The sequence below is a fragment of the Corynebacterium sp. MC3 genome (assembly GCF_900099485.1).
Taxonomy (GTDB): domain Bacteria; phylum Actinomycetota; class Actinomycetes; order Mycobacteriales; family Mycobacteriaceae; genus Corynebacterium; species Corynebacterium pseudogenitalium.
This window is the reverse complement of record NZ_LT622813.1, coordinates 114,554-229,896: the sequence shown is the minus strand read 5'-3', so window position 1 is coordinate 229,896 and position 115,343 is coordinate 114,554. Positions and strand designations below refer to the sequence as shown.

Annotated in this window: 77 protein-coding genes and 1 pseudogene (2 of these 78 running past the window's edge); 50 read left to right on the top strand and 28 right to left on the bottom strand. The window is 61.3% G+C overall.

Annotation, left to right across the window (positions count from 1 at the left end; genetic code table 11):
- From BQ4436_RS04250 to BQ4436_RS04230, 5 genes are all read right to left on the bottom strand, one after another.
- Positions 1–1,576, bottom strand: the 5' portion of a protein-coding gene (locus BQ4436_RS04250) for an IS3 family transposase (protein WP_070975207.1). The gene continues 140 nt to the left of window position 1, outside the view; 1,576 of the gene's 1,716 nt are visible here — the first part of the coding sequence; its start codon is at positions 1,574–1,576; its stop codon lies off the left edge, out of view.
- A 98-nt stretch (positions 1,577–1,674) separates the two neighbouring features.
- The gene (locus BQ4436_RS04245) at positions 1,675–2,898 is read right to left on the bottom strand and encodes a Na/Pi symporter (protein ID WP_255366117.1); all 1,224 of its coding nucleotides are present in this window, start codon (positions 2,896–2,898) and stop codon (positions 1,675–1,677) included.
- Between the two features lie 130 nt (positions 2,899–3,028).
- Complete coding sequence (locus BQ4436_RS04240) at positions 3,029–3,739, bottom strand: chymotrypsin family serine protease (RefSeq protein WP_070975609.1); 711 nt, start codon at positions 3,737–3,739, stop codon at positions 3,029–3,031.
- A 10-nt stretch (positions 3,740–3,749) separates the two neighbouring features.
- The gene (locus tag BQ4436_RS04235; protein ID WP_070975608.1) at positions 3,750–5,105 is read right to left on the bottom strand and encodes an FAD-dependent oxidoreductase; all 1,356 of its coding nucleotides are present in this window, start codon (positions 5,103–5,105) and stop codon (positions 3,750–3,752) included.
- A gap of 58 nt (positions 5,106–5,163) precedes the next feature.
- A complete protein-coding gene (locus tag BQ4436_RS04230; protein ID WP_070479596.1) occupies positions 5,164–6,426 on the bottom strand; it encodes an AI-2E family transporter in 1,263 nt (420 codons plus the stop codon).
- Positions 6,427–6,667: 241 nt separating this feature from the next.
- Here BQ4436_RS04230 and dnaK point away from each other — a divergent pair, with 241 nt between their 5' ends.
- The 6 genes from dnaK (at position 6,668) to BQ4436_RS04200 (ending at position 13,368) form a co-directional block, all read left to right on the top strand.
- Entirely contained in the window at positions 6,668–8,497 is a 1,830-nt protein-coding gene (dnaK, locus tag BQ4436_RS04225) for a molecular chaperone DnaK (RefSeq protein WP_070479595.1), read from the top strand.
- Between the two features lie 30 nt (positions 8,498–8,527).
- Positions 8,528–9,109 carry a nucleotide exchange factor GrpE gene (gene grpE, locus BQ4436_RS04220; protein WP_070361809.1) on the top strand — a complete coding sequence of 194 codons (582 nt, stop codon included), beginning with the start codon at positions 8,528–8,530 and terminating at the stop codon, positions 9,107–9,109.
- Positions 9,110–9,212: 103 nt separating this feature from the next.
- Complete coding sequence (gene dnaJ, locus BQ4436_RS04215) at positions 9,213–10,418, top strand: molecular chaperone DnaJ (protein ID WP_070975607.1); 1,206 nt, start codon at positions 9,213–9,215, stop codon at positions 10,416–10,418.
- A gap of 2 nt (positions 10,419–10,420) precedes the next feature.
- Positions 10,421–10,819 (top strand): heat shock protein transcriptional repressor HspR, encoded by a 399-nt coding sequence (locus tag BQ4436_RS04210; protein ID WP_070361811.1) that lies wholly within the window; start codon positions 10,421–10,423, stop codon positions 10,817–10,819.
- A gap of 684 nt (positions 10,820–11,503) precedes the next feature.
- Positions 11,504–12,451, top strand: coding sequence for a type IV toxin-antitoxin system AbiEi family antitoxin domain-containing protein (locus BQ4436_RS04205; protein ID WP_070975606.1), 948 nt, complete (start codon positions 11,504–11,506; stop codon positions 12,449–12,451).
- On the top strand, positions 12,448–13,368 hold the full coding sequence (locus BQ4436_RS04200; protein ID WP_083329425.1) for a nucleotidyl transferase AbiEii/AbiGii toxin family protein: 921 nt from the start codon (positions 12,448–12,450) through the stop codon (positions 13,366–13,368). The genes BQ4436_RS04205 and BQ4436_RS04200 overlap by 4 nt, the downstream gene beginning before the upstream one ends.
- 54 nt (positions 13,369–13,422) lie before the next feature.
- Here BQ4436_RS04200 and BQ4436_RS12195 read toward each other — a convergent pair whose 3' ends face one another.
- The 4 genes from BQ4436_RS12195 to BQ4436_RS04185 form a co-directional block, all read right to left on the bottom strand.
- A complete protein-coding gene (locus BQ4436_RS12195; RefSeq protein ID WP_176754807.1) occupies positions 13,423–13,599 on the bottom strand; it encodes a hypothetical protein in 177 nt (58 codons plus the stop codon).
- A gap of 466 nt (positions 13,600–14,065) precedes the next feature.
- Positions 14,066–15,829, bottom strand: coding sequence for a pyruvate dehydrogenase (locus BQ4436_RS04195; RefSeq protein WP_070361814.1), 1,764 nt, complete (start codon positions 15,827–15,829; stop codon positions 14,066–14,068).
- Positions 15,830–15,876: 47 nt separating this feature from the next.
- Positions 15,877–17,061 carry an alpha/beta hydrolase gene (locus tag BQ4436_RS04190; RefSeq protein WP_070479586.1) on the bottom strand — a complete coding sequence of 395 codons (1,185 nt, stop codon included), beginning with the start codon at positions 17,059–17,061 and terminating at the stop codon, positions 15,877–15,879.
- Complete coding sequence (locus tag BQ4436_RS04185; RefSeq protein WP_070975604.1) at positions 17,054–17,299, bottom strand: hypothetical protein; 246 nt, start codon at positions 17,297–17,299, stop codon at positions 17,054–17,056. The genes BQ4436_RS04190 and BQ4436_RS04185 overlap by 8 nt, the downstream gene beginning before the upstream one ends.
- An 89-nt stretch (positions 17,300–17,388) precedes the next feature.
- Between BQ4436_RS04185 and BQ4436_RS04180 the strand changes: the two genes are divergently transcribed.
- Positions 17,389–18,231: a carbon-nitrogen hydrolase family protein gene (locus tag BQ4436_RS04180; protein WP_070975603.1), complete on the top strand. Its 843-nt coding sequence runs from the start codon at positions 17,389–17,391 to the stop codon at positions 18,229–18,231.
- Here the strand turns inward: BQ4436_RS04180 and BQ4436_RS04175 are convergent.
- A complete protein-coding gene (locus BQ4436_RS04175; protein WP_070975602.1) occupies positions 18,188–19,288 on the bottom strand; it encodes a ferredoxin reductase domain-containing protein in 1,101 nt (366 codons plus the stop codon). The genes BQ4436_RS04180 and BQ4436_RS04175 overlap by 44 nt on opposite strands.
- A 79-nt stretch (positions 19,289–19,367) precedes the next feature.
- On the opposite strand from BQ4436_RS04175, the gene BQ4436_RS04170 reads away from it, so the two are divergent.
- The 14 genes and pseudogenes from BQ4436_RS04170 to BQ4436_RS04110 all read left to right on the top strand — a co-directional run bounded on the left by BQ4436_RS04170 (position 19,368) and on the right by BQ4436_RS04110 (position 33,814).
- Positions 19,368–20,720, top strand: coding sequence for a sodium/glutamate symporter (locus tag BQ4436_RS04170; RefSeq protein WP_070975601.1), 1,353 nt, complete (start codon positions 19,368–19,370; stop codon positions 20,718–20,720).
- A gap of 108 nt (positions 20,721–20,828) precedes the next feature.
- Entirely contained in the window at positions 20,829–22,544 is a 1,716-nt protein-coding gene (locus BQ4436_RS04165) for an IS3 family transposase (protein ID WP_070975207.1), read from the top strand.
- 256 nt (positions 22,545–22,800) lie between these two features.
- Positions 22,801–25,359 carry an ATP-dependent chaperone ClpB gene (gene clpB / locus BQ4436_RS04160; protein ID WP_070975600.1) on the top strand — a complete coding sequence of 853 codons (2,559 nt, stop codon included), beginning with the start codon at positions 22,801–22,803 and terminating at the stop codon, positions 25,357–25,359.
- Positions 25,360–25,381: 22 nt separating this feature from the next.
- Entirely contained in the window at positions 25,382–25,795 is a 414-nt protein-coding gene (locus BQ4436_RS04155; RefSeq protein ID WP_070361821.1) for a DUF4265 domain-containing protein, read from the top strand.
- A 23-nt stretch (positions 25,796–25,818) separates the two neighbouring features.
- Complete coding sequence (locus BQ4436_RS04150; protein WP_070975599.1) at positions 25,819–26,661, top strand: sulfurtransferase; 843 nt, start codon at positions 25,819–25,821, stop codon at positions 26,659–26,661.
- Between the two features lie 12 nt (positions 26,662–26,673).
- Positions 26,674–27,546: a type III secretion system chaperone family protein gene (locus BQ4436_RS12190; RefSeq protein ID WP_255366116.1), complete on the top strand. Its 873-nt coding sequence runs from the start codon at positions 26,674–26,676 to the stop codon at positions 27,544–27,546.
- Positions 27,547–27,554: 8 nt separating this feature from the next.
- Positions 27,555–27,899 (top strand): hypothetical protein, encoded by a 345-nt coding sequence (locus BQ4436_RS12475; RefSeq protein WP_143000806.1) that lies wholly within the window; start codon positions 27,555–27,557, stop codon positions 27,897–27,899.
- Positions 27,889–28,501 (top strand): annotated as a pseudogene (locus tag BQ4436_RS04140) (orotate phosphoribosyltransferase). The gene BQ4436_RS12475 and the pseudogene BQ4436_RS04140 overlap by 11 nt, the downstream one beginning before the upstream one ends.
- The gene (locus BQ4436_RS04135; protein WP_070975598.1) at positions 28,488–29,153 is read left to right on the top strand and encodes a TrmH family RNA methyltransferase; all 666 of its coding nucleotides are present in this window, start codon (positions 28,488–28,490) and stop codon (positions 29,151–29,153) included. The pseudogene BQ4436_RS04140 and the gene BQ4436_RS04135 overlap by 14 nt, the downstream one beginning before the upstream one ends.
- 12 nt (positions 29,154–29,165) lie before the next feature.
- Positions 29,166–30,377, top strand: coding sequence for a glycoside hydrolase family 76 protein (locus BQ4436_RS04130; RefSeq protein WP_070975597.1), 1,212 nt, complete (start codon positions 29,166–29,168; stop codon positions 30,375–30,377).
- A gap of 45 nt (positions 30,378–30,422) precedes the next feature.
- Positions 30,423–31,463 (top strand): class II fructose-bisphosphate aldolase, encoded by a 1,041-nt coding sequence (fbaA, locus tag BQ4436_RS04125; protein ID WP_255366129.1) that lies wholly within the window; start codon positions 30,423–30,425, stop codon positions 31,461–31,463.
- Positions 31,464–31,968: 505 nt separating this feature from the next.
- Positions 31,969–32,205, top strand: a complete 237-nt coding sequence (locus BQ4436_RS04120) for a type II toxin-antitoxin system RelB family antitoxin (RefSeq protein ID WP_070361826.1) — start codon at positions 31,969–31,971, stop codon at positions 32,203–32,205.
- Positions 32,189–32,452: a type II toxin-antitoxin system RelE family toxin gene (locus BQ4436_RS04115; protein WP_070975596.1), complete on the top strand. Its 264-nt coding sequence runs from the start codon at positions 32,189–32,191 to the stop codon at positions 32,450–32,452. Before BQ4436_RS04120 ends, BQ4436_RS04115 begins: the two co-directional genes overlap by 17 nt.
- 189 nt (positions 32,453–32,641) lie before the next feature.
- Positions 32,642–33,814 (top strand): FUSC family protein, encoded by a 1,173-nt coding sequence (locus tag BQ4436_RS04110; RefSeq protein WP_070975595.1) that lies wholly within the window; start codon positions 32,642–32,644, stop codon positions 33,812–33,814.
- Here BQ4436_RS04110 and BQ4436_RS04105 read toward each other — a convergent pair.
- Entirely contained in the window at positions 33,811–34,695 is an 885-nt protein-coding gene (locus tag BQ4436_RS04105) for a hypothetical protein (protein ID WP_070975594.1), read from the bottom strand. The two genes, BQ4436_RS04110 and BQ4436_RS04105, sit on opposite strands and share 4 nt — an antisense overlap.
- A gap of 50 nt (positions 34,696–34,745) precedes the next feature.
- Between BQ4436_RS04105 and BQ4436_RS04100 the strand changes: the two genes are divergently transcribed.
- The 13 genes from BQ4436_RS04100 (at position 34,746) to BQ4436_RS04040 (ending at position 72,597) form a co-directional block, all read left to right on the top strand.
- Positions 34,746–36,035, top strand: a complete 1,290-nt coding sequence (locus tag BQ4436_RS04100) for an adenylosuccinate synthase (RefSeq protein WP_070361829.1) — start codon at positions 34,746–34,748, stop codon at positions 36,033–36,035.
- 257 nt (positions 36,036–36,292) lie between these two features.
- Positions 36,293–37,456 (top strand): ATP-grasp domain-containing protein, encoded by a 1,164-nt coding sequence (locus BQ4436_RS04095; RefSeq protein WP_255366115.1) that lies wholly within the window; start codon positions 36,293–36,295, stop codon positions 37,454–37,456.
- 85 nt (positions 37,457–37,541) lie between these two features.
- Positions 37,542–41,660, top strand: a complete 4,119-nt coding sequence (locus BQ4436_RS04090) for a YPDG domain-containing protein (RefSeq protein WP_143000803.1) — start codon at positions 37,542–37,544, stop codon at positions 41,658–41,660.
- A gap of 26 nt (positions 41,661–41,686) precedes the next feature.
- Positions 41,687–42,994: an AAA family ATPase gene (locus BQ4436_RS04085; RefSeq protein WP_070479561.1), complete on the top strand. Its 1,308-nt coding sequence runs from the start codon at positions 41,687–41,689 to the stop codon at positions 42,992–42,994.
- Between the two features lie 14 nt (positions 42,995–43,008).
- The gene (locus tag BQ4436_RS04080; RefSeq protein ID WP_070975592.1) at positions 43,009–43,818 is read left to right on the top strand and encodes an HNH endonuclease family protein; all 810 of its coding nucleotides are present in this window, start codon (positions 43,009–43,011) and stop codon (positions 43,816–43,818) included.
- Positions 43,819–44,372: 554 nt separating this feature from the next.
- On the top strand, positions 44,373–49,754 hold the full coding sequence (locus BQ4436_RS04075) for a Rib/alpha-like domain-containing protein (protein WP_070975591.1): 5,382 nt from the start codon (positions 44,373–44,375) through the stop codon (positions 49,752–49,754).
- 476 nt (positions 49,755–50,230) lie between these two features.
- Entirely contained in the window at positions 50,231–55,540 is a 5,310-nt protein-coding gene (locus BQ4436_RS04070; RefSeq protein WP_070975590.1) for a putative Ig domain-containing protein, read from the top strand.
- A gap of 427 nt (positions 55,541–55,967) precedes the next feature.
- Positions 55,968–61,085 carry a Rib/alpha-like domain-containing protein gene (locus BQ4436_RS04065; RefSeq protein ID WP_070975589.1) on the top strand — a complete coding sequence of 1,706 codons (5,118 nt, stop codon included), beginning with the start codon at positions 55,968–55,970 and terminating at the stop codon, positions 61,083–61,085.
- Between the two features lie 1,004 nt (positions 61,086–62,089).
- Complete coding sequence (locus BQ4436_RS04060) at positions 62,090–63,541, top strand: Abi family protein (protein WP_070975588.1); 1,452 nt, start codon at positions 62,090–62,092, stop codon at positions 63,539–63,541.
- A 592-nt stretch (positions 63,542–64,133) separates the two neighbouring features.
- Positions 64,134–65,477: a phosphate acetyltransferase gene (pta, locus tag BQ4436_RS04055; protein WP_070975587.1), complete on the top strand. Its 1,344-nt coding sequence runs from the start codon at positions 64,134–64,136 to the stop codon at positions 65,475–65,477.
- Positions 65,478–66,680, top strand: a complete 1,203-nt coding sequence (locus BQ4436_RS04050; protein WP_070975586.1) for an acetate kinase — start codon at positions 65,478–65,480, stop codon at positions 66,678–66,680.
- 162 nt (positions 66,681–66,842) lie between these two features.
- A complete protein-coding gene (locus tag BQ4436_RS04045; protein WP_070975585.1) occupies positions 66,843–70,133 on the top strand; it encodes a YPDG domain-containing protein in 3,291 nt (1,096 codons plus the stop codon).
- A 13-nt stretch (positions 70,134–70,146) separates the two neighbouring features.
- The gene (locus tag BQ4436_RS04040) at positions 70,147–72,597 is read left to right on the top strand and encodes a hypothetical protein (protein ID WP_070975584.1); all 2,451 of its coding nucleotides are present in this window, start codon (positions 70,147–70,149) and stop codon (positions 72,595–72,597) included.
- 413 nt (positions 72,598–73,010) lie between these two features.
- On the opposite strand, the gene BQ4436_RS04035 is transcribed toward BQ4436_RS04040, so the two are convergent.
- Positions 73,011–73,985, bottom strand: coding sequence for an IS3 family transposase (locus tag BQ4436_RS04035; protein WP_070975143.1), 975 nt, complete (start codon positions 73,983–73,985; stop codon positions 73,011–73,013).
- Positions 73,986–74,026: 41 nt separating this feature from the next.
- On the bottom strand, positions 74,027–74,944 hold the full coding sequence (locus tag BQ4436_RS11940) for a hypothetical protein (RefSeq protein WP_143000802.1): 918 nt from the start codon (positions 74,942–74,944) through the stop codon (positions 74,027–74,029).
- 209 nt (positions 74,945–75,153) lie between these two features.
- On the opposite strand from BQ4436_RS11940, the gene BQ4436_RS04025 reads away from it, so the two are divergent.
- Positions 75,154–76,380, top strand: coding sequence for an IS1249 family transposase (locus BQ4436_RS04025; protein ID WP_255366128.1), 1,227 nt, complete (start codon positions 75,154–75,156; stop codon positions 76,378–76,380).
- A 292-nt stretch (positions 76,381–76,672) separates the two neighbouring features.
- A complete protein-coding gene (locus tag BQ4436_RS04020) occupies positions 76,673–77,356 on the top strand; it encodes an Abi family protein (RefSeq protein ID WP_070975583.1) in 684 nt (227 codons plus the stop codon).
- 245 nt (positions 77,357–77,601) lie between these two features.
- Here the strand turns inward: BQ4436_RS04020 and BQ4436_RS04015 are convergent, their stop codons facing one another.
- Genes BQ4436_RS04015 through BQ4436_RS04005 form a run of 3 tightly spaced genes read right to left on the bottom strand, consistent with a single transcriptional unit; the run spans position 77,602 to position 82,224 of the window.
- Positions 77,602–79,866 (bottom strand): serine/threonine protein kinase, encoded by a 2,265-nt coding sequence (locus BQ4436_RS04015; RefSeq protein WP_070975582.1) that lies wholly within the window; start codon positions 79,864–79,866, stop codon positions 77,602–77,604.
- Positions 79,853–80,866, bottom strand: a complete 1,014-nt coding sequence (locus tag BQ4436_RS04010; RefSeq protein WP_143000801.1) for a transporter substrate-binding domain-containing protein — start codon at positions 80,864–80,866, stop codon at positions 79,853–79,855. Before BQ4436_RS04010 ends, BQ4436_RS04015 begins: the two co-directional genes overlap by 14 nt.
- The gene (locus BQ4436_RS04005) at positions 80,863–82,224 is read right to left on the bottom strand and encodes a hypothetical protein (protein WP_070975581.1); all 1,362 of its coding nucleotides are present in this window, start codon (positions 82,222–82,224) and stop codon (positions 80,863–80,865) included. The genes BQ4436_RS04010 and BQ4436_RS04005 overlap by 4 nt, the downstream gene beginning before the upstream one ends.
- A 59-nt stretch (positions 82,225–82,283) precedes the next feature.
- Between BQ4436_RS04005 and BQ4436_RS04000 the strand changes: the two genes are divergently transcribed.
- The 3 genes from BQ4436_RS04000 to BQ4436_RS03990 are packed head-to-tail and all read left to right on the top strand — an operon-like array spanning position 82,284 to position 84,431.
- Entirely contained in the window at positions 82,284–82,763 is a 480-nt protein-coding gene (locus BQ4436_RS04000) for an NUDIX hydrolase (RefSeq protein WP_070975670.1), read from the top strand.
- Complete coding sequence (locus BQ4436_RS03995; protein ID WP_070361844.1) at positions 82,756–83,700, top strand: ABC transporter ATP-binding protein; 945 nt, start codon at positions 82,756–82,758, stop codon at positions 83,698–83,700. The genes BQ4436_RS04000 and BQ4436_RS03995 overlap by 8 nt, the downstream gene beginning before the upstream one ends.
- A 2-nt stretch (positions 83,701–83,702) precedes the next feature.
- Positions 83,703–84,431: an ABC transporter permease gene (locus BQ4436_RS03990; protein WP_070361845.1), complete on the top strand. Its 729-nt coding sequence runs from the start codon at positions 83,703–83,705 to the stop codon at positions 84,429–84,431.
- 101 nt (positions 84,432–84,532) lie between these two features.
- Here the strand turns inward: BQ4436_RS03990 and BQ4436_RS03985 are convergent, their stop codons facing one another.
- Positions 84,533–85,339, bottom strand: a complete 807-nt coding sequence (locus BQ4436_RS03985; RefSeq protein WP_070975580.1) for a PDDEXK family nuclease — start codon at positions 85,337–85,339, stop codon at positions 84,533–84,535.
- A gap of 298 nt (positions 85,340–85,637) precedes the next feature.
- Between BQ4436_RS03985 and BQ4436_RS12185 the strand changes: the two genes are divergently transcribed.
- Together BQ4436_RS12185 and BQ4436_RS03975 are read left to right on the top strand one after the other, a co-directional pair.
- On the top strand, positions 85,638–89,021 hold the full coding sequence (locus BQ4436_RS12185) for a Rib/alpha-like domain-containing protein (RefSeq protein WP_176754806.1): 3,384 nt from the start codon (positions 85,638–85,640) through the stop codon (positions 89,019–89,021).
- A 4-nt stretch (positions 89,022–89,025) separates the two neighbouring features.
- Entirely contained in the window at positions 89,026–91,485 is a 2,460-nt protein-coding gene (locus BQ4436_RS03975) for a zinc metalloprotease (protein ID WP_070975578.1), read from the top strand.
- A gap of 387 nt (positions 91,486–91,872) precedes the next feature.
- On the opposite strand, the gene cls is transcribed toward BQ4436_RS03975, so the two are convergent.
- The 4 genes from cls to BQ4436_RS03955 are packed head-to-tail and all read right to left on the bottom strand — an operon-like array spanning position 91,873 to position 95,261.
- Complete coding sequence (gene cls / locus BQ4436_RS03970; protein WP_070975669.1) at positions 91,873–93,354, bottom strand: cardiolipin synthase; 1,482 nt, start codon at positions 93,352–93,354, stop codon at positions 91,873–91,875.
- Positions 93,355–93,359: 5 nt separating this feature from the next.
- Complete coding sequence (locus BQ4436_RS03965) at positions 93,360–94,151, bottom strand: exodeoxyribonuclease III (RefSeq protein WP_070975577.1); 792 nt, start codon at positions 94,149–94,151, stop codon at positions 93,360–93,362.
- A 9-nt stretch (positions 94,152–94,160) separates the two neighbouring features.
- Entirely contained in the window at positions 94,161–94,652 is a 492-nt protein-coding gene (locus BQ4436_RS03960) for a GNAT family N-acetyltransferase, cg3035/Rv0428c family (protein ID WP_070975576.1), read from the bottom strand.
- A 36-nt stretch (positions 94,653–94,688) separates the two neighbouring features.
- Positions 94,689–95,261 carry a peptide deformylase gene (locus BQ4436_RS03955; RefSeq protein ID WP_070363431.1) on the bottom strand — a complete coding sequence of 191 codons (573 nt, stop codon included), beginning with the start codon at positions 95,259–95,261 and terminating at the stop codon, positions 94,689–94,691.
- A gap of 16 nt (positions 95,262–95,277) precedes the next feature.
- Between BQ4436_RS03955 and BQ4436_RS11585 the strand changes: the two genes are divergently transcribed.
- The 4 genes from BQ4436_RS11585 (at position 95,278) to BQ4436_RS03935 (ending at position 98,683) form a co-directional block, all read left to right on the top strand.
- Entirely contained in the window at positions 95,278–95,493 is a 216-nt protein-coding gene (locus BQ4436_RS11585) for a DUF3263 domain-containing protein (protein ID WP_070361851.1), read from the top strand.
- A gap of 564 nt (positions 95,494–96,057) precedes the next feature.
- On the top strand, positions 96,058–96,801 hold the full coding sequence (locus tag BQ4436_RS03945) for a LytR C-terminal domain-containing protein (protein WP_143000800.1): 744 nt from the start codon (positions 96,058–96,060) through the stop codon (positions 96,799–96,801).
- Positions 96,802–96,843: 42 nt separating this feature from the next.
- Complete coding sequence (locus BQ4436_RS03940; RefSeq protein ID WP_070361853.1) at positions 96,844–97,977, top strand: glutamate--cysteine ligase; 1,134 nt, start codon at positions 96,844–96,846, stop codon at positions 97,975–97,977.
- A gap of 253 nt (positions 97,978–98,230) precedes the next feature.
- Positions 98,231–98,683 (top strand): Panacea domain-containing protein, encoded by a 453-nt coding sequence (locus BQ4436_RS03935; protein ID WP_070361854.1) that lies wholly within the window; start codon positions 98,231–98,233, stop codon positions 98,681–98,683.
- Between the two features lie 645 nt (positions 98,684–99,328).
- Here BQ4436_RS03935 and BQ4436_RS03930 read toward each other — a convergent pair.
- From BQ4436_RS03930 to BQ4436_RS03900, 7 genes are all read right to left on the bottom strand, one after another.
- Positions 99,329–99,751 (bottom strand): monovalent cation/H(+) antiporter subunit G, encoded by a 423-nt coding sequence (locus tag BQ4436_RS03930; protein WP_070361855.1) that lies wholly within the window; start codon positions 99,749–99,751, stop codon positions 99,329–99,331.
- A 13-nt stretch (positions 99,752–99,764) separates the two neighbouring features.
- Positions 99,765–100,040: a monovalent cation/H+ antiporter complex subunit F gene (locus tag BQ4436_RS03925; RefSeq protein WP_070361856.1), complete on the bottom strand. Its 276-nt coding sequence runs from the start codon at positions 100,038–100,040 to the stop codon at positions 99,765–99,767.
- Between the two features lie 3 nt (positions 100,041–100,043).
- On the bottom strand, positions 100,044–100,565 hold the full coding sequence (locus BQ4436_RS03920; RefSeq protein ID WP_070361857.1) for a Na+/H+ antiporter subunit E: 522 nt from the start codon (positions 100,563–100,565) through the stop codon (positions 100,044–100,046).
- A complete protein-coding gene (locus BQ4436_RS03915; RefSeq protein ID WP_070361858.1) occupies positions 100,562–102,346 on the bottom strand; it encodes a Na+/H+ antiporter subunit D in 1,785 nt (594 codons plus the stop codon). Before BQ4436_RS03915 ends, BQ4436_RS03920 begins: the two co-directional genes overlap by 4 nt.
- Entirely contained in the window at positions 102,336–102,830 is a 495-nt protein-coding gene (locus BQ4436_RS03910; protein WP_070361859.1) for a Na(+)/H(+) antiporter subunit C, read from the bottom strand. The genes BQ4436_RS03915 and BQ4436_RS03910 overlap by 11 nt, the downstream gene beginning before the upstream one ends.
- Positions 102,830–105,859, bottom strand: coding sequence for a Na+/H+ antiporter subunit A (locus BQ4436_RS03905; RefSeq protein ID WP_070975573.1), 3,030 nt, complete (start codon positions 105,857–105,859; stop codon positions 102,830–102,832). Before BQ4436_RS03905 ends, BQ4436_RS03910 begins: the two co-directional genes overlap by 1 nt.
- Before the next feature lie 727 nt (positions 105,860–106,586).
- Complete coding sequence (locus BQ4436_RS03900) at positions 106,587–107,930, bottom strand: dipeptidase (RefSeq protein ID WP_070975572.1); 1,344 nt, start codon at positions 107,928–107,930, stop codon at positions 106,587–106,589.
- Between the two features lie 78 nt (positions 107,931–108,008).
- On the opposite strand from BQ4436_RS03900, the gene BQ4436_RS03895 reads away from it, so the two are divergent.
- The 5 genes from BQ4436_RS03895 to BQ4436_RS03875 form a co-directional block, all read left to right on the top strand.
- A complete protein-coding gene (locus tag BQ4436_RS03895) occupies positions 108,009–110,009 on the top strand; it encodes an OPT family oligopeptide transporter (RefSeq protein WP_070361865.1) in 2,001 nt (666 codons plus the stop codon).
- A gap of 102 nt (positions 110,010–110,111) precedes the next feature.
- Complete coding sequence (gene groL / locus BQ4436_RS03890) at positions 110,112–111,755, top strand: chaperonin GroEL (RefSeq protein WP_070363432.1); 1,644 nt, start codon at positions 110,112–110,114, stop codon at positions 111,753–111,755.
- A 668-nt stretch (positions 111,756–112,423) separates the two neighbouring features.
- The gene (locus tag BQ4436_RS03885) at positions 112,424–113,908 is read left to right on the top strand and encodes a SpaH/EbpB family LPXTG-anchored major pilin (protein WP_070361866.1); all 1,485 of its coding nucleotides are present in this window, start codon (positions 112,424–112,426) and stop codon (positions 113,906–113,908) included.
- A gap of 114 nt (positions 113,909–114,022) precedes the next feature.
- Positions 114,023–114,931 carry a class C sortase gene (locus tag BQ4436_RS03880; RefSeq protein ID WP_070361867.1) on the top strand — a complete coding sequence of 303 codons (909 nt, stop codon included), beginning with the start codon at positions 114,023–114,025 and terminating at the stop codon, positions 114,929–114,931.
- Positions 114,931–115,343 carry the start of a SpaA isopeptide-forming pilin-related protein gene (locus BQ4436_RS03875; RefSeq protein WP_070361868.1) on the top strand. It continues 502 nt past the right edge of the window, so the window shows 413 of its 915 coding nt (coding positions 1–413); its start codon is at positions 114,931–114,933; its stop codon lies beyond the right edge, outside the window. The genes BQ4436_RS03880 and BQ4436_RS03875 overlap by 1 nt, the downstream gene beginning before the upstream one ends.

The following is a 115,343-nucleotide window of genomic DNA, read 5'->3' as shown; positions in this document are numbered from 1 at the left end:
GCGCCCTGCCTTTGAGTAGTTCTTGTTTCATCGTGCCGAAGAACCCTTCTGTGCGCGCGTTATCACCACTGGTGCCCTTCCTGGATAGTGACGGGATGTAGCGCCACCTGGCCCGACACCACTTGCCTTCCTGACACTTCGGACAGTCCAGGCGGTTATGCGTGTGATCGGTAATCAACTTCACCCACTTAGTGCTGCGGTAGAGTCCACCCCGGTCAGAATGGATAATTGGCTGCACCCCGTCAGGTTTTACCGCATCAATACGCGCGATCATGTCTGCGACCAGATCATGATTCGGTGATGTCGACATGGTCACCGCAATGGGCATTCCGTCATAGAAGTCAATAGCGGCAGACAGATAGAGTTTGCCGTCTGGGCAGTGGATTTCTGTGACATCGGTACCGATTTTTTCCCACGGTGTATCAGCATGAAAATCATGGATTAATCCCTTGGCATCAGCGTGGGTGCGAAAGTGCTCAGATAGCTCGATGACTTCAGGCGTTGGCTGCTGTGCGGTGTCGTGACATGCACACGCAGTGGTGCGGGGTTTGACCAACAGGAGGTTTGCTGGACTGTGGGCGGTCTCACCGGTGTAGGACGAGTACTTCGTTGACTGCTTCGCCGGTGGCCTGCATGCAAGTTCACCCATTAACTCACGCACGATCTTTTCCGATACCCGATGTCCTCGAGCTTTCAGCCAGGCATGGATACGCCGATACCCATAGCTTTGATTCGACTCGGCAACTGCTTGCAGGATCATCGGTTTGTACTGCTCACGACGCGCACTACGCCGGGCCAGCACACGCTGATGCTTGCCCTGGTGGTGATAAAACGTTGACTCGGCAATACCAACAAGCTGACACGCTTTCTTGATAGAGACACCGCGGGCGTCCGTGATGGCAACAACGACGGCGGCCTTCGCCGCTGTCGTGAGTACACCGTCACGGACGGTGACTTTTCCCTGCGTCTCACCACCCATGAGTACTTCAATAATCGCGTCTTTGACTGCTTGGCGGTCACGTTCATCAGCCAGCATCTTTTTCAACACTTCCGGATCATCCGGCAAAGCATCCAAGTCAGGTATTGGGCCAGGCCCGGGCAACCACTCATCAACCGGGCGTGGCGGTGTCGCAGTGTTGCGGTTGATGGTGGTTCGTTGGTGTTTGCGGGCTCGTTTGGTTTTGCGGTTATAACTCACGCGTTTCATTGTGGCTTGATATGCCGCATCGAACGTCATCGACGCTGCGTCGTTGCGTTCTTCTTCGTCAGGCCATAATTCACGCGTCCACCTGCCTACCGAGTGAAATGACACCTGGAACTCCGCCGCGATCCGGCGCAGTGACTTCGTGGAGGTCAGTCTGCGCGCGACGGCTTTGGCGATCGCCTCCGCGGTTGGGGGACCATCAGATCGGATGTAGCCGTTGCGTCTGTCAGTAATCCAGTTTTTCACCGAGCCTGCTGCGGGGCGTCGGCCGGTAACGTGTGCTACCCAGTCGCAGACCTCGGGGGTGGTCATGCCTTCGAAGTACTTGTCGACCGCGGACTCGCGGACGGTGTCGGGGAACTTTGCGGGCATCGGAATACCTTCCAGCCCTCAACACTCCAACGAAATGTCCGCGCTCCCAATTGGGGATTACTACATTCCTGTTACTACAGTTTGGGTTTTGTCAGCCCCTAGGACACCCAGTTGGTAATGAAGATCGCCAGCAGCGGCAGCGCGAAGAACACGCTGCCGACCCAGATAAAGATGTACACCTTGTTCTTATCGGCGAGGCCGGCGAGCCACTCGGCACCCTTCGGGGGAAGTGCGCGCAGGAACGGCACCGACATAATGATGATGGCTGCGAAGGTGTTGAAGAGGGTGTGTACCAGGGCGGTCTGCATGGCGACCTCGGCAACCTCGGGCGGCGCGGAAAACGCCGCGATCAACCCGGTCACCGTGGTACCGATGTTGGCGCCGACCACGAACGGGAACAGGTCCCGCATGTGGAACTTGCCCGACGCCGCCAGCGGCACCGTCAGCGACGTGGTGGTGGAGGAGGACTGTACCGCCGTGGTGATGACGGCGCCGGAAAGCACACCGGAGAGGGTGCCCTTGCCGAGTGCCGCGTGCAGGAACTCCTGCGCCCGGCCGACCAGCAGCGTGCCGAGCATGTTGCCGATGAACCCGATGACCACCATGATCAGGGCGATGCCGCCAATCGAGAGGATGATGCCGCCCCACACGTGGCTCAGCGGGCTGACGGCGGTTTCGGCGAGGGAGACGAGTGGTTCGGTGATGGCGTCGACAAAGTCGCCGATGCCGCTGAAGATTGTGTTGAGGATGCCGCCGGATCCACCGCTGGTGTAGTGCGCGATCGCGCCCGAGGTTTTCTGCAGGAAGCCGGTGGCGAGCTCGAGCGGCATGAAGATGGCCAGGGCGATCAGGTTGAAGAAGTCGTGCACCGTGGCCATTGCGAAGGCGCGGCGGAACTGCTCCTTGTTGCCCGAAAGACCGAGCGCGACGAGGGTTGCGGTGACGGTGGTGCCCAGGTTGGCGCCGAAGAGCATCGGGATGGCGATTTCGATGGGCAGGCCACCCGCAACCATGCCGACGGTAATCGATGTGGTGGTGGAGGAGGACTGCATGATCGCCGTGGCGAGGATACCGATGCCCAAGCCCACGAACGGGTTCTGCGCAAACGAGAAGAGTTCCTCGGCGCGGTCACCGGCGGCCATCTGGAAGCCGGCGCCGATCATGCTCACCGCGTTGAGTAGCAGCCACACCGCGACGACGACGGACATCCAGTCCACGAAAGTCTTGAAGGGGCCACCGAACGGCAGGAAACCCAGTGGGTCTTTCTTACCTGCGTCTGCTCCGTCGGGGTGGTGCGTGAACGTCGTTGTCGCGGTGTCCATGCTCATATGATGAAGCGCTTCCTGTCGTCGAAAAAACTCTCGCCAAAAAGGGCCCAAGGTGTGGGCCAACGTATCACCATAATGTGCGCACGTGCACGGTCGGTAACACCAAAGTAAACTTTAGGCGAACTTATCGCAGCTGCCGCGCGTACCAGCCAAGAGTGGAGTTTGACGACGTCGTTGGCTGGTCAAGGTCCATAGAAACAGGAGACAGCAGTTCGGGTCCGAAATACAGCTCCGGGTAGGAGCCGGTCATCCAGTACTTCTTGTCTTTCCATACCCCGCCGGAGGTGACGGCGACGAAGCCGCGGCCCGGGATCCAGATGGGGCCGCCGGAGTCACCGTGGCGAGGCCCGGCGATGGAGGTGGCGATCATGTTGCCGCGCACCCCAGTGACGTGCCCGCAGAACTCGCGGCGCGTAGTGGCGCCGTAGGAGCAGACGCGTTCGCCCGGGCGCACCGCGTTGGGGTGGACTTTCGCGTTGCCGGAGAACCGGTTGGCGCCGGCGGTAGCGCCGGAGAGGGTGACGTAGGCGAAGTCGTTGGGGCCGTCGGCGGAAACGAGCCAGCCGGGGAAGGAGATCACCGTACCGATGCGTCGGCCGCTGCCGTCAAGGACCTGCTGGAACGGGAATTTCACGCAGTGCCGCGCGATGGCGATCTGGTTGCGCGCATGGTCCACGTAGCCAACGGTGCAAATGCCGTAAGCGAGCCCCATATCGAGGCGGACTCGGTCACCTTGGTTCACCACCGGTCGCGCGTCGGCGACGGGGGCAAGCAGGGCGGCGGCGGTGGCGACGCCCACGCAGGCGGCGGCGATCTTCTTCAAAAACTGGCGCATAGCCAGCAGCTTACTGCTTGTGGTGTGCGTAGGAGACCATTTCGTCCCACTCGACGATCTTCTTGCGCTCGCGGCTGTGGGTGGCGCATTCCTCGCCGAGCTTGCGCTCTGCTTCATCCAGGCGGTACCAGCCGTCCCAGGTGGTGTAGTCGATGCTGCGCTCGTCGAGCAGGCCGAGGATCGCGTCCGGGTCCTCGTGGACCGGGGCGGTGAGTTTGCCGGCGTCTGCGTCGGCGATGAGCATGTCGGTCGTTTCCTTCGCGTCCGACTTCGTGTTGCCGATCAGGCCGACCGGGCCGCGCTTGATCCAGCCGGTGACGTAGAGGGAGTCCTCGAAGCCGTCCTCGCCGAGGACGTGGCCGCCGTCGTTCGGGATGACGTGGCGCTCAAGGTCGAACGGGACGCCCTCGACAGGCTCGGAGCGGTAGCCGATTGCGTGGTAGACCTGCTGGACTGGCCAGTCGGTGAACTTGCCGGTGCCTCGCAGCCCGCCCTCGCCGTCGAACTCGGTGCGCTCGGTGCGGATGCCGACGATGTCGTCGCCCTCGGTGAGCACCTCGACTGGGGACTCGAAGAAGTGAATGTGGATCTTGTGCGGGGCATCATCCGGCTCGCGCATCGCGTACTGCTCCAGGACCTGGCAGTTCAGGTCGATGGACTTGTCGGCGCGGCGCAGTTCCTCGGAGGGACCGTCGTAATCAATGTCTTCAGGGTCGACGAGCACCTGGATGGTGTCGGACTCGTCGAGCTCGCGTAGCTCCTTCGGCGTGAACTTCGCCTGCGCCGGCCCGCGGCGGCCGAACATGTGGATGACCTCGGCCTTGTTGTTCTTCAGGGACTCGTAGACGTTGTCCGGGATCTCAGTGACCAGCAGTTCGTCGCCGGTCTTCGCCAGGATTCGGGAGATATCCAGCGCCACATTGCCGACGCCCACCACCGCGACCTCGCGCGCCTCCAGGTTCCAGGAGCGCTCGAAGCGCGGGTTGCCATCGTAGAAGCCGACAAACTCGCCGGCGCCGATCGACTTGTCGCCACCTGGGACGAGGAACTCACGGTCGCGGACAGCGCCGGCGGAGATGATGATGGCGTCGTAGTACTCGCGCAGCTCATCAATGGTGATGTCGCGGCCGACGGTGATGTTGCCCAGGAAGCGCAGGTTCGGCTTGTCCATCACGTTGTGCAGCGACTTGACGATGCCCTTGATGCGCGGGTGGTCCGGGGCGACACCGTAGCGGATGAGGCCGAACGGCGCAGGCATCTGCTCAAACAGGTCGACGTGGATCTCGTGCTCCTGATTGCGGATGAGCAGATCGGATGCGTAGATACCGGCTGGCCCGGCACCTACGACAGCGACGCGCAGACTCATAGAAATATGTCCTTTCGGTTTTTGAGGCTAGTTATCTTAACAATATAGCGCTACGTGCTTAGTTCTTGGAGCGCCTGCCCATTTGTGCCATGTGTTCGCGCACGGCGTTGAAGGCCTCCTTGGAGTCCAACGTCTGGCTCTGTTGGGTGGCCATTTGGACCTCGTCGGGGGTGACTTCGCCAGTTCGGAGCGAGACCATCTCTGCCCAGTAGCGGAACCAGACAGCGAGGACCGCGGCGACCGGCACCGCGAGGAACGCGCCGACGATGCCGAACAGCGTGCCGCCGAGCGCCACGGAGAGCAGCACGATCGCTGCGTGCAGGCCCATTGCCTGGGACTGCAGGATCGGCTGGAGGATGTTGCTCTCCAGCTGCTGCACCACGATGATGAGCACGAGCACCAGGATGGCGTTGGTCAGGCCGTTGGAGACCAGCGCGATGATCACCGCCAACGCGCCCGCCGTGACCGCACCGATGATGGGGACGAAGCCCGCGAAGAACGTGATCACTGCCAGGACCGGCCACAGTGGCACGCCGAGTAGGAGCAGGCCGAGGCCGATGAAGATGGCGTCGACAGCCGAGACGACCGCCTGCGTGCGGATGAAGCCGGACAGCGTGTTCCAGGAACGCATGCAGACCTCGGTGAGGTGCCAACCGGCGCGCACGCCGACGTAACCCTTGAGCCACGGCAGGAACTTTGAGCCGTCCTTCAGGAAGAAGAAGGTGAGGATCAGGGTCAGCGCCAAGGTGGTGCCGACGGACGCGATCGCCCCGAGGCCTGAGAACACACCAGACGCGATGTTGGAGGCCTGGCCTCGCAGGACGTTCGTGACCTGGTCGATGACCTCTTGAACCTTGGTTGGATCGATGAGCTCGTTATCGACGTTGTCGCGCAGCCAGTGCGTGATCTGGTCAATACCCTGCTGCGCCTGGTCGACGAGCTGGGTGCCCTGGGTGCGAACGGTCGGGGCCATCGCGGCGAAAATGCCGCCGATGATGGCGAACGCCCCCACGAGCACGCCGGCCGCAGCGAGCGCAGGCGGCGCTTTCTTCTTGCGCAGCCAGTCCACTGGCGGCCACAGCACCGTGCACACGATGAGCGCTAGGAAGATCGGCAGCAGTCCCATCCAGACGTACTTCAGCAGGTACAGCAGGATGGCGGTGGCGGCGACGATGATGATGAATCTCGCCGCCCAAGCTGCCGCGGTGCGCCCGTCGGAGGCGATGACCGTGCTGCGGTCAACATTTTCTGAGGAAAGCTCCTGCGCGGCGTCGGCCGCGGTGGGCTGTGTTTCCTCCTGTGGTTCAACTTCGTTGTTCATACCAAGACATTGTGCCAGACCTCTCCGACATAACTTATTTACACCCCCTGGACTGCAAGATTAGGAAAAGTTGAGTCGAGTGGGAATAACTTTCTGGATTGCATGTTGTAAGGATTGAGCGTGACAGGCTCAAGGTTGGCGGAGCTTCTGCTACAGTGGTTCCCGTCAAGTTGAGTCGAGGCGATTCAACTTCGGATTAACTTCAGAAATGACTTCGACAAACACAGGAGGAAATGTAGAAATGGGACGCGCAGTAGGTATTGACCTTGGTACGACAAACTCGGTTGTCTCTGTCCTTGAAGGCGGAGAGCCGGTAGTTATCGCGAACGCTGAGGGTTCGCGCACCACCCCGTCTGTCGTCGCGTTTGCGAAGAACGGCGAGGTGCTGGTTGGCCAGTCCGCGAAGAACCAGGCGGTCACCAACGTTGACCGCACGATCCGCTCCGTTAAGCGTCACATGGGCGAAGACTGGACGGTCGAGATTGATGACAAGAAGTACACCCCGCAGGAGATTTCCGCACGTACGCTGCAGAAGCTGAAGAGGGACGCAGAGGCATACCTCGGCGAGGAGGTTACCGACGCCGTCATTACCGTCCCTGCCTACTTCGAGGACGCACAGCGTCAGGCTACGAAGGAAGCCGGCCAGATCGCAGGTCTGAACGTCCTGCGTATCGTCAACGAGCCGACGGCAGCTGCACTGGCATACGGCCTGGAGAAGGCTGACAAGGAGCAGACCATCCTGGTCTTCGACCTTGGTGGCGGTACCTTCGACGTCTCCCTGCTGGAGATCGGCGACGGCGTCGTAGAGGTCCTGGCAACCGCGGGTGACAACGAGCTCGGTGGCGACGACTGGGACAACCGCGTGGTTGAGTGGCTCGTCGATAAGTTCAAGTCTGCACAGGGCGTCGACCTGTCCAAGGACAAGATGGCGATGCAGCGCCTGCGTGAGGCCGCTGAGAAGGCAAAGATCGAGCTGTCTTCCTCCCAGCAGGCATCCATCAACCTGCCATACATCACGGTTGATGCCGAGAAGAACCCACTGTTCCTCGACGAGACGCTGACGCGCACCGAGTTCCAGAAGATCACCTCTGACCTGCTGGACCGCACCAAGGCGCCGTTCAACCAGGTCATCAAGGACGCTGGACTCTCCGTCGGCGAGATTGACCACGTTGTGCTGGTCGGTGGTTCCACTCGTATGCCGGCCGTGACCGACATGGTCAAGGAGCTCACCGGCGGCAAGGAGCCGAACAAGTCCGTGAACCCGGACGAGGTCGTGGCACTCGGTGCGGCGCTGCAGGCAGGTGTCCTGCGTGGCGACGTCAAGGACGTCCTGCTTCTCGACGTCACCCCGCTCTCCCTCGGCATCGAGACCAAGGGCGGCGTGATGACCAAGCTCATCGAGCGCAACACCACCATCCCGACGAAGCGTTCCGAGACCTTCACCACGGCTGAAGACAACCAGCCAAGCGTGCAGATCCAGGTCTTCCAGGGCGAGCGCGAGATGGCTTCCGCGAACAAGCTGCTCGGCTCCTTCGAGCTGGCTGGCATCGCACCGGCACCGCGCGGTGTTCCGCAGATTGAGGTCACCTTCGACATCGACGCCAACGGCATCGTGTCCGTCTCCGCAAAGGACAAGGCGACCGGCAAGGAAAACACGATCAAGATCCAGGACGGCTCCGGCCTGTCCCAGGAGGAGATCGACCGCATGATCAAGGACGCCGAGGCACACGCCGACGAGGACAAGAAGCGTCGCGAGGAGCAGGAAACCCGCAACGGTGCAGAGTCCGCCGCCTACCAGACGCGCAAGTTCATGGAGGACAACGCCGACAAGCTGCCGGAGGACCTCAAGACCCGCGTCACCGAGGCAGCCGACGCCGTCGACGAAGCACTCAAGGGAGATGACCTTGAAGCGGTGAAGTCGGCCGTCGAGAAGCTGAACACTGAGTCGCAGGAGCTGGGCAAGGTGCTCTACGAGGCACAGGCCAACGAGGGCGCGACCCAGGCCGAGGCAGCCGACGACAACGTCGTCGACGCCGAGGTTGTCGACGAAGACACCGACGAAACCAAGTAGACACCAGCAACACTGCAGAAGGAGGTCACCATGACGAACCCGAACACTCCGGAACCGGAGCAGGTTGAAGACCTGATCGAAGAAGCTGAGGCCGTAGCCGCAGAGGCTGCCGAAGCCGAGGCTGAGGTCGACGCCGACGCTGCACCGGAAACGGATGAGGGCGAGCAGGATGACGTCGAAAAGCAGCTTGCTGAACGGACCGAAGACCTGCAACGTGTGAGCGCCGAGTACGCAAACTACCGGCGCCGCACAGAGCGGGAACGCGCGGCCATCGCCGAGCACGCGAAAGCAGCCTTCGCTACCGAACTGCTCCCGCTACTCGACGACCTCGACCTCGCCGAACAACACGGAGACTTGAACGAAGGCCCACTGAAAGCCTTCGCCGACAAACTCCGCGGCGTGGCCACCGCGCAACGCGTCCAAGCCTTCGGCGCAGAAGGCGACGCCTTTGACCCCGAAACCCACGAGGCAGTCCAAGACCTGTCCTCCGGCGACGACAAAGTCATCGGCACCGTACTGCGCAAGGGCTACCGCGTAGGCGACCGACTCGTGCGAAACGCAATGGTCATCATCGCCGACCCTGCGAAAGAGCCTGCTGAAGACAACGAGTAACAACAAAACCCAGGGCCGGGGCGTGAGGTGCGCGAAAAGCGGCCTTCACGCCCCGGTTTTGTACTTGAAATAACAAAATTCATCCGAGAAAGGAGGGTGCGAGATGGCTATGCAACAAGAGTGGGCCAACAAGGACTACTACGGCGACCTCGGCGTCTCCAAAGACGCGTCCACAGCTGACATTAAGAAGGCATACCGTAAGCTCGCACGCGAAAACCACCCCGACTCCAACCCCGGCAACAAAGCCGCCGAGGAGAAGTTTAAGAAGGTGGCAGAAGCGTACGACGTCGTCGGCGACGAAGAAAAACGCAAAGAATACGACCAGTTCAAAGCGATGATGAGCTCCGGCGGCTTCGGCGGCCGATTCGGAGGGGCAGGAGGTCCCGGCTTTCCGGGAGGGTTTCGCCAAACGGGGCAGAGCGACTTCAACTTCTCCGACCTCTCCGACATCTTCGGAGGAGCCGGGGGTGCTGGACAAGCTGGAGAAGGCGGCCTTGGTGATCTCTTCGGTGGCCTCTTTAACCGCGGCGGCGCTGCTGGCAGGAACGCTCGGCCGTCGCGGGGGGCGGACGTCGAGACGGAAATAACCCTCGACTTCCGCGAAGCCGCCAAAGGCACCACCTTCCCCGTCGAACTCACCGGCGACGCCCCATGCACCACATGCCACGGCTCCGGATCCAAATCCGGCCACGTCACCCAGTGCGAACAGTGCCACGGCTCCGGCTACGTCCGCGAGAACTCCGGCGCATTCGGCATGGCCCGCCCCTGCACCAACTGCGGTGGCACCGGCGACGTGATCAAGGACCCGTGCACCGCGTGCCACGGCACCGGCACCGTCCGGCGCTCCCGCACCATCACGGTGCGCATCCCCGCCGGCGTCGTCGACGGCCAAAAAGTCCGCCTCGCTGGACAAGGCGAAGCGGGACCTAACGGCAAACCAGCCGGCGACCTCTTCGTCACCGTCCACGTCCGCCCAGACAAAGTATTCACCCGCACCGGCGACGACCTCGAAGTCACCGTCCCCGTCTCCTTCAGCGAACTCGCCCTCGGCGGCACCATCACCGTGCCCACCCTGGACAAACACGTCCGCGTGAAGGTCCCCGCCGGCACCCCCAACGGGCGCACCCTGCGCGTCAAGGGACGCGGTGTGCCACGCAAATCCGGCAATGCCGGCGACCTGCTGGTCACTGTCGAAGTCGCAGTGCCCAAGGACCTGGACGCAGCCGCCACCAGCACACTGCGCGCCTACCAACAAGCCGAACGCGACTCCGGCTTCGACCCGCGCGCCGGGTGGGCAGGAGGTGCATAACCATGGCTGAGGAGTACTACGTCATCTCCGTCGCCGCCGAACTCACCGGCATGCACGCCCAAACCCTGCGCACCTACGACCGCATCGGCCTGGTCACGCCGATGCGGACCAGCGGCGGCGGGCGCCGCTACTCCCGACGCGACATCTCCATGCTGCGCCGGATCCAACAGCTCTCCCAGGAAGACGGCGTCAACCTGGCCGGCATCAAAACCATCATCGAGCTCACCGAACACATCGACGAGCTCCAAGAAGAACTGGCGGCCAAACGCGAAGAAAACGCGCAACTGCGCCAACGCCTGGAGTCACGCCCGCGCGGCGGGGAACTCGTCCACGTTCCCCGCTCGACCGCGCTGGTGACGTGGGAGCCGTCCTCCGCCAGGTCGCGGCGCCGGGCGCGGTAAGGTTGGACAGCTTCCGCCTTGCTTTGATGCTTGGCGGGGGCTGTTTTCGTTTGTTAGGGGGTTCTTGGGGGCTGGTGCGTGCTGTGTTTTGCCCTCGCTGCGTTCGTGTCGAGGTGTTTAGGGAGTGCGACGCTGGTCGTCGAAAATCGGCCCGGTTGGGTGAGAAAGCGCGACCTGCATCGCACGCTTTGAAGCCCACGCTTTGAGTGGTTTGAGGACGCCAGGCAGGGGAGGGTGCGCACCAAATTCCTACATCGGGTTTGTGCGACCTGGGTTTTGCAAACGCGCTCGCCGGAAACCCGGAATCTGGTGCGAAGAAGCAGTGGTCGTGGGAACTTTCTTCGTAGACAGATGACGCGACCTGGGGAAACGCAAGTGCTGGTCGACGGGAACAGGCCTGAAACGCCAAATGGTTCCCGGGCGCGGGAACTATTTCAAGGATGCTGATTGATTGGCAGTCCCAGTTGAGTCGTGGATAGGCGGGTCGCCTCGTGGGGGCGTCGTGCTCAAGAAGTGAGGACACTGAGGGGTTGTTGAAGTGCTTGATCTGATGAATGTGTAGCGCAAGCCTGGGATGGAGAGGGTCTGGTCTTCATATCGCTGAATGTCCGTAAATGTTATGTTTACTACATCAATGCTGTAGTAAACATAGCTTCCTAGTGTTGTATTTGATATGTTTGCTACATGAAGCTTTCTGAAGCTCAGCCTATCTTGGCAGCGTATTCCTATCTGCAACATGGTTTGGTTACCTCTGCCCAAGCGGCAAGGGAGGGGATTGATACCACGACGATGACACGATTGGCGCAGGGGGATTACATACGTCGTATCCGTCGAGGTGTGTACATCCTTTCTAGTGTGGCGGAAGATTCACTGACGGAGATCCGGGCGGCATGGTTGTCGACCAGGCCGGGGATTCTCGCTGAGGAACGTCTCCATGCAGAAAACCCGATCGTTGTCTCCCATGTCTCGGCTGTCAGCGTGCTTGAATTGGGTGATATCACCCCGGCAACGCATACTTTTACGTCCTCGAAACGGAAGCAATCATCCGCGACTGACATGTCTCATCGCACTGCTGATCTTCAGGATGAGGACTGGATGATAGTTCGTGGCCTTCCAGTGACGACCGTGGCGCGTACGATCCGCGACCTGGCGAAAGATCGCCTTGATGGGGACCAGCTTTACCACGTAATTGCGGACGGAATTCACGAACGGCGTCTTAGCCCCTCGGAGGTTGCGCGGGTAGTTGATCCCTATGCTGGTTCCTACGGCAGTAGCTCGGGCGATGAGATGGTGGCGGAATCTTTGCGACGCTTCCCTGAGCATGACAGCGCAACAGAAGCTAGGGCCTACAGTAGGAAATCGACCCCTGATGGTTGGGCCAACATGATGGAGGACGTTGGAGAAGCAGTAGCGTCAGCACTGATGCGCCAACTGTCGGATGAGTTGTTATCGAGAAAGCATACGACCCCTGGGCAGGAAGCGACGTTGATGCAGGGCGCGTCGCAGCAAACCCTCCGTTCGAAAGACTGGAAACTAGATCTCGCCACGTTGGAAGCGATCCAGGCTCCAGTGAATGCTTTGTTTAAGAAACATCACCCTGCGTCAGACTCTGCTGATGGTGGTGAATCATGAGTGCGGTATCACCAGTCAGCCGTATTGTTCGCAAGCGGACGCAACTCTTGGCGAAGCTTCGTAACGAAGCCCGCCGACAGTCAGTGACAGTGGAGAATATCCAACACCAGTTCGCTTTCGATATGTTCCTGACCCGATTATTTGCTCATGATGACTGTGTGTGGGTCCTCAAAGGAGGGACGAGCCTTCTCTTACGGATCGGGTCTGGTCGACGCAGTCGCGACATCGACTTAGCGCGCCGGGAGCAAGTCCCTCCTGCAGAAGCGCTCCGAGAGCTGCAGGTGCTAGTTGATGAGCCTGGCCCGACAGATCCCGATTTCACTTTCGAGTTACAAGAGCCGGCAAGGGATAATCAGGACCCGATGGACCGGACCAGAGGATCATTCAAAGTCATTCTCAGGATCGGGGCGCAGCAGGTCGTATCCTTCAGCGTGGATATATCTACGCAGCAGCATCTCGACGCCCCGATTGACTCTGTGACGATCAATCCAGTCATTGAGTACGAGGGGCTTCCATCCGGTGCAGTTATCCGAATGGTTCCAGTTGAAAACGTTGCTGCCGACAAACTATGCGCCTGTTACGAATTGCACGGGGCAGAACCATCAACGCGGTACCACGATCTCATCGACTTGGTCCGGATTGTGACCAGCCAATCCATCGATGCGAAGCTCTTGCAAACACTCATGACAAAGGAAGCCACCCACCGCGGTCTTGATCTTCCAAAGGAGATGATTAGTCCTGGTCCGCAGTGGTCCCAGGCCTGTCCGAAGCAGGCGCGGCAAGCAGCTGATTTCCCTATGGAGTATCACGATCTTGCAACCGCACTTGGCGTCGTCGGAGGGTGCTTAAACCCGCTTCTTAGTGCGTCAATCGTGGCCGGGGTATGGAATCCGCAGAAGCAGACATGGGAATCCTGACAACATATAGGTCGCTGGTGCAGACCTCTCACTTACCCCACTCGCGCGCCTGAGTCACCTGTTCGCCGTCGGGGAGCTGGCTTTCGCGATCCCATTGGCCTGGTGTTCGCAGATGATTGCCCGCTCGAGTTTTACCACGTTACCGAGAAGGCCGAGCATGGTTTTGTATTTGGAGCCGAATCCCACGATTGGGTTGGTCCCGCTTTGATAAATCTCATCGGGCTTCTGCATTCGGCGAGATCTACGACTATGCGGTGTAAGTGCTTGTGCACCTCGTGGCCGAGTGGCGTTGGAGTTCGGTCGGGCTGCGGGATTTTGCTTGCAGTGCTCGTGTCGAGGTGTTTAAGGAGTGCGATGCTGGTCGTCGAAAATCGGCCCGGTTTGGTGAGAAAGCGCGACCTGCATCGCACGCTTTAAAGCCCACGCTTTGAATGGTTTGAGGGCGCCAGGCAGGGGAGGGTGTGCACCAAATTCCTACATCGGGTTTGTCCGACCTGGGTTTTTGTAAATCCGCTCGCTGAAAACCCGGAATCTGGTGCGAAGATACAAGGGTTGGGGGAACGTTCTTCGTGGACAGGCGACGCGACCTGGGGAAACGCAAGTGCTGGTCGACGCGGGCGAGGCCACAAACCCCCAAAACGCAAAGTGGCCCCGGACAAAAGCCCGAGGCCACAAAGCCGCAAAACCTAGCGCATCATTACTTGAACGTGATCGACGCTGCGCCGCCGATGTGGCGGAGGTTGGAGCGTGCCAGGTCGATCATGCGGCCGACGCCACCGTCGAGGACGGTTTTGGTTGCGGCGGCGGTGAAGCCCTTCATCATGTCCCAGGTGATGTTTGGTGGCATGGACAGGGCGTCCGGGTCGGTGACGATGTCGACGAGGACGGGGCCGTCGTAGGCGAGGGCCTCCTTGAGCTTCGGGCGCAGGTCGGCGGGGTCTTCGATGCGGAAGGACTTGATGCCGACGCCTTCGGCGATGTTGGCGTAGTTGACGCCGTCGTGGTCGGTTTCGTGCTCGGGGAAGCCTTGGACGAGCATTTCGAGTTTGACCATGCCGAGTGAGGAGTTATTGAACACGATGGTCTTCACTGGCAGGTTGTGCAGCTTGACGGTGAGCAGTTCGCCGAGCAGCATGCCGAGGCCGCCGTCGCCGGACCAGGAGATGACCTGGCGGTCGGGGAATGCGGCTTGGACGCCGATGGCCTGCGGGAGGGCGTTGGCCATGGTGCCGTGCAGGAAGGATGCGGATTCGTCGCGCTTGCCGTTGGGGGTGAGGTAGCGGGAGGACCACACGTTGCACATGCCGGTGTCGACGGTGAAGTAGGCGTCTTCGTCGGCGAGTTCGTCGAGGACGGAGGCGGCGAGCTCTGGGTGGATTGGGGTGCGGGCTTCGCGGGCTTCCGTCGTGTACTTGCCGACGACCGACTCCAGCAGCTCAGCGTGACGCTTCAGCATTGCGTCCAGGAAGGAGCGGTCCTTCTTCTCCTCGATGTGCGGGAGGATGTTCTCGATGACGCTCTTGACGTCGCCGATGACAGGGTAGTGCACCTTGGTGCGGCGGCCGATGTGGGCGCCGTCGATGTCGATCTGGGCGACGTTCTTGCTGGGCAGCCAGTCGGTGTATGGGAAGTCGGTGCCGACCATGATGAAGAGGTCTGCCTTGTCGGAGGCTTCGTGGCAGGCGCCATAGCCGAGGAGGCCGGACATGCCGACGTCGTATGGGTTGTCGTACTCGATGTACATCTTGCCGCGGAAGGAGTGGCCGACTGGTGCCTTGATCTTTTCGGCAAGTGCGAAGACTTCGTCGCGGGCGTCCTTGGCGCCGTAGCCGCAGAAGAGTGTGACGGTGTCTGCCTCGTTGATGGCTTCGACCAGGCGGGCGGCTTCGGCTGGGTCTGGGTAGACGCGCTTGTTGCCGCCGGTAGCGTAGTTGCCGGACAGGGTTGGGGCGTCGGCGGTGACTTCCTGTGCGAAGACGTCACCTGGGACGACGACGACCGATACGCCGTTGCCCGACATGGTGTTCTGGATGGCGTTGTGGACGACGCGCATGCCCTGGTCGGCGGAGTTTGCCATCTCGCAGTAGGAAGAGCACTCCTGGAAGAGCATTTCTGGGTGGGTTTCCTGGAAGAAGGACGAACCGATGTGGAAGGACGGGATGTGCGAGGCGATCGCGAGGACCTTTGCGCCGTTGCGGTGCGCCTCGAAGAGTCCTTGGACGAAGTGGGTGTTGCCTGGGCCGCAGGATGCGCCGCACACTGCGAGTTCGTCGGTTGCGAGTGCGTCGGAGCCGGCGGCGAATGCGGCGGCTTCCTCGTTGCGCACGTGGACCCATTCGATGCCTTGGGTGCGGACGGCGTCGGAAAGCGGGTTGAGGGAGTCACCGACGAGGCCGTAGATGCGCTTGACGCCGAGCTCCTTCAGCTTGGCAACGAATGCCGAGGCGAAGTTCTGAGCCATTCCTAAAATCTCCTTTTATTTGAAGAATAAATTAACCGCTTATCATGTTACCTTTGTTCCTCCTGGAACTCGAAAGATTGTGTGAGATCTGACACAAAGGCCTCGTCTGTGAAGTAGGCGCTATGACCGCCCGTCACCCCAGGTAGGACGCGCGCGCCGTAGGCGGGATCAGTTGGCGACGCCCCCAGCACCGCCTGCGGACCGGACCTGGTCCACAGGATCGGATCGTCGGGAGAATCCACGGCGACCACCCGCGAGTCCGGCCCTGCCAGTCGTAGGTCGCTCACGTGGCTACCGGCGACGCCGGCGCTGCCGACGAGCCAGAGCTGGTCGGTAAGCAGGCCGTGGTGGACGGCGGCCTCGGTGGCCACACGCGTGCCATAACTGTGGGCGAGGACCACCCGGTGGGCGTTGGGGAAGCGGTCGGTGAGCGCGAGTTGGAAGGCGGAGAGGTCGTCGGCGCCGCGGCGCGCCGGGCCGGGGTCCAGCCCGTTGACCACGTTGGGTGGCGGGTCGTAGCCCTGCCAGAGGATCACTGTGGCGCCGGTGCGCTCGGCGAGGAACTGCGCCCGGGCAAGTTCACCGCCCAGGCCCTCAGGTCGGCCGGTGGATACGCCCGCGACCATGGTGATCACACGCGCCGGGTCCACCACGTCACCGACCGCCAGTGTCGCCGACACGGGCCCGGCTTCGAGTACGGTCGCGCCCGCGGACTCAACGAGCTCGCGGCGCGCCGGGTCGAGCGCGGCCAGGTTTGTCCGGTGTATCTGGCCAAGCTCTACGCCGTGGCGCGCGATGAGCGGCACGTGCCCGCGCGCCGCCTCCAGCTCCCGCTCGTGCGCCTTGCACAGGGCCTCGAGCTCGGCGGCGCACAGCGTGTCGAAGGTCCGCGAGACCCCGTTCAGCACCTGCACCGCCAGCGCGTAGACGGGGCTGCCGCGCAGGGATCGGGCCATCGCGTCGAGGCGCGCCTGCCAAGTGGCGTAGCGGCGCAGCACCTTGGCGGCCTGGGTGAGGTCGTCGGCAGGGTGGGCGAAGGTGGCGTCGACACGCTGGAGGCGCTGCAGGGCAGCAGTCGGTGCGGACCCGCCAAAACCGACCCCCACCAGGTCTGACCTGGCAACGTGGCACGCCTGCGATCGCGCGCGGAACTCGGTCACGGCACTGTCCAGCACACCCGCGGCGACCATCAGCTGCCCGGCGTCTAGAGCAGGGCGGTAGGCGTCAGACATGGCGCAACGCCTCCGCGAGGCGGGTGTCGCAGTGGATGCAGTCGTCCGCAAATGAGGCGATGGATTCTAAGTGCGTGTTGAGGGCGGTGGTGGAGGCGTCGAAAAGTGATTGGGCGCGATCCTCCAGCGAGCGCGACGCGGCCGCGCTGGCGCTGTCGCGCAGCTCAGCGCGGGGGAGCGACGTGCGGGCGACGCGGTGGGTGCGGGCGAGGGACGGGATAGTCGTTGAGAGATGCATGCCCCCATCCTCGAAAACCCGCCGAAGCAGGGCAAGGAAAAACCCTGAAACCCTGTGGATAAAATTTCAGATTCGCTAAAGTTATCCACATGCGTATCGCATTGGCACAATTCACCAGCGGACCTGATAAAATGCGCAACCTTTCGCGCATAGAACCCCAGGTCAGGGAGGCCGCGCGCCGGGGCGCGACGCTCATCGTGCTGCCGGAGGCGGCCTCGCACGCGTTCGGGGCGGGTCGCCTCGACTACCAGGCCGAGGACACCGACGGACCGTTCACACAGGGGCTGTTTTCGCTGGCCAAGGAGCTGGGCGTGACCATCGTCGCGGGTTCGTTCCGCCCGGCGGACACCGTCGGCAGCATCAACCGCGTCTACAACACCACCCTCATCCTCGACGGCCACAGCGACACCCCACGCATCCTCACCTATGACAAGGTGCACCTTTACGACGCCCACAGCTACCACGAATCCCGCACCGTCAAAGCCGGCGACACCCTGCTCACGTTCCGGCACGGCGACGCCACCATCGGCGTGGCCACCTGCTTCGACATCCGCTTCCCGGAGCAGTTCAAGGAGCTGGCGGCGATGGGTGCGCACGTCATCGTGGTGCCCACGAGCTGGGCGGACGGCCCAGGCAAGCTCGAGGAGTGGCGCTTATTGACGCGCGCCCGCGCCCTCGACTCCGGCGCGTTCATCGCGGCGGCCGGGCAGTCCCGTCCGAACCACGAGACCGAGGCCGGCGAGAAGTCCGGCCCGACCGGCATCGGCTTCTCCACGCTCGTGGCACCGGACGGACGCAGGATCGTGGAGGCCGGCTACGGCCCCGAGCTTCTCGACGCCGACATCGACATCTCGCACGTCGCCGCCGTACAGGAGGACGTCCCCCTGATTAGGCTTTCGGAAACTGGACCGTTGCGTCAGTCTCGCATGTAAGCACCCCGCGAGTTCCGGCGGCTTCCAGGGACTCGCGGTACTCCGCGACCTCAGCACCCGTGCCGCACAGCACGATCTGGTGGTCCCACCACGTGCCCGGCGCCGACACGAACGCCGGCCCCGGGACCCAAATCGCCTTCGCGGCGCTCTCCCCGAACTCGCCCGCGGTCGGTGCGACGCGCGTCACCTGCAGCCAAACTTGAGAATCGGCAAGCGAGTTGATGGTGCGGGCGTCGTAAAAATCGTCTGCGTCGTCCCCGCACAGCACCAGGTGCACCTCGGGGCGGATGCGTTCCTCGATGAGCCCGAACACCACCGACTTCGCCGCCGCCCAACCCGTCCCCACGGCCACGAGCAGCATCTTTGGTCGGTTCGCCCGCACCGCCGGTCCTCGCGCGGCCCCTAGCGTCAGGTAGTCGCCGACCTGTACATCCGGCCCGTCGAGGTGGAACTCCAGCTGCCCGAACCGGTTCGGCGGCACCGCCGGGGCCAACGCCCACCACACGCCCTGGTTGCCCGCGCGCATCACCGGCAGCGCCTGCCCCGCTGCATATCCGACCGCCGCGGACGCCTCCGCCCGCACGATCCACGCCGAACCATCCTGCGAAACCTGCGTCACCTGCGCCACCGACGCCGCAGCCACCCCGGCCTCGTCAGCCTCCCGCGACACCCGCTCCATCTCCCGCGCCGCACGCACCAACACCTGCGTATCGACGCCCACAACCCCACCAACGATCTCCGCCACCGCCGGAAACTCCGACGCCGGAAACCCAGTGCGCCGCAGATCCAACGCCCACTCGCGAAGCGGGGTAAGGGTTGCCTCAGGGATTGCTGCCCCCGCTGCCTCGGACTCCTGAGAGGAGGCGAGGGTGAACGAAGTGGCGTCGAGAAGCACCTGGGGCACCTCCGTGGCACCTTCCGGAAAGACCATCGCTGCCTGCGGATACTGCTCCACAATCCGCTCAAACAGCGTGGCGCGCACCTCCGAATTTGGCTGCGCGAGCACCTGCAATGCGGCCGAATTTGGGCCATCAGCAACGGGGGCAAACTTTGTCATAGGGCCAGGGTACTGTTTCTCAGCCTCGGTGAGGTGGACTAGTGTGAGCGGGGAAACAAAGAGAGAGAAAGGTGCCGCAGTGGACTACACGCCGTACACACTTCTGACGGATATCGGATGGATCTCCATCCTGCTCATCATCGGAAACGTGCTCCGAAACCGACTGAAAGTGTTACAGGCGCTGCTCCTGCCGGCACCGATCACCGCCGGGCTGCTCGGGCTCATCCTCGGGCAAGAGGTCCTCGGCGTGATTCATTGGTCCGACCAGGTCGGCACCTATACAACGCTGCTCATCGCCGTCGTGTTCGCCTCCATGGCCTACTCCATGAACCTCGGCGGCTCCGTCGCTTCAGGCGCCCGCAACATGTGGGGCTACTCGACGGCCATGTTCATGGGCCAGTGGGGCATCTTCATTCTCCTGGGGCTGTACTTCTTCGCGCCATTCTTCGGCACCGAACCATGGTTCGGCATGATGCTGCCGGTTGGCTTCGTCGGCGGCTTCGGCACCGCCGCCGCCGTCGGCTCCGCGCTTGAGGACATTGGCATCGCCGAAGCGTCCTCCATCGGATTCACCTCCGCCACCGTGGGAACCCTCGTCGCTATCGTTGGTGGCGTCATCGTTGCAAACTGGGGTATCCGGAAAGGCAAGGCAACCGAACTCCGTGGCACCCTCCCCGAAGACCTGCGCACCGGCTACATCGCCGCTGAGTCCGAGCGCCCCTCCATCGGACGCGCAACCACAAACCCATCCTCCATCGAACCGCTGGCACTCCACGCCGGATTCATCCTCATCACCGTGCTGATCGCCTACACCGTCAACACCTGGATCAAGAGCATGTGGAGCAACGTCTCCATCCCACTGTTCGCCATGGCCTTCGTCATCGGCCTCATCGGCCGCGGTCTGCTCGTCGCCTTCAAGCGACCCAACTACCTCGATCGCGAAACCATCTCCACCGTCTCCGGCGCCGCCACCGACTTCATGATCGCCTTCGGCATCGCCTCCATCGTCCCCGCAGCACTCGCCGGGTACTGGCAGGCCCTGCTCATCATGTTCGTGCTCGGCACCGTCTTCTGCGTCGTATGGATGGCCTGGGCCGGCCCGCTCTTCTTCGGCGAAAACTGGCTCGAGCGCGGCATCTTCGGCTGGGGCTGGGCAACCGCCGCCGTCGCGACCGGTATCGCCCTGCTCAAAATGGTCGACCCCAAACTGAAGTCCGGCACTCTCAACGAATACGGTGTGGCCTACGTCGGCTTCGCCCCCTTCGAGATCGGTATGACCATCCTCGCCCCAATCGCCATCATCGCCGGGTTCACCACCGCGTTCGGCTGGGTGTCGTTCCTGATCGCCGTTGCGGTGGTGGTCGTGGCGTTCGCGCTGAAGTGGGTGCCCGCCAAGAAACACGGCTCAGGGTCCGTGACTGCCCAGGAATAGGGCCGGAATTTTCCTAGATGGTAGTAACAGGAATGTAGTAATCCGCTTTTTTGGGCCGATGGGAGCGCGGACATTTCGTTGGAGTGTTGAGGGCTGGAAGGTATTCCGATGCCCGCAAAGTTCCCCGACACCGTCCGCGAGTCCGCGGTCGACAAGTACTTCGAAGGCATGACCACCCCCGAGGTCTGCGACTGGGTAGCACACGTTACCGGCCGACGCCCCGCAGCAGGCTCGGTGAAAAACTGGATTACTGACAGACGCAACGGCTACATCCGATCTGATGGTCCCCCAACCGCGGAGGCGATCGCCAAAGCCGTCGCGCGCAGACTGACCTCCACGAAGTCACTGCGCCGGATCGCGGCGGAGTTCCAGGTGTCATTTCACTCGGTAGGCAGGTGGACGCGTGAATTATGGCCTGACGAAGAAGAACGCAACGACGCAGCGTCGATGACGTTCGATGCGGCATATCAAGCCACAATGAAACGCGTGAGTTATAACCGCAAAACCAAACGAGCCCGCAAACACCAACGAACCACCATCAACCGCAACACTGCGACACCGCCACGCCCGGTTGATGAGTGGTTGCCCGGGCCTGGCCCAATACCTGACTTGGATGCTTTGCCGGATGATCCGGAAGTGTTGAAAAAGATGCTGGCTGATGAACGTGACCGCCAAGCAGTCAAAGACGCGATTATTGAAGTACTCATGGGTGGTGAGACGCAGGGAAAAGTCACCGTCCGTGACGGTGTACTCACGACAGCGGCGAAGGCCGCCGTCGTTGTTGCCATCACGGACGCCCGCGGTGTCTCTATCAAGAAAGCGTGTCAGCTTGTTGGTATTGCCGAGTCAACGTTTTATCACCACCAGGGCAAGCATCAGCGTGTGCTGGCCCGGCGTAGTGCGCGTCGTGAGCAGTACAAACCGATGATCCTGCAAGCAGTTGCCGAGTCGAATCAAAGCTATGGGTATCGGCGTATCCATGCCTGGCTGAAAGCTCGAGGACATCGGGTATCGGAAAAGATCGTGCGTGAGTTAATGGGTGAACTTGCATGCAGGCCACCGGCGAAGCAGTCAACGAAGTACTCGTCCTACACCGGTGAGACCGCCCACAGTCCAGCAAACCTCCTGTTGGTCAAACCCCGCACCACTGCGTGTGCATGTCACGACACCGCACAGCAGCCAACGCCTGAAGTCATCGAGCTATCTGAGCACTTTCGCACCCACGCTGATGCCAAGGGATTAATCCATGATTTTCATGCTGATACACCGTGGGAAAAAATCGGTACCGATGTCACAGAAATCCACTGCCCAGACGGCAAACTCTATCTGTCTGCCGCTATTGACTTCTATGACGGAATGCCCATTGCGGTGACCATGTCGACATCACCGAATCATGATCTGGTCGCAGACATGATCGCGCGTATTGATGCGGTAAAACCTGACGGGGTGCAGCCAATTATCCATTCTGACCGGGGTGGACTCTACCGCAGCACTAAGTGGGTGAAGTTGATTACCGATCACACGCATAACCGCCTGGACTGTCCGAAGTGTCAGGAAGGCAAGTGGTGTCGGGCCAGGTGGCGCTACATCCCGTCACTATCCAGGAAGGGCACCAGTGGTGATAACGCGCGCACAGAAGGGTTCTTCGGCACGATGAAACAAGAACTACTCAAAGGCAGGGCGCATACGTCGCAGATGACAGTTGCGCAGATGCGCGAGTATATTGAGTCCTACATTGACTTCTATATCCATACAAGGTTGAAGTCGACACTTGGTGATGGTTATACGACCATCGCTGAGCATAGACAGGCACTGAGTGCATAACTACGAGACAAAGTCCCTCGTGATGCACTCCAACAAAACATCCGCAGCCCCGATTTCGGGGATTACTACAATCCTGTTACTACCATTTGCGTTTTGACGTGCGCTTCCAGTGCGTTTCCAAGCGATTTGCGGAGCTTCAAAGTCAGCGCCACCCCCGAAAATACAACAAATTCAACCTTGAGTGGAACAGACTCAACTTCTCGTGCGTTAGGGAGAGTGAACAACAAAATAAAACGCAAAGAGAAAGGAAACGGACATGTCTTCGTTTAACCCAACTACGAAAACGCAGGAGGCGTTGCAGCAGGCGCTGCAGCAGGCGTCGGCGAAGGGCAACCCGGATATTCGCCCGGCGCATTTACTTGAGGCGATCCTGAAGCAGGAGGATGGGATTGCGGCGCCGGTGTTGCAGGCGACGGGTGTGGATCCGCAGACGGTCGCGAAGGAGGCGGCTGAGCTGGTCGATTCCTACCCGAAGGCGGAGGGCCAGAATATGGCGAATCCGAACTTTAACCGCGACGGCCTGAACGCGCTGAACGCGGCGCAGGAGTTGGCGGGCGAACTCGGCGACGAGTTCGTCTCTACTGAGGTGCTGCTGGCGGGTATCGCGCGCGGGAATGATGACGCGGCGGAGCTGCTGAAGAAGCGCGGCGCCACGTTTGAGGCGATTAAGGCGGCGTTCCAGTCGGTTCGCGGCAATAAGAAGGTCACCACTGAGTCGCCGGAGGATCAGTTCCAGGCGCTGGAGAAGTATTCGACGGACCTGACGGCGCGTGCGCGCGAGGGCAAGATTGACCCGGTCATTGGTCGCGATTCGGAGATTCGACGCGTGGTGCAGGTGCTTTCCCGTCGTACGAAGAATAATCCGGTGTTGATTGGTGAGCCGGGCGTCGGTAAGACGGCGATCGTCGAGGGCCTTGCAAGGCGCATCGTGGCGGGCGACGTCCCAGAGTCGCTGAAGGGCAAGACGCTGATCTCCCTGGACCTCGGGTCGATGGTTGCGGGCGCGAAGTACCGTGGCGAATTCGAGGAGCGCCTGAAGGCGGTGTTGGACGAGATTAAGGAGTCCGACGGGCAGATCATCACGTTTATTGACGAGCTCCACACCATCGTCGGCGCTGGCGCCACGGGCGAGGGCGCGATGGATGCAGGCAACATGATTAAGCCGATGTTGGCGCGCGGCGAGCTGCGGCTGGTTGGTGCGACGACATTGGATGAGTACCGCCAGTTCATCGAGAAGGATGCGGCGCTGGAGCGTCGTTTCCAGCAGGTGTACGTGGGCGAGCCGACCGTGGAGGACACGATCGGTATCCTGCGCGGCCTGAAGGAGCGCTACGAGGTGCATCACGGCGTTCGGATCCAGGATTCGGCGTTGGTGGCGGCTGCGGAGCTGTCCAACCGCTACATCACGAACCGGTTCTTGCCGGATAAGGCGATTGACCTGGTCGATGAGGCGGGCTCGCGGCTGCGGATGGAGATTGATTCTTCGCCGCAGGAGATTGATGAGCTGGAGCGTATCGTTCGCAGGCTTGAGATCGAGGAGATCGCGCTGCAGAAGGAGTCCGACGAGGCGTCGAAGGAGCGTCTGACGGATTTGCGCCAGGAGTTGGCGGATCAACGAGAGAAGCTTGGTGAGCTGAAGGCACGTTGGTCGAATGAGAAGGCGGAGATCGATAAGGTGCAGGCTGCGAAGGAGGAGCTGGAGCACCTGCGCAACGAGTCCGAGATCGCGGAGCGCGAGGGCGATTACGCGAAGGTCTCGGAGCTGCGCTACGGCCGCATTCCGGAGCTGGAGCAGCAGGTCAAGGACGCTGAGGAGGCGGCGGGGGCGTCGTCAAGGACGATGCTCACGGAGGAGGTTTCTCCTGAGGTGATTGCTGAGGTTGTGTCGGCGTGGACGGGTATCCCTGCGGGCAAGATGATGCAGGGGGAGACCGAGAAGCTGCTGGACATGGAGGCAATCCTGGCTGGCCGCGTTGTGGGTCAGAAGGAAGCTGTCGTGGCTGTGTCCGATGCGGTGCGGCGTTCGCGTGCGGGCGTTGCGGATCCGAATCGTCCGATTGGTTCCTTCCTGTTCTTGGGCCCGACTGGCGTGGGTAAGACGGAGCTTGCGAAGGCGCTGTCGGAGTTCCTTTTCGATGATGAGGCGGCGATGGTGCGCATCGATATGTCGGAGTACGGTGAGAAGCATTCGGTCGCGCGTTTGGTCGGTGCCCCTCCGGGGTACGTCGGCTATGACGCTGGCGGTCAGCTGACTGAGGCTGTGCGTCGTCGCCCGTACTCGCTGGTGCTGTTCGACGAGGTTGAGAAAGCGCACCAGGATGTATTCGACGTGTTACTGCAGGTCCTCGACGAGGGTCGCCTCACCGACGGCCAGGGTCGCACGGTGGATTTCCGCAACACGGTGATCATCCTGACGTCGAACTTGGGTGCGGGCGGCGACCGCGAGCAGATTATGAACGCGGTGAAGTCGCACTTCAAGCCGGAGTTCATCAACCGCCTCGATGATGTGGTGGTGTTCGAGCCGCTGACGAAGGAGCAGCTGGTGGGCATCGTCGATATTCAGCTGGGCACGCTCGCCGATCGCCTTGCTTCTCGACGCCTCCAGCTCCGCGTCTCCGACGCCGCGAAGGCCTGGCTCGCAGACCGCGGTTACGACCCTGCATATGGTGCGCGCCCGTTGCGTCGCGTGATCCAGCAGGCGATCGGTGACCGGTTGGCGAAGGAGCTGCTGGCCGGTGCGATCCGCGACGGTGACGTGGTGCAGGTTGATGTCGCGGAAGGCGGCGAGGAGTTGGCGGTGTCGGCAGCGAAGTAGCGTTCGGGCTACACTGCTGTCCATGCAACCAACGACGACGATTTACACACGGGTGGCCGTGCCAGGCGTGGAGAACGAGCAACTTGAGGCTCACCAGCTTGGCGGCGGCCACTTCGTCATTGCATCGGTGCCGTTTGTGGATGTGTCGTTGGCGGTGGGGGACATCGTGGAGTGTGTGCGTGTTGGCGGCATGTTCCACGTGAATAAGGTCGTGGTGCGCGGGGGTGCGTCCACGGTGCGGATTTTGCCGCAGGGGGAGTCGCCGTTTTCGCTGGCGGAGACGTTGTTGGCGTTTGGTTGCCGGGTGGAGATGGGCCCGGGTGGGATGTTGGCGGCGTCGATAGGGGCGGATTGTCCGAAGGCCGGGATTGATGAATGGCTGGAGGGTTTGGCCGCGTCTGGAGTGATCCAGCTCGCACCTGGCTATACAGCGTGAGCCATACGCGTATGGTGTTATGTATGACTGTTTTTATTTCTCCGCAGGAGCTGTACGAACGTATTAAGTCCGGCAAGAAGCAGACGGTGCTCGATGTTTCTTGGGAGCCGGAGGCAGGCAAGGCCTGGCAGAAGTTCCAGTCCGAGCACATCCCGACTGCCGTCTACGGTGACCTGGAGGGCCACCTCGTGGGCATGCCGGGCCGCCGCGAGGGCCGCAACCCGCTGCCGTCACTCGCCGTGATCGATGAGGCGCTCGAGGAGTGGGGCGTCGAGGCGAACCGCCCGATCTTCATCTACGACCAGGGCTCCGGCGTCTTCGCCGCCCGCGCGTGGTGGATCATGCGCTGGGCTGGCCTGGAGCACGTCCACATTATCGACGGCGGCTTCCGCGAGTGGGAGGCCGAGGGCCTCAAGACCATCGCCGGCCCAGGCAACGTGGTTGTGCCGCGCGACCTGGAACTGGAGGGCAGCAAGCTTCCGGTGGCGACGCTGGAGGACGTACAGCAGTTCGAGGGCATCCTGATTGATGCGCGTGATGAGAAGCGCTTTGCTGGGCGTCGAGAAGTACTGGACTTGAAGGCGGGCCACATCCCGTCTGCGCTGAACCTGCCGGCGGCGGACCTGTTCTGCAAGGAAACGAGGAAGGTCAAGGAGACGGACTACATCCGCGACCGCTTCGCAAGCCTGGGAGTGACGCAGAATACGGACCCGGCGAAGATGATTACGTACTCGGGTTCGGGCAACCACTCCGCGCTGCTTATCGCGGCGATGGAGCACGCGGGCCTGCCGGTGGCCACGCATTATGTGGGTGGCTGGTCGCAGTGGAGTGCACGGTTGGGGAATAAGGTCGCCACGGCACTGTAGTATCAATCTTCGATGATTGCTTACGTGTTGTTTGGGCTGGCCGCGCTGCTCGTGGTCGCGGCTGTCTGGTTGTGGTTTGCACCTGCGTCTCCCTCCTTATCGACGCCCCCTCCGCCACCAGCCGAGCCCTCGCCTGAGGCTGAGCCGGACGTGGAGCCTGAGGCCGAGCAGGAGCCTGCGCTCGAGGTGGAAGAAGAGCCGGAACCAGAGCCCGAGCCTGCCCCGGAGCCAGAGCCCCAACTGGAGCCGGAGCCGGTACCGGAGCCGGAGCCCGAACCTGCACCGGCGCCCGAGCCTGCCCCGAAGCGCCCGCACCGCATGTCGGGCCTGCAGCTGCCGGGCGCGTCGCGCCGGGAGCGCCGCCTGTGGGCGGAACAGCACGGCTTCCGCTTCTCCAAGGTGGATGAGTACCTGGTCGACGAGTGGCACCGGGGTGCGGCGGCGTCCGGTGCGGAGCCACGCGATGTCGTGGCGGGCCAGGTCTACGGCCATGATGTCCGCGTGGTGGACCTTGGCGGTGTGACGGTGGTGGCCGTCGCAACGGGTGAGGTCAGCGACATCGTGGTGGATATGCGCCGTCCGCAGTTCCAGGCGGATTCCTCGGCGGATTTGGTGCTGGTGGAAACCGTCGAGGGCTTCGAGCTATTCACGAACGAGCCCGGTCCCGTCCTGCGCTTCATCGACGTGCGCGTGCGCACCGCCCTGCGCGAGATGCCCGAAAGTGTGTGCGCGGTGTGGTGCGAACAAGACTGGGTGTTGGCCCAGCTGGAACGCGGTTCGACGCCGCAGGACTGGGAGGACACGTTCGCGCCGCTGGCGTTGCTGGCGGACGCGGCACGCACGCTGCCACCGCCCTGTCTCCTATCCACCTCTAGCTGTGTATAACGCTGGCGTTGCTGGCGGACGCGGCACGCACGCTGCCACCGCGCGAGGCGGCGGCGCTTGCGCCGGTGCTCGGTGCCGAGGAGGCACCTGAGCCGGAGACCCCGCAGGTGCAGCGCCCGGAGGAACCACTTGAGCTGCCGACCCGCGTGACGGGCGGCGGATTCGGCGAGTTGGAGGACCACGAGGTCGGTGCGGATTCTGTGGCGCCGATCGCGGACGGTTCACCTGCCGATGACGGCGCGCAGCTCTATGATTTGACCAGAGTGCGCCGCGAGCAGCAGCCCTCCACAATTTTCAACGACACGTCAGACACCCCGGACACCGAGAAGGAGCCAACCGATCATGAACGATAAAGCACGCCTCGCAGAGCTGGTCAAGGAACTGGCCGTGGTGCACGGCAAGGTCACGCTTTCCTCCGGGAAGGAGGCGGACTACTACGTGGATCTGCGTCGTGCGACGTTGCACCATGAGGCGGCGCCGCTGATCGGCAAGCTGCTGCGTGAGATGACGGCAGACTTGGAGTTCGACGCGGTCGGTGGCCTGACGCTGGGCGCGGACCCGGTGGCCACAGCCGTGATGCACGCTGACGGCCGCCCGATCGACGCGTTCGTGGTGCGCAAGGAAGCGAAGAAGCACGGCATGCAGCGCCGGATTGAGGGGCCGTCGATTGTTGGCAAGAAGGTCCTTGTGGTGGAGGACACCACCACGACGGGCAACTCCCCGCTGACCGCGGTGGAGGCCGTGCGCGCCGACACATCTACATGTGAATAAGAGACAGGGGGTTGGCCGCGTCTGGAGTGATCAAGCTAGCACCCGGCTAGAATGCGCCGAGGGCGCTGAGGTCGTCGCGGTGGCCACCGTGGTGGACCGCGCGACTGGCGCCGCCGACGCCTTGCACGAGGCCGGCCTGGACTACCGATTCCTGCTGGGGCTCGAGGACCTTGGACTCAACTGAGCAGGCTGAGCAGGCCAAAGGACCGACGGAGTGGAATGAGGGCCGCCACGGCGTAGGCCCGTGGGAGGGCCCGTGGCCGGATGACCCCCGCCTGGATCCGCAGTTTTTGGAGGAGGGGGATCGTCGCAACGTAGTGGACGCCTACCGCTACTGGTCGCTCGAGGCGATCCGCGAGGAGCTGGACAAAAGGCGCCACCCGTTCCACGTCGCGATTGAGAACTTTGAAAACGACGCCAACATCGGCACCGTGGTGCGCACCGCGAACGCGTTTCTGGCCGAGGAGGTCCACATTATTGGGCGGCGGCGCTGGAACCGGCGCGGCGCGATGGTGACGGACCGCTACCAGCACATCCGCCACCACGCGACGATCGAGGATTTCGCGCAGTGGGCCAAGGAGCACGACCTGCCGATTGTGGCGATCGATAACACGCCCGGCTGCGTGCCGCTCGAAACGGCGGAACTTCCGCAGCGCTGCGTGTTAGTGTTCGGGCAGGAAGGCCCCGGCATTACGGACGAGACGCAGCGCGAGGCGTCGATGACGTGCTCGATTGCACAGTTCGGCTCGACGCGCTCGATTAACGCGGGCGTTGCCGCGGGCATCGCGATGCACGCGTGGATACGCCAGCACGCCGACTTGAGTACTGCTTGGTGAAAGGTGAAGGTTGTGGAAGAATCCGCCGCGGAAACATGGTCGCACCGCGCTGACCTGGCTCAATCGGCTGTGCAGGAGCGGCACGCCTCGCGCCTGTGGGGGCTGCCGAAGACGAACCTCGCGGTGGTCACGTGGCCACCGGGCTCGAAGGATCGCCTCTACTGGCACTGGCACTACTGGTGGCAGGCCCACTATTTGGACTGCCAGATCGACGCCGCTCTTCGACGCCCCACCAAAACCCACAAGCGCCGCCTCAAAGACACCCTGCGTGGCATCCAGCGCCGCAACCTGGGCAAGCTGACGAAGAACAAGTACTACGACGACAAGGCCTGGCTGGCCCTGGCGTGGAACCGCGCCGTCGACGAGGGCTTGGCACGCCGCACGAAGGCCCTTGACGCCCTGGAGTTCGACCTGCTCGCAGGCATCGACCCGGTGATGGGTGTGCTGCCGTGGCGCACGGAGGAAACCTTCTACAACGTGCCCTCGAACGGCCCGGCCGCCCTCTTGTTCGCGCGCACCGGCCGCCTGGACAAGGCCCGCGAGCTGCTTGACTGGACGTTCGACAACCTGGTCACCGAATCAGGCCTGGTGCAGGACGGGATCCGGATGCGGATGCATGGCCCGGAGGTCGTCGACAAGCTGTATACGTACAACCAGGGCACGGTGCTCGGCGCGAGCCTAGAGATCGCGCTGGCGTTGCGCGCCGACGTCGGACTTCGCGACGACGAGCCAATCGACTCTTTCGCGTACTCAAAACGCGCCGACGATTCCGTGTTTTACATCACACATATCCGGGCAATCGTAGAAGCGATTGTCCTGCATATGGCTACCCCCCAGGGGGTAATTCTGAACAAGCCCTACGAATCCGGCGACGGCGACGGCGGACTCTTCAAGGGAATTCTCGCGCGCTACCTCGCCGATGTTGCAGTGCGCCTGCCCGAAGACTCGCGCCAGAACATCGCGACCAAAAAGATAGCATCAAGGCTGATTATGGCCTCGGCGGAGTCCCTTTGGTCCCACCGTTTGGAGGTCGACGGACTGCCGATCTTCTCCGCGCGGTGGACAGAAGATGCCCGCCTTCCACACAATTACGGGCTCGGTCCTTCGTCCTTGAGCGAGGCCGTCGGGTTGGTCCGAATTGATGAGAGGGACCTTTCGGTACAGCTTTCCGGGTGGATGCTGCTGGAGGCTGCTGCGCGGGTGGCGGCTGCAAATAGTCAGTAAAGCAGGCATACTGGTTGGCGTACCTAAGAAGCTCTAGTGGAGGTTATCTTCATGCCAATTGCAACCCCTGAGGTCTACAACCAGATGCTCGACACTGCAAAGAAGGGCGGGTTCGCTTACCCGGCCATCAACTGCACGTCGTCTGAGACCATCAACGCCGCAATTCGTGGTTTCGCAGAAGCCGAGTCTGACGGCATCATCCAGTTCTCGACCGGTGGCGCAGAGTTCGGCTCTGGCCTGTCCGTGAAGAACAAGGTTGCGGGTGCCCAGGCGCTTGCTGCGTTCGCACATGAGATCGCTAAGCACTACGACGTCAACATCGCGCTGCACACCGACCACTGCCAGCTCGAGGTTCTCGACGAGTACGTCCGCCCACTCATCGCGATCTCCCAGGAGCGCGTCGACCGCGGCGAGAACCCACTGTTCCAGTCCCACATGTGGGACGGCTCCGCTATCCCAATCGACCACAACCTTGAGGTCGCCCAGGAACTCCTGGAGAAGGCACACAAGGCCAACATCATCCTCGAGGTCGAGATCGGCGTCGTCGGTGGCGAAGAGGACGGCGTCCAGGCTAAGGCCGGCGCCAACCTGTACACCAGCGAAGAGGACTTCGAGAAGACCATCGACGCCCTCGGCACCGGCGAGAACGGCCGCTACCTGCTGGCCGCAACCTTCGGCAACGTCCACGGCGTGTACAAGCCGGGCAACGTGAAGCTGCGCCCAGAGGTCCTCGACATGGGCCAGAAGGTCGCCGAGAAGAAGCTCGGCCTCGCAGCAGGCACTAACCCATTCGACTTCGTCTTCCACGGTGGCTCCGGCTCCGAGAAGGAGAAGATCGAGGAGGCCCTGCGCTACGGCGTCATCAAGATGAACGTTGACACCGACACCCAGTACGCCTTCACCCGCCCAGTGGTCTCCCACATGTTCGAGAACTACGACGGCGTCCTGAAGATCGACGGCGAAGTGGGCAACAAGAAGGTCTACGACCCACGCTCCTACATGAAGAAGGCTGAGCAGGGCATGGCCGACCGCGTCATCGAGGCCTGCCAGGACCTGCGCTCCGTTGGCACCTCCGTGTCCAAGTAGTCGTACTGCTTGTTTTTCCTGAAACCCCTGGGACCCTCGTGGTCCTGGGGGTTTCTTCGTGTGTAGGTTGTTTGGGCCTTTTGGGGCCCTTTGGGGGCCTGCTGTGCACCAAAATCCCGCTTGGCCCAGGGGTGACCTGGGGTTTTGTTGTGGCGGTTTTCTGGAATCCGGGAATTTGGTGTCTTGGCCTTTTGCGTGCGCACCAAATTCCCTCTCCGGGTCCCCGCGACCTGGGGTTTTACGAAGCCGCTTCTCCAAAACCTGGAATCTGGTGTCGCCGCCTTTCGCGCCAGTGCCAAAGGACGCAATCCCTTCCGCCGAATCTGCCAAAAGCCCAGGTCGCGAAAAATGCGGTGTGTCTATTGGCACTGAAAGCGTCTGGAAGGTTCCAGCACTTCACACTTCATGCGGTTAGGTGTCTTGAAATGTGACTATTTTATATTTGCTGTCGAGGAACTGCTGGCCTGGGGTGACAGGCTTGGCAGGCTTGTGTATACATGTATACATGAGTGGATCAGTGATTAGTTTGCGAATGGACGAAGTCCAGAAACGTCGGCTTGACGAGCTTGCTACAAAGACAGGTAGGCCAAAGGCGTTCTACATCCGTGAGGCAATTGAGGCCTATCTTGATGACGCTGAATACATCTACGAGCTTCAGGCTGAGGCGGAAGCTGTTCGTAGGGGCGAGCTGGAAACTGTTACCCTCGATGAGCTAAAGGCCGAGTGTGGCCTGGCAGATTGAGTTTTCGCCTAGGGCACGAAAGGCGGTGCGGCGGTTAGACAAGCAGGTACAGCGTCGGCTTTTTCAAGTCTTGGGTGATTTGTCGCGGTTGAATGATCCACGCGTCCGCGGTAAAGCCCTTGTAGGTGGAATGTCAGGGTTGTGGCGGTGGCGTATCGGGGACTATCGGGTAATTGCTGAGATTCAAGATGACATCGTGACGGTGTTGGTGGTTGATGTTGGGCACCGTGGAGAAATTTATAGGTAGTGGACCGCCCTCACCCGCGCCGCTCCCGTCGACCTCCTCCGGTCGACCAGCGCAGGTCACGGCGTTTTGAGGCTTTTCGACGCCAAAATCCCGATTTCGCGCTGACCTGCATTGGTCAACGCTAAGAGGTCGACCAAAACGAAAAGCGAACGAAAACGGCACGACCACCCGGGGCGCTATGGTTATGGCATGGCGAAAGAGAGAATGGGTACGCGTGCCAGGTTGGCGTCGGTGGATCAGTCGATTCAGGCGCGGTTGATGCGTGTGCGCAAGCGCCTGTTGCCGATTCTGCAGATGGGTATCGCGGCGGGTATTGCGTATTGGATCGCGGGGGACATTATTGGCAACGCGAAGCCATTTTTTGCCCCGATTTCGGTGGTGATCATTATTGGCATGTCGGGCGGGGAGCGCATTACGAAGGCGATCGACTTGTCGATTGGTTGTGCGTTGGGCGTGCTGGTGGGGGATTCGCTGTTTTACAGGTTGGGGGATGGGGGTTGGCAGATTGCGGCGATTGTGTCGGGCAGTTTGTTGATTGCGTCGTTCTTTTCGAAGTCGCAGTTGGTGAATAACCAGGTGGCGATTGGTTCGATTCTGATCGCGACGATTATGCCGCCCGGTGCGGAGGTGACGGGTTTTGACCGTACGATTGACGCGGCGGTGGGTTGCATGGTGGCGTTGGCCACGATTGCTCTGATTCCGCAGGGGCCGATGGAGCCGGTGCGCGCGGAGATTTCGAACTTGATGGGGTTGATGAGTTCAGTGCTTGACGACGTCGCCTCCGGCCTCACCGACCGCGATCCTCAAGTAATCGATGATGCGTTGGAGGCGATCCGCGGGTCGCAGACGGATATTGACGATATGGCGTCGGCAGTGAACGCGGGCAAAGAGACGACGAAGATTTCGCCGTTTCTGTGGGGCGCGCGCCGTTACATCAATTCCCTGAGCTTGGTGATCCCGCCGGTGGATAACGCGGTGCGCTCGTGCCGGGTGCTGGCGCGTCGCGCATTGGTGCTGTGCGAGGACGGTGACCACGTCTCGCCGCAGCAGATTGAGTTGATTGACGTGTTGGCGAAGGCGTGCCTGGATATTTCTGAGGTGTACGAGGTGAAGTCGCGGCGCGCGCAGGCCACCGTGATCCCGCAGATTGTGAACGAGTTGCGGGCGGTGGCGCAGGGCTCGTCGGTGGAACTCCTGGAGAAGGACGCGGTGTTGTCGGAGTACGCGATTCTGGCGCAGACGCGTTCGCTGACGGTGGACTTGCTGCAGGTGTGCGGTATGTCGCGGGAGTCGGCGTTGGCGGCGCTGGCCCCGACCTCTGACACGCCGGCGTACCCGCCGGAGTCCTTCGATTTGCGCTAACCGCGCACCGACTGGATGTCGCGAAGGTGGCGGTAGAACGTCACCCGCTGCAGCGGCCGCGGGTGGGCGACGCCGTCCACCACCAGCGTGATGTCCTCCCCTCCGGACTGTAGAGCCCGGCCAGTCAGAACGGTCGCCGGGTCCGTGAGAGCCGGGGCGACCGTTTTGCCTTTCACAAACATCCCACCCAGTGGCATGCCCGCCAACCCCTCCAGGCGCTGCGGGTCCACGCGACGCCCCTCCGGCACCACGAGCGGCGTGACCAGCCGTGACGCCGCCAGCCCCGGCGCATCCGGTGTGGGCACCAGGCGTGCCCCGAACTGCCCGAAGAACCGCGCCAACGGCTCCTCGCCGGTGCGCATCACCAGCTGCTGCGAATCCACCACGATCTCGCCCACGTACTCGCTGCGCCCATCCCCGTGGGAGAGCGTCGCTGAACCGGCCACCACCACGCCCGTGTCCGTCCTAATACACGGCGACGGCACCACCGGGCCCTCCACGGCCAGGTCCACAGACCCCGCGCCCCACGCCACCGCGGCAGGCGACGCCGGATCAGCCGGCACGTAGGCGACCTCGACCCACATTGCGTCCGCGCGCATCAGCCGCGTCAGCACCGCACTCAGCGCAGCATCACTGCCGGACACGACCACGCGCAGCCGCTCCTCCGGCCGCTGCGGCGCCAGCTGCGGGGCACCCAGGTGCTCCACCGACGGCGACTTCTGGATCTCCGCCAGGCTCGGCGTCGGGTCGTGGGGGAGGGCGGAGATGGCGGCGTCGAGAAGAAAAGAAAGCTCACTTCTCGACGGCACCTCCGGAAGTGTGACCTCCTCCGCACCCGGAACTGTGAGGGAGCTAGCACACGCACAATGAAGAAGACGCATGCCATTCACGCTACAATAAGCCCGGATTAGTGCCTATTAAAGGAGAGAGAATGTCCGCCATCATCATTGTCGGCGCCCAATGGGGCGACGAGGGGAAAGGCAAAGCCACCGATATCCTCGGCGGGAAAGTCGACTACGTAGTCAAACCCAACGGCGGTAACAACGCAGGTCACACAGTAGTTGTGGGCGGCGAAAAGTACGAACTGAAACTGCTGCCGGCCGGCGTGCTCAGCGAGAACGCCACCCCGATCCTGGGCAACGGCGTCGTTATCAACCTCGAAGCGCTCTTCGACGAAATCGACGGCCTCGAAGCCCGAGGCGCCAACGCCTCACGCCTCCGCATCTCCGGCAACGCGCACCTCGTCGCGCCCTACCACCAGACACTCGACCGCGTCCAGGAACGCTTCCTGGGCAAGCGCGCCATCGGCACCACCGGCCGCGGCATCGGCCCCACCTACGCCGACAAAGTCGCCCGCGTCGGCCTGCGCGTCCAAGACATCCTCGACGAATCGATCCTCCGCCAGAAGATCGAATCGGCGCTGGACGTCAAGAACCAAATGCTGGTCAAGATGTACAACCGCCGCGCTATTGAGGCCGACGCAATGATGGACTACTTCATGTCCTACGCCGAACGCCTCAAGCCCATGATTATCGACGCCGAAAACGTCCTCAACACCGGACTGGCCGAAGGCAAGCACGTCCTCATGGAAGGCGGCCAGGCCACCATGCTCGACGTCGACCACGGCACCTACCCGTTCGTGACCTCCTCCAACCCGACCGCCGGCGGTGCCTGCGTCGGCTCCGGCATCGGCCCGACGAAGATCACGGCGACCCTGGGCATCGTCAAGGCGTACACCACGCGCGTCGGCGCGGGTCCGTTCCCTACCGAGCTGTTTGATAAGTGGGGCGAGTACCTGCAGGAAACCGGCGGCGAAGTTGGCGTGAACACCGGCCGCAAGCGCCGCTGCGGCTGGTACGACTCCGTCGTGGCCCGCTACGCCGCCCGCGTCAACGGCTTCACCGACTACTTCCTGACCAAGCTCGACGTCCTCACCGGCATCGGCGAAATCCCGATCTGTGTCGCCTACGACGTCGACGGCGTCCGCCACGACGAAATGCCGCTGACCCAGTCCGACTTCCACCACGCCACCCCCATCTACGAAACGATGCCGGCCTGGGACGAGGACATCACCGGCTGCACCACCTTCGAGGAGCTCCCGCAGAAGGCCCAGGACTACGTCCTCCGTCTCGAGGAGCTCTCGGGCGCGCCGATCAGCTACATCGGCGTCGGCCCTGGCCGCGATCAGACCATCGTCCGCTTCGACGTGATGGACCGCTAGCTTTCTGCTTCCTCCGAAGTTCGGGACCTGGGAGACGCTCCCAGGTCCTCTTTTTTGCTCGGGGCGAGGGGTGGATATATGCCTCTCAACTTTGTTCGGAAAATCGTGAACAAAATTGCGCTTTTTGTGACCGCGCACACAAGCAAATTTGTTCACAATTTCCCGACTCCGCTCGAGAGCACACCTTCCCCCTTCAGGGCTCATGCAGGCCCCTTCAAGTTTGCTCACCACATACGCGGCTGAATATGCTGACCACTATGAACGCAGCAATGCCCGAAGAGCAGCAGTCAGAGCAGCAACAGCAGCTCGACAACGAGCCCATTACTCAGCTCGACCCCGCGCGGGATTTGAGGTGTGACCCTCGCCAGGTGCTGGTGCTGGGCGACAGCGTGGTTGAGGAGGAACTCGCGTGGTCCTTCAAGCAGCTCGGGTTCGACGTGACGCACCTGCGCACCACTGAAATAGAGGCGGAAGACATGCAGCAGCGGTATCCGTCGTTGACGGTGGCGGGAGCCGGGGTGGATCCGGACGTGCTCAGGGAGTTGGAGGAGCGCGCCGGGTCGATTGTGGCGCCGTCGGTGGAGGCGCAGGAGCTGTGCAGTTCGCGTGAGGGCGTGCGGGCGACGGCGACGGATTCCTTGGGCTTGCCGACGTTGCGTTGTGAGTTCGTCCGTTCTCCGGAGGAGCTGGAGGAGGCGGCGTTGCGGTTGGGTTTGCCGGTCGTCGTGAAGCCGGGGCGCTCGTCGGAGGGGCAGGGCCAGACGGTGCTGCGGAGCGAGCAGGACCTGAACGTTGAGGCGGCCAAGGCGTGGGAGGCGGCTGCGGAGGTGGACCCGGAGGGTCCGGTGGTCGTGGAGCGGTTTATTGAGTTTGATTTTGAGTTGACGATTTTGGCGGCTCGTTCGGTGGATCCGGCGACGGGTGAGTTGGCGACGTGGTTCTGTGAGCCGATCGGTACGCGGCATGTGGGGGGCCGTTTGGTGGAGGCGTGGCAGCCGGCGGTGTTGTCGGAGGCTGCGGCGGGGAACGCCCGGTCGATTGCGGCCAGGATTACGGGGGCGCTCGGCGGGCAGGGTGTGTACGCGGTGGAGATGTTCGTGGCCGGTGATGAGGTGTACTTCTCGGATGCGCGGCCGCGGCCGTCCTTGGATGGGTTGCTGACGCGTGCGACGCAGCGCCTGAACCAGTGTTCGTTGCACGCGAGGGCAGTGATTGGTCTGCCTATTGACGCCACCTTGGTCAGCCCGGGCGCAATGGTCCTGGTGGAGGATGTTGTCCCGAGCGTGGATGGCCTTGCGAAGGCGATGTCGGTCGCGGAGACTGGTGTGCGTTTTGTGGATGGTGCTGCGGTGGTGACGTCGACGGGTGAGTCGGCGCAGGAGGCGCGGGACCGGGCGACGCTGGCTGCGTCGCGCCTCTGAACCGGGCCCGTGTTGGATTTGGACTAGTTTACTGGTTTAATTGACAGATTACTGCAATCTTTTTTAGAGATGGAGTTGTCTGCGCATGAACACTTCCCGGTTGGGCATGGCGGTGGTTGCTGCGGTGGTGGCGTCGTCAATTGTGGTGCCGCAGGCGTCGGCGCAGATTGATGTGGAGGCCGCGAAGCCGTTTCTGAACGTGGTTGCGCCGGATTATGCGCAGGCGCTGCATTCGACGGAGGCGTTGTTTTCGCCGGGGAATCCGGATGATCCGGCGACGGTGAGTGGTTCGGTGAAGCTGCCGATGGAGGTGGCGCGTTCGGCGCGGACGGTGAGTGCGTCGGCGAAGGTGCTGACGAACCGCAAGGGGGAGCCGCTGGGGCGGCCGGTGATGGTTGATGATGGTTCGGGGAATTTGACGCCGGCGTTGCATCCGGGGACGTGGGCGCCGGTGCGCCGCGAGCCGATTCGTGTGTTCGCGCAGTGGTATGAGGGCGTGTATACGGAGCATTCGTCGCCGACGTTTTATACGGAGGTGGATGAGAACGGGAACTTTTCGCTGAAGCTGCAGCCGTATGTGGATGCGCGTGGGGTGGAGCGTGAGTTTTTGGCGGATGCGACGGTCGGCGTGGTTGGTTCGGGTGATCGCGGGCGTGATCAGTTGCGTGAGAAGCTGCGCGTCTGGGTGGAGCTGCCGGAGAGCGTGCGGGATGACTACCGCCTGATCCATCAGCCGGCGGGTATTGTGCCGCCGACGAATTGGTTGGGCAATGTGACGCCTTCGTATGAGACGAATGGTTGGTGGCGTGGCGGCAAGGTGAATGGCTTCTTCGTGGCGTACCAGGACCGGAGGAACTCGGCGCAGCATCTGAAGGACCGCTCGAAGTGGGTTGAGAATGACGGCTCGGGAACTCCGTTTGGTGTGTACACGGGGCAGATGTTTTGGAATACGGTGGATACGCCGTATAACCGGCGCTACCAGGAGTCGATGACGAACAATGCGGGGGATGCGCCGGCTGCTGGGATGATGGTGGTCGGCTCCTACTTGTCGGATGAGGCAGTGGCGAAGACGCTCGAGTATGGCAAGAAGCAGTTCGGCAAGAAGGTGCGTAGCCGATCGTGGACGCCGGAGGATGAGAAACAGCTGCAGCTGTGGATCAATGAGCAGATTGCGAAGGACCAGAGCTGGATCGCGGAAACCGCCGTGACCACGACGGACGAGAATGGTGACTTTAACCTGTACTGGCGGGGTACCTACGGTGACACTTACAGCTATCCCGGTCTGGTAGGAAGCTGGCATCACCGGGTTGCGGAGTCGTGGGATGAGGGCTCGTGGGCCAAGGGCAATATGTATTCCAAGCACATCAACTGGGAATGGACCTATATTTCGATCCTGACACCGGACGGCAAGGAGCTGCCGAACAACGTTGGTGCGATCCACCCGTGGGCACTGGGCTACTGGGGCGGCCCAGGTCCGAGTGGTGGCTACTTCGACTACTGGTCGGGTTCGGATGTGCCGTGGCTGAAGGCCTGGGCAGGCTCGGCGTACGCGGGGTCGACGCTGGTGAGCTCGCCGCGCTACGCCTTATCGACGGCCCCCTTGAAGTTCCACGTGGAGAAGCGGAACACGTTTAACAACTGGGCGCCTCCGGGGGAGACGGTTCGCACGTTTGGTTCGGGCGTGCCGCTTTCGAAAGGGTTGAGCTACAAGATCGTCTGGTATGACGACGAAGGTGAACGGGTTCACGAGTGCAAGGCAACGACGCCGGATGACCAGGCGCGCATTGAGTCGTGTGACTTCAAAGTGCCGGATGATGCTAAGCAGGGCGATACGTACATTGCCCGCCTGTTCTACGCGTCGGACGCTGGCAACGTGCAGGCGATGCTGGCGCAGGATTCGTTTGCGGTGATGCACATGTTCCTGGAGTACGGGGATCCGGTTGAGGCGGCCGTCGGTAGACCGGCGGAGGCGACGCCGAGCTTTGATAACCCGGATTCGGACCCGGTGGAGGCGAAGCCGGAGCGCGCGGAGTTCCAGCTGGGCTCGCTGCCGTTCGGGGTTGATGCATCCCAGGTGAGCGTGGATGATGAGGGCGTGGTCCGTTTCACGCCACGCATGGACCAGGTTGGCGAGCGCATTGAGATCCCGGTGGAGATGCTGGACCCGAGTAGCAAGATCCAGCGTTATGATGCGCAGGGTTCGCAGGGCCCGGGCTCGCGTCCGGTGTCGGCCGCGATTGCGACATTCGTGCCGCACGTTGCCCAGTATGCCTTGGAGTACAAGGAGCAGCAGGTGGAGCCGGGGCAGACGGCGAAGTTCCCGGCGCCGACGTTCGATGACCGCGCGACCAAGAAGCATGAGAAGCTCACGTTCGAGGGCACCCAGTTCGAGCTGGAGCGCCCGGTGGAAGGAGTGTCTATCGACGCCGACACCGGCGAGCTCACGGTCGATGTTTCGCATCGCCAGCTCACTGATGTTGAGGTCTCGGTCGTGGCGCACGTCCCGTACGAGGATCCGATCCGCGGCGTGGCTCAGGTTCGCCTCCGCATGCCACTGCCGGTACTGAGCACGGTTGAGCAGCAGTCAGTAGCAGCGGGTGCACACCAGGAGCGTCTGGTCCCGACGGTGGAGAACGCCGGCAACGCACAGGCCCGTCTGGAGCGCATCGGTGCCGAAGGGAAGTCTGTTGAGGGCGCCTCAGTAGACCTGGACCTGGATTCTGGTGCGATGCTGCTGACCGTCCCGGTGGAGACCAAACCTGGCGACGACTACGTGATTGTCGTTTCCGCGCTCTCTACCGGCGAAGAGATCGGCCGCATTCCGCTGCGTGTTACCGAGAACGTCGCGGACCTCTACACGCCGAAGTACCAGGGCGCGACGACGAAGGCCAACGGGGATCTCACACTGGACAACTTGGGCGATGCCCTGCCGAAGGATGCAGAGGTCTCCGTCAGTGGCCCACTGGACTGGGGCGTTACCGTCGAAGGCGACGCGGTGAAGCTGCACGCGCCGAAGGACGCGAACCCGGGCACCGTGGTCTTCGATATCACGGTGCGCTACAAGGACGGCTCCTCCGACGTGATCTCGGTGCGCGTCCGCGTGGCCGCCCCGGTCACGACGACAGCGCCGACCTCCACCACACCGACCTCAGCTGCCCCTACGGCGACGGTGTCGACGTCCACCGCGACGCCTGAACCAGCACCGGTGACGACGAAGGGGACGTCGACAAGCGAGGCGACCTCGCAGGTCCCGACCACCCCAGCGACCGCGCCGGGCACCACCCCAGTGCCGACCACCTCGGCGGCCCCGATTCCGCCGGCGGACGCCCGCGCGAACTACGCCGACCCGAATAGTGCGCTCGGCCGCGTGCCGGTTGACATGGGCGGACGCGCTATGACGCGCGATCCGTTCGTCGACTCGCTGGCGCTGGTGCGCAGCTACGAGATGCACGCCCCGGCGGGCGCGCACGGCTGGGATTTCACCCTCGACGAGAACACTGGCCAGATCCACGCGGTCGCGCCGTCGCAGGAGTTCCTGGCCGCGCTCTTCGAGGAGGCCTACGGCAGCGCCCGCGACGGTGTGGTGCAGCTGCGCCCGCCTGTGTGGGCCCAGTTCGCGGTGGATTTCCAGCACGTGCTTCGCCCGGCGGTCAACGTCATCGTCGAGCACGAAGACGGCCGCGTCGAGCTGGCCACAGCAGCCTTCGAGCTTATCGACGCCCACAAGCACCCACTGCTCGACCGCACCGCGGACGCCGACGGTGATGGCGTGTCCAACCTCGACGAGCTGGAGCAGCGCACGAACCCGTTCGCCGTGCCCGCCCCGACCCCGACCACGGAGCCGGAGCAGTCAACCGAGACCACTACGCCTGCCACCCCAACCACGATGGCCCCGTCCGAGGATCCGAAGCGTTGGGAAGTGGAGAAGTGCATCGCGGTGTCCGTCGCGGCTGGCGTGCCGCTGCTGTTGCTGCTGCCGCTGGGTATTGCGGCGCAGGAAATCCCTGGCGTGCAGCAGGCACTTGCTCCGATGCGCAAGGCGATGGGCGACGCATTCGGCCCTGGCGGCCAGTCCGGCGTGAAGAACCCGGAGATCGCGCTGGCTGGCGCGGGCCTGCTGGCGTTCGGCGTGGCGCTCAGTGCGCTGATCTACACGCAGTGCGGGCCAGAGGTGAACAAGGACGGGCTGAGCAGTAAGCAGTAGAGGTCGGTTCCGGTATAGTCAAGCGCATGTCTGAGTGGAGGTTTGAAACCCTAGAGCTTGAGAACTTTCGTAACTACGAACGGTTCTCGCTCCACTTTCACGAGCGCTTGACTGTTCTTACCGGTGTGAACGGTGCCGGAAAGACTGCAGTGCTGGATGCATTGAAAATCATCCTTTCGGTGCCAGTTGGGGTTTTCGGCTACCAAGCAGTTGGAATCAAGCAGGACGACGCGCACTTAGCGCCACAGTTGGGAAACAACAACCGCGTGTCTCAGGTGGAACCGTACTACCCGGTGTCCGTCAATGCTGACTTGGTATGTGGCAATGAACGTTTTGAGATGACGCGCTCACTCAACGGGCCGAAGCGGAAAACAGTTGGGGCGAATTCTGAATTCCGGAAGTACTGTGAGTCCTTGAAAGAGGAGCTTATCGCGGACGCGAGTATGAAGACCGCTCCGCTCCTTGCAGCGTATGGTGTCGAGCGCTTAGTGAAGGAGATTCCGCGCAAGGCGTCTGTGCCCACTTCCCGTCTATCGGCCTACGACAATGTGCTGGATCCTCGTTCGGATTTGAACCAGCTTTCGTCATACATTGAATATCTGGACGCGCAGCGCCTCGACGCGCTCAGCGCTGACGAGTCTCTTAAGACGAATGCCGATGCACAGCAGCTGCAGTCCATCTTTGACTCGTGCAATAGCATCCTTGAGCCAACAGGGTGGGGGAATGCCCGGTGGGACCGGAAGGCGAAGTCCGTGGTGCTTACGCACAAGCAACATGGGACCCTGCCACTTTCTTTGATGGCAACTGGCACGAAGATTTGTGCTGGTCTAGCGCTTGATATCGCTACTCGTATGGGCCGACTCAACCCACACCTTTCTGGTGAGGAGCTGCGGCGCCAGACTCCGGGCATCGTGCTCATTGATGAAGTGGACATGCACTTACACCCATCGTGGCAAAGGAAGATTTTGCCGACGCTGTTGGAAACCTTTCCCGCCGTACAGTTCATCGTGACGACGCACAGCCCGTTGGTCATTGCCAACGCGGAGACGGCATCAGTCCGGGCTCTCGTTGACAATGAGGCGCACACACCCGAGTATGCACAGGGCCTTGATATTGAGACGGTAATCGAACGAGTCCAGGGGGTGGATCCTACACCGGATACAGCGAACCGCAGGATGCTCACCACCTATATGGAGATGGTTCACGCCGGGCAAGGCAATAGTGAGGAAGCCCTTGGATTGCGCCGACGGATTGAGGAATCCCTCGGCGGCCTCGACCTTGTACCAGAACTATTGGAAGCAGATGCGTATCTGTTTCTTGAAGGTGACGGTTAGGGGGGGAACCGACAGTGTTTATTCAGCGCCGTCAGGACAACCAAGAAGAACAGCAGCTGCGCGCAGAGCTTCAACGTGCGCTTCGCCAGGGCTTGGAGTTCCATGATTACTCAGGCAAGGATAAGCTCCGTGCGTTTCTGCTGAATCGCCAGGGCCATCGGTGTGCTTATTGTGAACGAAGGATCAACGACAAGCGACGCACTTCAAAGAAATCTCAAGCAGACACGCGCCGCGCTCCAACGAATAAGATTGAGCACTTTCACCCTCAGAGCAGTGAGGCTGCTAGTGATGAGTGCAGGGCTGCTGCGGGATGTAACGAATTGCACGAATCTTCTCTGGAACTCACCAACTTGCTCGCGGTGTGTGCAGGGCAGACTGACTTTGCAGGTGCGGTGAGCCGCCATTGTGATACCAGTAAGGCAAACACTGACATTTGCGCCCAATTGAAGAACCCAAACACCGCCGAACAGCGCGATCCATCGGCTCCTGAGTTGGGCAGCCTGGTTGTCGTGGAAAGGGATGGGACCGTGAGTCCAAACCCGGCATATTTTCCCGGCGAAGAGGAAATGAAGGCCGCTCAAGACGTTCTCAACGATGTACTCAACCTCAACGCCATTTGGCTGAAGGAGAGTAGGGCAAAGCTGTACGCACTCTTGACACGAGGCCTTGTTAGCGCGATCAAAGAACAGTCGCGCAAGCACCACAACGTGAGCCGACGCCAGCTACGTCAGAAGATTGTGAGGGCGCGACTCAGAACGCTTGAGGCGAAAGCGCCGGAGTTTCCGTCGGTCTATCTCAGCTTCTGTGTAGAAAACTCGAAGTAGACCGACTTATGTCAATCAATAGAGTGCCCCTATTGGGGGGTGTTTCGCCCTTCTTGGAGAATTCTCGCCATCACTTTGGCTGATCTTTGTCGGGAAAAACTCAGGGAGGAACTCGTTTCGGCAATTGCCGGATAAGACACCGAACTAAAGGTCTGGCACAAATGTCGTGAGCGCTACGTTTGTGTTTCGGTGGATGTGTTTGGGCTCTATTCCCGTTGGGGCTCAAAGAATGTTTGGCGGTAATCCGCTTGACTGCTGTTGAAAGTCAAAAGAAATAGGGCCGTTATCAATCCATTCTTAAAACGCTTTAACCAAAAGAAAAGTAACCGGCCGGGGATGGGGTTTCAGTTTGGGTCGATGCAGGCTGCTGTGGATTCCGGCCGAATAGGGGCTGAATGCGGGCGGAATTGCGCAAGTTTCTCGCGAAAAAGGATTCCTGGAACAGTGCACTCCTGTCGATATTGTTTAGTTTCGGGAAAGGTCTGTGCACCTTATTGACGGGCACGGACACAACTTTCTGGACATTCAGATCTTCGGGAAGAAGGAAGAAACATATGCGAAAGAGCATCACGGCACGTCGTGGCACTTCGATTGCTGCCGCGGCGTTGTCCTTTGCACTGGTGGCCCCGCTGGCCCAGCCAGTTGCGTTTGCACAAGACAACCCGCCGGCTTCTGCTGCTCCTGCCGCAAGCGCTGACAAGGGCGCGCAGCAAGCAGCAGCGAACGATGCAGATCCGTACGGCGCGATCTACTCGCCCGGCGTCAGCGGCGGAAAGCACACAATTAGCGGTAACGCCATGGTCTTCGACCAGCTACCGGGTAGCTCATGGGGTCCGAGCTTGCCAGAGTATGGCAAAGCACTGCCAGCTGTGAACTCAGGAACCGGCGCAAACTTCAAAGGCGCTACCGTATACGCGCAGTGGTTTGAAAAGCCTGACAAGTCGGCCACCGGTGGCGAACCCAACGTGGCTTCACCTATCTATAAAACGACGGTCAACGAGGACGGTACGTTTGCGATTAATATGCGTCCGTACCTGGATCCGACAGGCCAATATCGCGAATTCTGGGCCCAGTACGCCTTCACTGCAGGAATGCGTGGACAGCGGGTAAAGATCTGGGTTGATGGGTACGATCGCAACGAGTTCCGCGCTGCGCGTGGCTACGGTGAGCGCGTCATGCCCGATGGAACGGTTATTGATACCACTGGTGGTGTCTACTGGAATACCCCGACTGGTTATGTGTCTAGCGCGCACCAGCTCTTCGTCCGTAAGTCGAAGCCTGAGGAGATGCTTGGGTCAGAATCCGGATGGCGAGAGGTCTCGGAGCAAGAAAAGAAGATGCCGTGGTCGAACGGTGGAGCCATTACAGGTAAAGCGTACTGGAACCTGAACCAAGGTCTGGGTAAACAGGCTCAGAAAGACCTGGCTGGATCTAGGGGTGACCGTAAGGTCAAGGGTCTAAAGGTTGTCGGCGCGTATCTCTCTGACAAGGCAGTGAACGCGATTACCAAATATGCTGAGGAGAACCGTGGTTCAGAGTTCCAGGACCACACCCTTCGCGGTGCAGGTTGGGATATCCAGGATGAGACGAAACTCCAAGCATGGATTCGCGACCAGATCAAGCAAAACCCTGACTGGATTGCAGAAAAGGTCACCACGACGACGGACGGTAATGGTGAATACCGCCTGCAGTTTAAGGGTACGTATGGCATTTTGCCGAACAAACCGGGGTACGTTCCGGAGGAGCTGGCCGGAACTGTAGCGAAGGACGCGGCCGATGGCACGTTCACGGCGAACACTGCGTACCTCTATGCTGACGCCAAACACGTGAACTGGGACTGGATGTATGTGGAGGCTCCCGACCTGCCAGAGGGAACGTCCAACATGGGCGCTTGGCGTGGGAACGTGTGGCAGGGGTTGACGTCCACAAACTGGGGTGTGTCGAACCTGGCGACGTCTGAGCCGGCCGATCAATTCGATATGCGTGGTATGCAAGCAGTACTCCGCACCCCTAACTACAACATTTCGTCGTGGGACATGGTTCTGTTCCCGAACCGAATCAACTTCGAAGTAGCAAAGTACGATTCGAAGACGAAGTTCGCGCGGAAGGGTGACTCTACGTTCGCGCAGACCGCCAGCTTGCCAGCGGCGGATATGAACGCGTTGTATGAGGTTGAGTGGACGGACTCGAACGGCAAGGTCCTGCAGGTCTGCAAGGGTGCTGATTCATCAGGCAAGCTGCTTCCAAGTGGTGAGGGCAACGGCCTCACTGCGTCCTCTGCCGGGACGTTGCCGAACTGCCCCGTGAGTGTTCCTGAGGACCTCAAGGAAAAGACCATCTACACGGCGACGCTGTATGGCTTGGACGAGAACGGTGCACGAATCCCGCTCGGGTCTGACTCGTTTACCGCGGTGGTTGGCATCGCGGCAGAGGTCGGCCCGAAGTATGAGGAAACCCCTGCACGTATCGGCGAGGAGACCTCGTCCAAGCCTGCGACGTTTGTAGACTTGGAAACGGGCGAGCCGATCCCTGCCGATGACAAACGCCTAGAAGGCGCAACATTTGAAGTCGTCGAGGATGCGATCCCAGAGGGTTGGGCCGTGGTCGTCGACCCGAAGACCGGTGTAGTCACAGTCACGACTGGCCCGAATGGACGCGACGGGCATGCGCTCAAACCGGGCGATATCGAGGAGATCCCGGTCCGCGTCAAGTATTCCGACGGCACGACGAACGGCGCGATTGCGCCTGTGCGTATTGCTGGTGAACGCGACGAAGTTGAACCAGCCTACGATGAGCAGCGTGTGGTTCCTGGAACGCCTGCTTCGGCTGAGCCAAAGTTCTTTGCTCAGCAGCTTGACGGAACCGTTACGGAGGCTGCTGTCGAGCGCCCCGAGGGTGTTTCGTTCAAGAAGGATCCAGACTTTGAAACCCCGGCCGGGTACAAGGTTGATGTAGACCCCGCGACCGGAAAGGTTACGGTGACTGCTCCGGAGAAGCCTGCCGATGATACCGCTGAGGTTGTCACGGTGCCCATCGTTGTCACCTACAAGGACGGCACCGAAGACACCGTTGAGGCTGTGTTCAAGCTTGACACTGATGGCGACGGCACGCCGGACGTCGACGACACGGATGACGATGGTGACGGCATCGACGACGTCGACGAGGAGAAGGCCGGTACGAAATCGAAGGATGCAAATTCTGCGCCGTCGAGTATCGGAGATATTGACGACGCCACCGTTACCGTCCGCGAGCCCATCGACCCGATTACAGTGGTGGTTGAGAAGCTACCTACTGGTGGTTCCGTTGAGGTAACGGGGCTGCCTGATGGTCTGACGTACAACAAGCAGACTGGCCAGATCGAGGGCACTCCGACAACGCCGACGCCGGAGGGTGAGCCTGCCGAGGTCACCGTGAAGGTGCTGGGCGAGAATGGCGAGCCAGTTATTGATAAGGATGGCAAGCCGGTTGAGAAGACCTTCAAGATCACGGTGCAAAGCCAGGCAGGTAAGTACAACCCGCAGGGTAAGGACCAAGAGGCTGCGAAGAACTCGAAGCCGAAGGCCGAGGACTCGGTCGCGAACAAGGACGAGCTTCCGGAGGGCACCGAGTACGCCTGGAAGGAAGCTCCGAAGACCGACACTTCTGGTGACAAGAAGGCTGTCGTTGTTGTGACCTACCCGGATGGCACCACCGATGAGGTGCCGGTGACGGTGAAGGTCGCTAAGGATCAGGCTGAGCAGTTCGACCCGGAGGGCAAGGACCAGACGGTCGAAACCGGCAAGAAGCCGGAACCGAAAGACAACGTCAAGGACGCGGACAAGCTGCCGAAGGGCACGACCTTCGCATACAAGGAAGACCCGGACACCTCTACCGCTGGTGACAAGCCGGTCACCGTCATTGTGACCTACCCGGACGGTTCCACTGACGAGGTGCAGGCCACCGTGAAGGTGGAGGATCCGAAGCCGCAGCCGGAGCAGCCGGAGAAGTCCGACGCTGACACCTATGACCCGCAGGGCAAGGACCAGACGGTCGAAACCGGCAAGAAGCCGGAACCGAAAGACAACGTCAAGGACGCGGACAAGCTGCCGAAGGGCACGACCTTCGCATACAAGGAAGACCCGGATACCACTACCGCTGGTGATAAGCCGGTCACCGTCATCGTGACCTACCCGGATGGTTCCACCGACGAGGTGCAGGCCACCGTGAAGGTGGAGGAGCCGAAGACGAAGGATCCGAAGCCACAGCCGGAGCAGCCGAAGCAGTCCGACGCCGACACCTATGAGCCGCAGGTCCAGGACAAGACCGTCGAGCCCAACGAGGTTCCTGAGGCGAAGGACCACATCACCAATATCGACGAGCTGCCGGAGGGCACGACCTTCGAGTATGAGCAGGCTCCGGATACCTCCACTGAGGGCGACAAGCCGGTGACCATCGTCGTCACTTACCCGGATGGCACCACCGACAAGGTCAACGCCACCGTCAAGGTGCAGAAGAACGCAACCGACGCCGACAAGAACGATCCGCAGGGCCAGAACCAGAAGGTCAAGACGGGCGGTACCCCGGACGCGAAGGGCAATATCAAGGACGCCGACAAACTGCCAAAGGGCACGTCGTTCAAGTACAAGGAGTCCCCGGATACCTCGAAGCCGGGAGTCTACGACGTCACTGTTGTCGTAACCTACCCGGACGGTTCCACCGACGAGGTACAGACGACCATTACCGTTGGCACCGACGCCGAGCGTTTCATGCCGGAGTACGACAAGGTGACGGGCGTTCCGGTTGATGGCGAGAAGGACACCAATGACCCGTTCGGCACCAAGGCGCCGGTGAAGGGCGTTGAGGCGAAGAAGCCGCAGGGTGCTGAGAAGTGGGCGTTCACCCCGCAGGAGAACGGTGTGCTCACGGCGAAGGCACCTTCGATGAAGGATGTCTCTGACGAGTTCGCGGCGAAGCTGCCGGAGCTGAAGAGCACCGAAGTCGATAAGCGTTGGGATAAGTTCTTCGAGACGTTCACACCGTTCGCTCGTCCGTCTGTCGAGGTTGGCTTCACCTATGATGACGGCTCGACAAACAGTGCGACCGCCAACTTCGACCTGATCGGCAAGGATGGCAAGTCGCTGCTGGATCCGAATGGCGACTTCGATGGTGACGGCGTCACGAATGAAGCTGAAGTTAAGGCTGGCTCGGATCCGGCGAACGACGGCGAGAAGCCAGATACCACTGCGCCGACGGTGAACCCGATTACGGCGGGTGACACGAAGATCTCCGGTAAGGGTGACCGCCCGAACGAGACGATCATCGTCATGCTGCCGAATGGCAAGGAACTTGAGGCGACGACCGACGCGAACGGGAACTGGTCTGTTGACCTGCCAAAGGGAGTTGACCTCAAGCAGGGTGACAAGATCAACGTCAGGGACGGCGCTGGGAATGAGGCGAAGACAGTCACGGTCGCTGGCAAGGTCAACGCTGGTGCCTGTGCAGCGTCTGCTGTTGGCTTCGGCCTGCCGCTGATTGCGCTGCTGCCGCTGGGTCTGGCCTCCCAGGTCCAGATCCCTGTCCTGAGTGACCTCGCTGGTCAGGTGGAAGCACAGCTGCAGGCTGCGAACACGCGCATCCAGCAGCAGGCTGGCATCTTCAACCCGGAGATGGCACGGCAGGCAGAGCGTATCAACGCCCAGCTGCGCACGGTTGGCGCTGACCTCGGCATGGTTGTTGCAGGCATCGCGCTGATCGCCGCTGGCATCCTGGCCGGCACGATCATCTACGACAACTGCAAGCCTGGCGGTCCTTCCTCCTCGGTCAAGGACCTGGAGCTGCAGGGTTCGTCCGGTAAGACGACGAAGCTGTCGTCGAAGAAAGACAACGCGAAGGCTCCTGCAAAGCCGACCTCCGATGCTGACCCGAAGGCGCCTGCGACTGAGACGCCAAAGAAGTAAAAGGACCACGGTGTAGCTCCCTCCCCCATGCAGGGGGCTACATTATTTAAATTTGGCCTAAAACATCAGTAAGAAAATTAAAGGTGTCGCCTATTACTATTGCTGTAATAGGCGGCAACTTTTTCTTTCAATTATTGAAGCTAATTGTTTCGACAAATATTAACATTTGTATTTTAGTTTGAATGAGCTGGTCCTAATGGAGCCGCGTCGAATAGCATTTTATATGGATACCGAAGTGTAGCAATAGGAAAACCATAGTTTCGGAACTGCGCAATTCTGACAATTGTCATTGTGTCGATTGGAGAATTAGAAAAGCGCTGTGGGAGTCCTGGAGTTCTTATGGGTTGATACAATTTACAACGAGTGACTAGACCCAATCCGACCTTCGCCTCGACGACCTGCGGTAGTGCGGGTTTTAGAGCTTTAGGTCAGTGAAGTTGAAGTCATATTGATTGGACCATATGGAAGGAATGTTTATGCGAGGCCAATATAAGGCACGTCGTGGCACGTCGCTTGCTGCGGCTGCGTTGTCATTTGCATTGGTTGCGCCGCTAGCGCAGCCTGTTGCGTTTGCGCAGGAGGCTCCTGCTGCAGTTGCGGGTGCTGAAGCTGCTGCTGATACGCAGGGCAAGAACAAGATGGTGCCGAACGCCATCTACACCAAGGGTGGCTGGCGCGATTTTGGCGGCTACCACGGCTACGCGTACATCAATAAGGATGGGCGTGCGGACGATTTGAGCTCGAATAACGAGCCACTCAAGGGCAACGTCATTTACCTGCAGTACGTGACGGGCAAGGGGGAAGTGTCTCCGACGTTTTACACCACCACGGACTCCGAGGGTCGCTTTTCCTTTGATTTGAGGCGTGGGGTGACGGATAAGGTTGGTGCCCCGGCCTTCCACCTGGCTGGCGCTTCCAACTTCAGGGTCCGCGTGTGGGGTGAAAACCCCGACCCAGAGAAGTACTCGGTGGTCATGGCTGGTGACATGGAGTCTGGCCGCTACACCACGCGTACTTACCGCACTCAGGAGTCGTGGAACTTCACGGCTGGTCCTTCTGGTTCGCGTATCACCAACGGCCGTTTCGTACTGGAGGAGAAGCCAAACCATGTCGGTTGGTTGGCAAAGCCTGAGTCCGAGTGGACGCGCGCGCTTGACGGTGAGACCGGTAAGCCGACGGTTGATGGTCAGTTCCCGGACTATGGTGCGTTCGGAACCATTAAGAGCCTTGCTGCGCCGAACCAGTCGATGGTGTGGTGGGAAAACGGCGAGGACGCCGGTTCTTTGCCGGAGTACTACAAGTACCAGCCGAAGCAGGGTGATCGTGCCGCTGGTGGTGTAGAGATTGTCGGCTCGTACCTCAACGATGAGGTTGCGCGTCAGATTGATGCGTGGAAGGAAGCGAACAAGGGCTACACCGTTGAGCAGGAGCGTGCGAACCAGGAACGCATCATCACCGAGTATCAGAAGGAGCACGGTGAGGGCTCGCATATCGCTGAGACGGTAGTCGTGCCGTCGAAGGATGACGGCACGATCTACCTGCCGTTTAAGGGTACGTATGGTACTAGCCGGGACAAGATCGGCAACGTATCAGAAGAAGAGTTCGGCACGGTAGCGCCGAAGTTCGAGATGGACCGCGGTAGCCGTTACGGCGCGTTTACTGGTCTTGCTATTGGTAAGCGTCGTCACATTAATACGGATTACATGTACATCTACCCGCGTATTGAGGGTCGGGATGTGAAGAATTCGGCGTTCCCGATGAACATGTTCCAGAACTACAGTGATTCTGGCACTGTGGTGGCGGGCGCGAATATGAACGGCCTGCAGTTCCCGTTGATGTCTGCGCAGCCAATCTTCGATATTCCTGAGTATGACTCTGCGAACAACAAGGGTCGTGCAGGTTCGAAGGTGACCACGAAGACGGCTGGCTTGATGCCGAATACGGACTACGCGATCCGTTGGTACGCAACTGATCCTAAGGGCAATCAGGTTGAGCTCAAGGATAAGATGTGCAAGTTCAAGAGCGATGACAAGGGCGCCTTGAAGTCTTGTGATTTCCAGGCTCCTGAAGACCTGAAGGAAACTACTGTCTACACGGCTGCTGTGGTCAGTGTGGATCCTGCATCGGGTGAGCCTTCTGATCGTTGGGAGATCGCGGACTCGTTTACCGCTGTTGTTCCTGCACCACTGCCACTGGGTTCGCGGTATGACGACTACAAGGCTGAAGACGTCGCTTCGCTGTTTGCTAAGGCGCCAGACAACCAGGCGGAAGGCACAGCTCCGAAGTACTCTGTCGAGGGGCTGCCTGAGGGCCTGAAGATTGATGAGGCGACCGGCAAGATCACGGGTACTCCAACTAAGGCGGGTACCACTGAGGTGACCGTAACCCGTGAGGTTGAGGTCATGGTGGACAAGTACGTTGGTGTCACCGATAAAGACGGTAAGCCAGTGTATGAAAACCCGGACGAGACAGATCCGACCAAGCTTATTCAGAAGACTGAGAAGTCCACTGTGCCTGAGAAGCAGCAGGAGCGTGTCATCACAAAGATTGTGATCACGGATACGCCGCTGGAGGCTGGCACTGTTGGTAAGCCTTACGAGCAGGAAGTAAAGCCTGAGGGCTTCGGTCCTCTGCCGCAGGGCTTTGAGGTGAAGGAAGGCTCGATTTCGGTCGAAGGTCTTCCGGAGGGCTTGAAGTTCGAAAACGGCAAGATCACTGGCACGCCGGAGAAGGCTGTTGAGGCTTCTGAGGAGAAGCCGAATGTGACAGTGAAGTACGTTCTGGTTGATCGTGATGGCAACGAGACCGAGCACGCCGACATCGTCCCGCTGGCTGTGAGCGTTAAGACCACGGTCGACGAGTCTGGTAAGAAGCCGGTTGATCCGACTGATGAGAAGCAGGGCACTGGCGTCATCGTCAACAACCCGGATGAGGACACCAAGGTTTCGGCTAAGGATGAGGACGGTAAGGATGTTCCTGCCGTGATCAATCCGGAGACCGGTGAAATTGAGGTCACCCCGGGTAAGGACGTCGATGGTCCGATCAACGTGACTGTTGAGGATCCGGATCTTGACGGTGGCAAGCAGGATGTTGAGGTTGAGGTCAACGGCCACAAGAAGGGTGTTGACGACAACGGCTCCGACAAGACCACAGTCGACGAGTCTGGTAAGAAGCCGGTTGATCCGACTGATGAGAAGCAGGGCACTGGCGTCATCGTCAACAACCCGGATGAGGACACCAAGGTTTCGGCTAAGGATGAGGACGGTAAGGATGTTCCTGCCGTGATCAATCCGGAGACCGGTGAAATTGAGGTCACCCCGGGTAAGGACGTCGATGGTCCGATCAACGTGACTGTTGAGGATCCGGATCTTGACGGTGGCAAGCAGGATGTTGAGGTTGAGGTCAACGGCCACAAGAAGGGTGTTGACGACAACGGCTCCGACAAGACCACAGTCGACGAGTCTGGTAAGAAGCCGGTTGATCCGACTGATGAGAAGCAGGGCACTGGCGTCATCGTCAACAACCCGGATGAGGACACCAAGGTTTCGGCTAAGGATGAGGACGGTAAGGATGTTCCTGCCGTGATCAATCCGGAGACCGGTGAAATTGAGGTCACCCCGGGTAAGGACGTCGATGGTCCGATCAACGTGACTGTTGAGGATCCGGATCTTGACGGTGGCAAGCAGGATGTTGAGGTTGAGGTCAACGGCCACAAGAAGGGTGTTGACGACAACGGCTCCGACAAGACGCCTGAGACTTCGGTCGTTCCTGGTGATAACACGACGGTTCCGGCTGATAAGACGCCGCATGAGGTTGGCAAGGTTGAGAACCCGAAGGGTGATGAGTCCGGCAAGCTTGTTGACAAGGACGGCAAGGAGATTGACGGCTCCAAGGTAGAGATCGACGAGGACGGTAACGTCAAGGTCACTGTGCCGGAGGGTACTGATCCGCAGGATGCCAAGGTCATTGTCACTGATAAGGATGACAAGACTGTTGGTGAGATCGATGTGAAGATCGTTGATCCGAAGTCTGATGCTGCGAAGTTCGTACCGAACTACGGTGATCGTAAGAACGTTGAGGCTGGTAAGACTGAGCCGTCGAAGAAGCCGTTTGAGGGCAAGACCGATGTTCCTGTGAAGTCGGCGAAGTCCACGCCGTCTGAGGGTTCTGAGGATTGGAAGTTTGAGACTTCGCAGACGGATGGTGTTGTCACGGCGACTTCCCCGACCTACGAGAAGGTTGGCGAGAAGATTGCTGAGAAGATGCCTGAGCTGAAGAAGACTCCGAAGGAGCAGCGTTGGGATAAGTTCGTCAAGGACTTCACTCCGATGGCGAAGCCGGATGTAACGGTTGATTTCGTCTACGACGATGGTTCTGAGAACTTTGGTAAGGCTGGTTTCGATCTGGTTGGTAAGGATGGTAAGTCCTTGCTGGATCCGGATGGTGACTTCGATGGTGACGGTAAGACCAACCGTGAGGAGATCGAGAAGGGCTCCAACCCTGCCGATAAGGAGAGTACTCCGGATGAGACTGCTCCGACCATTGATAAGGTGACGGAGGGTGATAAGACGATCTCTGGTAAGGATGATCGTCCGAATTCGAATGTCACGGTTGAGTTCCCGGATGGTACGAAGAAGACGGTACCTACCGATAAGGACGGTAACTGGAAGGTTGATGTTCCGTCTGGTACGGAGCTGAAGCCTGACGGCAAGGTCAAGGTGACTGACGAGGCGGGTAACGAGTCGACGACTGACGTCCAGCGAAAGCCGGACAACAGCGACGACGACAACCAGCAGACCCCAGGCGAGAAGCCTGACCCGGCTCCTGGTGACAGCCTGGACTCCCTGGACTTTAAGTACCCAGCCGAGACCAATGTCAAGCCTGGTGCGAAGGGTGAGGCTAACCCGTCCTTTACCAAGGATGGCAAGCCTTACACGCCAAAGGACATCAAGGCTAAGGATCCGAAGGCTGCGGGTGCTACTGACTGGCAGTTCGGCACGAATGGCCCAGCAGTCACCGGCCAGGCACCGTCCATGGGTCAGCTGGCGAAGCAGTTCACTGGCAAGTACGGCCAGCCGAACGATACACGCCGTAAGCTGACGTTCGAGCAGTTCACGAAGGACTTCGGCAACGTGGCAAACCCACTGGCGAAGTTCGGCGTTACCGATGGCAAGACCACCAAGAAGGGCGAGGCACAGTTCCGCCTGGTCGGCCAGGACGGCAAGTCCATCCTGGATCCGAGCGGTGACTTCGACGGTGACGGTGTTCCAAACGGCAAGGAAATCGAAAAGGGTCTCAACCCGTTCGATCCGAAGGAAAACGGCTTCGACGCTGGCCGCTGTGCAGCATCCGCTGTGGGCTTCGGTCTGCCACTGATCGCGCTGCTGCCACTGGGTCTGGCTTCCCAGATTCAGATCCCGGTGCTCAGCGACGTCGCTGCGCAGGTTGATGCTCAGCTGAAGATGGTGAACACCCGTATCCAGCAGCAGGCTGGCATCTTCAACCCGGAGATGGCACGTCAGGCTGAGCAGATCAATGCCCAGCTGCGCACCGTTGGTGCTGACCTGGGTATGGTCGCTGCGGGTATCGTACTGATCGCTGCCGGTATCCTGGCTGGCACGGTCATCTACGACAACTGCAAGCCTGGTGGCCCAAGCTCCTCCGTCAAGGACCTGGAGCTGAAGGGGTCCTCCGGTAAGACGACGAAGCTGTCCTCCGACAAGGGCAGCACAACGACCCCTGCAAAGCCGACCGAAAAGCCGGCTGACCAGAAGAAGCAGCAGTAAATAGCCGAGCCTCGCGCTACCCCCGTGAGGGGGTGGCTGGTGAGGTAAACGCTTACTGAAAGCCTTCTAAGAAATAAAAGCCACTGTCTGCCAAAATTGGCGGACAGTGGCTTTTGCTATGCAATTGGCACAATACAGCCAATTGGGCCTCATTCGTTCCGTTTTTCCAGGTGACGTACAGGTGTCACCTAACGTTCTATACTTTTTAAACGACTGAAGATAGTGTGCAAATGTCCGACAAACGCACCTCTTGCTAGATTTTAAGGTTTTGCCGCGAAGGGGCGTCGTAAAGTCCGTTAAAGGGCTAGCGGTTAGTGGCCTAATAGATAGTCGGACCATTCGTTGTTACTCTCTGATACTTGTAAAACACGTAGCGCCCGCGACCACCCCAAACGCGGCGGTGCGGTTCTAAATCACGAAATAACGAATGAAAGGAATTGTTGTGCGAAGCTCCTACAAGGTTCGTCGCGGTACCTCGATCGCTGCTGCGGCACTATCATTTGCACTCGTCGCCCCGCTGGCACAGCCCGTCGCATCTGCACAGGAGGTACCTGCTGCAGTTGCTGGCTCCGACGCCAATATTGACAACGCCGTCAAGGACAAACAGGTACCGAATGCCATTTACACCAAGGGTGGCTGGCGCGACTATGGCGGCTACCACGGTTACGCGTACATCAATAAGGACGGCCGACATGACGACCTTTCGGCGAACAATGAGCCGCTGAAGGGCAATGTTATCTACCTGCAGTACGTTACCGGCAAAAATGAAGTTTCGCCGGTGTTCTACACCTTGACCGACTCCGAGGGTCGCTTTTCCTTCGACTTGACCCGCAAGGTGACTGATCGGGTTGGTGCCCCTGCATTCAACCTGGCTGGCGCCAGCAAGTTCAAAGTCCGTGTGTGGGGCGAAAACCCAGACGAGAATAAGTACTCTGTCGTCGCCGCTGGCGATATGAACTCCGGCCGATACACCACACGTTTGAACCGAGTCCAGGAATCCTGGAACTTCACCGCCGGCCCGGCTGGCTCCCGCATTACCAACGGGCGCTTCGTGCTTGAGGAGAAGCCGGCACAGGTTGATTGGCTGGCGAAGCCGGAGTCCGAGTGGACCCGCGCACTTGATGGCCAGACCGGTGAGCCAACCGTTGATGGTCAGTTCCCAGACTACGGAAAGTACGGCGCTTTCAGGAGCGCTGGTGCTGCACCAAACTGGTCGATGGTGTGGTGGGAAAACGGCGAGGACGCCGGTTCCTTGCCGGGGTACTACAAGTACCAGCCTGGTCGGGGTGACCGTGCTGCTGGTGGCGTAGAAGTTGTTGCCTCGTACCTCAACGATGAGGTCGCGCGTGAGATTGACGCGTGGAAGGAAGCGAACAAGGGTTACACCGCTGAGCAGGAGCGTGCAAACCAGGAGCGCATCATCAAGGCGTACCAGGACGAGCATGGCGTAGGTTCACACATCGCTGAGACTGTCGTTACGGAGACTAAGGCTGACGGTACGATTTACCTGCCGTTTAAGGGCACGTATGGTCAGTCGCGTACGCAGGAGAACCAGACTTGGCAGATTTCCAACAAGCTTGAAGAAGGCGACTTCGGCACCGTCGTAAAGGACTTCATGCCTGACAATGGTGCTTCCCGCTACGCTGCGTTCTCTGGTGGTGCGATTAACCAGACGAAGAAGCGTCACATCAACACGGACTACATGTACGTGTACCCGAAGATCGAAGGTCGCGACGTCAAGAACTCGGCGTTCCCGATGAACATGTTCCAGGACTTCAGCAAATTTGGTTCTGTGTGGGCTGGACAAGCCATGGATGGTCTGCAGTTCCCGCTGATGTCCGCACAGCCGATCTTTGATATTCCGGAGTACAACTCGTACGACAACAAGGGTCGAGCTGGCTCCAAGGTGACCACGAAGGCTGCAGGCCTGATGCCAAACGCGGATTACGCAATTCGTTGGTACGCAACTGATCCCGCTGGTAACCAGACAGAGTTGGAAGGCAAAGAGTGCATCGTCAAGAGTGACGAGAAGGGCGTGCTGCCTTCCTGTGACTTCCAGGCACCTGAGGACCTGAAGGAAACCACCGTCTACACAGCGGCTGTGGTGACTGTTGATCCTGCTTCGAAGAAGATGTCTGACCGCTGGGAGATCGCGGACTCGTTTACCGCTGTTGTCCCAGAGCAGCTGCCGCTTGGCTCCGCGGGCGAAGAGTACCCAGACAACAACGTCGCGGACCTCTTCCAGAAGCTGCCTGACAACCTTGCTGAGAACTCGAAGCCAAAGTACTCCGCCGATAAGCTGCCAGAGGGCCTTGAGATCGACCCCGAGACCGGCAAGATCACTGGCACCCCAACCAAGCCTGGCACCACCGAAGTGACCGTGACTCGCGAGGTCGAGGTCATGGTGGACAAGTATGTTGGTGTCACCGATGAGGACGGCAACCCGGTCTACGAGAACCCGGACGAGGAAGACCCCGCGCAGCGCATCCAGAAGACGGAGAAGTCCACTGTTGCAGAAAAGCAGCAGGAAGAGGTCGTCACAAAGATTACGGTGACGGACACTCCGCTCCAGGACGGCATCGTCGGCGAGCCATACGAGCAGGAAGTGAAGCCTGAGGGCTTCGACAAGCTGCCACAGGGCTTCGAGATCGAGGAAGGCTCCCTCAAGGTTGAGGGACTGCCAGATGGCCTGACGTTTGAAAACGGAAAGATCACCGGCACCCCAACGACCCCGGTTGAGGCTTCTGAGGAGAAGCCGAACGTGACTGTGACGTACACGTTGGTGGATCAGAACGGTGAAAAGCACGAGCAGACCGATATCGTCCCGCTGGCTGTGAAGTCCCAGGCTGACGCCTACGACCCCAAGGGGCAGGATCAAACGGTTGAGCCAGGAGAGAAGCCGAAGCCTGAAGACTCGATTGCTAACAAGGAAGACCTTCCTGACGGCACCGAGTACGAGTGGGAGGGTGAAGGTCCAAATACTGACGAGCCTGGTGACAAGCAGGGCAAGGTCGTCGTGACCTATCCGGATGGCTCGAAGGATGAAGTCGACGTCACCGTCCATGTGACCCAGGATCCGACCTCTGTCGACGACTCCGGCAAGAAGGCTGTCGACCCGACCGATGAGAAGCAGGACACTGGCGTCAAGATCGTCAACCCTGACGAGGAAACTAAGGTTTCCGCGAAGGACGAGGATGGCAAGGACATCCCTGCCGAGATCGACGAGAACGGTAACGTCCATGTCACCCCAGGTGAAGACGTTGATGGACCGATCACGCTGACCATTGAGGATCCGGAACTGCCTGGCGGTAAGGTCGAGGTCGAGGTTCCGGTCAACGGCCACGAGAAGGGCAAGGACGACAACGGTTCGGACACGAAGCCGGAAGCACCGAAGACCACGGTTGACGAGTCTGGTAAGCAGCCTGTCGATCCGACCGATGAGAAGCAGGACACTGGCGTCAAGGTCAACAACAAGGACGGCGACACCAAGGTCATTGCTAAGGATGAGGACGGCAAGGACATTCCAGCCGAGATCGATGAGAACGGTAACGTTCACGTCACCCCTGGCACCGACGTTGATGGACCGATCACGCTGACCATCGAGGACCCGGATCTGCCTGGCGGCAAGGTCGAGGTTGAGGTTGAGGTTAAGGGCCACGATAAGGACCGTGATGACAACGGTTCGGACACGAAGCCGGAAGCCCCGAAGACCACAGTCGACGAAACTGGCGCAAAGCCTGTCGATCCGACCGATGAGAAGCAGGACACTGGCGTCAAGGTCAACAACAAGGACAAGGACACCAATGTCACTGCTAAGGATGAGGACGGCAAGGACATCCCGGTCGAGATCGATGAGAACGGTAACGTTCACGTCACCCCTGGCACCGACGTTGATGGTCCGATCACGGTGACGGTCACCGACCCTGACCTGCCTGGTGGCGAGACTGAGATCGAGGTCAAGGTCAACGGTCACGAGAAGGACCGCGACGACAACGGCTCCGATTTCAGCGTCGACGACTCGAACAAGAAGCCTGTCGATCCAACCGATGAGAAGCAGGACACCGGCGTCAAGGTCAACAACCCGACCAAGGACACCGAGGTCATTGCCAAGGACGAGGACGGCAAGGACATTCCAGCCGAGATCGACGAGAACGGCAACATCCACGTCACCCCTGGTGAGGACGTTGATGGTCCGATCACGCTGACCATCAAGGACCCAAGCCTGGCTGGTGGCAATCAGCAGGTCGAGGTTGACGTCAACGGCCACGAAAAGGGCCGCGACGACAACGGCAAGGCCGAGACCAACGTCAACGCAGATGGCAAGAACCCTGTTCTGCCGAACGGCGAGGAGCAGGACACCGGCGTCATCATCAACAACAAGGATGGCGACACCAAGGTCACTGCGAAGGACAAGAACGGCAACGACGTTCCAGTCCGCGTCGGCGACGACGGTAAGGTCTACGTCACCCCGGGCAAGGACGTCGAGGGCCCGATCAACCTGGTCGTCGAGGATCCGGACCTGCCTGGTGGCAAGTTCGAAACCGACATCACGGTAGAAAAACCACAGGACTCAGGCAGCGAAGAGCAGAAGCCGGGCACGGATGACCAGAAGGACCCATCCGAGGGCAACAAGCTCGGCGACAACGTTGTGGCGTCCTACCCGAACACCAAGGTCCAGCCTGGTCGCACGGGCACTGCCAAGGTTCAGCTGAACAAGAAGGACGGCGAGAAGATCGGAGAGGCCGTCGCAACGCCGGAGGGTACGACGGCGACGATCACCAAGCGCAACGGCGGCGAGCTGCACGGTGCGAAGTGGGACATCAACACTGATGCTTCCGCGAATGTCACTGGTCAGGCACCGTCGACGGAGGACCTCATGAAGGCCTTCAAGACGGCTGACGCTAAGGGCTGGGACGACTTCACGAAGAAGTTTGCACCGCTTGCAAACCCATCGGTGGATGTCACCGTGAAGAACAGCACCGGCGAGCACACTGGTGTGAAGGCGTCCTTCACCCTGGTTGGCCAGGACGGCAAGTCCATCCTGGATGCGGACGGTGACTTCGATGGCGACGGCGTGAACAACGGCGATGAGCTGAAGAAGGGCCTCAACCCATTCGACGGCAACGATGGCAAGATCAACGCTGGTCGCTGTGCCGCATCCGCTGTGGGCTTCGGTCTGCCGCTGATCGCGCTGCTGCCACTGGGTCTGGCTTCCCAGATTCAGATCCCTGGCCTGAGCGATTTCGCCGCACAGGCAAGCGCTCAGCTGCAGGCTGCGAACACCCGCATCCAGCAGCAGGCTGGCATCTTCAACCCGGAGATGGCCAAGCAGGTTGAGCAGATCAATGCGCAGCTGCGTACCGTTGGTGCGGATCTGGGCATGGTCGTCGGCGGTATCGCACTGATCGCGGCTGGTATCCTGGCCGGCACGATCATTTACGACAACTGCAAGCCTGGTGGTCCTTCGTCTTCGGTGAAGGATCTGGAGCTGAAGGGTTCCTCCGGCAAGACGACGAAGCTGTCGTCGGAGAAGGAGCAGAAGTAAGGTACACGTTTAGCTCACAGTCACTCCTTGTGGGAGACAGCGAGCTAAACGATTACTGACCGGTCTTTGAGAAAAGCTGCTGTCCGCCATTTGTGGCGGGCGGCAGCTTTTTGCATTCTTACGGGCGTGGTAGCGGCTCGTCGCGCGCCCGCGCCTCAAATTGCTCGAAGCGTGGGATTAGAAGCGTGCGATGCAGGTCGTGAATTCTCGCTGGCCAGGGGCGATTTTCGGCGACCAGCGTCGCACTCCTTTAAGACCTCGACACGAACGAAAGCAGCACGAAAGCCACGCACAAACAGTGCATGTACTCCGCCTACCCCGCTGGGGTGACAGCACGCAAGATCAATGCTACAATGGCCAGCATCACGACTAGCCGTCATTTCCGATAAGGAAAGGCGGCTGGTTCTCTTTCTGGCCCTTATAATGCGGGCTTAAGGGACATTTTGTGTGTAAATACGGCGTGTCGCGATAAGGGACATTTTGTGTGTAACTATCTGCGTCCAGCCCAGCCTTTTCTCACGCCTAAACTGGGGTTTCACTGACTATCAATGCCGGTTTCGAATTCTTTCGGCAGTCCATTCAGGTGGCCACGTCACGTGAGTTCGCCTTCCACTCAAGCTATACGTCAGTCCGCTTAACGACATGCCTCGAAACTTTGCTTCCCGGTAAACGACACAGGCGTTCTTGGGAAGTGCACGGAGAACTTCAACACGCGGTTCTTCCCTCGACTCCGCCAGCATTGCACACGTAAAAGGCCTGTGCTGGCCTCAGTGCTGGTGCGCGAGCTCCCATCGTGCAGGACGGCCCGTTCCCGTTCTATAGCCGGCGATCTCGCTGCCCTATCCCAAGCCTCCATACCACACATCAGACGCCATTCAGTGTTGATTCCTCAAAACAGGCGAATGGAACTGTTTTGAAAACCATATCGGGTTGTTGGTCGAGGTCACCCCGGGAAACCGGATAGATTTATACACACATAATGTCCCTTAAGCCATAATGTGACTATGCCAAAAAGCAAGTACAATAAACCGCTTCTCGAAATCGAGGATCAAATTTCGTTACTCGAAGAGCGTGGTATGTCGTTTAAGGACAAACAGGACGCCTTTGGGCGACTGCAATCGATTGGGTACTACCGATTGTCGGGATATTGGTATCCGTTTCGGTTACCTCCAAAGAAAGAGGGTGATCCTAGGTCGTCGAATTTTAAGCCTGGCACCTCATTTGAAAAAGTTTTAGAAATTTACGAGTTCGATAGCTATCTACGCATGGCAATTCTTTCCGCTATCTCCATCATAGAAGTAGCCATTCGTGCGAGAATCGGATACGCGCTAGGGCAGCTCGGCGCATTTTCGCATTTGGATTCGTCAAAGCTTGAGCCGGAATGGTTTAAAGAGGAATGCCAGACGACTCAGCATCATGGTTGGCAGAACACGTGTATGTGGGAGGAAAGCCGTCATCATAGATGGGTGAGGAAGCTGGAGAAAATCGAAGAAATCTCCAATGAAGCATTCATTGCGCATTTCCACAAGAAATACGGAAAGCCTTTTCCCATTTGGGTTGTAACGGAAATAATGACTTTTGAACAGCTGAACCTATTATTTTCCGGGATGAGGCAAAATGAGCGTCAGCAGATAGCGGTAGAATTTGATCTGCTTCAACATGATGGATCCGGTGATGCGCATGCATTCTCAAGCTGGATAGAGCATATACGACAGACTCGGAACTACTGTGCGCATCATGCTCGGTTATGGAATAGAAACCATACTGCACCCTTCTCCGTCCCAAGTAACATCAAAGAACTGCAGCATCTAACAGCAAGTACTGACACTGGCTATGCAAAGGGTGATCTCACTCGACCTCTAACAAGGATTTACGGGTCGTTGTCCCTCATCATTTTCCTGCTAGCTCGCGTACATCCGGAAAACACCTTCTGTGACTCGATTGTTCCTAAGATTGAGGGGTTCTTTCGAAAAGACCCAGATCGAATTTATGATATGGGGTTTCCCGAGGGGTGGGAGAACCAAGCCATCTGGCAGCCTGACTACCAGCGTGATGCTGACCTTGTTGAACAAGCGAATCTTCTTAGGGGTACTCCGCTTCTCTATGCAGCTGATGCTGGGCCGCTCCTGCCTGCAAGGCCAGAAGACAAATTTACGGGAGGAAGAAGCTCGTTGAACTACTACAGAAAGAACGGAGCCCTTTTATCAGTTCCAGGGGTAAAAGCCCACCGTTACCCAGCTTTTCAATTCAACCGAGTCGCTGGGGACCTTTTCCCTGCAGTGATTGAAGCTAACAGGATTCTGTTGAATGGAAGTCAGGGTACGGAAGAGGAAAGGTGGAGCGCTTTGAAATGGTGGAACACAGCTGTCGAGAATGAGCTTAAAGGCAAAAGCCCTCAACAGGCTCTCATACAGGGGGAGCTCACTCCCGAGATTGTAAGAAGTATTCTTCGGTAGCCTTGCCATTTCGCTCAAAAGTCTTTTTGCATGGTTAAGGAGTGACCTCTGAGGCGGTTAGCTTCGAATTGAAAATGCTTCCTGGCGACTGTGCGATAGTTTCACTAGTCAGCGTAGTAGCTTCCGGACGCGTGGCCGACCCCTAAAACCCCTAAAACTGCTCAAAGCGTGCGATTAGAAGCGTGCGATGCAGGTCGCACATTCTCACCGGCCAGGGGCGATTTTCGGCGACCAGCGTCGCACTCCTTGAACACCTCGACACGAATGAAAGCCATGGAGCGCCACCCTGCCAACCCGAAAAGTTCCCCGGCTCAGCTGTGAACGGAGAACAATCTTCGTAGACATGCGTCCCGACCTGGGGAAACATAAGCGTTGGTCGACCGAAACCGGCCCAAAACGCCAAATAGTCCCGGGCGCGGGAACTTTTTTGAACAGCGAGCCAGCACACCAGCGAGCCGGCCACCGCCACAATTGAGACCCAGCGCCAGAAATCAAAGAAATGTGAACTAGGCCCCATTTTTCTGCCCGCGTGTCGTGATGGGTCTGTAGAATGATATGTATTTATGTCCGCCACGATCGTAAAGGCTGGGTTATGGCTCAACATCTACTGCTCACCTGCACTAACACGAACCTCGGCAGTGCTGATGCTGACGCGCTCGCGGCACAGCACGGCCTTCAAACCATCCACGTCACGGGGGAAACGCTCGCCGAGGCGTACGCCGCCTGCGCCGACCAGGAACAAGGCACGTTGTTTGTAGGGCAAGGGGAGTGCTCCTTCGATGCGGAGCTTGCCGCTGCACTCGGGGCTGCGGTCATCGTGTTTGTCGACGCCCCGCAGCGCGCACCCCTCGCGCAACGGATTGTGGAACGCCACGGTGCGACGCTGCTCGCAACGGTCACGGACGTGCAGGAGGCGGCCGACCTTGCCATCTCGGAGGTCGCACCGGTGATGTCCCCGCTGGTCTTCGGCTCCCACCTGTTGGGCCAGGCCCGCGAGGTTGGCGCGCACATTGTTCTGCCAGAGGGTGAGGATCCCCGCGTGCTTGAGGCGGCGCACAGGTTGTTGGAGGGGGACGTCGCGAAGCTGACACTGCTCGGCGCACCCGAGGCGATCACCGCGAAGGCGCAGGAGCTCGGGTTGGACGTGTCGGCGGCGACGCTACTGGACCATCGCACCTCCGACCTGGCTGAGGAGTTCGCGCAGGCCTTCGCTGAGCTGCGCAAATCCAAGGGCGTGACCCTGGAGCAGGCCCGCGAGGTGATGCGGGACGTCTCCTACTTCGCCACGATGCTTGTGCACACCGGGCGCGCGGACGGCATGGTCTCCGGCGCGGTGCACACCACGGCGGAGACGATTAAGCCGGCGTTCCAGATCATCAAGACGCGCCCGGAGGCGTCGGTGGTGTCGTCGATCTTCCTGATGGTGATGCAGGGCCGACTGTGGGCGTTCGGCGACTGCGCTGTGAACCCGAACCCGTCCGCGCAGCAGCTTGGAGAAATCGCTGTGAGCTCGGCGTTGACCGCCGCTCAATTCGGTATCGAGCCGAAGGTTGCGGTGCTCTCGTACGCCACGGGCACCTCCGGTGCGGGCCCCGACGTGGAGCGCGCAGTCGAGGCCGTCGCCGCCGCCCGTGCTATTAATTCCGACTTAATTATTGACGGCCCCCTCCAGTTTGATGCTGCGTGCGATGGGGGCGTCGCGAAGCAGAAAGCCCCCGACTCACCCGTGGCGGGGCGGGCGAACGTGTTCATCTTCCCCGACCTTGAGGCGGGCAACGCCGGGTACAAGATCGCGCAGCGTACTGGTGGCGCGCTGGCCGTCGGCCCGATTTTGCAGGGGCTGAACAAGCCGGTCAACGACCTTTCGCGCGGCGCGACGGTCGATGACATTGTGAACACTGTGGCCGTGACCGCGATTCAGGCAGGGGTGAAGTAAATGAGCTACGTACTGGTGATTAACTCTGGTTCCTCTTCGGTGAAGTTCCAGATCGTCGACCCGAATTCGGACGCCTCGGACGCCCCGTTCGTCTCCGGGCTTGTCGAGCAAATCGGGGAACCCCAAGGCCGCATCACCATCAAGCACGGCGAGGACCGCTGGGTGTTGCAAAAATCCATCCCGACGCACAAGGACGGGCTGGAGGAGGCGTTCCACCGCCTGGCGCTGCGTGGCGTGAGCCCGAAAGACCTGGATGTGGTGGCGGTGGGGCACCGCGTGGTGCACGGCGGCATGGTGTTCAGCCAGCCTGAAATCATCGTGGACCAGGTTGTCGACATGATCCGGGACCTGGTGCCGCTGGCGCCGCTGCACAACCCGGCGAACATTGACGGCATCGAGGTTGCCCGGGAGCTGTTGCCGGACATCCCGCACGTCGCGGTGTTCGACACCGGCTTCTTCCACTCCCTGCCGCCGGCCGCGGCGCTCTACGCCATCAACGCGGACGTTGCCAGCCAGAACCAGATCCGCCGCTACGGCTTCCACGGCACCTCCCACGAGTTCGTCTCGGGCCAGGTGCCGGGGCTGATCGGGTCCGACCCGAATCACACCCGCCAAATTGTGCTGCACCTGGGTAACGGGGCGTCGTGCTCGGCGGTGGCGAACGGGCACGCGATCGATACGTCGATGGGGCTCACCCCGCTCGCGGGCCTGGTCATGGGTACGCGTTCCGGGGACATCGACCCGGGCATCATCTTCCACCTGGCGCGCCACGGCGGCATGAGCATCGACGAGATCGACGAGCTGCTAAACAAGCGCTCCGGCGTCAAGGGCCTGGCCGGAGTCAACGACTTCCGCGAGCTGCGCGCCATGATCGAAAACGAGGATGGCGACGCCTGGCTGGCCTACAACGTCTACATCAACCGGCTGCGCAGCTTCATCGGCAGTTACATGGTGGCGCTGGGCCGAGTGGACGCGATCACGTTCACCGCGGGCGTCGGCGAGAACGACAAGTTCGTGCGCGCGGACGCCCTGGACAACATGGAGGCCTTCGGCGTCAAGATCGACCCCGAGCGCAACTCCCTGCCCAACGATGGCCCGCGCATCATCTCCGCCGACGACTCTCGCGTGAAAGTACTTGTCGTGCCGACGAACGAGGAGCTTGCCATCGCGCAGAAGGCGACGGCGCTCGCGCGCCGGGCCTAGCCTCCCATGTGTCTGCCTGCCATTGTTCAACACCTTTGTTGTACGGCCGTTATTCGTTAGAATTTAAAACGGCATGTCAACAGCTGTAAAGGCAAATGTCTGCACAGTGAGTACACTGAGTAGCGTTTAGCAATTTACGGACAGTTTTAAGAAGGAACGATGATGGGCAACGTGAGCGGTCGCAACGGGGCGAATCGGCGTAGTGGGGTGTCGGTAGCAGCCTGCGCGCTTGGGGCATCGTTGATAATCACGGGTGCCCCGGCGGTGGCAGGTACAGCCACGGCGCAGCAGCCCACTGCTGAGTCCACGTCATGGAAAACGCCACGCACCGAGGCGGCCCGTACGGACGTCACGTTCCCGGACCTCGTCGTCGCGCCCGGTGAGACCGCCAAGTCGAAGCCTGAGCTGAAGCGCAACTTCTGGACCGCCGCCTGGAACAAGATCGGTACCCCCGTCAAGTGGGAGCTCAAGGAGGGCTTTTCGACGCCCACCGGCTGGCACCTCACGTTTTCCGACGACGGCACCCTCAATGCCACCGCCGGCGAAGGCATCGAAACCACTACGTTCAAGGTGCCGGTGACCATCACCTTTGCTGATGGCTCTACCAAGGACGTCGAGGCCAACGTCACCCTCGCCGACGGCCCAACCATCGAGCCGATCAAGGACCAGAAGTACTGGCAGAACCGCCTGATCCAACCGCGCCGCGTGATGGCGTGGAACGTCCCGGCTGACGCCGTCATCGAGCTGGAGGGCCTGCCCGCGGGCCTGAGCACCTCCGCCCAGACCCGCCTTGGCTCCGGCTCCTACCTCTTTATCAACGGCCGTCCAACTGAGACCGGCACGTTCAACGTGACTGCACGCGTCACCGGCGCAGGCGACCCGCTCGAGGAAACGTTCACCATCACGGTCGCCGACTCGGCTGAGCTCGGCGAGCCGGAGGACGCCGACATCGCACCTTCCGAAGTCCCGCCAGTGCGCCCCGGCACCGACGTGCACATCCCGCTCGACGTCGAGGACGCTTCCTCCGTGGAGGTCGAGGGCCTGCCCGATGGCCTGAAGTACGACGGTGAGCAGAACGCGATCGTCGGCACGCCGACGAAGGAGGGCACCTCTAAGGTCGTCGTGGACAAGGTCACGGAGGATGGCACGCACAAGCGTGATTCCTTCGAGTTGACGGTGGACGAGAACGCACCGGAGCCAAGTGAGCCAAGTGAGCCGTCCGAGCCCGCAGATCCGTCGGACCCAGCAGACCCATCGGACCCAGAGGGCCCCGTTGCCCCGGACCAGTTCGAGTGGAACCCCATCAAGGTCCGCGCAGGCGAGGAAACCGGCGTGACCCCTGTCCGCTCCACGCAGGGCGTGCGAGTGCTCGCGGAGCCCGGGAACCCGGACTGGTTCACCGTCTTCGCCAACGGCGCCGTGTACGCCGCCCCGTCGCGTGACGCGAAGCCGGGCACCTACACCATGAAGGTTCGCACTGAGAAGGGCGAGCAGGACACCATCACCGTCGAGGTCACCGCAGCCGTCAAGGACTCCGTACGTTACGAGTCCTCCTACGCGGACACCTACGTCCGCGCCGGCGGCACCGCCACCTCACCTGCGCCGTACGCCCGCCTGGGCTACAACGGCATGGTCTTTGAGCGCCAGCCGCTGCCGAAGGAGGCGTCGTTTAGCACGCCGTTCGAAGGCGTGAAGCTGAACCAGCACACGGGCCAGATCACCCTTTCTGCGGGCCTGGATGCCGAGGTTGGAAAGCCCATCGATGTGCCCGTCACCGTCACCTACCCGGACGGCAGCACGAAGGAGATCACCGCGCACTTCCAGGTGCTGGCGCCGCAGTTCGCGCAAACACAGAAGTTTGAGTACGAATGCCGCGAGGCCTTCGAAGGTGAAACCATCAAGGTCAACCTCACCGAACCTTTCGACCCTGCCTCCGACCCCGAGTTCGCCATCCTGACGAAGGCCTCCAAGCTGCAGGGCTGGGACCTGTTTATCGACGCCACCACCGGCACCATCACGGCCACCGCCCCAGCGCAGGACGCGAAACCGCTGAACGTGGAAGTCGTTGCGCGCTACTCGGACGGTTCCCACAAGACGGTCGTGGCCGTAATCGGTGTGCGCGACGCGAAGCCGCAGGCCTACACGTCCAACCTGGACTTTGAGGACGCCGTCGTCGGCGACGACGGCACCGTCACCATCACGCCGAAGGGCGACATCCCGACCGGCGTCACCTTCGAACCGGAAGGCGCGGCCGCGCTCGGCGGCGTTGCCGGCCTGCGCGTCGACGTCGACGAGGCAACCGGCCAGATCAAGGTCACCCTGCCGAAGGACGCCAAGCCCGGCCAGGGCTACGACCTCGGCGTGCGCATCAACTTCCCCGACGGTGGCTCGAAGGTGGTGCACCTCAACGTCGCCCGCGACTCGCAGGCCCACCGCGAGCAGCCGTCCTGGACCCCGATCGGCGTGGCCATCGGCGCCAACGCCGTAACCCAAGAGCCGAAGGTCGCACCGAAGGGAGCCACCTACGCCATCTCCGCCGACTTCGCCGCGGAGGGCTGGAAGGCCGCCGTCGACGCGACCACAGGCGCGCTCACCGTCGCCGTCCCCGCATCGGCGCACGTCGGGGACCGCACCATGATCCCGATCGTGGTCACCTTCGAGGACGGCTCCCAGAAGCTCGTCGAGGCGCAAGCCACCGCCGTCAAGGCGATGGGCGGGGCAGTCTCCAACGCGTACGACCCAACCCAGGTCCGCGCAGGCGAAACCGTCACGCTCACCCTGACGCTGCAGGGCGCGCACTACTCGCTGCTCAACCCAGTCGGCGGCCTCGACACGCGTATCGACGCCACCACCGGAGCCCTCACCGTCGGCGCCCGCCCGAACGCAGTCCCCGGCGTACGCGAAGTCCCGGTGCGCATCAACTTCCCGGACGGCTCCACGACCATCGCGAACGCACGCATCTCCGTGCTCACCAGCGACGGCAAACCGTCCCTGGCCGAAGCCACCCCGGAGTTCACCGACACCATCAAGGCCTACCCGGGCAAGGCGACCACCTACGTGGTGCCGAAGCCGGCCGGGGCCGCCAAGGAGGCGTTTGCCCTCGGCCAGCTACCGAAAGCGCTCGCCAACTGGAAGATCGACATTGACGCCGCCACCGGCGCACTCACCGTCACGCCACCCGCTGGCGCGAAACCTGGACTCGTGCCAGTGCCAGTCGTGGTCAGCTTCGCGGACGGCTCCCAGGCCACCAAGCTCCTCCGAGTGCAGGTGGTGAAGGGGCCGCAGGAGGTGGAGAAGGGGTCGTCGACAAGCAGTGAAATTCCGCCAGGGGTCAAAATCGCGGGCTTCGTGCTCGGCCTCCTCGCCTTCCTGGGCGGGCTGGGCTACTCCCTGTACGAACAACGCGACTTCTTCCGCACATTTCTAGCATTCCCAATCAACCAGCAGCGCTGAGAGGACAACGACAGTGACCGGCAAAACTAGCAAACAACGCATCGCAGCGATACTCGCAGGCGTCAGCGTCGCCGCAGGACTCGTCGTGGCCCCACACGCGGATGCGGCCATTACCCCAGGCAGCTTCGCCATCGGTGTCAACCGCGACTCCGATAGCGGCAACTTCCGCGTCGACGTGAACAAGGCGCGCGTGTCCTGGATGTACTTCAACCACCCAGAAGGCACCACGCGCCTGCTGCAGAACGCCTTCTACATCGACGGCGCCGTCAACGGCTCGCCCATGAGCTACGTCGGCAACGCCACCGAAGTTGTCGAAGCGAAGCCCGTCGGGAACACCGACCGCGTCGTGCTGCGCCACACCGACCCCAACTCGGGCGTCGAGATGACCCGCACCTTCGTCGTCGGCGACGACTCCATCCAAGCCACCGTCACACTGCGCAACACCACAGGCCAGGCCGCCAACATGCGCGTCGAAATGGCCAGCGGCATCATCGACCGCGACTTTACCGTCACCGGTGTGCCCCGCGGCGACGGCTACCACGTCGACGTCAGCAACGTCTACAAAAACGCCTACAAACTCAACATTGACTTCATGGGCGCCACCAGCAAGGGCAAAGGCCCCCAGCGCTACGACGCCATCGCCGGAGGCACAGGTAACGACGCCCACTTCGTCGCCGGCGTCTGGGAACAAGACGTACCCGCCAACGGCACGCTGCGCGCCACCACCGCCATGACCCTCGACGTCGCCCAAGGCACCATCGACACCGACGGCGACGGCTTCCCCGACGAATGGGAAGAAAACGGCTTCACCGACGAAAACGGCAACGTCTTCCCGCTCCAGAAGTGGGGCGCCGACCCTAAGAAGGTCGACCTCTTCCTCCAACTCAACTGGATGAAGTCCGAATGGGAAACCAAGAAGTGCTCCGAGCAGCGCAAATACGCGCCAACCGAGGAAGACTTCCGCAAGTTCCTCGACTGTTCCGAAGCCAACACCAACGTGTACCGCCCGTCGCGCCAAACCCTCAACGACCTCGTTGACGCCTTCGCACAGCAGAACATCAACCTGCACATCGACGCCGGCGACTACTACAACCCAATGCGCCTCGAGCACCCACAAGGCGGCCCGACCGAAGACTTCACCCCGTACTACTTCGAAGGCAAAGTCCCCGGTATCAAGATGCTCGAGGACCGCGACCGCCTCCTCAACGGACGCCAAACCGTGTTCCGCGTCGGCGTCATCGGCGACCAACAAACCCGTACCAACTTCTCCTCAGGCAACGCACTGATCGGGGACGGCGCTTTCTACGTCGCAAAGAACCGCATGATGACCTCGCAGGACCAGCTGCGCAACACCATCCTGCACGAGTTCGGTCACAACCTCGGCCTGACCCACTCCGGGCCACTCGCCGACACCAGCCGCCCAATCTCTGACTACGTGCCCGGCTACCTCTCAGTCATGAACTACCTCTACCAGTTCACCGACTTCCGCTACTCCAACGAGCGCTCTCGTCCGACGGGCAAGCTGCCGAAGGCATGCCAGACCGTCCAGTGCTACACCGGCGACTACGACATCGACCCCGACTGGCCAAACCTCGCCTTCATCGGCGGCCAAATCGGCCGCGCCAACGGCACCACCGGCACCCCCGGCCACGACGACCACGAACACGCCGACGACGAACCAACCGTCCGCGAACTCGAGGTCTACTCCGCCGAATTCAACAACGGCAAGGCCGGCCTGCGCGTGCGCAACGAGGAAGGCGCTGGCAACATGATCATCGCCAACCGGACCGATTCCAAGGTCGCCATGGAGATCGCCAACCTGGGCATCGATATCCACAAGTTCCGCCTCCAGGCCACCTACCCCGGCGGCCGATACGAGCAGGAATACACCATCGAAGGCGCCCTCAGCGACGAATCCAAACTGCCGATCAGCGTCCCGATCACCAACACCGCCGGCTACACCGGCTCCACCATGCCGGTCACCTTCCGTGTCTTCAACCAAGACAACGACATCGTCGCCGACGAAACCATCGAGTTCTCCGTCCTCAACTACAACGGCGAAGACACCGCGAAGCTCATGAAAGAACTTCGCAAAAAGAACTCCGACCTGCTCAAGCGGGCAGAGCAGACCGTGGGCAAGGCGGAAGGTGGCGCCGGACCACGGCCAACCAAGCCACTCGCGACCCAGGCCAACGCCGCCATCCCGACCCGCGCCGGCCAAGCACCAGTGACCTCACTGAACGCGGCGCCGAGCGGAACCTACGACGCCCCGGCTCCCGCGCGCCCTGCCAAGCCGACCACTCGCCCAACCGCCCACCCAGCGCCTTCGACTGCGCAGCAGCAGAACCCAGGCAAGGGTGGGGAAACGGGTGGCCTGTCCGGCGGTGCCATCGCAGGCATCGTCGTCGGCCTGCTGGCGCTGCTCGGTATTGTGGCCGCAGCCGTTGGCCTAGGCGGCTTCTAAGCCCGCTGATTGGGTTTGCACCAAATTCCCCCAGGTCCAGATTGTGACCTGGGGGGAATTTCTTTGGGGTAGGGGAAATTGAGGAATTTGGTGCCGGGCTGGGTGGGATGCGCACCAAATTCCCTCCCGGGAAACCAGCGACCTGGGGAAACGTAAAACCTGCCCGCCTAAACGCCCAAATCCCGGAATGTGGTGCGCCTAGCTAGGGGGCAGTGCCAAGGGACGCAACTCGAATTGGACCAGATGTTCAAACATGCTGTTCGTAAAAGGGTTAGATAAAAGCGAATGCGTCTTTTGGCACTGGCATCTCAAGCGGCGCACCAAATTCCCTCCCGAGAAACCAACGACCTGGAGAAACGCAAAGCTTGCGGGTTAAGCGCTTTATGTCAAGTGGTTGTGAACATGGTTGGGTGTTAGATCGTGATGGGTTGTGGGGGCGGGGCGGTTTGGGTAGTGGTGCGGATGATGCTGACTTCTGCCGGAATGCCTGTGCCAGCTGCGGTGTTCGGAAGTTGAGTGATGATGCCTTCGCGTAGCGCGTTTCGCATCCCCTCCTCGCGTTGGTGTTGCAGTTTGTCCCAGGTGCCGTCGAGGATTGCTTGTGGTGGGTAGTAGTTGATTCCACTGTGGGGAGTGGCGTTATAGACCGGCACCCATTCGTTGAGCCAGTTTTTGGCGTGGCCGAGTGTGGCAAACGTTTTCGGGTAGTAGGTCCTGCCTTTCATGGTGTGGAATACCGACTCGGTATGCGGATTGTCGTTGCTGGTGTGAGGCCGGTTAAATGAGCGGGCCACACCGTGTTTGGCGAAGAGTTTGCCGAGGCGTTTGCTTGTCATCGCACTGCCGTTATCAGAGTGCACGGTTTTCACGTGGGGAAAACGAGTCAGGATGTCGTCAAACATTGCTGCTGCTACGTGGCTGTTTTCGCGTTCTGCTACGACGCAGCCAACGATTGCGCGGGAGTACAGGTCAATGACCGTGTGGCATGCAAAGTTTTGTCCGACGTATTGTCCAGGCAAGAAGGTAATGTCCCAGCACAGTACCTGGCCAGGTGCTGTGGCGCGTACATGTGGCGGGGAGGCGTTTCGTTTGCGTTGAGCTTGCTTGGCTTTGGTGTTGTGTCGTTGGTAGAGCAATCGTCCATGTTTTTTGGCAACTCGGTAGAAACTGCGCAGGCTTGCCAGGTAAATCCCGTTGTTTAACGCGGCGTAAAATACCTGGTCCACCCCGGAATGTGGATTGGCGTCTAACAATTCCAAGATGCGCTCGACAGTGGTATCGGACAGTCGGTTGATCCGTCGTTTGTCGTAGGCAATTGGATCGGCAACACGTGGGCGTGGCTTCGTTTGATAGAACACGCGGCTGCGTGAGACTCCGATGATGCGCATTGCGTGAGTTTTCGAATAGCCACAGTCAACTAACTGGTCAATCAGTGTTTCTTCTGCGTGTTGTCCTTGGTCGTAGAGGCGTTGTTGGTCTTGAGTGAGGACTCTTCCGCCACGTTTGAGTCCACGCCATGTTGCCCTGGCATGGTCGCTAAAGCTTTTCCCAACACATCAGTGGCTAATTCAGCCCGCTCTGCTCTTTCTGTTGCCTTATCCAGGGCACGCTGCATAGCTTCCTCCCGACGCTTCGCATCGAGTTCGAGCTTGCGCTTTTGCTGCATCAACGCGGAGACTTCCTTGCGTAACTGCTGGATTTCAACGCACTCATCCATCGTCAACGTTCCAATCCTCCTTGGTGTAGTACGCGTGGTGAGATCACCATCGGCAACCATTGCTGTCCAGCGTCGCACGGTGTGGTCAGCAAGTCCATGTTCAATCAACCACGCTTCTTTCTGGCCATACGGCACCAGCTGATATTCAATGACCATCTCACGGATGTAGTCAGGTGAATACCTTCCCCGATATGCTTCATCAACGCTGCGTTTGGCTCGTTGAATACCATCTAAACCATCAGTGGTGGACTTTGATAACTGTAATGCGCGGGCCCAGCGCTTGATATCGCAAGACTGGATTGCCTGTCGGGTGCACCATGGGCCTTTCGTGCCGTACGGCAACCGGTTATAAATCGTGATCATTTGTCGCTGCTGTGCTGGATGAAACCACCTGCCAGAGCCAGTAGTGCGGTACGGGGAGAACACGACTGCTACTGCTTGAAGTGAGGCCAACGTGTCTTCATCGAGTACTAGCCCCGCTGCCAGCACACGCGGTGGCATTGCTAGGATCTCTTTGACTTCCTCGCGTGATGTTTTAGTCTTGCCCCCGTGGGTCCTTACCGGGGTTGCAACGGTCGGTGGTGACGTCAACGCTGACGGCACCAACTCAGGCAACTGTGGGTCGGTCATGAACAAAACCTCCTATGGATTGACGTTCACAACCATCCTGACACTAAGGGAAGCGACAAAATGTGTGCTTTTTTGGATATGGATTCCAGGTCCTGCCTGGGCCTACGGCGGGACAGTGCTCGTTGAATCGGGATTCCCTGCCGTAGACCGGAAGGTCCACCACTTCAGGCGTTGGATGTGCTATGACAGCAGACTGTTAAACCAGCTGCATACCAACTCAACACAGAAAGAGAAAACACAACAGGCCCCTATGCCCGGCATGCGAACACACCGCCACAAAAATGGGCACCACATCCAGCGGAAAACAGCGATGGCGCTGCACAGACTGCGGGCACACCTTCACCAATCCCAACACAGCCAAGACCAGCGCATATCGGTTTGCCATCTTCATTGACTGGATCACCAACCAGCGTCCCCTCGACGCTGTCGCTGCTGCGCACAACGTCTCCAGGCGCACACTCATCCGCTGGTTCACCTACTTTTGGTTCATCATCGTCCCGTGCAAACCGGACCCGTACCGCGTCTACGACCAGCTTTTTATTGACGGCACCTACTTCCACAAAAAATGCCTGCTTGTCGCTGCAACCAGCGAGCACGTCGTCGCCTGGCACTGGTGCACACGAGAAACCGCCTACGACTACGCCAAACTCTTCGACATGATCGCCGAACCCCTCGTCGTGACCACAGACGGCTCCGGTGGCGCCCACAAAGCCATCAAACAATGCTGGCCAAACGCCTCCATTCAACGCTGCCTCGTCCACGTACGCCGCGACACCATCAAAGACACCACACGCCAACCCACAATCACCGCACACAAAGCACTCCTTCGCCTCGGCAACCAGCTGACCCACATCACCACCCGTGACCTGGCAATCACCTGGGTACTTCGCCTCAACCGCTTCCAGGACCTCTACGGTGACTGGCTCAAACAACGCACCTACCGCAACCAAGTCGCCCCAGAAGAGATCCCAAAACGTATCCGCGACAACCAGCAATGGTGGTACACCCATCCCAGAGCCCGCAGAGCCTACCGCCGATTCGAGCGTCTCTACCAACAAGGCCACCTCTTCGTCTGGCTCAACCCACCACACCGCACCACGACCACGCTGAAGACCACCACAAACAGCCTGGAAGGCGGCATAAACGCACAACTAAAACACCTCGCCCGAGCCCACCGCGGCACATTTGACGAACACCAGCGAATCATCATGGACTGGTGGCTCTACCTGCACACCCAACACCACGATGACCCGCTGGCGCTAGCAATCGAGCAAGACTTCGGCCACGCAGGCTACGCACACGCCCGCCAGGCACACATGCGTGAACGCGACCAAGCCAACTCACCCGACGGTCGACCGAAAGTCTACGACACCGGCATCGACACCGACTTCAACCCCTCCTGGGCCATCCGACACGGCTGGGCAGGACGCTCATAACCCCAGCACAACACCCCACAACCCACCCATCCCGGCCCCCAAAAAGCACACAATTTGTCACTTAAGTCGACACGCCGAGAAAAGCACACATTTTGTCGCTTAACCCAAGCTTGCCCGCCGAAATCCCTGAATGTGGTGCCAGGTAGAGGTGGAAAAGCAATGACCCCAGCGATTTGCAACTTAATGCAGGGATCGTCCTGGGGCCTTCGTTGGTCGAGGTTATCGGATTTGAAGGGGTAAGTCAATGGAGTGGCACTAACGCTAATATCGTTTGGTATATATACTTCGCGCTATGACTGTGCGAGAGAACCAGCCGATCTGTCAGAACCCGGAAGTCTCCGCCTCGCTCGCTGACCTAGAGTGTTGGTTCTCGGTTCCGCGAATGGAGACCTTTTCGAGCCAGAAAAATCCTGTGGACTTATACCTTTGGAATGCACAACTTGCCAAAGCGTTCCTTGAAGACATTGAACATTTTGAAGTACTGCTGCGCAATTGGATTGATCGATGCGTTGCTAAAGCTTGGGGGGAGAGGTGGTATGACAATATAAACTCCCCGTCGAATCCCGCTGGGCTGAACTTTAATAGCATTGACAAGCGGGGCATAGCGAAGGCTAAAAGGCGCGTGGGAGAAGCGGATCCGCCTCCGGGGCGTGTGATTGCAGAGTTGACACTCGATTTCTGGGTTCACATTTTTGATAACCGGCATAGTGCAACTATCCACCCGAAGCTTATCTCGGCCATTAAACATCGTCATTATATTGAAGAGTTTGCAGGCGAGATACAAATTGTTTATCGGCTGAGGAACCGGTGTGCCCATCACGAGCCCCTAGTCAAGGCTGATCGCATTGTGGAGGCTGAAAATGTTGACCGGGCACTGCGTGCAATTGAGGATGTGACCAGCTGGATAAGTCCTGATGCGGGTAGATGGATAATGGGAAATTCTCGGGTAAGAGGGGTGTATGCTCGACGCCCCTAGTGGAGTGCGCACCAGATTCCCTCCCGAGAAACCCACGACCTGGGGAAACGCAAAAACCTGCCAGCTAGGGGAAATCCCGGAATGTGGTGCGCCTTGCTAGGAGGCAGTGCCAAAAGGCGCAACTCGAATTGGACCAGATGTTCAAACGTACTGGTAGTAAAAGGGCTAGGCAAACTCGAATGCGTCCTTTGGCACTGGCGCCTCAAACAGAGGCACCAAATTCCCCTCCAAAACCCAAGCAGACCCTAGAACCACGTCACGGGACGGATCTTGTTGGCCATGTCGACGAGGTCGAAGCGGTGTTGGAGGTAGGGCGCCACTCTGGCCAGGGCGCGCAGGGTCCTGGCGAGTTCGTTTTGGAGTTCGTGGGCGGTGAACCTCGTGTCCAGGATGGGGGAGGGGTCGGGGTGGTGGCCGTCGAGGGTGTAGGTGAGGGCGGCTCGGAGGATGAAGACTTTGATCTGGAGGTAGCGGGGTTCGGTGTTGGGGATGCGTTGGAGGCGAAGGGCGGCCTCACGGATGCGGGGCTCGGTGGGGTCGGTGACCAGGCTGAGGATGGAGGTGAGTTGGGCGAGCCGGTTGTGTCGGGAAGCGACGGGGACGCGGTCGAGCGCTGCGGCGGCAAGCTCGGGTTGGTTTTCGTGCATGAGTTGGCGGGCCAGCCCGAAGGCGGAGGAGACGGTGGTGGGGTTGGTGCTCCAGACCAGGGCGTAGAGGCGGATGGCGTGGAAGCGAAGCATGGCGGGGTTGGTGGTGACCATGGACCAGTCGGGGTCGAGGGAGCCGGTTTCGTGGAGGTGCTCGAAGACGGTGTTGGGGAGTTCGTCGAGGTGGCGGTTCATGCCGGCGGCGCCACGGGCCACGCTGGGTTCCAATAGCGCGGTGTCGTGGAGGTCGGCGGATTGGAGGAGGAGCTCGGCGACTGCGGCAAGCGCCAGTTTGGAGGCGGATTCGCCAGGCAGGATTTGCAGGACGCGGGAGAAGGCGACCTGGGCGTCGGTATATTTGCTGGTCAGTAGGTTGGTGATGCCGGTGTACCAGTGGTAGCGCCAGTTCTTCCGCAGGCCCTCGTCAAGTGAGTCGAGCCAGGTGCGCGCTTGGGTGGTGAAGCCGAGGTCGAGGAGGGTGCGGGCGACGGCGAAGGGGATTTCGACGGAGTCGGGGTGGCGGTCCTCGGCAAGCGCTTGGCGCAGGGCGGCAAGGGTTTCGGAGGGCTCGGAGTAGGTGGTGCTCTGCAGGGTGGCGGCGCCGGGGTCGGTGGCGTCGACAAGTGGGACGGGCAGGGCGATGTTGACTTCTTGGGGCGTGATGGTGACGGTGCGGGTGATGCCGTCGATGAGTTGGTCGGTGCGGAAGACGACGTGCTTGGTGCCGAACGTGCGGCGCTGCGGGGAGAAGAGTGAGTGTTGGGCGGGGAAGGTGCGGCCGTCGCGGATGGCGAGCACTTCGCGCAGGACGCCGAGGAGTTGGGCTTCGAGTTGGGTGACGGAGTCGAAGCGGTCGTCGCGTTTGGGGGCGCAGCAGCGGGCGATGAGTCGGTAGAGGGAGATGTAGCGACGGAAGAGTGGTTCGGTGGTGGGGGTGGGGATGTCGGCGTCGTGTGGGAGGTCGATGATGAGGGCGGCGAGGGTGCGGCCGATGGTGTAGATGTCGGATTGGACGGAGGGGCCGTCGGTAGCTACTTCGGGTGCTTGGTAGCCCTTGGTGCCGTAGATGAAGCCGTAGGAGCCGATGCCTGAGACCGCGCCGAGGTCGATGAGTTTGACCTGGTCTTCGGTGACGATGATGTTGTCGGGCTTCAGGTCGTTGTACACGACGCCGCGCGAATGCAGGTAATCCAGCGCGGGCAGCACTTCGAGGATGTAGGCGATCGCGATGTCAACGTCGCACCTGCTTATCGACGGCCCACCTACGTACTCCATGACGATGAACCCGCCGGGCACGCGCGGGTCGTCGATGAAGTTGAAAATCTTCACGATGCCGGGGTGGGTGATGTCGGCGAGGAACTCGCGCTCGGCGACGGCGGCGGCCTCCTCGTCCTTGTTGCGGGCCGAGTGCAGCCCCTTGAGCACGACGTTTCGCCCGGAGACGAAGTGGTCGGTGGCTAAATAGATCCAGCCCATGCCGCCGTGTGCGATGGTGCCGAGCACCTCGTACTGTTCGGCGACCAGGTCGCCGGGCTTCAGCGCCGGGGCGGGGACGCCTTCAAAGGTGGATGGGTCCCGAAGGGCGTCGTTGGGGTTGATGGGGTGGACCCAGGGCAGTTCGACCATGCCGTCGGCAACCGTGCGGGTCTCGCGCTTCGTGCCGCGCAGTTCGCGGAACCGGTCGAGTGCGCGGCGCCGCGAGCGTTGCGAGGTATCCTCCTGCCGCTTCTCCTGGCGCAGCGCCTCGAGGTCCTCGAGGAGGGCGGACATGGAGTCGTCGTACTCGAAGAGGTCGTCGTCATCGTCGTCGTCGGCGAAGGGGTCGAAGGCGACGGCCTCGGTGCCTGGGTCATTCGTGCTCATTGGGTTCCTCCCGGTACATCAGCGGTGGGGGGTAGGGGTCTGTGGTGGAGTCGGAGAGCCACTCCTGGAACATGCGGTGCCAGGTGCCGTCGGTGCGGATGCGCTCGATGGTCGCGTTGACCTGCCGCACCACTGAGTCGTGCTCAAGCGGGATGCCGACGGCGTAGTACTGGGTGGCCAGCGCGGCGGGCAGGATGTCGGTGTGCGGGTCCTGGGCGAGCATGCCGGCGAGGATGGCGTCGTCGGCGATGATGGCGTCGGCCTGGAACTGCTGGGTTGCCATGAGGCAGTCGGACCAGGAGCGGGTGCGCAGCACCGGGGAGTGCGGAGCGAGGGTGCGCACGATGTTGAGCAGCGTCGTGCGGTCGACGACGCACACGGTGCGCTCGGGCAGGTCGTCCATGCTCGCGATACCGCGATCAATCGGGGCCAGCACCCTGACCTGGGACTTCAGGTAAGGGGTGGAGAACGCCACCTTGGAGGCGCGCTCCGGGGTAATGGACATCGTCCTGATCACAATGTCCACGCGTCCCTCCCGGAGCAGCTCTGCGCGCGAGGCCGAGTCCACGAAGCGGAAGTCCACCGCCTCGGGGTCGTCGAAAAGGTCGCGGGCGATCTCCCGGGCCAGCTCCACCTCGAATCCGCGAAGCTGCCCGCGCACCATATCGCGGTAGGACAGCAGGTACTGGGACTGCTCCACGCCCACGACGAGCCGGCCGCGCTCCCGGATCTGTTCCAGGGCAGGGTCATCTTCCGGGGCGGATGGTCGCGGGCGCAGCGAGCCCTCCCAGTCCAGGCCGTGCGGCACAAACTCCATCGACGGCTGCTTGCCCGCCCCGTCCAGCAGCGCGCCGGGCGGCAGCGGGCCAGGCGGTTGGGGGTCGGGCCCGGGAGGCTGGGCCGCAGGGAGCTGGAGCTGTCTCTTATCCCCACCTAGATGTTTATAAGGGACAGCCGCCACCGTGAGCGCCACCAACAACGAGCCAGCCCTGCGCATCATACGTACTCCCTGAATCGCCGCTGCACCCCGAACCACATGCTGATGACCGCCAGCAGCGACAGCAGCGCGACCACCGTCGACACCAGCCTTGTCGCGTCCAGGGAGGTGTGGATGTAGTTGCGCATCTCGGCGCGCGCCGACTCAATCAACGTCACCATGTTCGCGTCCAGCTCCGTGTACGCGGTGGACGCGCTCGGGTGGTCCGCGCTATCGACCATCAGCACGTCGACGGCGCGCTCAAACCGGCCGGCATCGAGCGTCGAGACGAGTTCGCCATGCGCCTGCGACCACTGCTCCAGCGCCCTTCTTGCCGACGCCACCTCCGGTGCATCCGACGCCGTATCCAACGCCGCGCTCACCCCCTGGTACGTGGACTCGAAGGACTCCGCCGACTCCGCAACGGACTGGCGGCGCAGCAGCGCCATCGTCTCGTCGGTGCGGGTCTCCTGGGCGCGGAGGCGGGCGTCGGTAAGCTGGCGCAGCGGTGCCGCGGCCTGCTCGAACCCGATGACGCCCGAGCGCCACGAAATGAAGTTCGAGCCCGCGACCCACGCCAGCGCCACCACCATCGCCGCCGTCGCCGCCACGAAGCCCTTATTCCAGCGGCGGCGGAACGTGCGCCACAGCCACCACTGCGCCCCCGCCAGCAGCAACAGCGCCGCCACCAGACCCGAAAGTGGCACCCACTGCGGCGCGTTGAGGCGCACCATCTCCACCGCCACCTGGCGCTGCGTCAGCGCAAACAGCGTGTTCGCCGAGGTGATCATCCGCTCACGCATCATGCCGGACGCCTCCGACATATAGGACACACCCACCGGGTTGCCTAGGCGCTGGTTCACCTTCGCGCGCTCCATGAACGCCACGTACAACGGCAGGTCGCGTTGGATGGAGCGCACCAGGTTCTGGATTCGCTCCTGGTCCTCCGGCCGCGTCAGCTCCGAGGCACCCTCGTAGATGTCGCTCGCCGCGATCACCGCCTGATCTATCGACGCCAAGTACGCCTTCACCTCATCCGGCGTCATCAACCCTGCCTGCACGAAGCCCGTCGTGGCCACCGTGTCCGCCTGCGACAGCGACGTGAGCAGCACGTGCGCGGAGTGGTTCATCGGCTCCGTGGTCTGCACCAAGACGTCGAGCGCGTGCTGGCGCTTACTCATCGACTGGCTCTGTGCGAACCCAATCGCGCCCACGGCCACCGTGAGCACCAGCATCATCGCCAGCATCTTGCCCGGCGTGGTGATCACGAAGTCCGCCAGGCACCGCGCCGCGCGAATCGGCCCACTCGACGCGCGCTGCCGCGGATGCAGCGCAAGATCATCCAACCAGGCGTCGCTGGGAGGTGGCATCGTGACAGTCATTCCTCAACCATAACCACCGGGCCCGACCTATTTCTAGGAAACGACCTACAGTGGAACACATGCAAGGAGACGGCAACGGATGGGTCGAAGGGCCCAACGGACAGAAAATGTGGGGCAAACACGGCGCCGCGGGGCTCTTCCTGCAGGCCACGCACGGCGGCGAGCCCGTCGTGCTCATGCAACACCGCGCACCCTGGACCGCCCAAGGCGACACGTGGGGCATCCCCGGCGGCGCCCGCGACTCACACGAAACGGCCTCCCAAGCCGCCCTCAGGGAGACGGAAGAAGAATGCGGTATCGATGGGGGCGAAGTGGACGTCGATAAGGAATTAGTGACGTCCGGCCCCGCACCCAGTGGCTGGACCTATACCACCGTGCTCGCGCGCGTGCGCTCCGGCGAGCCACTCGAGACCACCGCCAACGAAGAAAGCGTTGAGCTGCGTTGGGTTCCCCTGAAAAAACTCGAAGAACTCGCCCTACACCCGGGGCTGCGTGCCGCGCTGCCGGACATTCTCAGGCATACTGTTTCGCATGATTGAAGTCCAAAACCTGTCAAAGGTCTACGGCCCCGTCCGCGCCGTCGACGACGTGAGCTTCCGCGTCAAACCCGGCATCGTCACCGGGTTCCTCGGCCCCAACGGCGCAGGCAAATCCACCACCATGCGTATGATCGTCGGCCTGGATAAGCCCACGTCAGGCAGCTGTCTTATCGACGGCACCAGCTACCGCAACCTCAAGCGCCCCGCCCAAAAAGTCGGCGCGCTCCTCGACGCCAAAGGTGTACACCCCAACCGCTCCGCCCGCGCGACGCTCCTGTGGCAAGCACAGGCCTCCGGCATTCCCGCCTCCCGCGTCGACGAAGTCCTCTCCCTCGTCGGGCTGACCGACGTAGCGGGCAAGAAGGTCGGCGGGTTCTCCCTCGGCATGGGGCAACGCCTCGGCATCGCAGCGGCCCTGCTCGGCGACCCCGAATACCTCATCCTCGACGAACCCGTCAACGGCCTCGACCCCGAAGGTATCCGCTGGGTCCGCTCCCTGCTGCGCGCGCTCGCCCAGGAAGGCCGCACCATCCTGGTGTCCTCTCACCTCCTCGCCGAGATGGCGCAGACCGCCGACCACCTCATCGTGATCGGCAAGGGCAAACTCGTCGCCGACACCTCCGTCCACGACTTCATCAAGGCCCACTCCGGCTCCCGCGTTGTGGTGCGTGCCGCTGATGCTGGGCTTTCTCGTTTGCAGGTGGCCGTGGAGGCAGGCGCGCCGGGCGCCAGCATCAGCCCAGGCACCGACGCCGACGGCCGACCCAACCTCACCATTAACGACGCCACCCCCGAAACCATCGGGCGCATCGCCTTCGAAGCCGGCGTCATCCTCACCGAACTCAGCGAACACCACGCCTCCCTCGAGGACGCCTACATCCAATCCACCGAAGGCACCGAACAGTTCGCATCCCGCACAGTCCAGGAGGGCAAGTAACCATGAACCTCATACTTTCCGAGTGGACCAAACTCCGCAGCACCCGCTCCTTCTGGTGGACCAGCGCCGCCATGATCATCGTCGCCGGCATCTACGGCGCACTCTTCGGCTGGCTGGCCAACACCTCCGGCATGCCCTACACACCCCTGACCGTCGTCTCGACCGTCTCCATGACCATCGGGATCGTCGTCATCGTGCAAGCCGCCATGACCGTCACCACCGAATACCGATTCGGCATCCCCGCCACCAACTTCCGCCTCACACCGCAGCGCTGGCGAGTCGCCCTGGCCAAAGTCGTAGTGGGCGTCGTCGGCGTTGTGGTTGCGACGCTGCTAGCCGTGGTCGTGGCGTTCATCCTCGCCGACCTCACCACCGCCGTCCCCGCAGGCTGGACCACAAATAGCGCCACCCAGCGCGCCCTGTGGGCAGTACCGCTCGGCATGGCGCTGCTCACCCTGTTCACCCAGGGCGTCGGCTGGATCGTCCGCAACACGTCCGCCGCCATCGTCATCGGCCTGTCCATGATGCTCCTCCTGGAGACCATCGTCGGGTTCATCCCTAAATACGGCCAAGACGTTGCCAAGTTCCTCCCCTTCAACAACCTCATCGCCTTCATGATGAACCAACCCACCCAACACTGGGAGCTCGGCGCCTCCCTCGGCATCTTCGCCGTGTGGGCCGTGGCGTTGTGGGTGATCGGCGTGCTGTTGACTGAGGCGCGGGACGCGTAGTTCGATAGCAGTGCCAGAAGACGCAATCTCCTAAGAGTGCCCCATTAAAACCGCTGGTTATAAAAGGGCTATATCTATAAGGTTGCGTCTTTTGGCACTGTTCACATTCGGTCAAGTAATTCTTCCATTCGTGGGACCACCTCACTAAACGTGGCGGCGGCGAACCTGACCACGGTCCAGCCCTCCAACGCCAGATCCAAGTTGATCCGGGCATCCTTCTGGCGCTGGTCATACTCCCAATGGTGCTGGCCGTCATACATGATCCCGGTTTTAAGCGGTTCGATGGCGAAGTCGAACGTCGTTACGAGGCGGCGGCCCCTATATACAGGGACTTGCTCACTCAGCTTCAGTCGGCGTTGCTTTGTTACGGCGTGGAGCAGCAGGCGCAGCTCGGTTTCGCGCGGCGAGTCGGCGAGCTTGCTGGAAAGCTTGAGTACCTTGTTGAGCCATCGCTTCTCCACGCGCCAGTCCGCTGCTTGGCGCAGCGAAGATGTTGAAACGTTGAGGTGCCTGCGAACGCAATCCACCAGCTGCACTGCCCGTACTTGGAGGGGGTCGAGCCCCTCGGGTGTGATGACGGCAGGAGAGTGCTCTCCGCTTTTTAGCATCTGGATCGCCTGAATCGTGGCGTACGCGGGGGCCGCTGCGTAGATCGTGTGTCCGAAGTGGTGCACTGTTGTGAGTGCGATACCGTCGGCTCCGCGGCGTTTGAGTCCGGGCGTTGTTGGGGTAGGGGAGCGGGTCTTACTGGTCGGGCCGATGAATGTGACGGGGGCTGTGTCTGTAAGGTAGGGCAACCTGTAAAGGGTGAGAGCAGAGTAGCCGCTGGCGATGTGGGTCGGCCACTGTTGTGCGTAGTCGAGGATCATCTGTAGTGCCTCCGGTTGCGGTGTTTGTCTGTAATTCATATTTGTTTAGACGCATTGGATGGGCGCCTGGTTTCCTTGTTCTTCCACAATTTCTGTTTACAGTGCCAAAGGACGCAACCAATAAGCTCTAGCACTTTTGTGACCAGGTGTTATGGCGGTGTCTGTTTTGGGAATTGCGTCTCTTGGCACTGGGCAGATTTGGTGGGGAACTTTCTTGACCCACAAACCACACCCGCCACATGAGAAAACATTTAGAAAGTTGCGGAGGTTTAGGCAAAACGAATAATGGGGACTACCCTGGGAGTGTCATTGGCTTTTGCTGCAGAAAGGATTCGTTGTGGCGAATAATCGCGGCCGGGCAGCAGGTGAGGCTCGCCGGGCGGGTTCGCGTGTGCGGACCCGGTTGCGGAGGGGTGTGGTTGTTGCGGCGGCGGCGTTGATAGTGACGCCGTTGGTGCAGGTTGCAGGGCCAACAGAGCTGCAGGTGCAGGCAAATGCGCAGGCGCAGGGCCCGGCGCTGGCCGAGACGAATCCAATCAAATACAAGCTGTTGGAGGTCAGGCCCGGGAAGCTGGGCCGCAGTGAGCTGGAGTCGGGAGACCTGGCGACGATATCCAGGGTGGAGAAGCTTTATAAAAAGATTGATTTTTCAGGAGTGGCGTGGAGGCCTTCGCCCACCAGCGGCGCTGATGCTCCGCGTCGCTACCAGGTGAGCGTGTGGGCCCCGGAGACTGGGGTAATCGCCGGGGTTTATGACAGAGAGGTGCTGTCGGGGAAGGACTCCATTTATAAGTGGAATCCTCAGAAGTTTTTGGATGACCAGTCGAAGATCAACGAACTGGACTTCGACATTAAGTTCACGGATGGCTCGGTGCAGGAGCGCGCGGTGTTGCCGCTGCGTCTCTTGGGTCTCGACGGCCGCCTCGCCAACGATCCAGATGGGGATTTTGATGGCGATGGTGTGTCGAATGGCGAGGAGGCCAGGAAGGGGGCGAACCCGTTCGACGCCAGGGATAGGGGTGTCGCGAAGAATCCGTTGCCGAAGCTTCCGGAGACGACAACGCCGACGCCTACTTCAACTACGACGAGCGCAAAACCGCAGCCAAAGCCGTCGCCGTCGAGCAGCACCTCGCAGTCGCAGCCGCAGCCGAAGCCGAGCAGCGCGCAGCAGACGGGTACTGAGGCGAAGCCGACGTCGACAAGTGTGAAGCCGACTACGACGACGCGGAAGCCATATATGGCTGAGCAGTACGACCCGTACCCGGGCGAGCTGCTGGTGCGGCTGAAGCCGGGCCAGGAGTTCCGAAGCGGGACGCCGTTCGGCAATGCTGAGGTGAAGGTGCGCTCGATTCGGTATAAGGGCGAGCAGAACGGCAGGAAGTCGCCGGCGCTGGACCACGCGCTTGTCGACGCCTCCGACGGCAACCGTTTCGTTGTGAAGGCGAAAGGCCTGGAGGCGTTCGCGGAGGCCTACGAGCAGGAGTTTGGGAACTCGAAGCCGGAGTTTGAGCGGGTTTCGAAGTGGTTCATGAACACCTTCATCACGCATGCGCGCGTGGAGGTGGACTACCCGGATAACTCGTCTGATGCGAAGGATTTCTTGATCGGGTTTGTTGGCGAGGACGAGCGTGTGTTCTCCATCCCAGCCGCGGACTTCGACGGCGATGGCGTGAGCAACGAGGACGAAGTGAGCTTGGGGACGAACCCCTTCTCGCCGGACAGCACTCCTCATGAGAAGCCGAAGTTCGCGATTACCTCGAAGAGCGTAAAGCCTGGCGAGGTGTACGAGTTCGTGCCGTCGGCGAAGTTGGACCCGAATACCAAGTTCCTGGGTGCGGAGGGCTACCAGGTGTCGCTGACGCCGGATGGCAACGTGCGTGTTGTCGGCAGTAGTGACAAGTGGAATCACAAGTTCTCCTTCAAGGTGTGGGACCCGCTGTACGAAGAGCTGGCGACGCTTCACGTCGAGTCTGACTTCTCGGAGGATTGGACGCCGATCAACGTGAAGGCGGGGACGACGCTTGAGACGAACGTGATGAGACCGGATGAAATCGCGAGCGGCATGGAGATCGTCTCGACGAAGGATGAGCTGAAAGCCGGTGGGGTGCCGGATTGGGTCTCCATCGGTAGGGACGGCGAGGTGTTCTTGAAGCCGCCGCGCTCCGAGGGCGGATCGAAGGGTGAGCGCAGGTACTGGGTACGGCTCTCCACCGGCGAGCAGCGTGTAATTAAGGTCAACGTGCTCGACCCAACCCCGTTCGCCGAAGAGTACAAGCTGCAGTACCCGGACGTGTTCGTCCGCCTGGGCGAAGAGACCCGCAGCCACGCGCCGCTGGCGACCCTGACGCAGGGCGCCGAGGTGTTCTTCAACCAGCCGATCCCGGAAGAGGCGCAGGTCTCCTACTCGATCGAGGGCGAAACTGACGCGAGCGTCGTTGAGCGGGAGGGCACCGCCGAGGACGGCGAGCAGCCAGGCATGGTCACGTTCAAGGCCACAGGCGACGACCTGAAGGCCGGTGACGTCGTGCAAGTGATGGTAAAGGCCAGCTTTAGCGACGGCTCCACCCAGCACGTCCCCGTCTACTTCAACATCCTGCCGCGCCAGATCGCGGGCAGCTACAACCACGCCTATGAAACGGGCCGCGAGGTGCTGCCGGGGACGCCGATCGTCCTGCATAGGACGGATGTTCGCAACGTGCCGGAGGGCACCGACTTCGTGTTCTTCGAGGACGCCGAGGGCAACAAGAACCTCAATGGGTGGAAGGTGTCCGTGAACCGTGACACCGGCAACCTGGTCGTGCGTGCGCCGGAAAATGGTGCCCGGCCGCTGGACGCGGTGGTGACGGTGTCCTACCCGGACGGCAGTTCCACCGATGTGCCATTCCACGTCGGGGTGAAGCACAGCAAACCGGACGCGGAGACATTCACGCCGAGGTACGCGCCGGAAACGCTGACCGGCGGCACCCGCACGTCCTACGAGATGCTGACACCGGTGCCGGAAAACACCACGTTCTCGATTGAGGAGAACGCTGGGTTGGATGTGAGCGTCGATACGAAGACGGGCCGCATCATCGCCGTGCTGCCGAAAGACGCGCCGGGCGGCGCCAAGTACAACGTGCGCGTGCGCGTGAAGTACCCCGATGGCTCCGAGGAGTTTATCGACGCCGAGCTGCGCAAGAAGGCCATCGCCGACGAAGAGCGCCCGCGCTGGAGCGACATCTACGTCAACGCCGGCGACTTGGCTTCCACGCCGCAGGGCCAGCGCGTCCCGCCTGAGACCACCTTTGGTATCGACGCCAGCTTCGCCGCCAAGGGGTGGCAGGTGCACGTCGATAAGTATTCGGGCAGGTTGCAGGTGCTGCCGGACGCGTCGGTGAAGCCGAAGTCGAAGGTTGAGGTGCCGGTTGTGGTGACCTACCAGGACGGCTCGCAGCGCACCGTGAAGGTGTCGGCGTACGTGCGTGAGCCGCGCCAGACCGCTGCGCCGACACCATCGACAGAGGCGCCCACGTCCACGCCGACCCCAACCCCGAGCACCCCGGCGCCAACGCCGGAGCCGGACCCAGCCCCCGAGACTGGGAGTTCGGCAGCGGGGTGGATTACTGTAATTCTCGGTGCACTTGGGTTCCTGGTAGGCGCAGGTTTGCTCGCGCTGCAGGAAGTCCCAGTTGTTCAGTCGAATCTCAGACACCTTATGCGTGACCTGGGCTTGAGGAGGTAAAAGGATGCGTTTTCACAAGACAGTGATTGCAGGTGCAGTGACGCTCGCGCTCGGGATGGGCGCAGTGTCGGCCGTGCCTGCGACGGCGTCCCCCGTCAATTCAGATGACGACGCCATCCAGACCCAGCTCCACATCCGGAAGAGCTACCACGAGGCAACCCTGACCTACGTGAACCCGAAGTCGGTTGCGGGCAAGTTGGAGAACCAGGTCGGTGTGATCGGCTGGGCCGATGGGCGCGTGGTGGCGCCGATCGCGAAGAGTACGACTGAGAGCTCCCCCGAGGACGGCGTCACGGTGCTGGAGCACACCGACCCGCGGCGCGAAGTCACCATGAAGCGAACCTTTACCGTCAAAGGCGACGAGATCAACGTGGTCACCGAGCTGACCAACAACGCCGGAACCGCCCGTGAGCTGGCGATCCGCATGTACAACCACGCCAAGCCAATGAAGGGCACCATGACCGCCGCGCAGTTTGGGGACAGCCTGCGCGGGGAGGACAAGTCCGCCTACCGAGTCGACGCGAACTTCCCGGGTGCGACGGCACTTGCCACCGCTCAGGATCCGGCGACTCTCCCAAAGTGGAACGCGGGCTCTGACAACAAAAACATGGAACGCGGTGAAGTCCTCAGCGGCACCTGGGTCCAGACCGTCGAGCCTGGCGCGACGATGAAGGCCGAGATGACGGTCAAGATCGAAACGCAGCTGGGGGCGCTGGACTCGGATGGTGACGGCCTGCTAGACATCTGGGAAATGCAGGGTGCGAATGTAAATGGCGTCGATATGCCGTTGCACCGCTGGGGCGCCAACCCGTATGAGAAAGACATCTTCCTCCAGATGAACTGGATGAAGTCCGAGTGGGAAACCGAGGGCTGCCAGCAAGCGGCGCGCTTCGCCGTCAACCCCGAAGGCTTCGCCCGCTACGACGCCTGCTCGAAGATGAACACGAACGTCTACCGCCCGTCCGGGCTCATCCTGGACCAGCTGGTGAAGAAGTTCGCCGCACACGGCTACAACCTGCACATCGACGCAGGTAAGGGCTACTCCAAGAACTTCGAAGCCCGCGACGACGAATACCGCGGCGGGCCGATCCTTGGCTACAAGGACCACTACTTCAACTCGCCCGAAACGTCCGGCTCGGAGCTGATCACCACGTCGGTGGACCTGCTCAAAGAGCGCGAAGGCATCTTCCGCTCCGGCGTCATCGGCGACCTTATGGACGCCCCCTCCGCCAACGGCTCCATCAACTACGCCACCGGCCGCGCACTGATCGGCGGCACGAGCTTCTACGTGTCCAAGAACGCCCGCATGGGCGCCGAGGACAAAGTACGCAACACCATCATGCACGAGCTCGGCCACAACCTGGGTCTGAACCACAACGGCATGCTGTGGGTCGACGGCAAGCGCCAATCCGTCTACGAATGGACCAAGTACGGAGACTGGCTCAGCGATCGCCCATCCGCCATGAACTACGCCTACCAGTTCGTCACCTTCGACTACCAGGAGGAAGACAAGAGCGGCAACCAGGAGGCCCCGCACCCAGGCTGCGCCGGCGCCCCCGACTGCTACGTCGGCGAGTGGTCCGTCCCGTCCGAGTGGAAGAACCTCAACGTCAAGGCCGGCGGCATCGGTGACGTCTCCGTCAAGCCCGCCGAGTCCGACTCCGAGTCGGACAAGGACGCCGAGAAGCGCCGCGGCATCGAACGCGACGCCCGCGAACTCGACGCCGCCGCTGCCCTCAAGAACGACGGCAAGGCCGACTTCTACATGGCCGACGAGAACAGCATCGCCACCGTGCGCACCGACAACAAGGTTGTGGGCACCATTGGCAACCGCGGCTACCACGACCATGAGTTCACCGTGCGCGCCTTCTACGGCAAGGAACTTTCCCGCATCGCCCCAGTCCAGACCATCAAGGTCAAGGGCATCGGCGACGCCAAGGAAGCCGGGCCGCAGTCCCGCAAGGAAATCCAGATCCCAATCCCGGACACGCAGCGCCTGTACGGCTCCTACGTGCCGGTCTACATCCAGATCGAAAACGAGTCCGGCGAAATCGTCTTCAGCGAGCTTTTCGACATCAGCCTCCTCGACTACACCGAGGACGAGCTGCGCCAAGTCAGCACCCAACTCGGTGACTCCGTGCTGGGCCAGCGGGCATCCGCACTGCTCTCCCAAGGTAAGCTCGGCGACTTTCAGGACACCAACCGCCGCAACCTCGCGGACACCAAGGAACTGAAGCAACCTAAGCGACCATCGACGCCACCAACCACGTCGGCAAAGCCGTCGCCCTCAGCGGCCCCGAGCACCGCGGCGCCAGCTGACCCAACCACGCAGGACGCCAAGGCCACCGACGACAAGGGCGGCGTCGACGAGAAGACCCGCAACACGATCCTGATCGTTGTCGGCGTGCTGCTCGGCATCCTGGGCCTGGGCGGCGCGGCCGCCGCCGTGATGGCGAACAAGTAGGTCGCTTATTCGCCCGGCGCACTAAATTCCTTGGTTTTGGCTAGGGTCCCGGCGTTTTCCCAGGTCGCTGGTCGATTGTGAGGGAATTTGGTGTTTGGCGTGTGAGGGCGCGCACCAAATTCCAGTTCACCAAATGCGCGACCTGAGGAAACGTAGGGTTTGCTCGCGAAAATCCAGGAATCTGGTGTCTAGCTAGATGGGGGGACACCAAATTCCCGGGTTCGAGCACGGGGCCTCGGCGTTTTCCCAGGTCGCTGGTCGGTTGTGAGGGAATTTGGTGTGCCTGGCTGTGGGGCAGTGCCAAAGGACGCAACCAGTTTTCCGTGACCTGGGCTTTTGCCGGGTTTTTCGGATGTGGTTGCGTCCTTTGGCACTGGCAGCGTGCGGCTACTGCAACGCCGAGGTCAGCTTCATCACGTTGTCGATGTAGCGGCGGTACCACGGCCGCGTGTTCCAGCGCTCCAGCGTGAGCTCGCGAGTCACCGACAGGTACGTGTCGGCGAGTTGGTTGAGGTTGCGGAGGAGGGGGCCGTCGCAAATTAAGAGTGAGCTTTCGTAGTTGAGTGAGAAACTACGAATGTCCATGTTGGAGGAGCCAAGCACGCCGACGGCGGCGCCGGGCTCCTTCGAGGTGGGGTCGACGAGCAGGAACTTGGTGTGCAGGACGTAGGGGGCGGGGAACTCCCAGATGCGCACCCCGGCCTCGAGAAGTTGTTGGTAGTAGGAGGACTGGGCGTGCTGCACCATGAACTGGTCTGCCTTCTGGCCAACGAGCAGGTCCACGCGCACGCCGCGGTAGCAGGCGGTGGTGATGGCCTCCAGCAGTGAGTCCTCGGGCACGAAATAGGGGGAGCACAGCACCAGGTGTTCTTTGGCGTGGTGGATGAGGGTGTTAAACATCCGCAGGTTCGGTTCGGCCTGGTAGCCGGGCCCTGATGGGATGAGCTGGACCAGGTTCGCGTCTGCGGGGGCGCCGAGGTCCAAGGGGGCGGTGAGCTCGATGGGCTCGCCGGATTCGGAGTACCAGTCCACGGCGAACAGCGCCTCGATGGAGGTGACGATGGGCCCTTGGAGCTCCACGAAGGCGTCGACCCATTGGCGTCCGGCGGCGCGGTGTTGGCGGGTGAGGTAGGTGCGGTCGATGAGGTTCATGGAGCCCAGCATGGCGGTGTGGCCGTCGATAATGATGAGTTTGCGGTGGTTGCGCAGGTCGGGGCGGCGGAAGCGGCCCTTGAGCAGGCTCAGCGGGAGCATGAGGTGCCAGTGGATGCCGGCCTTCGTCAGGCGCCGTTTGAGCGCGCGGAAGCCGGGGTATTTCATGGAACCGATGTGGTCGAATAGGAGGCGGACGTGGACGCCGCGGGCCACGGCACGCTCCAACGCCTCAAACACAATGGCGGTGGTGTTGTCCCAGGCCACCGCATAAATCTCGATGTCGACGTATGCTTCCGCCTTATCGACGAGCTCCGCAATCCGCACCATCGTCTTCTCGTAATCCGCCCACATGGCGACCGCGCTGCCGTGCACGGCGGGGAAGCCGGTCAGGGTGCGGTTCAGCGTGATCATCGAGGTCACTTCTGGGTTCGCCTGCTGACCGGCGGGAATGTCGGGGATGTCGGAGTAGACGTCGTTGAGGACGGCGTTCGCTTCCTTCTGGATGCGGTGGCGCCGCTGCGAGACGTACTTGGACCCCATCAGCAGGTACAGCGGCAGGCCCACGAACGGGAGCAGCAGAATGAGTAGCAGCCAAGCGTTCGCGCTCGACGGCTTGCGGTTCGACGGCACCACGCCAATCATGACGAACTTGATGGCGTAGTCGATGCCCATGGCGATGAGCTGCCACAGGGAGAGGCCACTGAACAGAGACAACATGGCTACCGCACCTGGTCGAGTGCGAGGTCGGCGGTGTCGTAATCAGCGATGACGGGCGCGTGATCCGATGCGCCCTTGCCGTCGCGCTCCGCCACGTCCACCCGAGCCTGTTGCAGGCGGCGGGCGAGCGGGGGCGTCGCTAAGTGGAAGTCAATGAGCATGCCTTCGTTCTTGGGGAAGCGCATGGACTTGTAGTCCCAGAACGAGTAGGGGTCCGCGTGGCGGATCTCCTCCAAGCCGGACTCCAGCAGCATCTGGAACGCGGCGCGCTCCGGCTCCGTGACGTGCGTCTTGCCCTCAAACCAGGCGATGTCCCACACGTCCTCGTCGCGCGGCGCAATGTTGAAATCGCCCGTGAACAGCTGCAACGTTTGCGGGTCCACGGTCTCGCGCAGAGAGTAGAGGAACTCGAGTTTGTATTCGTAGTGTGGGTCGCCGATCTCGCGCCCGTTCGGCACGTACAAGCTCCAGATATCGACGCCCCCACAGCTCGCCCCAACCGCCCGGGCCTCCACAACCGGATCGCCCTTCTTCGCGAACGCCGGCTGGCGCTCAAAGTGCGTGCGCACGTTCTCCAGCCCCACCCGCGACGCGATAGCCACACCATTCCACTGGTTGTAGCCCACGTGCGCGACCTCGTAGCCCGCCGCCTCGAACGTGGAGTAGGGGAACGTGGCGTCCTTCGTCTTCGTTTCCTGCATGGCCAACACGTCGACGTCGTTGCGGTCGAGAAAAGCGGCGATCCTCTCTGCCCGCGTACGTACAGAGTTCACGTTCCAAGTGGCGATGCGCATGCCAATACCCTAGCGCAGACGCAGGACACGCCGCCGATGGTGGTCATCGCCCACGATCTCCTCCGGGCCGACCTCCCACAGCTCCGGGTGCCGCGCCGCGTGCTTCTCCGCCGCCTTGCCGATGCGCTCCGGCACCAACAGGCGCACGGGGAGGGAGTGGGCGTCGTAAAACTCCTTGAGCGCGGTGAGGGGCAGCGGTGCGAGTGCCGCCGACGGGCCCAACGGCACTGCCGTATTATCCTGCGGGTTCGAGGCGCCCGCGCGGGCCAGCCACCCCTCGACCCACTCCTGCACCGGCGCCGGGTTCGCCTCCGTGAGCTCCACCTCTTTTCGACGAATCTCCGAATTCCGAACCGTCCTCGGCGCCAACGAACGCACCGCCACCGGCTCCGTGATGGTCACCTCGCGCCCATCGCGGCGGCGCACCCGTAACGGGTCCACCCCGACGACCTCCCCGAGCGCCTCATTGACCCCGGACTCCGTGCGGTAGCGGACCGTCACCCTGCCCCCAACAGTGGGCGCTTCCTGGCGGAACAATTAGTGCCCGAACGGGTCTTCGTCCGTGCCCGGCAGCCACGTGTTGCCCGGCTCCGTCCACCCGTTCGCCTTGATCGCGCGCTTCGCCTCGCGCTTGTAGCGGCCGGTGAGCACGTCCGTGTACACGAAGCCGTCCAGGTGGCCGACCTCATGCTGCAGACACCGCGCGAAGAACCCAGTGCCCTCGACCTCAATCTCGTTGCCGTTCTCATCCAGGCCCGTGACCTTGGCCCAGTCCGCGCGGCCGGTAGGGAAGCCTTCGCCCGGGACGGACAGGCAGCCTTCGTCGTCCTCGCCGTCGTCGCGAGGCATGGTTTTCGGGATCTCGCTCGTCTCCAGCACCGGGTTGATCACGGTGCCGCGGCGCATCGTGTCGCCGTCAGGGCAGTGGTACACGAACAGGCGCAGCGGCACACCAATCTGGTTCGCGGCCAGGCCCACGCCGTTGGCGGCGTCCATCGTTTCGTGCATGTCCGCAATGAGTTCCTGCAGCTCCTCGACTGGTTGCTCCACCGGCTTCGTCGGGTTGTGCAGGACAGGGTCGCCATAAATAACGATCGGTCGAATGGTCATGGCTACCATAATAGGCATGCCTGAGCAGCTTTCAGATTCGGACCGCGCCATCCTCACCTTCGAGGCCCACGCTCCGCGCGCCATCGGCGCCAAAGAAGAAGCCATCACCACGCAGCTCGGGCTTACACCGGTTCGCTACTATCAAAAACTCAACCTCCTTCTCGACGACCCCTCCGCCCTCTCCGAATTCCCCCAACTCGTGCGCCGCCTGCAGCGACTCCGCGACCGTTGAGCGGGCCTGACCTTGTCCGCCCACGGCGTCTCGGACCTCGTGCCGTGAAAAAGTTCCCGCGCTCGGGAACCATTTTGCGCTTTCGGAGGCTTCGGCGACCCTCAAGACACTTTTCCCCAGGTCAACTCGTTCTCCCGGCTGCCCGCCGTTGAGATAGTTCCCCGGTCCGGGAACTACTTTGGGTTTGAGGTCGGTTCCGGTCGACCAACGCACCCGTTTCCCCAGGTCGCTGGCCACCCCGGCTGAAAAAGTTCCCCGCCGACCGCAAAGGGCACCACATTCGCTGTTTTCGGGAGGGTGTCAAGACGTTTCTCCAGGTCGCAAGGATTGCGCGAGGGAATTTGGTGTCACCCTAGCCGGGGCGAGTGACAAAAGACGCACCCTTAAATGGCCTAGCCATTCGTACGCCCTGGTCAGAAAAGGGCTAGTTTTCCCTAGCTGTGTGATTTGTCACTGCATCAGGTCCAGCAGTACCAAATTCCGTTGTCGCCCCTAGTGTGAAACCGGGATTTTGGTGCGCGTGGGAAGATGTAAACGTCTGCAAAAACGTTTAGAGTGGCGCATGTGACTAATGTGAATCCTGAGAACGAGTACCAGGGCGCCCACCGCCGCGCCGAAGAGCCCGAAGAGGACGACTACGGCCAAGACTACGAGGTGGCGCCGGCGGCGGCGTTCCCGAAGCGGGGCGTCGCGATGATCCTGCTGGCTGTCGCAGCCCTTCTGCTGCTGTGGGGTATCTACGCCATGAACAAGGGCGACGGAAACCAGGAGGCAGCCGCGCCGGGCACCACCGAAGCCACGACAGCCCAAGCATCCCAAGCAACCCAAGCAACAACTGCGATCACCGCGCCGGCGAGCCCGACAGAGCAGACCACTGGGCAGGAAAAACCCGCCGAGCAAGCCACCGAGCAGGAAAAGCCAGCTGAACAGACACAGCCAGCCGAGCAGCCCGCTCCCGCCCCGGCCGGGCTGGCGCGGGAGCAGGCGCAGGTATACGTGTACAACAACTCGGGCGTCCCGGATCTGGCGAACCGCACCGCCGGTGACCTCGCCGCCCAGTACAACGTGGCGAACCGCTCCAACGACGCCGCCGCGATGAACATGCCGGAGCAGACCTACGGCGCGTTCCCGCAGACCTTCGTGTTCTTCAACCCGAACACCCCTGGCGCTGACGCGGTTGCCGCGGAGCTCGCGCAGCGGATCGGGGGTACGCCTCGGGCGACGACGGATGTGCCGGCGAATACGAGTTTGCCGCGAGAGGCCGTCGAGAAGCCGGAGGCGATCACTGTCGTCCTTGCGGGAGAATAAAACCCCCGCGCGGGCCCAGCGCAGCGTTTAGACTGGCTTGCTATGGATCCATACCGCGAGTTCGCCCGTTCCCCCGAGCCGACACTGGGAGTGGAGTGGGAGATCTGTGTCGTTGATAAGGAGACGCGGGACCTGGTACCCCGCGCCCCCGAAATTATCGACGCCATCTCCGCCACGAACCCCAACGTGCACCTCGAGCGGGAGTTCCTCCAAAACACGGTCGAGCTGGTGACGCCGGTATGTAAGAATACGAAAGAGGCCGTCGATAAGCTGGCGGAGAGCTTGGCCGTCGTGCGCGCCGAAGCTGACGCCCGCGACCTCGACCTGTGGGCCAGCGGCGGCCACCCATTTTCCGACTTCCGCGAGCAAGCCCTCAGCCCCAAAATTTCCTACAAGGAAATGATCAACCGTACTCAGTACTGGGGTCAGCAAATGCTGCTGTGGGGTATTCACTGCCACGTCGGCATCAGTCACGAAGACCGCGTCTGGCCAATCATCAACGCGGTGATGACGCACTACCCGCACCTGCTCGCCATCTCCGCATCCAGCCCCGGCTGGGACGGGCTGGACACCGGGTACGCCTCCAACCGCACCATGCTCTACCAGCAGCTTCCCACCGCCGGGATGCCGTACCAGTTCCAAAGCTGGGCCGAATGGGTCCAATTCATGGACGACCAGCGCACCTCCGGCGTGATCAACCACACCGGCTCCATGCACTTCGACGTCCGCCCCGCGGCCAAGTGGGGCACCATCGAAGTCCGCATCAGCGACGCCACATCCAACCTGCGCGAACTCGCCGCGGTCGTCGCACTGACTCACTGCTTGGTCGTCTACTACGACCAACTTCTCGACGCCGGCGAAGCCCTCCCCACGCTCCAGCCCTGGCACGTCGCCGAAAACAAGTGGCGCGGGGCCCGCTACGGCCTCGACGCGCTGGTGATCACCAGCCGCGACACCGACGAACGCTGGCTCCGCGACGAACTCGTTACGTTGGTGGACACCCTGCAGCCTGTGGCTGCGCAGCTTGGGTGCACGCGCGAGCTGAACCTGGTGCTGGAGATCATGCAACGCGGCGCCGGCTACCAGCGGCAACGCCGCATCTACGAGATGACGGGCTCCTGGCACGACGTCGTCGCCGCCACCTGCGCCGAGATGCAGGAGATGACCTGGGAGTAGCTTGTTTGGGCCTAGTGCACCACATTCCCGCGGGGAGGTTGCGCGACCTGGGGGAATGCGTTGGGGTCTTCGCGGAATCCAGGAATGTGGTGTGCGTGCCAGCTGGGGTGACACCAAAATCCTGGATTTCTGCAGAGCGGGCTGGAATAAGCCCAGGTGGTTGGAAGCTCGTGAGGGAATGTGGTGCGCGTAGGGGCTGGTTGATGCTTGATGGGGTAGGGTTGGCGTCGATAAGTGTTGAGAGGGGAACAGCATGGCAAACGTGAATGATGTGGCGAGATACATTTTGGAGCGTCAGGGGGAAAGCCTGAGTACCATGAAGCTGCAAAAACTCGTTTACTACGCACAGGCTTGGAGCTTGGTCTGGGACGAGAAGCCGCTGTTTAACTCCCGTTTCGAGGCCTGGGCGAACGGCCCAGTGTGCCGTGAACTATACAACCAACACCGTGGGCACTTCACCGCAACTCCCGAAATGTTTCCCGGCGATGCTCACCGGCTCACAAACGATGAGCGGGAGACGATCGACACTGTGCTCGACGCATACGGGCATCTCACTGGCCAACAGTTGAGCGACCTCGCGCATGGCGAGCGGCCCTGGCGGGAAGCCCGTGAAGGCGTTGCAGTGGGGGCGCCTTCCACACATGAGGTGAGTCAGGAAGTCATGCAGGATTTCTACAGTTCGATGCAGTCGGCGTCTGCGGTGTAGTTCGCGTGGGTGGGGGAAAGCGTAGTAGGAAGAAGCTTGCGCGTCAGCAAAACAACTTCGGGGGTAAGCGTGTTCCACACTTGTCGCCGGTGGCAAGCGATAAAAGCGTGCCCAGTGAGGCGACACAAAGTGCCTGGCGGGAAATGCCTGTTCGGTGGACTGTCGCTGAATTGGACATCCCTCCTGGTGAGAGCTTGTGCCGATGGTCGCTGGAGGCCAAAGAGACGAAAGAGCTCTTGACATTTTTGGAGAGCATTTCACGAAAGACATGGAAAGAGTGCCTTGCTGAGACCGTCATGTCCGGCCGGAAGAAACGACCCCGGAACCATGACCAACACGTTTCGACCCTGAGTATCAACGCCCAAAAGCGCATTCAAGCGCTGCCCTCTGCGGAGGAGCGTGTGTTTCGATTCCGTCTATCTGGCGAGCCCCGATTATGGGGCTTCCGATCCGGTGACCTATTCCGAGTATTGTGGTACGACCCTCACCATGCCGTTTGCCCTGTGGAGAAGCAAAGTACCTAGTGGGTCTGGACCTTGAGCACCACATTCCCACGAGGGGTGCGCGCGACCAGGGGAAACACCTTGGGGCGTTCGCGGAATCCAGGAATGTGGTGCGCGCGACTCGCGCGGGAGCGCCAAAAACCTACTTCTTGGTGGGGTCGACGCGCTTGGGGTGGTAGGCGGCGGGGCGGTCGTTGCGGCTGAGGGAGTCGGGGTTGCCGTAGAGGCCTTCGCGGCGGGCGACGCGGCCGAGGCGCTGCGCGGTGACGGGGTTGGTCATCAGGGCGAAGATGAGCAGGATGAGGATGACACCGATGTCGTGAAGTTCGTGGGTGCCGACAGCCTCGCCGGTGCCGGTGGCCCCTCCGGCCTGCCCATTCGAGAGTCGAATAATCGTGCCGATGATCATGAGGACCAGCCCCGTGGTTTGGGGCTTCGTGATGGCGTGGATGCGCGCCATAGTGGACTGGAAGCGCGCGGTGCCGATGGCGGCGGAGAACACCATGAATGCGCCGGGGAGGATGAAGACGAGGGAGGCGGTGTCGAGGAAGAATGCGAGTGTCATTGGTGGGTCCTTCCTAAGAGTTGTCGCGTTTGCGGAAGCGGGCGACGGACAGGGAGGCGATGAAGCCGAGGAGCGCGATCACCATCATGACGTTGACGACGGTGGTGTCGAGCGTCCAGCAGATGTAGAGGGCGAGGACGCATTGCAGTGATGCGGTGATGGCGTCGTTGCCGAGGACGCGGTCCATGGAGTCGGGGCCGACGATGACTCGCCAGGCCAGCACGAGGAAGCCGATGGCGAGGAAGATGCCGGCGACGATGAGGAATGCGTTGTATACCTGGGGGTTCATGGGCTATCGCCTGCTTTCGAAGATGTCGATCATTTGGCGCTCGAGTTTGGCTACGTTGGCGATTTCGCGGTCGATGTCGGTTTGGTTGTCGGCGTGGAGGACGTGGATGGTCCATTCGCGGTTGGCGATGTCGATGTCGGTGACACTGCCGCCGGGTTGCAGGTTGTAGGCGCAGGTGGCGAGGTAGAGGACCAGGTCGTCGGAGACGCGCATGGGCACGCGGAGGATGGCATTTTTGGGCGGGGCGGCGGGCCGCAGCGCGAGCCAGGAGACCTTGGCGGAGGCGACGATGAGGTCGGCGAACCACTGCAGTACGAACAGCAGCAGTTTGCCCCAGTGGATTTTGTTGCCGCTACGGGGGATGTTCGGCAGCGGCAGCACGAGCACGATCAGGACGCCGAGCGCCAGCCCGGCGGCGACGTTGCCCCAGGTGAGGTCGCCTTGCATGAGGACCCACATGAATGCGAGCCAGAGGACGAAGGCGCCGCGGAAGCGGTTTCGGATGCCGGTGAGGAGGTGGTTCATCGGTGTGCTCCTGTCGGTTCGGCGGTTGCGCTGGCGGGGAGGGGGACTCGTTCTGTCGTGACGACGTCCTCTCCGTCAGCGGAGCGCGCTGATTTGCGGGCGAGCGCGTCTTTGCCGCCGCCGGAGTCGGTGGGTTGGCGGAAGGCGTCGAGGTCCCGGGTTGGGTTGGTGGGGTCGCCGGAGAGGACGGCGTGTTGGTAGATGCGTTGGTCGCTGGAGGATTCGGCGGCGCGGTCGGTGATGGCGGAGATCGGGCCGGCGAGGAACGTGATGGACACGGAGGTCGCTACGAGGAGCGCGGTGGACAGCAGCATGCCGACGGGGATGCGGCCGACGTCGGCGCGGTCGTCGACGGCGATGGTGTCGTGGCGCTCGGTAAGCGATGAGGGTCGCGCCATGGCGACGGATTCGGGGGCGTCGGCGCGGTCGCGGAGGAAGCCCTTGGACCAGACGAGGATCATGGCGTAGAGCGTCAATAAGGAGGTGACGACGGCCCCTGCGATGAGCACCCAGGCGAGCCAGGAGCCCTCGGCGGCGCCGGCCTGGATGAGCATGATCTTGCCGAGGAACCCGGAGAACGGCGGGATGCCGCCCAGGTTGAGCGCCGGGATGAAGTAGAGCAGAGCGATGAGCGGCGCGGTGTAGAGCAGGGAGCCGAGGCGGCGCAGCTGCGCGGACCCGGCCTGGCGCTCGATCAGGCCGACGACCAGGAAGAGCGAGGTCTGCACCAGGATGTGGTGGACGGCGTAGAAGATCGCGCCCGACAGGCCGGCGACGGTGCCGAGTGCGATGCCGAAGATCATGTAGCCGATGTGGCTGACCAGAGTGAAGGAGAGGAGACGCTTGATGTCGTTCTGCGCGAGTGCTCCCATCACTCCGATGACCATGGTCAGTAGTGCGACCCACATCAGGAGGGTGTCGAGGGAGCCGTCGATAAATATGGTGGTGCGGACGCGAATGATGGCGTAGACGCCCACCTTGGTGAGCAACCCGGCGAACACCGCGGTGACCAGTGAGGCGGCGGTGGGGTAGGAGTCGGGGAGCCAGGCGTCGAGCGGGAAGACGGCGGCTTTGATGCCGAATGCGACGAGCAGCGTGGCGAAGATCGCGGCGCGCGTGCCGTCCGGGACCTCGGCCATGCGCTGGCCGACCTGCGCCATGCTCACCGTGCCGGTGGAGGAGTAGATCAGCGCGAGCGCGAACAGGAACACCATCGAGGACGCCATGGAGACCATCACGTAGCCGATGCCGGCGCGCACACGCCCCGGCGAGGCGCCGAGAGTGAGCAGCACGTACGAGGCCACGAGGAAGACCTCGAAGCCGACGTACAGGTTGAACAGGTCGCCGGCGAGGAAGGACAGGTTCACGCCCATGCACAGCAGCATGTAGACGGGGAGGAAGACGGCGACTGGGTCGTCCTCGTCGCCGTCGCGAAGCCCTTGGGAGATGCCGTACCACATGACGGCGAACAGCACGATGGAGGAGACGAACACCATGATGGTGGACAGGCGGTCCGCCACCAACGTGATGCCGATGGGTGCTTCCCAGCCGCCCATCTGGACGGTCTGGATGCCGTGGACGTCTGCGATGATGATCATCGCACCCGAGATGACGGCCAGCGCGAACAGAGTCGTCAGCGCGATGGTGCGCTGCAGGGTGACGGCGCGCCCGGTGACCAGGATCAGCGCCGCTGCCAGCGCTGGCAGCAGCAGCGGCATGACGGTGAGGATCGGCATGGCGGGCAGCGCCCAGTGGGCGAACTCGAACAGGTTATTCGTCATCGTCGGCCTCCTTGACGGGGTCTTCAAAGGAGCGTGGGCCGAAGGCGTCGCCCTCGGAGCTCATGCGTCCGGTCTCTGGGTCGTCGGAGGCGTCGTGGTCGGGGGCCGCCGCCGGGGTCTTCGGACGGGCGGCGATCGCGCGGTCTTCCTCGTCGCGCTCGATGATGTCGTCGGTGCGGTAGCGGTACTGGCGGTAGGCCAGGGCCAGCATGAACGCGACCATCGCCATCGAAATGACAATCGCGGTGAGGATCATCGCCTGCGCGAGCGGGTCGGCGGTGCGCTCGCCGAACAAGGTAGACATGCGCCCAATGATCGGCGGGGAGCCGGCCTGCCCGCCGGATTGCAGCAGCAGCAGGTTCGCGCCGTTGCCGAGCAGCAGCACGCCCATGATCATGCGGGTCAGTGCCCTATCGAGCATCAGGTACACGCCGGTGGCCACGAGCACACCCGACCCGATGAGCAGGAACAGGTTCGCTTCCATTACTCGCTCCTTTCGCGGCCACGCGCGGTGGTGTGCACCGGCGCCCCAATTGTCGACGCCCGGCCCCGCCCTGCCGTCGCGTCACCGTCACCAGTGACCGCTTCTCGACGCCTCTTTCGCGCCAACCGTTTCGCCGCCTGGGCTTCGCGGCGTCGTTTATTCTTCTCCTGCAGCTCACGAGCGCGCTGGCGAGCGTACTGCTTGCGGTTGTCTTCCTCTTGGTCGAGGTAGCCGCCCATGGAGGTCAGGATGTGCAGGGTCAGTCCGACCACGATGAGGTACACACCGGCGTCGAACACGAGCGCCGAGGTGACGTCAAACGAGCCGATAAGCGGCAGCGTGACCGTGGTGTAGCCGGACGTGAGCGGCGGGTTGCCGAAGAACATCGGGGTCACCGCCGCGGCGAAGGAGAACAGCATGCCGGTGCCCAGCAGCTTCGCCGGGTCCACAGGCAGGGCCTCCTCGATTTCCTGGCGCCCGCCCGCGAGGTAGCGCAGCGTGAACGCCAGCGCCGCCACCAGGCCGCCGGCGAAGCCGCCGCCGGGCGCGTTGTGGCCGCCGAAGAAGAAGTACAGGGACAGCAGAATCATCGACGGGAACAGGATCCGTGTTGCCACGTCCACCATCAGCGAACGGTTCTGCGCCGTCTCCGAATCCACGCCGCTGGCCAGCCAGCGCGGCTTGGTGGTGGACAGCGTCGGGCGCCTCGAGGAGCGCCCAAACTTGCCGGTGCCGAAGATCAGGCTGGCCACGCCCGTCGCCGCGATCACCAGCACAGTGATCTCGCCGAATGTATCGGCGGCGCGCAGGTCCACGAGCAGCACGTTCACCGTGTTGCGGCCGTGGCCGATGTCGTGCGCCAGCTCCGGCATGAACACCGAGATCGGGTCGGCGGTGCGCGCGCTCATCGCAAACATGGCGATCACCACAACCGACACGCCAGTCAGGATCGACAGCCAGGCACGGGCCCGGTTGTCGTCGCTGCGGGGCTCGACCTCCGTCGGCATCTTGCGAAGGATCAGCATGAACACCACCATCACGATGGTCTCCACGAGCGCCTGCGTCAGCGCCAGATCCGGCGCGCCGTGCAGGGCAAAGATCGTCGCCATGCCGTAGCCGGTCAGCCCCACCATCACCACGGCGGATAGGCGGTTGCGTTGGACCGTCGCAAAGACAGCCATGCAGACCATGATGAACACCACCAGGCCCTGCCACGGCGAATCCCACAACATCATCCGAATATCGTTCGAGCGGCCCAGCACCAGCGCCGCCAGCGGCACCACGGCCAACACCGCGAAAATCACGCCCAGGTTGATCACCAGGGAACCGCGCTGCGTCGACGCCGTCAACCGCAGCGACGCAGTCCGCAGCTGCGTGAGCAGCGCGTCCCACAACGCGTCACCATTGCCGAGCGCAGGCTTGCCCGTCTGCAGCGGTTTCAGCAACGCACGCTGCCAGAACATGACGACGCCACCCAGCACAATCACGGCCGTCAGCACCAGCGGGATCGTAATCCCGTGCCACAGCGCCAACTCCTCCTGCTCGCCGCCGGGGAAGCGCACATCCAGGTACTCGTTGAACGCCGTCGACAGCAGCACCGGGAAGATACCGCACACCACCGTCAACGTGGTCAGCACCGCCGGCGAAATCCACAAGGTCGGGCCGATCGGGTGCATCTCGCGCACCGCCTTCGACTCGCCGTTGTTGTGTGCTGGCTTCGTCGCAAAGGCGGACCACCAGAAGTACAGCGAGTAGGCCATCGTCAGGATGGAACCAGCGACGATCGCCACCAGCGTCATGTAACCCGGCATGCCGTGCAGCATCTCCTCGTTCAGGACCGCCTCCAGCGCCGACTCCTTCGCCACAAAGCCGAAGAACGGCGGAATACCCGCCATCGACGCCGCCGACACCGCCGCCAAAAACGCCACAAACGGCTCCCGCTTCGCCAACCCCGACAGCTCGTGGATGTCGCGGGTGCCCGTCGAGTGGTCAATCGCGCCCACGATCATGAACAGCGTCGCCTTGAACATCGAGTGCCCGAACGTAATTGCCAGGCCAGCCATCGTCGCCTCACGCGACCCAATACCGATCACCGTCGTGATAAAGCCCAGCTGAGACACCGTGCCGTACGCCAGGATCAGCTTCAGGTCACGCTGCTTCAGCGCCAGCCAGCCACCCAGGATCATGGTGAACACGCCGGTCGAAAGCACCACCAGGTGCCAGGTACTCACCACCGCCAAATCCGGCGCCAGGCGCGCCACCAGGTAAATCCCGGCCTTCACCATCGCCGCCGAGTGCAAATACGCCGACACCGGCGTCGGCGCCGCCATCGCCCCCGGCAACCAAATATGCCACGGGGCCTGCGCCGACTTCGTCATCGCCCCCAACATAATCAGCACAATCGCCGTCGAAATCGCAGGCGTATTCTCAATATTCGCAAACTGCGACACCTCGCTGAGGCGCCAAATCCCCGTCTTGTAGCCCAGCAGGTTAATGCCGACGAGCATCGCCAGCCCGCCGAACGTCGTAATCATCAGCGCCTGAATCGCCGCCCTTCGCGACGACGCCCGCTCACCGTAGTAGCTGACCAGCATGTACGAGAGTATCGACGTCAACTCCCAAAACACGTACATCAGCAAGAAACTGTCCGAAATCACCAACCCGTACATCACGGAGGCGAACATGGTCAGCTCCCCGCCAAACTTGGCCAACCTGCGCGGATTCGAATCGAAATAGCCCCAGCAGTACAGCAACACCAAGGAGCCGACGCCCAAAATAATCAAACTGAACAAGCCCGCCAGGGCGTCCAACCTGAAATCCAGGTTCAACTCCGCCGACGGCATCCACGGAATCCGCGAAACGATCTCCCCGCCATCCACAAAGACACCCTTTGCGAACAGGTACACCATCCACGCGAACCCGCCCAGCGGCACCAACGCCACCAGCGCAAACGCCGATCTACCGATCGTACGGATCAACAACGGCGCCGCCGACGTCGCGACGAACAGCGCGACAAGTAGCGTCAACACAACCCGGGCCTCCTTGTTCAGCTTCCTTAGCTTCTTCAGCTTCGGCGCGCCACAGCAACGCAGCTGCCCACCATGCACCGTCGAAACTAGAAACAAGGCGCGTCATGATCAGTGGCGCGACCAACAAAATCTCACTGTACTCACAGCTCCGACATTTTGCGAACGGCTTTCGCCCTGGCCGCCCCGCCGCTGGCTGGCCCCTCCTGTGCCCGCGCCCCGCGCCTGTGCCCTCTTTGAAAAAGTTCCCGCGTCCGGGAACCATTTTGCGTTTCGGACTGGTTCCGGTCGACCAACGGTTGCGTTTCTGCAGGTAGCGACGGCTGTCCACAAAGAAAGGTCCCGGGTTCACGCTGGGCCGGGGAACTTTTCCGGGGTGGCGGGTTCGCGCGCCGTGGCTTTCACGTGATTCCTGTTCGTGTCGAGGCGTTAAAGGAGTGCGACGCTGGTCGCCAAAAATCACGCCAGGCCAGCGAGAATGCGGACCTGCATCGCACGCTTCTAATCGCACGCTTTTAACCTTGGAGGCGGAAAACGGGGGAGGATCAGCCAGGGAATATACATACGAAGAACCCCCAAATCTGCAAAGTGTAGTAGGTGGATTGTAGTAATCCTCGAAAAGTTGTGCGAAATGGGGATTACTACCATCCTGTTACTACAGTTTGGGTTTCGGCAGCGCCACAGCCAGCAAAAACAAGCCGAAACGCAGCCGAAACCTGGCCGAAACTGGCTACTTCCCGTACTGCTGCAGGAAGAGCGCTTCGGCGACGGCGATGCGTTCGATTTCGGTGGGGTCGACGGATTCGTCGACGCCGTGGATGCCGCACTGCGGTTCCTCGACGCCGTAGAGGGCGATGGCGGCGTCGGGGAAGTGGTTCTGCAGCGTGATGGTGAGTGGGATGGAGCCGCCGGAGCCGATGAGGGCGAGGTCGGCGCCGTCGTAGGCGGTTTGGAGGCAGTCGCCGAACAGGGCGATGGCCGGGTGGTTGGGGTCGGTGGCGAATGGTTCGTTGACGCCGGAGATTTCCACGGTGACGTGGGCGCCGTTGGGGGTGTGGGCGTGGATGTGTTCCTTGACGGCGTTGGCGATGGCGGCGGCGTCGGTGCCGGCGGGGACACGCAGGTTGTATTGGGCTTCGGCTCGGTGGTTGACGGCGTTGACGGCGTCGGCGACGGGGGTGGAAGTGAAGCCGATCATGGTGATGGCGGGGCGGGCCCAGACCATGTCGGCGGGGTTGTCGTCGGGGGTGCCGTTGAGGGCGACGCCGTCGAGGACGCCGGCGTCGGTGGCGAAGGTGTCGGCGGGGTAGGGCTGGCCGTTCCAGGTGGCGGTGCAGTCGACGCCGTCGATGCTGGTGCGGCCGGTTTCGTCGAAGAGGGAGTCGGTGATGCGGACCAGGGCGTGGGCGGCGTCGGGGGCTGCGCCGCCGAAGGAGCCGGAGTGGATGGCGCCCTGCAGCGTTTCGACGGTCACGTTGATCTGGGCGCCGCCGCGCAGGGAGGTGGTGAGCGTTGGGACGCCGACGGCGGCGTTGCCCGAGTCGGCGATCATGATGGCGTCGGCGCGGAAGAGGTCGGGGTGGGCGTCGATAAGTTTGCCGAGGCCGTCGTCGCCGCCGAGCTCCTCGGAGCCCTCGACGACGACCTTGATGCCGAGGTCGGTGCCGCCGTTGGCCTGGATGAGGCGCAGTGCTTCGAGGTGCATGGCGAGGTTGCCTTTGCAGTCGGCGGCGCCGCGGCCGTACCAGCGGCCGTCGCGCTCGGTGAGGGTGAAGGGGTCGCTGGTCCAGGCGTCGGGGTTGTTGGCAGGCACGACGTCGTAGTGGGAGTAGAGGAGGACGGTGGGGGCGTCGCCGACTGGGGCTTTGGTGGCGATGATGGTGTCAGCATTATCGACGGTCGCGTGGCGGGTCACGTCCAGTCCGAGGGCCTCGAGTGCGGAAACTGTCCAGGCGCAGGCGGCTTCGTGCTGGTCGGCAAGCTCAGGCGTGGAGTGTGGGGAGTTGAAGCCTACGAGGGCGGAGAGGTCGTCGAAAATTCGGTCGCGGTTTGGGGTAAAAGCTGTTTGTGTCATGTGGTCGAAAGTACCACCAACCGGAGGAGTACAATCCTTTCCGTTCGTTTTTATGCCTATATATTGAAAGGTCTTGCAATGGCCTCGACGATGCGTGAGTTGACGCTGCGCGGGATCATCATTGGTGGCTTGATCACCTTGGTGTTTACTGCTGCGAATGTGTATTTGGGGTTGAAAGTCGGGTTGACTTTTGCCACGTCCATTCCGGCGGCGGTGATTTCTATGGCGGTGCTGCGGAAGTTCGCCGGGCACAATGTGCGCGAGAACAACATTGTGCAGACGATTGCCTCGGCCGCGGGTACGCTGTCGGCGATCATTTTCGTCCTGCCCGGCCTGGTGATGGTCGGTTACTGGCAGGGTTTCCCCTTCTGGACGACAGCCCTAGTGTGTGCCCTGGGTGGCACGTTGGGCGTGATGTATTCGATTCCGTTGCGTCGCGCGCTGGTGACTGGTTCGGATTTGCCGTACCCGGAGGGTGTCGCGGCGGCGGAGGTGCTGCGCGTTGGCGACGGGGACAATGGTGGCTCGGAGCGTGATCACGCGGAGAACTCTGAGGGGTTGCGTGTGATTATTCTTGGTGCGATTGCGTCGGCGTTCTATTCCTTATTGACGGCCATGAAGGCGGCGGCCAGCGAGGTCGCCGGGTTCTTCCGTGTTGGTGGGGGCGGCACGATGATGGGTGGTTCGCTGTCCTTGGCGCTGCTGGGCGTGGGCCACTTGGTGGGCTTGTCGGTGGGGATTGCGATGCTGGTTGGCGTCGTGATTTCCTTTGCGATCCTGCTGCCGATGAAGTCGGCGGCCCATATGGACGAAGGCTTGGAGCTTGCCGAGGTTGTCTCCACGACGTTCGCGGACGAGATCCGCTTTATCGGTGTGGGCACGATGGCGGTGGCGGCGCTGTGGACGCTGATCAAGATCGCGAAGCCGATTGCGACGGGTATTGCGTCGTCGTTGGCGGCGTCGAAAAAGAGGCACGAGGGCGTGGCCGTCGATGTGACGGAGCGTGACATCCCGTTCCCGATCGTGGCGGGTGTGATTGTGGCGTCGATGCTGCCGATTGGCTTGCTGCTGTGGAACTTCGTGCGTGGCACCGACATTCACGAGCACGCGCTGTCCCTGACCATGATTTCGGTGCTGTTTATCCTGGTCATTGGCCTGATTGTGGCGTCGGTGTGCGGGTATATGGCGGGGTTGATTGGGGCGTCGAACTCCCCGATTTCCTCGATCGGCATCATCGCGGTCCTCTCGTGCGCACTGCTGATTGGCGCGTTCATGGCGGGCACGGACGCGAATGCGAGCTCGCTGGTGGCGTACACGCTGTTTACGGCAGCGATTGTGTTTGGCATCGCCACGATTTCGAACGATAACCTGCAGGACCTCAAGACGGGCCAGCTCGTGGGGGCGACGCCGTGGAAGCAGCAGGTGGCGCTGATTATTGGTGTGCTGTTCGGCTCGGTGGTCATCCCGCCGATCCTGCAGGTGATGCTCACCGGCTTCGGCTTCCAGGGCATGGAGGGCGCAGGCCCGGACGCGCTCGCGGCACCGCAGGCGGCGCTGATGTCATCGGTGGCGAACGGCATTTTCAACAGCTCGCTGGATTGGGGCTTGATTCTGCTGGGTGCGGGCATCGGCGTTGTGCTCATCATTATCGACGAGACCCTCACCCGCACCACGGGCAAGTACAGCTTGCCGCCGCTGGCTGTGGGCATGGGCATGTACCTGCCGGTGTCGGTCACGGTGATCGTGCCGATCGGCGGGCTGGTCGGATACATCTATAACCGTTGGGCGCAGGTGCAGCGCCACCCGGACTTCGCTCGCCGGATGGGCACGCTGGTGGCCACGGGCATGATCGTTGGCGAGTCCCTGTTCGGCGTGCTCAACGCGGCGCTCATTGCGGGCGCGGCGGGGGAGAGCCCGCTGGAGGTGTTCACGGAGCAGTCCTGGACGCCGTGGTTCAGTACGGCCCTGTTCGTTGTGTTGGTGTGGTTCGTGTACTCGAAGACGCGCTCCAAGGTCAGCAAGGTGGCCGAAGATGGTTCCTTGCACTCGGCGGGCGAGGGTGCTAAAACTGTGTCTTAGCACTCGAGGCAATTGAGTGCTAACGCGGGTGAGGTTGGCCGCGCGCTGACCGTGCCGTCGCGGGCGCCTGCATTTTACGACGAATACAAGGAGAAAACTTACATGGCTAAGATGATCGCATTCGACGAGGAAGCACGCCGCAGCCTAGAAAACGGCCTGAACACACTAGCCGACGCCGTCAAGGTCACCCTTGGGCCTAAGGGACGCAACGTCGTCCTGGAGAAGTCCTGGGGCGCACCAACCATTACCAACGACGGCGTCACCATCGCCCGCGAGATTGACCTCGAGGACCCATACGAGAAGATCGGCGCCGAGCTGGTCAAGGAAGTAGCCAAGAAGACTGACGACGTCGCCGGCGACGGCACCACGACCGCAACAGTCCTGGCACAGGCGCTGGTCCGCGAGGGCCTGCGCAACGTCGCAGCTGGCTCCAACCCGATGGGCATTAAGCGCGGCATCCAGGCAGCGACCGAGAAGGTCTCCAAGTACCTGCTGGACAACGCGAAGGAAGTAGAGACCCAGGAGCAGATCGCCTCCACGGCAGGCATTTCGGCCTCCGACCCGGAGATCGGCAAGAAGATCGCTGAGGCGATGTACGCCGTCGGCAACGGTGCGGTGAACAAGGAATCCGTCATTACCGTTGAGGAGTCCAACACCTTCGGCGTTGACCTCGAAGTCACCGAAGGCATGCGCTTCGACAAGGGCTTCATCTCCGCATACTTCGCCACCGACATGGAGCGCGGCGAAGCCGTCCTGGAAGACCCATACATCCTGCTGGTCTCCTCCAAGATCTCCAACGTCAAGGACCTCGTTCCGCTGCTGGAGCAGGTCATGCAGTCCGGCAAGCCACTGCTGATCATCGCCGAGGACGTCGAGGGCGAAGCCCTCTCCACCCTCGTCGTGAACAAGATCCGCGGCACCTTCAAGTCCGTCGCCGTCAAGGCACCAGGCTTCGGCGACCGCCGCAAGGCCATGCTGCAGGACCTCGCCATCCTCACCGGCGGCCAGGTCATCTCCGAAGAGGTCGGCCTCTCCCTGGAGACCGCCACCCCTGAACTGCTCGGCCAGGCACGCAAGGTCGTCGTGACCAAGGATGAGACCACCATCGTCCAGGGCGCCGGCGACCAGGCGCAGATCGACGGCCGCGTCAAGCAGATCCGCGCCGAAATCGAGCACTCCGACTCCGACTACGACCGCGAGAAGCTGCAAGAGCGCCTGGCCAAGCTGGCCGGTGGCGTCGCAGTGATCAAGGTTGGCGCAGCCACCGAGGTTGAGCTCAAGGAGCAGAAGCTGCGCATCGAGGACGCCGTCCGCAACGCGAAGGCAGCCGTCGAGGAAGGCATCGTCGCCGGCGGTGGCGTCGCACTCCTGCAGGCCGCCCGCGAGCTTGTCGACGACCTCGGGTTCGAAGGCGACGAAGCAACCGGTGTGAAGATCGTCCGCGAGGCGCTGTCCGCACCACTGAAGCAGATCGCTCTGAACGCTGGCCTGGAGCCGGGCGTCGTCGCCGACAAGGTTGCCAACCTGCCTGACGGCCAGGGCCTGAACGCCTCCAACGGCGAGTACGTGGACATGATGGAAGCCGGCATCAACGACCCGGCAAAGGTAACGCGCTCTGCACTGCAGAACGCGGCCTCCATCGCGGCCCTGTTCCTGACCACCGAGGCCGTCGTTGCCGACAAGCCTGAGCCAGCCGGTGCTGCCGGTGCAGGCATGGACCCAGACGCCATGGCAGGCATGATGTAAACCGCTAGTTTCTGACTGGCTTTCTCCCGGGCGCCCCGCTTTCGCGGTGGGGTGGCCCGGGATTTTTGCGTGTTGTGGCGTTGTGGTTGGTCGGGCTTCGGGTTGGGGTATGGCTCTTCGGTTTGTTCGAGATTTTGTGAACAGAATTGCGTGTGGCTCGGCATAGGTTTCGCGCTGTTTCCACCTCGATTTCGTTCCCGTCGACCTCTTCCCGTCGACCAACCCAGGTCACGGCAATTTGGGCTGTTTCACGCGATTTTGCTGATTTCGCGCTGATCAGCGTTGGTCGACCGGAGGAGGTCGACCGGAATGATTGTGGCGGCAAAGGGCCTTGCGTCGGCAGCGCTGAAAACTCCCCCATAAGTGGTCAGAAAGTATGAGGAATCTCTAAGAGTTTTGGAGAATCCTGACGGTCAGAATGTCTAGCGTTAACTGACAGCCGGCTACATATGTAATGGTCAACGAATAAAACCGGTTTGCGCTGCATAAATGGGTCAATATGTCGGCTGAGAAACCTTGAGATTTCGTACTAAATGACTTGGACAAAGCGGGGGGGGGTGCTTAAATTCAATGCGTTCCCAAAGTTGGGCCACTGGCGCGTGCGCAAGAAACCTAACTTCTTGAAGTGCGCTGAGGGCCCCAAGAGACCTCTTTTGGAAGGAAACCAAATGACAATTGCCCTCAAGAAAACCGCCGCGATCGCAATCGCAGCAGGCCTGACCTTCGCCGGCTCTGCTGGCATCGCTGCGCAGGACGCGATGGCGCAGGAGAACGGCCCAGCTGTCGCGAAGTCGACGATCGATGTCGCCAAGAAGGGTTCCATCACCCTCTACAAGAAGGCTGACCCAGAAAGCCTTGGTACACCTACGGGCGAGGAAGACACCACGGTCAAGGGAGAAAACCTTAAGGATGCTGGGTTCACCCTGTACCCTGTCACTAATGCTGACCTGACGACAAATGCAGGTTTGGTGGCCGCATCAAAGCTGACCGCGGGTAGCGCGAAGCTTGGAACCCCGTTCGCAGAGGTGAAGACAGATAAAGACGGCAAGATTGTCTGGTCAGACCTCAAGGTTGGCGTCTATCTCGTTAAGGAAACTTCTCCTGTAGCGGGTTACTCCCCGGCAGCTGACTTCCTCGTGTTCGTGCCGATGACGAAGGCCAACGCTCAGGCTGGTGGCACGGAGTGGATGTACGACGTCGTTGCTTACCCGAAGAACTACAAGCAGAAGGAACCGAAAAAGTCTGTCGTTGACTCTGGCAAGAATGTAAGCCAGCAGGTTGAGTACACGATCGATACCTGGGCGCAGACGATCGATACTGATCGTCAAAAGCGCACCATCTACCGGATTGAAGATACTCTCGATCCGAAGGCTTCAACCACGGAGAAGGACGTCCAAGTTCTCGGCAACGACTTCGAGCCATCCGACTACAAGATCAAGGTTGAAGGTCAGAAAGTTGTTGTTACCTTCACTGAAGCTGGCGTAGCAAAGATTAAGAACGGCCAGCAGATCTCCGTCAAGATCACTGCGAAGGTCAACGAGATGCCTGCTAATGGCATCCTGAAGAACACCGCTGTGCAGATCGAGAACAACCCGAACAATGTTCAAGAGGAAAAGAAAAAGCCGACGAACGATGTCGAGACTCGTTACGCTGGCATCCAATTTAAGAAGGTGAGCAAGGAGCGTAAGCCGCTGGAGGGTGCTGAGTTCCAGGTCTACGGTGCCACGGATGGCCAGGACTGCAAGGCAGCGGTCACTAACGATAAGGCGCTTCAGACCACTGAAGGTAAGAGCACGTTCGTTTCTGGCCAGGACGGCATGGTGAAGATTGATGGTCTGCACGTCAACGACGGTGCAAACAACGATCCGAACACCAAGAACCAGTGGACCAAGTACTGCCTCGTTGAGACGAAGTCCCCGAAGGGCTTCGAGCTTTTGTCCCAGCCAATCGAGTTCACCCTGCTTTGGAAGAACGCTGGCACCCTCCAGAACATCAAGGTGGGCGACAACGATGGTGAGGTCGTCAACTTGGAGGACACTACGCCGTTCCTGCCAAACACCGGTGGTATGGGTATTGCCATCCTGATCCTGGCTGGTCTTGGAATCATCGGTGGCGGCGCATACGTCGCTCGCCGTAACTCCCAGGCCGCCTAGGTTCCATGGCCCTGATGTCGCGCTTTCTTAGCGCCACATCACGCCGTCGGCGGAGGGCGTAAAACTCCGCCCAGTTTTCCAAAATATTTCCCAACAAGAAAGACGTTGATTTCTGTGACTGCACCAACGAAGGCGAAGCACAGGCGGCAGCCTGGAGCGAAATCGCTGTTTCAGCGCGTCGGTGTTCCAGCTATCATCATCCTTCTTGGGCTGGCTGTTTTGATGTATCCGGTAGTTGCTACGCAGTGGAACAACCGAATGCAGGAACAGGTGGCAAAGGATTACGAAGCTCTGCTGCATGACCAGCCAGAGCCGCAATTGAATACTGAGATTGAAGCCGCCAGAGCGTACAACCAGGACCACAAAGACGGTCCAATCCTTGATCCATGGTTGGCTCGAGTTTCAAAAGATAATGCGTCGTATCAGGAGTACTTGCGGCAACTCGCAGGGTTTCCTGCGATGTCCCAGATTGTGATCCCAAGTACGAATACCCGCTTGCCGGTCTACCACGGTACTGCGGAGGATACGCTGCAAAAGGGTCTTGGCCACATGTTTGGCACGGCACTTCCGGTCGGTGGTGTGGGCACGCACTCCGTGATTACGGGACACACTGGGATTCCTACTGCCACCCTGTTCGACAACCTTTCCGACATCAAAGTCGGCGACGCCATCTATGTATCCACGTTTGGCGAGCGCATGAAGTACAAGGTGTACGACATCGAAGTTGTCCTGCCGGATGAGACCGACAGCCTGCGCGCCGACCCCGAGCGCGACCTGCTGACGCTGATCACCTGTACGCCGTACGGCATCAATACGCACCGGTTGCTCGTCCACGCGGAGCGAGTACCCATGGACCCAGATGAGGCCAGCGTCCTCGACGACTCCACCTCCACCCTGCAGTGGTGGATGTGGGCACTCGGTGGGGTGTCCCTGCTCATCCTGCTGGCGCTGATCTGGTGGGTGTACCGCGAAAAGAAGAAGAGCGACCGTTCCGGCGCTGTGAACGAGGAGGTTCTGTCCTAATGCGCTTGTCCCAACTATTGGCAGCGTGTGGTGCAGCCACGATGCTTGCCGCGGGTGCGTTTTCGCCCGCGGTGGCTGACGTGCGCCCAATCAGCGGTAATGACGCCAACCTGAATCCGGCGAGCATCGACAAGAATAAGCCGATCCAGTTGCTGCTGAAGAAGCAGGGCACCAACCCGTACGACCAGGTCCCGGCCGGTCAGAAGCCTCCCGCCATCGCCGGCGCCAAGTTCACCTTGTCGAAGGTGCGGGGCATCGACATCACCTCGGAGCAAGGCCGCAACGTGGCAAAGAAAACCACGCTTGACGACGCCCGCTCGCGCGGCCTCGACGTCATCGAAACGAAGGCGACGAACCAGCGCGGCGAGGTCATGTTCGACAACCTCACCCCGGGCCTGTACCTGGTGGAGGA

What these genes read in the sequence shown, in the direction of transcription:
- BQ4436_RS04245 (WP_255366117.1), bottom strand. Translation starts at nt 2,898, where the DNA reads ATGGACACCGCGACAACGACGTTCACGCACCACCCCGACGGAGCAGAC.
- BQ4436_RS04240 (WP_070975609.1), bottom strand. Translation starts at nt 3,739, where the DNA reads ATGCGCCAGTTTTTGAAGAAGATCGCCGCCGCCTGCGTGGGCGTCGCC.
- BQ4436_RS04235 (WP_070975608.1), bottom strand. Translation starts at nt 5,105, where the DNA reads ATGAGTCTGCGCGTCGCTGTCGTAGGTGCCGGGCCAGCCGGTATCTAC.
- BQ4436_RS04230 (WP_070479596.1), bottom strand. Translation starts at nt 6,426, where the DNA reads ATGAACAACGAAGTTGAACCACAGGAGGAAACACAGCCCACCGCGGCC.
- dnaK (WP_070479595.1), top strand. Translation starts at nt 6,668, where the DNA reads ATGGGACGCGCAGTAGGTATTGACCTTGGTACGACAAACTCGGTTGTC.
- grpE (WP_070361809.1), top strand. Translation starts at nt 8,528, where the DNA reads ATGACGAACCCGAACACTCCGGAACCGGAGCAGGTTGAAGACCTGATC.
- dnaJ (WP_070975607.1), top strand. Translation starts at nt 9,213, where the DNA reads ATGGCTATGCAACAAGAGTGGGCCAACAAGGACTACTACGGCGACCTC.
- BQ4436_RS04210 (WP_070361811.1), top strand. Translation starts at nt 10,421, where the DNA reads ATGGCTGAGGAGTACTACGTCATCTCCGTCGCCGCCGAACTCACCGGC.
- BQ4436_RS04205 (WP_070975606.1), top strand. Translation starts at nt 11,504, where the DNA reads ATGAAGCTTTCTGAAGCTCAGCCTATCTTGGCAGCGTATTCCTATCTG.
- BQ4436_RS04200 (WP_083329425.1), top strand. Translation starts at nt 12,448, where the DNA reads ATGAGTGCGGTATCACCAGTCAGCCGTATTGTTCGCAAGCGGACGCAA.
- BQ4436_RS12195 (WP_176754807.1), bottom strand. Translation starts at nt 13,599, where the DNA reads ATGCAGAAGCCCGATGAGATTTATCAAAGCGGGACCAACCCAATCGTG.
- BQ4436_RS04195 (WP_070361814.1), bottom strand. Translation starts at nt 15,829, where the DNA reads ATGGCTCAGAACTTCGCCTCGGCATTCGTTGCCAAGCTGAAGGAGCTC.
- BQ4436_RS04190 (WP_070479586.1), bottom strand. Translation starts at nt 17,061, where the DNA reads ATGTCTGACGCCTACCGCCCTGCTCTAGACGCCGGGCAGCTGATGGTC.
- BQ4436_RS04185 (WP_070975604.1), bottom strand. Translation starts at nt 17,299, where the DNA reads ATGCATCTCTCAACGACTATCCCGTCCCTCGCCCGCACCCACCGCGTC.
- BQ4436_RS04180 (WP_070975603.1), top strand. Translation starts at nt 17,389, where the DNA reads ATGCGTATCGCATTGGCACAATTCACCAGCGGACCTGATAAAATGCGC.
- BQ4436_RS04175 (WP_070975602.1), bottom strand. Translation starts at nt 19,288, where the DNA reads ATGACAAAGTTTGCCCCCGTTGCTGATGGCCCAAATTCGGCCGCATTG.
- BQ4436_RS04165 (WP_070975207.1), top strand. Translation starts at nt 20,829, where the DNA reads ATGCCCGCAAAGTTCCCCGACACCGTCCGCGAGTCCGCGGTCGACAAG.
- clpB (WP_070975600.1), top strand. Translation starts at nt 22,801, where the DNA reads ATGTCTTCGTTTAACCCAACTACGAAAACGCAGGAGGCGTTGCAGCAG.
- BQ4436_RS04155 (WP_070361821.1), top strand. Translation starts at nt 25,382, where the DNA reads ATGCAACCAACGACGACGATTTACACACGGGTGGCCGTGCCAGGCGTG.
- BQ4436_RS04150 (WP_070975599.1), top strand. Translation starts at nt 25,819, where the DNA reads ATGACTGTTTTTATTTCTCCGCAGGAGCTGTACGAACGTATTAAGTCC.
- BQ4436_RS12190 (WP_255366116.1), top strand. Translation starts at nt 26,674, where the DNA reads ATGATTGCTTACGTGTTGTTTGGGCTGGCCGCGCTGCTCGTGGTCGCG.
- BQ4436_RS04120 (WP_070361826.1), top strand. Translation starts at nt 31,969, where the DNA reads ATGAGTGGATCAGTGATTAGTTTGCGAATGGACGAAGTCCAGAAACGT.
- BQ4436_RS04110 (WP_070975595.1), top strand. Translation starts at nt 32,642, where the DNA reads ATGGCGAAAGAGAGAATGGGTACGCGTGCCAGGTTGGCGTCGGTGGAT.
- BQ4436_RS04105 (WP_070975594.1), bottom strand. Translation starts at nt 34,695, where the DNA reads ATGCGTCTTCTTCATTGTGCGTGTGCTAGCTCCCTCACAGTTCCGGGT.
- BQ4436_RS04100 (WP_070361829.1), top strand. Translation starts at nt 34,746, where the DNA reads ATGTCCGCCATCATCATTGTCGGCGCCCAATGGGGCGACGAGGGGAAA.
- BQ4436_RS04095 (WP_255366115.1), top strand. Translation starts at nt 36,293, where the DNA reads ATGAACGCAGCAATGCCCGAAGAGCAGCAGTCAGAGCAGCAACAGCAG.
- BQ4436_RS04090 (WP_143000803.1), top strand. Translation starts at nt 37,542, where the DNA reads ATGAACACTTCCCGGTTGGGCATGGCGGTGGTTGCTGCGGTGGTGGCG.
- BQ4436_RS04085 (WP_070479561.1), top strand. Translation starts at nt 41,687, where the DNA reads ATGTCTGAGTGGAGGTTTGAAACCCTAGAGCTTGAGAACTTTCGTAAC.
- BQ4436_RS04075 (WP_070975591.1), top strand. Translation starts at nt 44,373, where the DNA reads ATGCGAAAGAGCATCACGGCACGTCGTGGCACTTCGATTGCTGCCGCG.
- BQ4436_RS04070 (WP_070975590.1), top strand. Translation starts at nt 50,231, where the DNA reads ATGCGAGGCCAATATAAGGCACGTCGTGGCACGTCGCTTGCTGCGGCT.
- BQ4436_RS04065 (WP_070975589.1), top strand. Translation starts at nt 55,968, where the DNA reads ATGAAAGGAATTGTTGTGCGAAGCTCCTACAAGGTTCGTCGCGGTACC.
- BQ4436_RS04060 (WP_070975588.1), top strand. Translation starts at nt 62,090, where the DNA reads ATGCCAAAAAGCAAGTACAATAAACCGCTTCTCGAAATCGAGGATCAA.
- pta (WP_070975587.1), top strand. Translation starts at nt 64,134, where the DNA reads ATGGCTCAACATCTACTGCTCACCTGCACTAACACGAACCTCGGCAGT.
- BQ4436_RS04050 (WP_070975586.1), top strand. Translation starts at nt 65,478, where the DNA reads ATGAGCTACGTACTGGTGATTAACTCTGGTTCCTCTTCGGTGAAGTTC.
- BQ4436_RS04045 (WP_070975585.1), top strand. Translation starts at nt 66,843, where the DNA reads ATGGGCAACGTGAGCGGTCGCAACGGGGCGAATCGGCGTAGTGGGGTG.
- BQ4436_RS04035 (WP_070975143.1), bottom strand. Translation starts at nt 73,985, where the DNA reads ATGCGCATCATCGGAGTCTCACGCAGCCGCGTGTTCTATCAAACGAAG.
- BQ4436_RS11940 (WP_143000802.1), bottom strand. Translation starts at nt 74,944, where the DNA reads ATGACCGACCCACAGTTGCCTGAGTTGGTGCCGTCAGCGTTGACGTCA.
- BQ4436_RS04020 (WP_070975583.1), top strand. Translation starts at nt 76,673, where the DNA reads ATGACTGTGCGAGAGAACCAGCCGATCTGTCAGAACCCGGAAGTCTCC.
- BQ4436_RS04015 (WP_070975582.1), bottom strand. Translation starts at nt 79,866, where the DNA reads ATGAGCACGAATGACCCAGGCACCGAGGCCGTCGCCTTCGACCCCTTC.
- BQ4436_RS04010 (WP_143000801.1), bottom strand. Translation starts at nt 80,866, where the DNA reads ATGATGCGCAGGGCTGGCTCGTTGTTGGTGGCGCTCACGGTGGCGGCT.
- BQ4436_RS04005 (WP_070975581.1), bottom strand. Translation starts at nt 82,224, where the DNA reads ATGACTGTCACGATGCCACCTCCCAGCGACGCCTGGTTGGATGATCTT.
- BQ4436_RS04000 (WP_070975670.1), top strand. Translation starts at nt 82,284, where the DNA reads ATGCAAGGAGACGGCAACGGATGGGTCGAAGGGCCCAACGGACAGAAA.
- BQ4436_RS03995 (WP_070361844.1), top strand. Translation starts at nt 82,756, where the DNA reads ATGATTGAAGTCCAAAACCTGTCAAAGGTCTACGGCCCCGTCCGCGCC.
- BQ4436_RS03990 (WP_070361845.1), top strand. Translation starts at nt 83,703, where the DNA reads ATGAACCTCATACTTTCCGAGTGGACCAAACTCCGCAGCACCCGCTCC.
- BQ4436_RS03985 (WP_070975580.1), bottom strand. Translation starts at nt 85,339, where the DNA reads ATGAATTACAGACAAACACCGCAACCGGAGGCACTACAGATGATCCTC.
- BQ4436_RS03975 (WP_070975578.1), top strand. Translation starts at nt 89,026, where the DNA reads ATGCGTTTTCACAAGACAGTGATTGCAGGTGCAGTGACGCTCGCGCTC.
- BQ4436_RS03965 (WP_070975577.1), bottom strand. Translation starts at nt 94,151, where the DNA reads ATGCGCATCGCCACTTGGAACGTGAACTCTGTACGTACGCGGGCAGAG.
- BQ4436_RS03955 (WP_070363431.1), bottom strand. Translation starts at nt 95,261, where the DNA reads ATGACCATTCGACCGATCGTTATTTATGGCGACCCTGTCCTGCACAAC.
- BQ4436_RS11585 (WP_070361851.1), top strand. Translation starts at nt 95,278, where the DNA reads ATGCCTGAGCAGCTTTCAGATTCGGACCGCGCCATCCTCACCTTCGAG.
- BQ4436_RS03940 (WP_070361853.1), top strand. Translation starts at nt 96,844, where the DNA reads ATGGATCCATACCGCGAGTTCGCCCGTTCCCCCGAGCCGACACTGGGA.
- BQ4436_RS03935 (WP_070361854.1), top strand. Translation starts at nt 98,231, where the DNA reads ATGGCAAACGTGAATGATGTGGCGAGATACATTTTGGAGCGTCAGGGG.
- BQ4436_RS03930 (WP_070361855.1), bottom strand. Translation starts at nt 99,751, where the DNA reads ATGACACTCGCATTCTTCCTCGACACCGCCTCCCTCGTCTTCATCCTC.
- BQ4436_RS03925 (WP_070361856.1), bottom strand. Translation starts at nt 100,040, where the DNA reads ATGAACCCCCAGGTATACAACGCATTCCTCATCGTCGCCGGCATCTTC.
- BQ4436_RS03920 (WP_070361857.1), bottom strand. Translation starts at nt 100,565, where the DNA reads ATGAACCACCTCCTCACCGGCATCCGAAACCGCTTCCGCGGCGCCTTC.
- BQ4436_RS03915 (WP_070361858.1), bottom strand. Translation starts at nt 102,346, where the DNA reads ATGACGAATAACCTGTTCGAGTTCGCCCACTGGGCGCTGCCCGCCATG.
- BQ4436_RS03910 (WP_070361859.1), bottom strand. Translation starts at nt 102,830, where the DNA reads ATGGAAGCGAACCTGTTCCTGCTCATCGGGTCGGGTGTGCTCGTGGCC.
- BQ4436_RS03900 (WP_070975572.1), bottom strand. Translation starts at nt 107,930, where the DNA reads ATGACACAAACAGCTTTTACCCCAAACCGCGACCGAATTTTCGACGAC.
- BQ4436_RS03895 (WP_070361865.1), top strand. Translation starts at nt 108,009, where the DNA reads ATGGCCTCGACGATGCGTGAGTTGACGCTGCGCGGGATCATCATTGGT.
- groL (WP_070363432.1), top strand. Translation starts at nt 110,112, where the DNA reads ATGGCTAAGATGATCGCATTCGACGAGGAAGCACGCCGCAGCCTAGAA.
- BQ4436_RS03885 (WP_070361866.1), top strand. Translation starts at nt 112,424, where the DNA reads ATGACAATTGCCCTCAAGAAAACCGCCGCGATCGCAATCGCAGCAGGC.